This window comes from Salipiger mangrovisoli, assembly GCF_015223355.1.
GTDB lineage: Bacteria > Pseudomonadota > Alphaproteobacteria > Rhodobacterales > Rhodobacteraceae > Salipiger > Salipiger mangrovisoli.
Genome location: NZ_JADFFK010000008.1, coordinates 111,913 through 220,981, shown reverse-complemented (window position 1 = coordinate 220,981; position 109,069 = coordinate 111,913). Strand labels below are relative to the sequence as shown.

The 109,069-nt window shown below is 67.2% G+C and carries 120 protein-coding genes (2 of these 120 running past the window's edge); 65 read left to right on the top strand and 55 right to left on the bottom strand.

All coding sequences use genetic code 11. The features are described 5' to 3' along the window. Positions 1–1,856, top strand: partial view of an ATP-dependent Clp protease ATP-binding subunit ClpA gene (gene clpA, locus IQ782_RS12830; RefSeq protein ID WP_194135037.1) — the 3' portion only. The gene continues 472 nt to the left of window position 1, outside the view; 1,856 of the gene's 2,328 nt are visible here — the last part of the coding sequence; its start codon lies beyond the left edge, outside the window; the stop codon is at positions 1,854–1,856. 127 nt (positions 1,857–1,983) lie between these two features. Here the strand turns inward: clpA and IQ782_RS12825 are convergent, their stop codons facing one another. From IQ782_RS12825 to IQ782_RS12815, 3 genes are read right to left on the bottom strand one after another with little or no spacing between them, the layout of a single operon-like run. Continuing rightward, positions 1,984–3,885, bottom strand: coding sequence for a peptidoglycan -binding protein (locus tag IQ782_RS12825; protein WP_194135036.1), 1,902 nt, complete (start codon positions 3,883–3,885; stop codon positions 1,984–1,986). 3 nt (positions 3,886–3,888) lie between these two features. Continuing rightward, the gene (locus tag IQ782_RS12820) at positions 3,889–5,103 is read right to left on the bottom strand and encodes a biopolymer transporter ExbB (protein WP_194135035.1); all 1,215 of its coding nucleotides are present in this window, start codon (positions 5,101–5,103) and stop codon (positions 3,889–3,891) included. Between the two features lie 55 nt (positions 5,104–5,158). After that, entirely contained in the window at positions 5,159–5,701 is a 543-nt protein-coding gene (locus tag IQ782_RS12815) for a gamma-glutamylcyclotransferase (protein ID WP_194135079.1), read from the bottom strand. A gap of 66 nt (positions 5,702–5,767) precedes the next feature. On the opposite strand from IQ782_RS12815, the gene IQ782_RS12810 reads away from it, so the two are divergent. Beyond that, entirely contained in the window at positions 5,768–6,715 is a 948-nt protein-coding gene (locus tag IQ782_RS12810; RefSeq protein ID WP_194135034.1) for a DUF2125 domain-containing protein, read from the top strand. A 73-nt stretch (positions 6,716–6,788) separates the two neighbouring features. Continuing rightward, positions 6,789–8,063: an acetylornithine deacetylase/succinyl-diaminopimelate desuccinylase family protein gene (locus tag IQ782_RS12805; protein ID WP_194135033.1), complete on the top strand. Its 1,275-nt coding sequence runs from the start codon at positions 6,789–6,791 to the stop codon at positions 8,061–8,063. Positions 8,064–8,207: 144 nt separating this feature from the next. Here the strand turns inward: IQ782_RS12805 and panC are convergent, their stop codons facing one another. Continuing rightward, positions 8,208–9,056 carry a pantoate--beta-alanine ligase gene (gene panC / locus IQ782_RS12800; RefSeq protein WP_194135032.1) on the bottom strand — a complete coding sequence of 283 codons (849 nt, stop codon included), beginning with the start codon at positions 9,054–9,056 and terminating at the stop codon, positions 8,208–8,210. Next, a complete protein-coding gene (panB, locus tag IQ782_RS12795; protein ID WP_194135031.1) occupies positions 9,053–9,886 on the bottom strand; it encodes a 3-methyl-2-oxobutanoate hydroxymethyltransferase in 834 nt (277 codons plus the stop codon). The genes panC and panB overlap by 4 nt, the downstream gene beginning before the upstream one ends. 179 nt (positions 9,887–10,065) lie before the next feature. On the opposite strand from panB, the gene IQ782_RS12790 reads away from it, so the two are divergent. Continuing rightward, entirely contained in the window at positions 10,066–11,550 is a 1,485-nt protein-coding gene (locus IQ782_RS12790; RefSeq protein ID WP_420832644.1) for an ABC transporter substrate-binding protein, read from the top strand. 157 nt (positions 11,551–11,707) lie between these two features. Here IQ782_RS12790 and smc read toward each other — a convergent pair whose 3' ends face one another. After that, on the bottom strand, positions 11,708–15,163 hold the full coding sequence (gene smc / locus IQ782_RS12785) for a chromosome segregation protein SMC (RefSeq protein WP_194135029.1): 3,456 nt from the start codon (positions 15,161–15,163) through the stop codon (positions 11,708–11,710). Positions 15,164–15,354: 191 nt separating this feature from the next. Between smc and IQ782_RS12780 the strand changes: the two genes are divergently transcribed. Beyond that, positions 15,355–15,807 carry a GNAT family N-acetyltransferase gene (locus IQ782_RS12780; protein WP_194135028.1) on the top strand — a complete coding sequence of 151 codons (453 nt, stop codon included), beginning with the start codon at positions 15,355–15,357 and terminating at the stop codon, positions 15,805–15,807. 5 nt (positions 15,808–15,812) lie between these two features. On the opposite strand, the gene IQ782_RS12775 is transcribed toward IQ782_RS12780, so the two are convergent. Then, on the bottom strand, positions 15,813–16,079 hold the full coding sequence (locus IQ782_RS12775) for a hypothetical protein (RefSeq protein ID WP_194135027.1): 267 nt from the start codon (positions 16,077–16,079) through the stop codon (positions 15,813–15,815). Positions 16,080–16,363: 284 nt separating this feature from the next. On the opposite strand from IQ782_RS12775, the gene IQ782_RS12770 reads away from it, so the two are divergent. Beyond that, positions 16,364–16,909, top strand: a complete 546-nt coding sequence (locus IQ782_RS12770; RefSeq protein WP_194135026.1) for an HdeD family acid-resistance protein — start codon at positions 16,364–16,366, stop codon at positions 16,907–16,909. 25 nt (positions 16,910–16,934) lie between these two features. Here the strand turns inward: IQ782_RS12770 and IQ782_RS12765 are convergent, their stop codons facing one another. From IQ782_RS12765 to IQ782_RS12740, 6 genes are all read right to left on the bottom strand, one after another. Next, entirely contained in the window at positions 16,935–17,744 is an 810-nt protein-coding gene (locus IQ782_RS12765) for a division plane positioning ATPase MipZ (RefSeq protein ID WP_338092585.1), read from the bottom strand. 196 nt (positions 17,745–17,940) lie between these two features. Further along, complete coding sequence (locus tag IQ782_RS12760; RefSeq protein WP_194135024.1) at positions 17,941–18,504, bottom strand: F0F1 ATP synthase subunit B; 564 nt, start codon at positions 18,502–18,504, stop codon at positions 17,941–17,943. Between the two features lie 4 nt (positions 18,505–18,508). Beyond that, positions 18,509–19,060 carry a F0F1 ATP synthase subunit B' gene (locus IQ782_RS12755; protein ID WP_194135023.1) on the bottom strand — a complete coding sequence of 184 codons (552 nt, stop codon included), beginning with the start codon at positions 19,058–19,060 and terminating at the stop codon, positions 18,509–18,511. Positions 19,061–19,146: 86 nt separating this feature from the next. Then, complete coding sequence (locus IQ782_RS12750) at positions 19,147–19,383, bottom strand: F0F1 ATP synthase subunit C (protein ID WP_092427884.1); 237 nt, start codon at positions 19,381–19,383, stop codon at positions 19,147–19,149. A 58-nt stretch (positions 19,384–19,441) separates the two neighbouring features. Next, the gene (locus IQ782_RS12745) at positions 19,442–20,221 is read right to left on the bottom strand and encodes a F0F1 ATP synthase subunit A (RefSeq protein WP_194135022.1); all 780 of its coding nucleotides are present in this window, start codon (positions 20,219–20,221) and stop codon (positions 19,442–19,444) included. Next, positions 20,211–20,588 (bottom strand): AtpZ/AtpI family protein, encoded by a 378-nt coding sequence (locus IQ782_RS12740; protein ID WP_194135021.1) that lies wholly within the window; start codon positions 20,586–20,588, stop codon positions 20,211–20,213. The genes IQ782_RS12745 and IQ782_RS12740 overlap by 11 nt, the downstream gene beginning before the upstream one ends. A 250-nt stretch (positions 20,589–20,838) precedes the next feature. On the opposite strand from IQ782_RS12740, the gene IQ782_RS12735 reads away from it, so the two are divergent. After that, entirely contained in the window at positions 20,839–21,189 is a 351-nt protein-coding gene (locus tag IQ782_RS12735; RefSeq protein WP_194135020.1) for an ArsR/SmtB family transcription factor, read from the top strand. Between the two features lie 49 nt (positions 21,190–21,238). Here IQ782_RS12735 and IQ782_RS12730 read toward each other — a convergent pair whose 3' ends face one another. The 3 genes from IQ782_RS12730 to IQ782_RS12720 form a co-directional block, all read right to left on the bottom strand. After that, positions 21,239–22,123: a DMT family transporter gene (locus tag IQ782_RS12730; protein WP_338092584.1), complete on the bottom strand. Its 885-nt coding sequence runs from the start codon at positions 22,121–22,123 to the stop codon at positions 21,239–21,241. Further along, entirely contained in the window at positions 22,120–23,001 is an 882-nt protein-coding gene (locus IQ782_RS12725) for a LysR family transcriptional regulator (protein ID WP_194135019.1), read from the bottom strand. Before IQ782_RS12725 ends, IQ782_RS12730 begins: the two co-directional genes overlap by 4 nt. 202 nt (positions 23,002–23,203) lie before the next feature. Beyond that, positions 23,204–23,434, bottom strand: coding sequence for a hypothetical protein (locus IQ782_RS12720; protein ID WP_194135018.1), 231 nt, complete (start codon positions 23,432–23,434; stop codon positions 23,204–23,206). Between the two features lie 452 nt (positions 23,435–23,886). On the opposite strand from IQ782_RS12720, the gene ffh reads away from it, so the two are divergent. From ffh to IQ782_RS12650, 14 genes are all read left to right on the top strand, one after another. After that, positions 23,887–25,410: a signal recognition particle protein gene (ffh, locus tag IQ782_RS12715; RefSeq protein WP_194135017.1), complete on the top strand. Its 1,524-nt coding sequence runs from the start codon at positions 23,887–23,889 to the stop codon at positions 25,408–25,410. Then, a complete protein-coding gene (locus IQ782_RS12710; RefSeq protein ID WP_194135016.1) occupies positions 25,407–25,613 on the top strand; it encodes a hypothetical protein in 207 nt (68 codons plus the stop codon). Before ffh ends, IQ782_RS12710 begins: the two co-directional genes overlap by 4 nt. After that, positions 25,610–26,140, top strand: coding sequence for a GNAT family N-acetyltransferase (locus tag IQ782_RS12705; RefSeq protein WP_194135015.1), 531 nt, complete (start codon positions 25,610–25,612; stop codon positions 26,138–26,140). Before IQ782_RS12710 ends, IQ782_RS12705 begins: the two co-directional genes overlap by 4 nt. Continuing rightward, complete coding sequence (locus tag IQ782_RS12700) at positions 26,137–26,649, top strand: GNAT family N-acetyltransferase (protein ID WP_194135014.1); 513 nt, start codon at positions 26,137–26,139, stop codon at positions 26,647–26,649. The genes IQ782_RS12705 and IQ782_RS12700 overlap by 4 nt, the downstream gene beginning before the upstream one ends. 283 nt (positions 26,650–26,932) lie before the next feature. After that, the gene (locus IQ782_RS12695; RefSeq protein ID WP_194135013.1) at positions 26,933–27,229 is read left to right on the top strand and encodes a chorismate mutase; all 297 of its coding nucleotides are present in this window, start codon (positions 26,933–26,935) and stop codon (positions 27,227–27,229) included. A 46-nt stretch (positions 27,230–27,275) separates the two neighbouring features. Next, on the top strand, positions 27,276–27,659 hold the full coding sequence (gene rpsP, locus IQ782_RS12690) for a 30S ribosomal protein S16 (protein WP_194135012.1): 384 nt from the start codon (positions 27,276–27,278) through the stop codon (positions 27,657–27,659). Between the two features lie 137 nt (positions 27,660–27,796). Then, the gene (locus tag IQ782_RS12685) at positions 27,797–28,639 is read left to right on the top strand and encodes a MipA/OmpV family protein (protein WP_194135011.1); all 843 of its coding nucleotides are present in this window, start codon (positions 27,797–27,799) and stop codon (positions 28,637–28,639) included. 109 nt (positions 28,640–28,748) lie between these two features. Further along, positions 28,749–29,255, top strand: a complete 507-nt coding sequence (gene rimM, locus IQ782_RS12680; protein WP_194135010.1) for a ribosome maturation factor RimM — start codon at positions 28,749–28,751, stop codon at positions 29,253–29,255. Positions 29,256–29,442: 187 nt separating this feature from the next. Next, positions 29,443–30,027, top strand: coding sequence for a hypothetical protein (locus tag IQ782_RS12675; RefSeq protein WP_194135009.1), 585 nt, complete (start codon positions 29,443–29,445; stop codon positions 30,025–30,027). Between the two features lie 91 nt (positions 30,028–30,118). After that, positions 30,119–30,928 (top strand): tRNA (guanosine(37)-N1)-methyltransferase TrmD, encoded by an 810-nt coding sequence (gene trmD / locus IQ782_RS12670; RefSeq protein ID WP_194135008.1) that lies wholly within the window; start codon positions 30,119–30,121, stop codon positions 30,926–30,928. Between the two features lie 355 nt (positions 30,929–31,283). Next, positions 31,284–31,667 (top strand): 50S ribosomal protein L19, encoded by a 384-nt coding sequence (gene rplS / locus IQ782_RS12665; RefSeq protein WP_194135007.1) that lies wholly within the window; start codon positions 31,284–31,286, stop codon positions 31,665–31,667. An 11-nt stretch (positions 31,668–31,678) separates the two neighbouring features. Further along, positions 31,679–31,900: a 50S ribosomal protein L31 gene (rpmE, locus tag IQ782_RS12660; protein WP_095883017.1), complete on the top strand. Its 222-nt coding sequence runs from the start codon at positions 31,679–31,681 to the stop codon at positions 31,898–31,900. A 175-nt stretch (positions 31,901–32,075) separates the two neighbouring features. Beyond that, positions 32,076–33,749 carry a TIGR01244 family sulfur transferase gene (locus IQ782_RS12655; RefSeq protein ID WP_194135006.1) on the top strand — a complete coding sequence of 558 codons (1,674 nt, stop codon included), beginning with the start codon at positions 32,076–32,078 and terminating at the stop codon, positions 33,747–33,749. Positions 33,750–33,907: 158 nt separating this feature from the next. Further along, positions 33,908–35,668 carry a SulP family inorganic anion transporter gene (locus tag IQ782_RS12650; protein WP_194135005.1) on the top strand — a complete coding sequence of 587 codons (1,761 nt, stop codon included), beginning with the start codon at positions 33,908–33,910 and terminating at the stop codon, positions 35,666–35,668. On the opposite strand, the gene IQ782_RS12645 is transcribed toward IQ782_RS12650, so the two are convergent. Next, a complete protein-coding gene (locus IQ782_RS12645; RefSeq protein ID WP_194135004.1) occupies positions 35,615–36,334 on the bottom strand; it encodes a metallophosphoesterase in 720 nt (239 codons plus the stop codon). The genes IQ782_RS12650 and IQ782_RS12645 overlap by 54 nt on opposite strands. Before the next feature lie 163 nt (positions 36,335–36,497). Here IQ782_RS12645 and IQ782_RS12640 point away from each other — a divergent pair, with 163 nt between their 5' ends. Continuing rightward, positions 36,498–36,974 carry a DUF1203 domain-containing protein gene (locus IQ782_RS12640; protein ID WP_194135003.1) on the top strand — a complete coding sequence of 159 codons (477 nt, stop codon included), beginning with the start codon at positions 36,498–36,500 and terminating at the stop codon, positions 36,972–36,974. 89 nt (positions 36,975–37,063) lie between these two features. Here IQ782_RS12640 and serA read toward each other — a convergent pair whose 3' ends face one another. Continuing rightward, complete coding sequence (gene serA / locus IQ782_RS12635) at positions 37,064–38,659, bottom strand: phosphoglycerate dehydrogenase (protein ID WP_194135002.1); 1,596 nt, start codon at positions 38,657–38,659, stop codon at positions 37,064–37,066. Between the two features lie 86 nt (positions 38,660–38,745). Beyond that, entirely contained in the window at positions 38,746–39,900 is a 1,155-nt protein-coding gene (locus IQ782_RS12630) for a phosphoserine transaminase (protein ID WP_194135001.1), read from the bottom strand. A 318-nt stretch (positions 39,901–40,218) separates the two neighbouring features. Between IQ782_RS12630 and dgt the strand changes: the two genes are divergently transcribed. Together dgt and IQ782_RS12620 are read left to right on the top strand one after the other, a co-directional pair. After that, positions 40,219–41,562 carry a dGTP triphosphohydrolase gene (dgt, locus tag IQ782_RS12625; RefSeq protein ID WP_194135000.1) on the top strand — a complete coding sequence of 448 codons (1,344 nt, stop codon included), beginning with the start codon at positions 40,219–40,221 and terminating at the stop codon, positions 41,560–41,562. Between the two features lie 104 nt (positions 41,563–41,666). Then, complete coding sequence (locus IQ782_RS12620) at positions 41,667–42,002, top strand: DUF2794 domain-containing protein (RefSeq protein ID WP_194134999.1); 336 nt, start codon at positions 41,667–41,669, stop codon at positions 42,000–42,002. A gap of 18 nt (positions 42,003–42,020) precedes the next feature. Here IQ782_RS12620 and speB read toward each other — a convergent pair whose 3' ends face one another. The 4 genes from speB to IQ782_RS12600 all read right to left on the bottom strand — a co-directional run bounded on the left by speB (position 42,021) and on the right by IQ782_RS12600 (position 45,805). Next, positions 42,021–42,983 carry an agmatinase gene (gene speB / locus IQ782_RS12615; RefSeq protein WP_194134998.1) on the bottom strand — a complete coding sequence of 321 codons (963 nt, stop codon included), beginning with the start codon at positions 42,981–42,983 and terminating at the stop codon, positions 42,021–42,023. Position 42,984: 1 nt separating this feature from the next. Then, positions 42,985–43,815 (bottom strand): C40 family peptidase, encoded by an 831-nt coding sequence (locus tag IQ782_RS12610; RefSeq protein ID WP_194134997.1) that lies wholly within the window; start codon positions 43,813–43,815, stop codon positions 42,985–42,987. Positions 43,816–43,829: 14 nt separating this feature from the next. After that, positions 43,830–45,212 (bottom strand): leucyl aminopeptidase family protein, encoded by a 1,383-nt coding sequence (locus IQ782_RS12605; RefSeq protein ID WP_194134996.1) that lies wholly within the window; start codon positions 45,210–45,212, stop codon positions 43,830–43,832. Between the two features lie 170 nt (positions 45,213–45,382). Further along, complete coding sequence (locus IQ782_RS12600) at positions 45,383–45,805, bottom strand: hypothetical protein (protein ID WP_338092583.1); 423 nt, start codon at positions 45,803–45,805, stop codon at positions 45,383–45,385. Between the two features lie 148 nt (positions 45,806–45,953). On the opposite strand from IQ782_RS12600, the gene IQ782_RS12595 reads away from it, so the two are divergent. Continuing rightward, on the top strand, positions 45,954–46,601 hold the full coding sequence (locus IQ782_RS12595; protein WP_194134995.1) for a carbonic anhydrase: 648 nt from the start codon (positions 45,954–45,956) through the stop codon (positions 46,599–46,601). 15 nt (positions 46,602–46,616) lie between these two features. Here the strand turns inward: IQ782_RS12595 and IQ782_RS12590 are convergent, their stop codons facing one another. The 3 genes from IQ782_RS12590 to IQ782_RS12580 form a co-directional block, all read right to left on the bottom strand. Then, positions 46,617–47,003, bottom strand: coding sequence for a hypothetical protein (locus IQ782_RS12590; RefSeq protein ID WP_240989260.1), 387 nt, complete (start codon positions 47,001–47,003; stop codon positions 46,617–46,619). Between the two features lie 373 nt (positions 47,004–47,376). Continuing rightward, positions 47,377–47,520, bottom strand: coding sequence for a hypothetical protein (locus IQ782_RS12585; protein ID WP_194134994.1), 144 nt, complete (start codon positions 47,518–47,520; stop codon positions 47,377–47,379). 255 nt (positions 47,521–47,775) lie between these two features. Continuing rightward, positions 47,776–48,798: an aspartate-semialdehyde dehydrogenase gene (locus IQ782_RS12580; protein WP_194134993.1), complete on the bottom strand. Its 1,023-nt coding sequence runs from the start codon at positions 48,796–48,798 to the stop codon at positions 47,776–47,778. A 373-nt stretch (positions 48,799–49,171) separates the two neighbouring features. Here IQ782_RS12580 and IQ782_RS12575 point away from each other — a divergent pair, with 373 nt between their 5' ends. Beyond that, positions 49,172–51,118 carry a polysaccharide biosynthesis protein gene (locus IQ782_RS12575; RefSeq protein WP_194134992.1) on the top strand — a complete coding sequence of 649 codons (1,947 nt, stop codon included), beginning with the start codon at positions 49,172–49,174 and terminating at the stop codon, positions 51,116–51,118. A gap of 95 nt (positions 51,119–51,213) precedes the next feature. On the opposite strand, the gene IQ782_RS12570 is transcribed toward IQ782_RS12575, so the two are convergent. Beyond that, entirely contained in the window at positions 51,214–52,056 is an 843-nt protein-coding gene (locus IQ782_RS12570) for an LOG family protein (protein ID WP_194134991.1), read from the bottom strand. A gap of 74 nt (positions 52,057–52,130) precedes the next feature. On the opposite strand from IQ782_RS12570, the gene IQ782_RS12565 reads away from it, so the two are divergent. After that, complete coding sequence (locus IQ782_RS12565) at positions 52,131–53,048, top strand: threonine/serine dehydratase (protein ID WP_194134990.1); 918 nt, start codon at positions 52,131–52,133, stop codon at positions 53,046–53,048. Positions 53,049–53,167: 119 nt separating this feature from the next. Here the strand turns inward: IQ782_RS12565 and IQ782_RS12560 are convergent, their stop codons facing one another. Further along, a complete protein-coding gene (locus IQ782_RS12560) occupies positions 53,168–53,563 on the bottom strand; it encodes a VOC family protein (protein WP_194134989.1) in 396 nt (131 codons plus the stop codon). A 111-nt stretch (positions 53,564–53,674) separates the two neighbouring features. Between IQ782_RS12560 and dapD the strand changes: the two genes are divergently transcribed. The 3 genes from dapD to IQ782_RS12545 all read left to right on the top strand — a co-directional run bounded on the left by dapD (position 53,675) and on the right by IQ782_RS12545 (position 55,794). Then, a complete protein-coding gene (dapD, locus tag IQ782_RS12555; protein WP_194134988.1) occupies positions 53,675–54,502 on the top strand; it encodes a 2,3,4,5-tetrahydropyridine-2,6-dicarboxylate N-succinyltransferase in 828 nt (275 codons plus the stop codon). Between the two features lie 169 nt (positions 54,503–54,671). Further along, on the top strand, positions 54,672–54,914 hold the full coding sequence (locus IQ782_RS12550; protein ID WP_194134987.1) for a GlsB/YeaQ/YmgE family stress response membrane protein: 243 nt from the start codon (positions 54,672–54,674) through the stop codon (positions 54,912–54,914). Between the two features lie 532 nt (positions 54,915–55,446). Continuing rightward, entirely contained in the window at positions 55,447–55,794 is a 348-nt protein-coding gene (locus tag IQ782_RS12545) for a hypothetical protein (protein ID WP_194134986.1), read from the top strand. Positions 55,795–55,800: 6 nt separating this feature from the next. On the opposite strand, the gene ade is transcribed toward IQ782_RS12545, so the two are convergent. Beyond that, a complete protein-coding gene (gene ade, locus IQ782_RS12540) occupies positions 55,801–57,498 on the bottom strand; it encodes an adenine deaminase (protein ID WP_194134985.1) in 1,698 nt (565 codons plus the stop codon). 166 nt (positions 57,499–57,664) lie between these two features. Here ade and IQ782_RS12535 point away from each other — a divergent pair, with 166 nt between their 5' ends. Next, positions 57,665–58,594 carry a choline ABC transporter substrate-binding protein gene (locus IQ782_RS12535; protein ID WP_194134984.1) on the top strand — a complete coding sequence of 310 codons (930 nt, stop codon included), beginning with the start codon at positions 57,665–57,667 and terminating at the stop codon, positions 58,592–58,594. A gap of 301 nt (positions 58,595–58,895) precedes the next feature. Continuing rightward, positions 58,896–60,863 carry a methyl-accepting chemotaxis protein gene (locus tag IQ782_RS12530; protein WP_338092582.1) on the top strand — a complete coding sequence of 656 codons (1,968 nt, stop codon included), beginning with the start codon at positions 58,896–58,898 and terminating at the stop codon, positions 60,861–60,863. Between the two features lie 127 nt (positions 60,864–60,990). Here the strand turns inward: IQ782_RS12530 and IQ782_RS12525 are convergent, their stop codons facing one another. Together IQ782_RS12525 and IQ782_RS12520 are read right to left on the bottom strand one after the other, a co-directional pair. Then, on the bottom strand, positions 60,991–61,599 hold the full coding sequence (locus IQ782_RS12525; protein WP_194134982.1) for an enoyl-CoA hydratase/isomerase family protein: 609 nt from the start codon (positions 61,597–61,599) through the stop codon (positions 60,991–60,993). Further along, positions 61,596–62,345, bottom strand: coding sequence for an SDR family oxidoreductase (locus IQ782_RS12520; RefSeq protein WP_194134981.1), 750 nt, complete (start codon positions 62,343–62,345; stop codon positions 61,596–61,598). Before IQ782_RS12520 ends, IQ782_RS12525 begins: the two co-directional genes overlap by 4 nt. A 133-nt stretch (positions 62,346–62,478) precedes the next feature. On the opposite strand from IQ782_RS12520, the gene IQ782_RS12515 reads away from it, so the two are divergent. Next, entirely contained in the window at positions 62,479–64,020 is a 1,542-nt protein-coding gene (locus IQ782_RS12515; protein ID WP_194134980.1) for a DUF2125 domain-containing protein, read from the top strand. A 106-nt stretch (positions 64,021–64,126) separates the two neighbouring features. Here IQ782_RS12515 and IQ782_RS12510 read toward each other — a convergent pair whose 3' ends face one another. Continuing rightward, positions 64,127–65,380, bottom strand: coding sequence for a UbiH/UbiF/VisC/COQ6 family ubiquinone biosynthesis hydroxylase (locus tag IQ782_RS12510; protein WP_194134979.1), 1,254 nt, complete (start codon positions 65,378–65,380; stop codon positions 64,127–64,129). A gap of 63 nt (positions 65,381–65,443) precedes the next feature. Between IQ782_RS12510 and IQ782_RS12505 the strand changes: the two genes are divergently transcribed. Further along, positions 65,444–66,772 carry an amidase gene (locus tag IQ782_RS12505; protein ID WP_194134978.1) on the top strand — a complete coding sequence of 443 codons (1,329 nt, stop codon included), beginning with the start codon at positions 65,444–65,446 and terminating at the stop codon, positions 66,770–66,772. 102 nt (positions 66,773–66,874) lie between these two features. Here the strand turns inward: IQ782_RS12505 and IQ782_RS12500 are convergent, their stop codons facing one another. Continuing rightward, complete coding sequence (locus IQ782_RS12500) at positions 66,875–67,291, bottom strand: hypothetical protein (protein ID WP_194134977.1); 417 nt, start codon at positions 67,289–67,291, stop codon at positions 66,875–66,877. A 64-nt stretch (positions 67,292–67,355) separates the two neighbouring features. Beyond that, on the bottom strand, positions 67,356–68,531 hold the full coding sequence (locus tag IQ782_RS12495; protein ID WP_194134976.1) for a lytic murein transglycosylase: 1,176 nt from the start codon (positions 68,529–68,531) through the stop codon (positions 67,356–67,358). A gap of 244 nt (positions 68,532–68,775) precedes the next feature. Here IQ782_RS12495 and IQ782_RS12490 point away from each other — a divergent pair, with 244 nt between their 5' ends. Then, positions 68,776–69,144 carry a response regulator gene (locus IQ782_RS12490; protein ID WP_194134975.1) on the top strand — a complete coding sequence of 123 codons (369 nt, stop codon included), beginning with the start codon at positions 68,776–68,778 and terminating at the stop codon, positions 69,142–69,144. 21 nt (positions 69,145–69,165) lie between these two features. On the opposite strand, the gene IQ782_RS12485 is transcribed toward IQ782_RS12490, so the two are convergent. The 6 genes from IQ782_RS12485 to def (IQ782_RS12460) all read right to left on the bottom strand — a co-directional run bounded on the left by IQ782_RS12485 (position 69,166) and on the right by def (IQ782_RS12460) (position 73,111). Beyond that, on the bottom strand, positions 69,166–70,158 hold the full coding sequence (locus tag IQ782_RS12485) for a glutathione S-transferase family protein (RefSeq protein ID WP_194134974.1): 993 nt from the start codon (positions 70,156–70,158) through the stop codon (positions 69,166–69,168). A 114-nt stretch (positions 70,159–70,272) separates the two neighbouring features. Then, positions 70,273–70,509, bottom strand: a complete 237-nt coding sequence (locus IQ782_RS12480; RefSeq protein ID WP_194134973.1) for a GlsB/YeaQ/YmgE family stress response membrane protein — start codon at positions 70,507–70,509, stop codon at positions 70,273–70,275. Positions 70,510–70,543: 34 nt separating this feature from the next. After that, positions 70,544–71,458 (bottom strand): methionyl-tRNA formyltransferase, encoded by a 915-nt coding sequence (gene fmt / locus IQ782_RS12475; RefSeq protein WP_194134972.1) that lies wholly within the window; start codon positions 71,456–71,458, stop codon positions 70,544–70,546. A 131-nt stretch (positions 71,459–71,589) separates the two neighbouring features. Further along, positions 71,590–72,084 (bottom strand): peptide deformylase, encoded by a 495-nt coding sequence (gene def / locus IQ782_RS12470; RefSeq protein ID WP_194134971.1) that lies wholly within the window; start codon positions 72,082–72,084, stop codon positions 71,590–71,592. Positions 72,085–72,086: 2 nt separating this feature from the next. Next, positions 72,087–72,593, bottom strand: coding sequence for a peptide deformylase (gene def / locus IQ782_RS12465; RefSeq protein ID WP_194134970.1), 507 nt, complete (start codon positions 72,591–72,593; stop codon positions 72,087–72,089). Next, a complete protein-coding gene (def, locus tag IQ782_RS12460; RefSeq protein ID WP_194134969.1) occupies positions 72,590–73,111 on the bottom strand; it encodes a peptide deformylase in 522 nt (173 codons plus the stop codon). The genes def (IQ782_RS12465) and def (IQ782_RS12460) overlap by 4 nt, the downstream gene beginning before the upstream one ends. Positions 73,112–73,242: 131 nt before the next feature. Between def (IQ782_RS12460) and IQ782_RS12455 the strand changes: the two genes are divergently transcribed. Then, positions 73,243–74,421 carry a MalY/PatB family protein gene (locus IQ782_RS12455; RefSeq protein ID WP_194134968.1) on the top strand — a complete coding sequence of 393 codons (1,179 nt, stop codon included), beginning with the start codon at positions 73,243–73,245 and terminating at the stop codon, positions 74,419–74,421. Between the two features lie 152 nt (positions 74,422–74,573). Here IQ782_RS12455 and IQ782_RS12450 read toward each other — a convergent pair whose 3' ends face one another. The 7 genes from IQ782_RS12450 to IQ782_RS12420 all read right to left on the bottom strand — a co-directional run bounded on the left by IQ782_RS12450 (position 74,574) and on the right by IQ782_RS12420 (position 78,940). Next, positions 74,574–75,197 carry a TRIC cation channel family protein gene (locus IQ782_RS12450; RefSeq protein ID WP_194134967.1) on the bottom strand — a complete coding sequence of 208 codons (624 nt, stop codon included), beginning with the start codon at positions 75,195–75,197 and terminating at the stop codon, positions 74,574–74,576. Between the two features lie 4 nt (positions 75,198–75,201). Beyond that, complete coding sequence (gene rnhA / locus IQ782_RS12445; RefSeq protein WP_194134966.1) at positions 75,202–75,654, bottom strand: ribonuclease HI; 453 nt, start codon at positions 75,652–75,654, stop codon at positions 75,202–75,204. Between the two features lie 243 nt (positions 75,655–75,897). Continuing rightward, the gene (locus IQ782_RS12440) at positions 75,898–76,350 is read right to left on the bottom strand and encodes a DUF3429 domain-containing protein (protein ID WP_194134965.1); all 453 of its coding nucleotides are present in this window, start codon (positions 76,348–76,350) and stop codon (positions 75,898–75,900) included. Positions 76,351–76,462: 112 nt separating this feature from the next. Next, positions 76,463–76,855 carry an ACT domain-containing protein gene (locus tag IQ782_RS12435; RefSeq protein WP_338092581.1) on the bottom strand — a complete coding sequence of 131 codons (393 nt, stop codon included), beginning with the start codon at positions 76,853–76,855 and terminating at the stop codon, positions 76,463–76,465. After that, positions 76,852–77,802 (bottom strand): 4-hydroxy-3-methylbut-2-enyl diphosphate reductase, encoded by a 951-nt coding sequence (ispH, locus tag IQ782_RS12430; protein WP_194134964.1) that lies wholly within the window; start codon positions 77,800–77,802, stop codon positions 76,852–76,854. The genes IQ782_RS12435 and ispH overlap by 4 nt, the downstream gene beginning before the upstream one ends. A gap of 70 nt (positions 77,803–77,872) precedes the next feature. After that, positions 77,873–78,313: a YqaA family protein gene (locus IQ782_RS12425; RefSeq protein ID WP_194134963.1), complete on the bottom strand. Its 441-nt coding sequence runs from the start codon at positions 78,311–78,313 to the stop codon at positions 77,873–77,875. 54 nt (positions 78,314–78,367) lie between these two features. Further along, positions 78,368–78,940 (bottom strand): LabA-like NYN domain-containing protein, encoded by a 573-nt coding sequence (locus IQ782_RS12420; protein WP_092427755.1) that lies wholly within the window; start codon positions 78,938–78,940, stop codon positions 78,368–78,370. A 133-nt stretch (positions 78,941–79,073) separates the two neighbouring features. On the opposite strand from IQ782_RS12420, the gene folK reads away from it, so the two are divergent. From folK to IQ782_RS12395, 5 genes are all read left to right on the top strand, one after another. After that, a complete protein-coding gene (folK, locus tag IQ782_RS12415; RefSeq protein WP_194134962.1) occupies positions 79,074–79,640 on the top strand; it encodes a 2-amino-4-hydroxy-6-hydroxymethyldihydropteridine diphosphokinase in 567 nt (188 codons plus the stop codon). A 98-nt stretch (positions 79,641–79,738) separates the two neighbouring features. Next, positions 79,739–80,092: a DNA-directed RNA polymerase subunit omega gene (gene rpoZ / locus IQ782_RS12410; RefSeq protein WP_194134961.1), complete on the top strand. Its 354-nt coding sequence runs from the start codon at positions 79,739–79,741 to the stop codon at positions 80,090–80,092. Between the two features lie 40 nt (positions 80,093–80,132). After that, the gene (locus IQ782_RS12405; protein WP_194134960.1) at positions 80,133–82,271 is read left to right on the top strand and encodes a RelA/SpoT family protein; all 2,139 of its coding nucleotides are present in this window, start codon (positions 80,133–80,135) and stop codon (positions 82,269–82,271) included. Positions 82,272–82,292: 21 nt separating this feature from the next. Beyond that, positions 82,293–82,946, top strand: coding sequence for a DUF2062 domain-containing protein (locus tag IQ782_RS12400; RefSeq protein ID WP_194134959.1), 654 nt, complete (start codon positions 82,293–82,295; stop codon positions 82,944–82,946). 35 nt (positions 82,947–82,981) lie between these two features. Then, positions 82,982–83,734: a pyridoxine 5'-phosphate synthase gene (locus IQ782_RS12395; RefSeq protein ID WP_194134958.1), complete on the top strand. Its 753-nt coding sequence runs from the start codon at positions 82,982–82,984 to the stop codon at positions 83,732–83,734. 19 nt (positions 83,735–83,753) lie between these two features. Here IQ782_RS12395 and IQ782_RS12390 read toward each other — a convergent pair whose 3' ends face one another. Continuing rightward, positions 83,754–84,650 carry a LysR substrate-binding domain-containing protein gene (locus IQ782_RS12390; RefSeq protein ID WP_194134957.1) on the bottom strand — a complete coding sequence of 299 codons (897 nt, stop codon included), beginning with the start codon at positions 84,648–84,650 and terminating at the stop codon, positions 83,754–83,756. A gap of 87 nt (positions 84,651–84,737) precedes the next feature. Here IQ782_RS12390 and IQ782_RS12385 point away from each other — a divergent pair, with 87 nt between their 5' ends. The 7 genes from IQ782_RS12385 (at position 84,738) to IQ782_RS12355 (ending at position 89,260) form a co-directional block, all read left to right on the top strand. Next, on the top strand, positions 84,738–84,959 hold the full coding sequence (locus IQ782_RS12385; protein WP_194134956.1) for a hypothetical protein: 222 nt from the start codon (positions 84,738–84,740) through the stop codon (positions 84,957–84,959). Between the two features lie 58 nt (positions 84,960–85,017). Continuing rightward, positions 85,018–85,437, top strand: coding sequence for a holo-ACP synthase (gene acpS, locus IQ782_RS12380; protein ID WP_092427741.1), 420 nt, complete (start codon positions 85,018–85,020; stop codon positions 85,435–85,437). A gap of 140 nt (positions 85,438–85,577) precedes the next feature. Further along, positions 85,578–86,411 carry a signal peptidase I gene (gene lepB, locus IQ782_RS12375; protein ID WP_194134955.1) on the top strand — a complete coding sequence of 278 codons (834 nt, stop codon included), beginning with the start codon at positions 85,578–85,580 and terminating at the stop codon, positions 86,409–86,411. Further along, positions 86,408–87,094: a ribonuclease III gene (rnc, locus tag IQ782_RS12370; RefSeq protein WP_194134954.1), complete on the top strand. Its 687-nt coding sequence runs from the start codon at positions 86,408–86,410 to the stop codon at positions 87,092–87,094. Before lepB ends, rnc begins: the two co-directional genes overlap by 4 nt. Further along, a complete protein-coding gene (locus IQ782_RS12365; RefSeq protein ID WP_240989258.1) occupies positions 87,087–88,013 on the top strand; it encodes a DMT family transporter in 927 nt (308 codons plus the stop codon). Before rnc ends, IQ782_RS12365 begins: the two co-directional genes overlap by 8 nt. 13 nt (positions 88,014–88,026) lie before the next feature. Continuing rightward, the gene (era, locus tag IQ782_RS12360) at positions 88,027–88,935 is read left to right on the top strand and encodes a GTPase Era (protein WP_194134953.1); all 909 of its coding nucleotides are present in this window, start codon (positions 88,027–88,029) and stop codon (positions 88,933–88,935) included. After that, a complete protein-coding gene (locus IQ782_RS12355; protein WP_194134952.1) occupies positions 88,928–89,260 on the top strand; it encodes a DUF1491 family protein in 333 nt (110 codons plus the stop codon). The genes era and IQ782_RS12355 overlap by 8 nt, the downstream gene beginning before the upstream one ends. On the opposite strand, the gene IQ782_RS12350 is transcribed toward IQ782_RS12355, so the two are convergent. Then, on the bottom strand, positions 89,205–89,846 hold the full coding sequence (locus IQ782_RS12350) for a Pr6Pr family membrane protein (RefSeq protein WP_194134951.1): 642 nt from the start codon (positions 89,844–89,846) through the stop codon (positions 89,205–89,207). The genes IQ782_RS12355 and IQ782_RS12350 overlap by 56 nt on opposite strands. A gap of 219 nt (positions 89,847–90,065) precedes the next feature. Here IQ782_RS12350 and recO point away from each other — a divergent pair, with 219 nt between their 5' ends. From recO to IQ782_RS12325, 5 genes are all read left to right on the top strand, one after another. Next, complete coding sequence (gene recO / locus IQ782_RS12345; RefSeq protein WP_194134950.1) at positions 90,066–90,797, top strand: DNA repair protein RecO; 732 nt, start codon at positions 90,066–90,068, stop codon at positions 90,795–90,797. 54 nt (positions 90,798–90,851) lie between these two features. After that, on the top strand, positions 90,852–91,517 hold the full coding sequence (pgsA, locus tag IQ782_RS12340) for a CDP-diacylglycerol--glycerol-3-phosphate 3-phosphatidyltransferase (RefSeq protein WP_194134949.1): 666 nt from the start codon (positions 90,852–90,854) through the stop codon (positions 91,515–91,517). Next, complete coding sequence (gene moaD / locus IQ782_RS12335) at positions 91,517–91,762, top strand: molybdopterin converting factor subunit 1 (RefSeq protein WP_194134948.1); 246 nt, start codon at positions 91,517–91,519, stop codon at positions 91,760–91,762. The genes pgsA and moaD overlap by 1 nt, the downstream gene beginning before the upstream one ends. A 4-nt stretch (positions 91,763–91,766) precedes the next feature. Then, positions 91,767–92,213, top strand: coding sequence for a molybdenum cofactor biosynthesis protein MoaE (locus tag IQ782_RS12330; protein ID WP_194134947.1), 447 nt, complete (start codon positions 91,767–91,769; stop codon positions 92,211–92,213). Positions 92,214–92,293: 80 nt separating this feature from the next. Continuing rightward, on the top strand, positions 92,294–93,064 hold the full coding sequence (locus IQ782_RS12325; protein WP_194134946.1) for an FCD domain-containing protein: 771 nt from the start codon (positions 92,294–92,296) through the stop codon (positions 93,062–93,064). A gap of 86 nt (positions 93,065–93,150) precedes the next feature. Here the strand turns inward: IQ782_RS12325 and IQ782_RS12320 are convergent, their stop codons facing one another. Next, positions 93,151–93,525 (bottom strand): rhodanese-like domain-containing protein, encoded by a 375-nt coding sequence (locus IQ782_RS12320; RefSeq protein ID WP_194134945.1) that lies wholly within the window; start codon positions 93,523–93,525, stop codon positions 93,151–93,153. A gap of 147 nt (positions 93,526–93,672) precedes the next feature. On the opposite strand from IQ782_RS12320, the gene IQ782_RS12315 reads away from it, so the two are divergent. From IQ782_RS12315 to IQ782_RS12280, 8 genes are all read left to right on the top strand, one after another. Then, positions 93,673–94,728: a bifunctional transcriptional activator/DNA repair enzyme AdaA gene (locus IQ782_RS12315; protein WP_194134944.1), complete on the top strand. Its 1,056-nt coding sequence runs from the start codon at positions 93,673–93,675 to the stop codon at positions 94,726–94,728. 39 nt (positions 94,729–94,767) lie between these two features. Continuing rightward, positions 94,768–95,118: a YigZ family protein gene (locus IQ782_RS12310; RefSeq protein WP_194134943.1), complete on the top strand. Its 351-nt coding sequence runs from the start codon at positions 94,768–94,770 to the stop codon at positions 95,116–95,118. After that, on the top strand, positions 95,115–95,480 hold the full coding sequence (locus IQ782_RS12305) for a DUF4186 domain-containing protein (RefSeq protein WP_194134942.1): 366 nt from the start codon (positions 95,115–95,117) through the stop codon (positions 95,478–95,480). Before IQ782_RS12310 ends, IQ782_RS12305 begins: the two co-directional genes overlap by 4 nt. 10 nt (positions 95,481–95,490) lie before the next feature. Further along, positions 95,491–95,967, top strand: a complete 477-nt coding sequence (locus IQ782_RS12300) for an aminoacyl-tRNA deacylase (RefSeq protein WP_194134941.1) — start codon at positions 95,491–95,493, stop codon at positions 95,965–95,967. A 60-nt stretch (positions 95,968–96,027) separates the two neighbouring features. Then, positions 96,028–98,013, top strand: coding sequence for a DNA mismatch repair endonuclease MutL (mutL, locus tag IQ782_RS12295; protein ID WP_194134940.1), 1,986 nt, complete (start codon positions 96,028–96,030; stop codon positions 98,011–98,013). Continuing rightward, on the top strand, positions 98,010–99,149 hold the full coding sequence (locus IQ782_RS12290) for a DNA recombination protein RmuC (RefSeq protein ID WP_194134939.1): 1,140 nt from the start codon (positions 98,010–98,012) through the stop codon (positions 99,147–99,149). Before mutL ends, IQ782_RS12290 begins: the two co-directional genes overlap by 4 nt. Before the next feature lie 30 nt (positions 99,150–99,179). Beyond that, the gene (locus IQ782_RS12285) at positions 99,180–100,196 is read left to right on the top strand and encodes an alpha/beta hydrolase family protein (protein WP_194134938.1); all 1,017 of its coding nucleotides are present in this window, start codon (positions 99,180–99,182) and stop codon (positions 100,194–100,196) included. A gap of 90 nt (positions 100,197–100,286) precedes the next feature. Further along, positions 100,287–100,616, top strand: a complete 330-nt coding sequence (locus IQ782_RS12280; RefSeq protein WP_194134937.1) for a DUF3775 domain-containing protein — start codon at positions 100,287–100,289, stop codon at positions 100,614–100,616. 3 nt (positions 100,617–100,619) lie between these two features. On the opposite strand, the gene IQ782_RS12275 is transcribed toward IQ782_RS12280, so the two are convergent. Continuing rightward, the gene (locus IQ782_RS12275) at positions 100,620–101,873 is read right to left on the bottom strand and encodes a DNA polymerase IV (protein ID WP_194134936.1); all 1,254 of its coding nucleotides are present in this window, start codon (positions 101,871–101,873) and stop codon (positions 100,620–100,622) included. A 79-nt stretch (positions 101,874–101,952) separates the two neighbouring features. Here IQ782_RS12275 and IQ782_RS12270 point away from each other — a divergent pair, with 79 nt between their 5' ends. Further along, entirely contained in the window at positions 101,953–102,351 is a 399-nt protein-coding gene (locus IQ782_RS12270) for an NUDIX domain-containing protein (protein WP_194134935.1), read from the top strand. Positions 102,352–102,379: 28 nt separating this feature from the next. Here the strand turns inward: IQ782_RS12270 and IQ782_RS12265 are convergent, their stop codons facing one another. Further along, complete coding sequence (locus IQ782_RS12265) at positions 102,380–102,688, bottom strand: hypothetical protein (RefSeq protein WP_194134934.1); 309 nt, start codon at positions 102,686–102,688, stop codon at positions 102,380–102,382. Positions 102,689–102,963: 275 nt separating this feature from the next. On the opposite strand from IQ782_RS12265, the gene IQ782_RS12260 reads away from it, so the two are divergent. The 3 genes from IQ782_RS12260 to IQ782_RS12250 all read left to right on the top strand — a co-directional run bounded on the left by IQ782_RS12260 (position 102,964) and on the right by IQ782_RS12250 (position 104,759). Further along, entirely contained in the window at positions 102,964–103,854 is an 891-nt protein-coding gene (locus IQ782_RS12260) for an SPFH domain-containing protein (protein WP_194134933.1), read from the top strand. Continuing rightward, positions 103,851–104,117 (top strand): hypothetical protein, encoded by a 267-nt coding sequence (locus IQ782_RS12255; protein ID WP_194134932.1) that lies wholly within the window; start codon positions 103,851–103,853, stop codon positions 104,115–104,117. Before IQ782_RS12260 ends, IQ782_RS12255 begins: the two co-directional genes overlap by 4 nt. 129 nt (positions 104,118–104,246) lie before the next feature. Further along, positions 104,247–104,759 carry a hypothetical protein gene (locus tag IQ782_RS12250; protein WP_194134931.1) on the top strand — a complete coding sequence of 171 codons (513 nt, stop codon included), beginning with the start codon at positions 104,247–104,249 and terminating at the stop codon, positions 104,757–104,759. A 100-nt stretch (positions 104,760–104,859) separates the two neighbouring features. On the opposite strand, the gene trpS is transcribed toward IQ782_RS12250, so the two are convergent. The 3 genes from trpS to IQ782_RS12235 form a co-directional block, all read right to left on the bottom strand. Next, positions 104,860–105,906 carry a tryptophan--tRNA ligase gene (gene trpS, locus IQ782_RS12245; protein WP_194134930.1) on the bottom strand — a complete coding sequence of 349 codons (1,047 nt, stop codon included), beginning with the start codon at positions 105,904–105,906 and terminating at the stop codon, positions 104,860–104,862. Positions 105,907–106,129: 223 nt separating this feature from the next. Next, positions 106,130–106,861: an orotidine-5'-phosphate decarboxylase gene (gene pyrF, locus IQ782_RS12240; protein ID WP_194134929.1), complete on the bottom strand. Its 732-nt coding sequence runs from the start codon at positions 106,859–106,861 to the stop codon at positions 106,130–106,132. A gap of 121 nt (positions 106,862–106,982) precedes the next feature. Next, on the bottom strand, positions 106,983–109,069 hold the 3' portion of the coding sequence (locus IQ782_RS12235; RefSeq protein ID WP_194134928.1) for a transglycosylase domain-containing protein. The gene runs 178 nt beyond the window's last position; the window shows 2,087 of its 2,265 coding nt (coding positions 179–2,265); its start codon lies off the right edge, out of view; its stop codon occupies positions 106,983–106,985.

Below are 109,069 nucleotides of genomic sequence, written 5' to 3'. Positions count from 1 at the left end.
GCGCGCAGGAGTCGGAGGAAGAGACGAAAACCGAGAGCGCACAGGCCTCCGACAACAAGGAGTCGGCACTGGCCAAATACTGCGTGGATCTCAACGCCAAGTCCCGCAAGGGCGACGTGGACCCGCTGATCGGCCGCGAGCATGAAGTGGAGCGTTGCATCCAGGTGCTCTGCCGCCGCCGCAAGAACAATCCGCTGCTGGTGGGCGACCCCGGCGTCGGCAAGACCGCCATCGCCGAAGGTCTGGCGCGCAAGATCGTCAGCGGCGACACCCCCGAGGTGCTCTCGAACACCACCATCTACTCGCTCGACATGGGCGCGCTGCTCGCGGGCACCCGCTACCGCGGCGACTTCGAAGAGCGGCTGAAGGCCGTGGTGACCGAGCTCGAGGAACACCCCGACGCGGTGCTGTTCATCGACGAGATCCACACGGTGATCGGTGCCGGCGCGACCTCGGGCGGTGCCATGGACGCCTCGAACCTCCTGAAGCCCGCGCTTCAGGGCGGCAAGCTGCGCACCATGGGCTCCACCACCTACAAGGAGTTCCGCCAGCACTTCGAGAAGGACCGCGCGCTCAGCCGCCGGTTCCAGAAGATCGACGTGAGCGAGCCTTCGGTCGAGGACGCGGTGAAAATCCTCAAGGGCCTCAAGCCCTATTTCGAGGAGCACCACTCGGTCAAATACACCCAGGATGCGATCCGGACCGCGGTCGAACTGTCGGCCCGCTACATCAATGACCGCAAGCTGCCCGACAAGGCCATCGACGTCATCGACGAGGCCGGCGCCGCGCAGCACCTGGTGGCCGAGAGCAAGCGCCGCAAGACCATCGGCACCAAGGAGATCGAGGATGTGGTCGCCAAGATCGCCCGCATCCCCCCGAAGAACGTCTCCAAGAACGACGCCGAGGTGCTCAAGGACCTCGAAGCGACGCTCAAGCGCGTGGTCTTCGGTCAGGACAATGCCATCGAGGCGCTGTCCTCGGCGATCAAGCTGGCCCGTGCCGGCCTGCGCGAACCCGAGAAGCCGATCGGCAACTACCTCTTCGCCGGCCCCACGGGCGTCGGCAAGACCGAGGTGGCCAAGCAGCTTGCGTCCAGCCTGGGCGTGGAACTGCTGCGCTTCGACATGTCCGAGTACATGGAGAAGCACGCGGTCAGCCGTCTGATCGGCGCGCCTCCGGGCTATGTCGGCTTCGACCAGGGTGGCCAGCTCACCGATGGCGTGGACCAGCACCCGCACTGCGTGCTCCTGCTCGACGAGATCGAGAAGGCGCACCCGGATGTCTACAACATCCTGCTGCAGGTGATGGACCACGGCGCGCTGACCGACCACAACGGCCGGACCGTGGACTTCCGCAACGTGATCCTCATCATGACCTCCAACGCCGGTGCGGCGGAGCAGGCCAAGGCGGCGATCGGCTTCAACCGTGACCGCCGCGAGGGCGAGGACACCGCCGCCATCGAGCGGACCTTCACGCCGGAATTCCGCAACCGTCTGGACGCGGTGATCAGCTTCCAGCCGCTGCCGAAAGAGGTGATCCTCTCGGTTGTCGAGAAGTTCGTTCTGCAACTCGAAGCACAGCTCATGGACCGCAACGTCGCCATCGAGCTCACCAAGCCGGCGGCCGAATGGCTGGCCGACAAGGGCTACGACGACAAGATGGGGGCGCGTCCCCTGGGTCGGGTCATTCAGGAGAACATCAAGAAGCCGCTGGCCGAGGAGTTGCTCTTCGGCAAGCTGGTCAAGGGTGGTCTCGTGAAGGTTACGGTCAAGGACGACAAGCTCGTGCTGAAGACAGAAGGCCCGGACAAGCTGCGGCTCTCCTCGCGCAAGCCGCCGCTGCTGACCGCCGACTGAGACACGGCCTGATCAAGTGAAACCTCCCCGCCAGGACCCTGGCGGGGAGGTTTTCTTTTGTCCCTATGGTAGCTTGGCCAAACAGACGTCGTCGGCCTACGGTCGCGCCAGTGCCGCCGCCCCTGCCCTACTTCTCGGTCAGCTTCAACTCGATCCGGCGATTCTGCGCCTTGGCCGCCTCGCTGCCGTCGGTGTTCAACGGCTGGAACTCCCCGAAACCGTTGGCCGACAGGCGCTGCGGTGGGATGCCCTCGTTCTGCACCATGTAGCGCACCACCGACAGCGCCCGCGCCTGGCTGAGTTCCCAGTTGTCGGCAAAAGGCGCCCCGGGGCGCAGCGGCGTGTCGTCCGTGTGGCCGTCCACCCGCAGGATCCAGTTGATCCCCGGCGGGATGTCGCGCGCGATGGTGCGGATCAGCCCTGCGATCTTCGAGATCTCCTGCTCGCCAACCACCGACAGTGTTGCCCCACCCGGCGGAAACAGCACCTCGGAGGAGAAGACGAAGCGGTCCCCCTCGATGCGCACGCCTTCCTGCTGGCCGACCACCTCGCGCAGGCGTCCGAAGAACTCCGAGCGGTAGCGCTCGAGATCCTGCGCCTGCGCTTCGAGCCGCTTGCGCTCGGCCTCCTCGAGCTGCCGGCGCTTGCGCTCCTCGGCGGCGACACGGGCCAGCGCGGCGTTGAGGTCCGATCCGAGGTTCTGGATCTGCACCTGTGCCTCGGCATCCTTCTCGCGGCTGTCGTCGAGCAGCCCCTGCAATTGCGACAGCTGCGTGCGCAGCGCCGCGACCTGCTGGTTCAGCAGTTCCGACTGCTTCTGCGCGGCGCTGGCGCGATCGTCGCTGGCTTCGAGCTCCTGACGGGCCTGCGCCAGCAGCGCCTGCTGGCGCTCGTCGTCGCTCAGCCCCTCGGCCAGCTTCGCCTCGGCGGCGGCCTTGGCGGCCAGCGCCGCCGTCAGCCGGTCGCGCACCTGCTGGGCATCCAGCTCGACGTCGCTCTGCGCCGCCAGCGTCTCGGCCAGCTTTACCTGCGCCGCGTCCCGCTCCGCGCGCGCCGTCGCCAGATCGCTGCGCAGGCTGGCAAGCTCGCCCTGCGCCGTGTCGCCACTCTGCTGCGCCTGCGACAGCTCGGTTTCGAGCGCGACGATCCGCGCCTCGAGCTCGTTGCTGTTGTCCGCGGCCAGCGCCGCCGCCAGCCGGGCGTTCAGCTCGGATTCGCCCTCGCGCGCCGCTGCGAGCAGGGTCAGCGTGTCTTCGGCCTGCTTGCGCTGCTGCTCGAGCGAGAGGGTCATCGCGGTCAGCTCCGCCTGCGCGCCCTCGAGCCGCTTGCGCAGCGCGGCGGCGGCCTCGGATTCGGCGAGCTTGCGCTGCTCCTCGTCGGTCAGATCCTGTTGCAGCGCCTCGACCTGCGCCGAGAGCCCGCCCAGCTGCACCTCCTGCTCGGAATTCTTGGCCCGCAGGTCGGCAAGGAGCGCCTCCATCGCCTCTCGCTTGGCCGCGTCGAGCCGCGCGGCTTCGGTCTGCGCGTCCATCTCCGACCGGGCCGAGGCCAGCGCGGTTTCGAGCGCATCGCGATCCGAGGTCAGCTCGTCCTTCTCGGCACTGAGCGCGGTGATGGCCTGCTGCGCCCCGTCGCGTTCAGCGATCAGCGACGCCACCTGTTCCTCGAATGAGGCAATGCGCCCCTGCTGATCATCGCGCTGCGCGGTGAGCGCGGCGATGATCGACTGCTGCTCGGCCAGCTGGGTGGCATTGTCTGACAGCGTCGCCTCCAGCTCACCGAGCTGGTTGGTCAACGCGGTGTTCTTGCGCTCCTGCACCCCCAGCGCCTGCGCCAGGGCGGCAAGCTCGCCCGACAGGCTGCTCAACTCGGTTTCCTGCCCGGTGATCGTCTCGCGCAGCACGAACTGGATCACCATGAAGATGGTGAGCACGAACATCAGCACCAGCAAAAGCCCGGTCATCGCATCGACGAAACCGGGCCAGATATTGGCCTGCAGACGGGCTCCGGTGCGGCGCGACAGGGGCATGGATCAGCCCTCGGATCCGCCGGAGCGCGCCGGGCCGGGTCGGACCGCGCGCACCTGCGGGGCTTGCGGTCGCGCCATCTGGCCGATCACGCGGGTCAGCGTGGCAAGATCGGTGCGCAGCTCGGCCATGCTCTCCTGCCGCCCGGCGGCCACCTCTTCCAGCAACCTCAGCATCTGGACGTCGATCGAACGCAGACGCATCCGGCTTTCCGCATCCAGCCCCTCGGCGCTCTCGCGGCTTTCCAGAACCTCGATCAGCCGCTCCTGCCCCTCGGCGATGCGCGCCAGCGAGTTGTTCGACGGCGCCGTCGCCTCAAGCCGCTCGGTCATCCGTTCGATGGAATCGGCCAGTTGCCCGAGCCGCCCTTCGATCTCCATCCGGCCCTGCTCGCTCTCGGCGTAGAGCGCGCTCATCCGTTCCATCTGCTCGGTCATCTGGTCGAGCACCATGCCGATCAGCGCCTCGTCGCCGCTGCCCTCGCCCTCGCCCGAGCTGAAGCTGAGCTTGGTGATCGAGCTCAGCCATTCTTCCAGCTCCCGGTAGAAGCGGTTCTGCCCATGCCCGGCGAAGAGCTCGAGCAGGCCGACGATCAGCGACCCGGCAAGGCCGAGCAGCGAGGAGGCAAAGGCCACGCCCATGCCGCCGAGTTGCCCCTCGAGCCCGCTCATCAGCCGCGAGAAGGTCTGCACCCCACTCTCGCCATCCTTGGGCACGAGGCTGCGGATGGTATCGACCAGCGCCGGAACCGTGGTGGCCAGCCCGTAGAAGGTGCCCAGAAGCCCGAGGAAGATCAGCAGCGAGACGATATAGCGGGTGATCTCGCGCGCTTCGTCGATCCGCGTCGCCACCGAGTCGAGGATCGAGCGGGTCGAGGTGGTGGTGATCTGCAGCCGCTTGTCGTGCCGCCGCAGCAGCGCCGCCAGGGGTGCCAGCAGGCGCGGCGGGCGGGCACCCGCGTCGCGGCCCGAGGCAAAGCCCTCGATCCAGCGCACCGAGGTGATCAGCTGCGCCACCTGCAGGAAGCAGGCCAGCACGCCCAGGACAAAGACGAAGAGGATGAAGCCGTTGAGGTAGGGGTTCGATTGGAACACAGGCAGAACGCGCGGCAGCACAAGCACCGCGCCCGCGCCGCACAGGCCGAGCACCGCCAGCATCAGGGTGATCTGGCGGATCGGTTGGCTGAAATGGGCCTCTGCCTCAAGATTGCGTCGGTCCATCTGGGGCACCCGATTTTGGCAAAATTCTGTTTTGCAGCCTATGGCTTCGCCATGATCAAGCCAAGCCGTTATCGGTCAGGCCGCGTACACGATCCGCCAACCAGTGCAGCTCGGCATCAGGAATGCCCAGATGTTCCAGATGCGAAGCGGTGTTGTAGAGATATTCGCTGTTCGGCCCGCGTCCGCCGATCGCCTGCGCGATGATCCGCGCCTGCTCCTCGAGGTCGAGCCCGCCGCAATATTGCACGTGGTCCGGGTCGATGATGTAGGTCACCGCCTCCACCGAGCGCCCGTCCTGTAGGGCCAGAGGAATCACCGCCTCGTAATAGGCTGCCGAGACCAGCTCGCGCTCGCGCAGGTATTCCAGGGTTGCGCTTTCCGTTCCCGGCCGCGCGCGCAGCGCCAGCCCCTCGCAGGAGGCGGCATGCTCCTCGTCGAGCGCCAGCACCAGCCCCGGCGCCTCGGGCGTGCCGCGATGATGGATCGAGCGCATGCAGAACGAACGCCGGTATCCGGGCAGCGTGGCATGCACGCTCTCGGCCACCGGAAAGCCGGGGTTCCAAAGAAGTGAGCCATAGCCGAAGACCCAAAGCGCCATCATTCTGGTCCTTTCCGCATGTGGGCTGTAAACACCAATCCTGTCCGTCAGAAAAGGGGGCGCAAGGTGAAGAAGCTGTTGACTGCCGTGATCGTGGCCGCGCTGGCCTGGTCCGGGTTCTGGTTCGTTTCGGTGCATTTCGAACGCAAGGCGATCGATGGCTGGATGGAAGCGCGCCGGGCCGAGGGCTGGACTGCCAGCTACGAGGATCTCTCGTTCCAGGGCTTTCCCAACCGCGTCGATGCGCGGCTGAGCGGGCTGGTGCTGGAAAGCCCCGAGGGCCTGCGCTGGCAGGCGCCCTTCGTCGACATCTACCGCCTCGTCTACAATTTCGGCCATGAGATCCTCGCCTTCCCGCCGCAGATGACCGTGACCACCCAGCTTGGCGAGACCGAGGTCGCCTCGGACGGGATGCGCGCCAGCTTCATCCACGAGGGCGACATCGTGGTGCGCGCTAATTTCGAGGCGCAGACCCTGAACCTCACCGGCGCCACCACCGCGGCGCTGGCCGGGCTGACCGCCGCGCTCACCCGCGACGAGGGGGAGGACACCAGCTACCGGATTGCCGTCGGCGCCGACGCCATCGCCGGTTCGGGCGGGCGCGTGGCCGATGCGATCCGGCTCGACGCGGGCTTCGACACCGACCTGCCGCTGCGCGTCGGCCAGCAGGCCGGCCCGCATCCGCAGCCGCTGCGCGTGGACCTGCGCCTCGCCGAGTACAAGGTCGACGACCTGCAGCTGAAGGTCGCGGGGGACGTGGACGTGGATGACGATGGCCGCCTCGACGGTCAGGTGACGGTGAAGGCGGTGAACTGGCGCGAGATGATCGATATCGCCCGCCAGAGCGGCCAGCTGCCCGAGGGCATGGCGCAGGCGCTGGAAGACGGGCTCGGCCTCGTCGCCGGCCTCTCGGGCAACCGCGACACGCTGGACCTGCCGCTGACCCTCGACGGGGGCATCGCCCGGCTCGGCCCGATCCCGCTCGGCGAGGCACCGCGGTTGCGCTTCCCCTGAGGTGCCGCCCCCGGAACGCAACGGCTTTGCTGCAACGCTTGCGCGGCGCGGCAAAGCCGGGAACACTGCGGCCATGAGAGACACATCCAGCCGCCTCGAAGACCGCATTGCCGACAAGCGTGACGAGCTGATCGCGCTCACGCAGGCACTCGTCCGCATTCCGACGCTGAACCCGCCGGGGCAATATTACCGCGACATCTGCGACCTGCTCGAGCGCCGCCTCGCGGCGCGCGGCTTCGCCTGCACGCTGGTCCGCGCGGAAGACGCGCCCGGCGACAGCGACCGCTACCCGCGCTGGAACATCGTCGCCCGCCGCGAGGGCCCGCGCCCCGGCGACTGCGTGCACTTCAACTCGCATCACGACGTGGTCGAAGTGGGTGCCGGCTGGACCCGCGATCCCTTCGGCGGCGCGCTCGAGGGCGACCGCATCTACGGCCGCGGCACCTGTGACATGAAGGGCGGGCTCGCCGCCTCGATCATCGCCGCCGAGGCCTTCCTCGAAGAGCATCCCGACTTTGCCGGCGCGGTGGAGATCAGCGCCACGGCGGACGAGGAATCCGGCGGCTACGGCGGCGTGGCGCACCTCGCGAAGGAGGGCTGGTTCTCGCCGCAGCGCGTGCAGCACGTGATCATCCCCGAGCCGCTCGACAAGCACCGCATCTGCCTCGGCCACCGCGGTGGCTGGTGGGCCGAGATCGAGACCAAGGGCGAGATCGCCCATGGCTCCATGCCCTTCCTCGGCGACTGCGCGATCCGCCACATGGGTGCCGTGCTCGACGCCTTCGAGGAAACGCTCTTCCCCGCCATGGCCGCCCGCACCACCGAGATGCCCGTGGTCCCCGAGGGCGCGCGCCATTCGACGATGAACATCAACTCGATCCACGGCGGGCAGGACGAGCGGCACGAGGGGCTGCCGGCGCATTGCGTGCCCGACAGCTGCCGCATCGTGATCGACCGGCGCTTCCTCATCGAGGAGACGGTGGAGGGCGTGCAGGAGGAAGTGGTGGGCCTCCTGGAAGACCTGAAAGCCCGCCGCCCGAATTTCGATTACGAAATACGGGAAATCAACCGCGTCATCCCCTCGATGACCGAGAAGTCCGCCCCGGTGGTCACCACCGTTGCCGAGGCCATCCGCGAGGTACTGGGGCAGGACGCCACTTACGTCGCCTCGCCCGGCAGCTACGACCAGAAGCACATCGACCGCATCGGCAAGCTGAAGAACTGCATCGCCTACGGGCCGGGCGTGCTGGAACTTGCGCACAAGCCCGACGAATGGATCGGTGTCACCGACATGCTCGACAGCGCCCGCGTCATGGCCCGCAGCCTCGACCGGCTGCTGCTGCGCTGAGCCTCTCCCGGTGCGCCTGTCCCGGCGTCGGACTACCTCCGGCGCGGGGATATGTCTGCCTCGACGCCCCCCGAGGACCGCCGCCCCTGCTTCTTCTAGGATCAAGTATCCCGGGGGTCCGGGGGCAGCGCCCCCGGTCCGGCGTCATCCCACCGCGATATTGTCGATCAGCCGCACCCCGCCCAGCCAGGCGGCGGCAAGCAGCCGCGCCGGGCGGGTGGGATGCTCGAGCGTCTGCAGCCCGTCGGCGGCGCGCAGCTCGATGTATTCCAGCTTGGTGAACCCCGCCTCGCGCAGCGCCGCCTCGGCCTGGAAGCGCACCGGGCCCAGGCTCTCGCCGTCCGACAGGCGCTCGGCCACTTGCCGCAGCACCCGGTTCAGGGCGGGCGCGACGGCGCGGGACTCGGGCGGCAGCAGCACGTTGCGCGACGACAGCGCAAGCCCGTCCGGCTCGCGCACCGTCGGGCAACCGATGACCTCGGTCAGCAGGTCGAGATCGCGCGCCATGCGGGTGACCACCTGCAACTGCTGGAAATCCTTTTCGCCGAAATAGGCGCGGTCGGCGAGGGTCTGCAGGAAAAGCTTCGCACAGACCGTCGTGACCCCGTCGAAATGCCCCGGCCGGTGCGAGCCGCAAAGCCCCTCGGTCAGCCCGGTCACCGAGACCGTGGTGGCAAAGCCCTCGGGGTAGATCTGGTCCGGCCCCGGCACGTAGATGGCATCCACCGCGAAGGGCGCCAGCTTCTCGGCGTCGGCCAGCTCGGTGCGCGGGTAGTTCTCGAGGTCGGCAGCATTGTTGAACTGCTTGGGATTCACGAAAATCGTCACGATCACCCGGTCGCAGCCGGCCTTGGCCGACTCGACGAGGCTGAGGTGCCCCGCATGCAACGCCCCCATGGTGGGCACCACGCCGATGCTCTCGCCCGCACGTTTCCAGCCGAGCACCGCCGCACGCAGCGCCGCCTTGGTTCGCAGAATGGGAGGGGGGGTCATCGTGTCTTCTCCGGAGCCTCTTCGGCAAAGAGATGCTCGGGGCCGGGAAACTCCCGCGCCCGCACCTCGGCCGCATATTCCTCGATCGCCGCCTCGGCCTGGTGGCCAAGCGCGGCGTAGCGTTTCACGAATTTCGGGGTGAAGGCGGTGAAGGCCCCCAGCATGTCATCGACCACGAGGATCTGCCCGTCGCAGCCCGCCGAGGCGCCGATGCCGATGGTGGGAATCGGCAGATCGGCGGTGACCCGGTCGGCCAGCGCCGCCGGCACCTTCTCGAGCACCACCGCAAAGCCGCCCGCCTCCGAGACCGCACGGGCATCGGCGATCAGCGCCTCGGCCGCCGCGCCGCGCCCCTGCACCTTGTAGCCGCCAAGCGTGTGGATCGACTGCGGCGTCAACCCGACATGGCCCATGACCGGGATGCCGCGCCGCACGAGGAAGCGGATGGTGTCTTCCATGGCCACACCCCCCTCGAGCTTGACCGCCGCCGCGCCGGTCTCGGCCATCAGCCGCGCGGCGTTGCGAAAGGCCTGCTGCGGGCTCTCCTCGTAGCTGCCGAAGGGCATGTCCACGACCATCATCGCCTTGTCGAGACCGCGTTTCACCGCCTGTCCGTGCAGGATCATCATCTCCAGCGTGACCCCGAGCGTCGAGGGCAGCCCGTGCAGCACCATGCCGACGGAGTCGCCGACCAGCACGAAGTCGCAGTGGGCGTCCATCGCCTGCGCCATCGGGGTGGTATAGGCGGTGAGGCTGACCAGCGGCACGCCGCCCTTGCGGGCGCGAATATCCTCGGGCAGCGGGGCGCTCTTGCGGGCCGTCGCGCTCATCGATGTCTCCTCTCGATCCCGGCGCCCGGTCCGATCCTCCCCGGGCTGGCGCCGTGTAACAGGCCCGGCGGCTCCGATCCAGCCTGCAAACCGTGTCGCCGCTTGCACAAACGGGGAATTTGCGCGCAGTCTTGACCCGAGTTCCGCTTGCCGACCCCGACACAGGAGTTGCCTTTCCGATGACCCGACCGATGACCCGTATCAGCCTCTCCATTGCCGCGCTGCTGCTCGGTGGCACCGCCGCGCTTGCCCAGCAGGACGATCTGATCATCGCCCTGCAGCTCGAGCCGCCGCATCTCGACCCGACCTCGGCCGCCGCCGGGGCCATCGACTCGGTGCTCTACAGCAACGTCTTCGAGGGGCTGACCAAATTCGCCGAGGATGGCTCGATCCACCCCGGTCTCGCGCAGAGCTGGGACATCTCCGAGGATGGCACCAGCTACACCTTCCACCTGCACGAGGGCGTCACCTTCCACGACGGCAGCGCGATGGACGCCGAGGACGTCAAGTTCAGCCTCGACCGCGCCCGCGCCGAGGACAGCCAGAACGCGCAGAAGGCACTCTTCGCGGGCATCGAGGAGGTCACCGTTCTCGACCCGCTGACCGTGCAGGTCACCCTCGGGGCCCCCGACGGCGCCTTCCTGTTCAACATGGCCTGGGGTGACGCGGTGATCGTCGCGCCCGAGAGCATCGAGGGGATCAAGTCCCACCCCGTCGGCACCGGCCCCTTCGCCTTCACCAGCTGGACGCAGGGCGACAGCATCAGCCTCGATCGCAACGCGGCCTACTGGGGCCAGGCCCCGGCGCTGAACCATGTCACCTTCCGCTTCATCTCGGACCCGACCGCCGCCTTCGCCGCGATGATGGCGCAGGACATCGACGCCTATGCCGGCTTCCCGGCGCCCGAGAACCTGCCGCAGTTCGAGGCCGACCCGCGCTTCCAGGTGCTGGTCGGCTCGACCGAGGGCGAGACCATCCTGGCGATGAACAACGGTCAGGAGCCGTTCGACGATCCGCTGGTGCGCGAGGCAGTGGCCCATGCCATCGACCGGCAGGCGATCATCGACGGGGCGATGTTCGGCCTCGGCACGCCGATCGGCACGCATTTCGCGCCGCACAACCCCGATTACGTCGATCTCACCGACCTGTCAGCCTATGATCCCGAGAAGGCGAAGACGCTGCTGGCGGACGCGGGCTATCCCGACGGCTTCACCACCACGCTCAAGCTGCCGCCGCCCTCCTACGCCCGTCGCGGCGGCGAGATCATCGCCGCGCAGCTGCGCGCCGTGGGCATCCAGACCGAAATCACCAACCTCGAATGGGCGCAATGGCTCGAGGAGGTGTTCCGTGGCAAGGACTTCGGCCTGACCATCGTCAGCCATACCGAGCCAATGGACATCAACATCTACGCGCGGCCGGACTACTACTTCCAGTATGACAACCCGGCGTTCCAGGAGCTGATGGCGCGACTCACCGCGACCACCGATCCGGCGGCGCGCTCGGAACTGCTGAAACAGGCGCAGCGGGTCATTGCCGAGGACCACGTCAACGCCTTCCTCTTCCAGCTCGCCTTCCCGACGGTGGCGGACGCGAGGCTGCACGGCTTGTGGAAGAACCAGCCGACGCAGGCCACCGATCTCACCGGGGTTTCCTGGGGCGAGTGAGCTGAAGGTCAAAGCGGGGGCTCTGCCCCCGCACCCCCGGGATATTTCCGCCTAGAAGAAACGAGGGCGCCGCGCCGGTCCTCCCGGCGGGGGCTTCTTCTAGGCTAAAGTATCCCCGCCGGAGGCATCTGGCGGGCCCGGCCCTCGCGGCGCCGGGTCAGGCGACCAGCCGTTCCGCCCGTTTCAGATCCACCGAGACCAGCTGGCTGACGCCCTGTTCCTGCATGGTGACGCCGAACAGCCGGTCCATCCGGCTCATCGTCACCGCGTGGTGGGTGATGATCAGGAAACGGGTCTCGGTGCGGCGGCACATTTCGTCGAGCAGGTCGCAGAAGCGCGTGACGTTGGCGTCGTCGAGCGGCGCGTCGACCTCGTCGAGCACGCAGATCGGCGCCGGGTTGGCAAGGAACACCGCGAAGATCAGCGCCAGCGCGGTCAGCGTCTGCTCGCCGCCCGAAAGCAGCGAGAGCGTCGAGAGCTTCTTGCCCGGCGGCTGGCACATGATCTCGAGCCCGGCCTCGAGCGGGTCGTCGCTCTCGACCATGACGAGGTTGGCCTCGCCGCCGTTGAACAGATGGGTGAACAGCAGGCGGAAATTGGCGTTGACCTGCTCGAAGGCGGTCAGCAGCCGCTCGCGCCCCTCGCGGTTCAGCGAGGAGATGCCCGACCGCAGCGTGCGCACCGCCTCCTCGAGGTCGGTCTTTTCCTGCACCAGCGTGTCGTGCTCGGTCCGCACCTCGCGGGCGTCCTCCTCGGCGCGCAGGTTGACAGCGCCGAGCGCATCGCGCTGGCGCTTGAGCCGGTTCACGTCGGCTTCCGCCGCCTCGGAGGCGGGCATCTCGGCCGGCGCAACGTCGAGCCGCGCCAGCAGCTTCTCGGGGGTGGTCTCCTGCTCGTCGTCGATGCGTTCGGCGGCCGCGGCAACCATCTCGCGCGCCGCCTCGACCCTGGCCTCGGCGCCGGCGCGGGCTTCGCGGGCCTCGGAAGCCGTGCGTTCGGCATCCCGCTCGGCGGCGATGGCGGCGCGCATGGCGCTCTCAGCCGCCGCAAGCCGGTTCGACGCCAGGCTGCGGCGCTCCTCGGCCTCTTCGATCGAACGGGCGAGATCCTCGCGGCGCCCTGCCAGCGCATCCGGCACCGCCCGCGCCTCGGCCAGCTCGCGCTCGTGCACGGCCTTCCGCTCGGCCAGCTCGGCGCTGCGCTTCTCGGCGGTCTCGAGCCGGTGGCGCCAGCCCGAAAGGTCCTTGGTCACGTTCTGCTGGCGGCCCTTGCGGGCCTCGCCCTCGCGGCGCAGCTCGTCATGCGCCGAGCGGCGGGTCATCATGGTCATGCGGGCCGCCTCGACGGTCATCCGCACGTCCTCGGCCAGCGCGCGGGCGCTTTCCAGATCGCCCAGTTCCGACAGGCCGCGTTCGGCCTCCAGCACCTGCCTGCGCGCCGCCTCGGCCTCCCCCTCGTGGCGGCTCACCGCCAGCCCCAGGCTCTCCAGCCGGCTCTCGGCCAGGCTGCGCTCGCTCTCGGCACGGTTGAAGGTGCGCATCGCCTCGTTGACCTCTCGGTCGGCCTCGCGGCGGGTCTCGCGCGCCACCTTGTCGGCGCGGGTGAGATCGGCAAGCCGCGCCGACAGCGCGTCATGCGCCCCGCGGGCGGCCTCGACCCGCGCCTCGGCACGCGCCAATTCCTGCGTCAGCTCCTCGAGCCGGTTGAGCTGCTCGAGCCGCAATGCGGCGGCCGAAGGCGCATCCTCGGCTGAAGCCCGGAACCCATCCCAGCGCCAGAGATCGCCCCCGCGGCTGACCAGCCGCTGACCTGGCTTCAGCAGCGCCTGCAGCCGCGCGCCCTCGGCCCGGTCGACAAGGCCGACCTGACTCATCCGGCGCATCAGCACGCCCGGCACGGTGACATGATGCGCCAGCGGCGCGCTGCCCTCGGGCAACAACTGCTGGCTTTCGTAGCGCGGCAGCTCGACCCAGCCAGAGGAGGCGTCGGCCCCCACTTCGGGAACGCGCAGATCGTCGGCCAGCGCGGCACCGAGCGCTTTCTCGAAGCCGGGTGCCACCTGCAGACGGTCGAGGACCTGCCCGCCCTCGGCGGTGTCGCGCTCCAGCAGACGGCTGAGCGCGCCGGCCTCGGCGCGGAGCGCGCTTGCCTCGCCCTCTGCCTCGGAGCGGTCGGCGCGGGCCTCGGCTTCGCGCGACTGGCAATCGGTGCGCGCCTCGTCGGCCTGCGCCAGCAGTTCCTCGGCCCGGGCGGCCATGGCCTGCGCCGCCTCGGACCGCTCCTGCGCATTCTCCATGGCGCCGGTCGCCTCGGCCAGTGCTCCGCGCGCCGTGGCCACCGCGTCACGCGCCTTGCCCGCCTCACCCTCGTGGCGGCCCAGAGCCTTGCGAAGGTCGGCGAGGTAACGATGCGCCGACTGGTGGCGGGCGGCCAGCCGCGCGACGTCCTCGGTCTGCTGTGTCAGCGCCGCCTCGCGGTCCTGCAGAACTGACGAGGCCTCGGAGGCCGCATCGGCCGCATCGGCCAGCCGGTCGTCGTGGCCCTCGGCGGCCTTGGCCAGTTCGCGCGCCTCCCATTCGAGCTGCGCGATGGTTTCGCCCGCGTCGCGATTGAGCGCGCCCTCGCGCTCGATGTCATGGGCAATCTGTTCGATCCGGCGGGTCAGCGTCTGAATGCTGTCCTGCGCCCGCGCCTCTTGCTCGGCCAGCGCGTCGCGCTGTACGGCGAGCCGTTGCAGGATGGCGGCGGCGATCGCCTCCTCCTCGCGCAGGGGCGGCAGCGCCTCGTCGCGCTCGGCGCGCTCGCGCTCGGCGGCGCGGGCGGCGCTCTCGGCCTGTGCGGCTGCCGTCACGAGGCTGCGCAACACCGCCTCGGCCGCCTGCCGGGCCTCTTCGGCTTCCATCCAGCGGCGGTAGAGCAGCAGCCCCTCGGCCTGGCGCAACTCCGTGCCGATGGCACGGTAGCGCTGCGCCTGCCGGGCCTGCCGGTCGAGCGTTCCGAGCTGAGACGCCAGTTGCTCGATCACGTCATCGACCCGCAGCAGATTGGCCTCGGTGTTGTTCAGCTTCAGCTCCGCCTCGTGGCGGCGCTGGTAGAGACCCGAGATGCCGGCGGCCTCCTCGAGGATGCGGCGGCGGCTCTTGGGCTTGGCGTTGATCAGCTCGGAGATCTGCCCCTGCCGCACCAGCGCGGGCGAATGCGCGCCAGTCGAGGCATCGGCAAACAGCATCTGAACGTCGCGCGCCCGCACGTCCTTGGCGTTGACCTTGTAGGCCGAGCCGACGTCACGGGTGATGCGGCGGACGATCTCGAGCTGGTCCTGGTCGTTGAACCCCGCAGGGGCCAGCCGATCGCCGTTGTCGATCGTCAGCGCCACCTCGGCGAAGTTGCGGGCCGGGCGGGAATGCGCCCCGGCAAAGATCACGTCTTCCATGCCCGCGCCGCGCATCGCCTTGGCGCGGTTCTCGCCCATCACCCAGCGCAGCGCCTCGAGCAGGTTGGACTTGCCACAGCCGTTCGGACCGACAACGCCTGTCAGCCCGTCCGCGATGACCAGATCCGTCGGATCGACGAAACTCTTGAAGCCCGTCAGTCGAAGCCGTGTGAACTGCAATGCCGTGTCCTGATTCCGAAGTTAACCCCGAATTTGCCGCCCCGCCGGGAGATGTGTCAAACGCTTTGCCCCGGATGTGGCGGGCGCTTGCCAGTTGTCCACAACATATTGCGGGTGCCGCGCCGTCTTTCTGGGTTGACCGCAGCGCAGGCCCGGCCAATATCGCACCCCATGGCCAGAGGAAAGCTTTGATGTCGGTGACCATTCGTCCTGTTTCTCCCCGCGATCCGAACGCCGAGGCGCTGCTGCTGGCGAGCCACGCGCTGATGGAGTCGCTGTTTCCGCCAGAGGACAACTACTTCCTCGACATCGACGCGCTTTGCACCCCGGCCATCACGCTGTTCGGTGCCGAGGAAAACGGCGTGTTGCTCGGCTGCGCCGCCATCGCGCGCAAGGATGGCTACGCCGAGGTGAAATCGATGTTCGTCAGCCCCGAGGCGCGCGGCCTGGGACTTGCGCGGCGGTTGCTGGACCAGCTCGAGGCCGTGGCGCGCGAAGAGGGCATCCCCCTCCTGCGGCTGGAAACCGGCGATAAGCTCCCGGCTGCGCTGGCGCTTTATGAAAGCGCCGGCTTCGCGCCCTGCGGTGCCTTTGGCGGCTACGTCGAGAACAACTCGAGCCTGTTCTACGAAAAGCCGCTCTGAGCGGTTCAGCCGCACCACGGTTGGCCCGCCGCGGCGAGAAGATCACAAGCCACGTGGCGCCCGCGTGGGGTCTTCGGCGCGGCGGCACCATGACAGGACAGCCCAATCTCCAGCATCGACGGATCGCCGATCACCCACTCGGGCCGACATCCGCTTTCGCGGGCCACCGCGATCTGCCCGCGCCGCGCGACCTCTTCGAAGTTGGGCGGGAACATCGGGCTGACGCGCACGACCTCGGCGCGATCCGCTTTCAAGCGCAACACGAAGCGCATGCCCTCGACCTCGGTGTGCCGCGGAGCGACCCCGCCGTAGCCAGGTGACGCGACCTGCCCGGCGCATCCCGTCAGCAACGCAAGCGTCATACCAAGCCAGGCGCCAGTTGCGGCACCGGGCGACAAGCGTACACCCGCGGGGAGAGGGCTCGGCAACTTCATGCGCAAAGCTTTGTGAAAGTTTATTAATCTTTTGCTAACAGCGACGCGCCGCGCTTGCCTCGGCGCAGGGTTTCGCCCCAGACTGGCGGGACCCTACTCGCCCCTCAGCCCTGGAGCCTGCCATGCCAGACGGTCCTGCCTCGCCCAACCCCGGAAAGAAGTGGGGCTGGATGCTCGCGCTCGGGATCATCCTGATCTTCGGCGGCATCGGGGCCTTCGTGCATCCCTTCGCCGCATCACTGACCGTGCTGACCATCTCGGCCATCGCCTTCGTCATCGCGGGCGCACTGCAACTGTGGATCGCCTTCAATGCCCATGCCAGCACCGGCGCGCGGCTGGCCGAGGCGGTGCTCGGCCTGCTGGTCCTGGCGTTCGGGGTCTTCCTGCTGGCCAACCCGGCACGCGGGTTGATCTCGCTGACCTGGCTGATCGCCGCCTTCTTCCTTGCGCTCGGCGTGGTGCGGATCGCCATCGGTCTGTCGGTGCGCGAGCGGTCCGGCTGGGCCTGGCTGCTGTTCGCCGGGCTGGTTTCCCTGGTGCTCGGCCTGCTCATCATGGCAACGCTGCCCGGCTCGGCCATGGGCCTGCTCGGCATCTTTCTCGGCATCGACCTTCTGAGCTCCGGCATCGGGGCAACGCTCATCGCACTGCACATGCGCAGCCACTAGGCCGCGAGACGGGGCTCAGAGGGGCTCAGAAGTTCACCTCAACCCCCGGCAACTCCAGCGCTGAGACGAGTTCGCGCAATTCCTGCCGCGCGGCGACGTTCGAGATGTTGAGGTTGCCGACGCCGATGTCCTTCAGGTCGAGCAGCGTCAAGCCCCGCGGGAACAGCTCGCGGAAGATCACCCGCTCGTTGAAGCCGGGCGCAATCCGGAAGCCGATGCGCTTCGACAGCTTGGTCAGCGCTTTTTCCATCTTCATCTTGTTGACCATGTTCTGCGCACCGAGACGGTTGCGCAGCACCACCCAGTCGATCGGCTGCAGCCCGGCCTGGGCGCGCAGCTGGCGGGCGTTCCAGACCATCTCGGAATAGACCGAGGGGCCGAGGATCTTGTCGCCGTCGGTGTCCACATGGGCCAGCAAATCGAAGTCGATGAAACTGTCGTTGAGCGGGGTGATCAGCGTGTCGGCCAGCGAATGCGCCACCTGGCTCAGCCGCGTGTGCGAGCCGGGGCAGTCGATCAGCACGAAGTCGCAGTCCGCCTCGAGCTGGGCCACGGCCTTGGACAGGCGGTGGTCGAAAGCGTTCTCACCCGGCGCCAGCGCCTCGGGCGCAACTTCGGGCAGATCGCGGTAAAGCGGGATCGGAAGGGCGAGCCCCTCGCGCTCGCAGAAGGCGCGGCGGTTCTCGATGTAACGCCCGACCGAGCGCTGCCGCAGGTCGAGATCCAGCGTGCCAGTCCGGTGCCCCATGCGCGCCAGCGCGGTTGCCACATGCATCGAGACGGTGGACTTCCCCGCCCCGCCCTTCTCGTTTCCTACGACGATGATATGTGCCACGCTGTCCCCTCGAACTTCCGCCCACATGTTTGGCTGTGCTGGCGATAGACACACAGTATATGGGGTCTACTTCAAGGAAAAGCCTTCAGAAGCCCCTGATGCACAAGCATTCGCGGTTTGCTGTCCCGGACGGCGTCCCCGCAACGCAAAAGCCCGGCCAGGGGCCGGGCTCTGCAACCATGTCGCGTCGCGAGGATCAGTGCAGCTTGGCACCGATTTCCTTGATCGACGCATCGACCAGCGCCGCCTTGTCCTTGGCGCCGAGCTGCTTCGCGATCACATCGCTGGCAGCGGCTACCGCCACGGAAACCGCGCGGTCGCGCACTTCCTTGACGGCCGAGGACTGTGCCGACTTGATCTGCTCCTCGGCGGCCGCGATGCGGCGCGCGATGGAGACGTCGAGGTCCTTGCGGGCCTGCTCCGCGGCGCTTTCGGCGTCGTTCTTGGCCTGGGCCACGATCTTTTCCGCCTGCACCTGCACGTCCCGCTGCTTGCGCTCGTAAGAGGCCAGCAGGGTCTGCGCTTCCTCACGCAAGGCGCGGGCTTCTTCCAGCTCGTTGCGGATGCCTTCGGCACGACGGTCGAGCTGGCTGCCCAGCATCTTCGGCACCTTGAAGTACACGAGGACCGCCAGGAACAGCAGGAAGCCGAGCAGCACCACGAAGTCGGTGTTGCGCAGCGAGAAGAACGGGCCGGACGCGGCCAGCGCGGGGCTGGCCATCAGGGTTCCGAGCGCGCTCAGGGTGATGAGTTTGCGCATGGGATCAGCCTTTCATCCGGTTGGCCACGGCCGCATCGATCGCGGCGCGGTCGGCAGAGGTTCCGAAGGCAGCCACGATGGCTTCCGCGGTGTCCTTTGCAACGGCCTCGACGCTTTCCACGGCAGAGGCGCGGATTTCGGCGAGCACCTTTTCGGACTCGGCCGCTTTCCCGGCGATCTTGGCGTCCGCCTCGGCCGTTGCGGCGTCGAGCTTAGCCTTGATCTCGTCGCGGGTCTTCTGCGCGATGGTCTGTGCCTCGGCACGGGCATCGGCAAGCGCTTTCTCGTAGGCCGCTTCCGCGTCCTTCGCCTGGCGCTTCAGTTCTTCCGCGGCGGAGATGTCGTTCGTGATGGTGCCCTGACGCTCGGCCAAGACGGATGCGATCCGCGGCAGAGCGATGCGCGACAGCACGAAGAAGATCACCACCAGAGTGATGATGAGCCAGAAGATCTGGTTCGGAATCCACTCGCCGCAAAGCTGCGGCATCCCGATGGCGGAACCATGGGCGTCGACGCAGATACCGGCCATTTCTTCCTGAATGGGTTCGACCGCCATGTCGTCCTCCGTCGGAACGTTGTCTCTACTTGGGGCGGCCCGTCAATGACGGCGCCGCCCCCGCGTAAGGATAAGGTCCCGAAGGATTAGACGGCGAACATCAGCAGCAGAGCGACGAGGAACGAGAAGATCCCCAGTGCTTCTGCGAATGCGATGCCGATGAAGAGGGTGGCGGTCTGCGATGCAGCTGCCGACGGGTTGCGCAGTGCGCCGCCCAGGAAGTTTGCAGCAACGTTGCCCACGCCGAGGGCTGCGAGGCCCGAACCCAGGCCTGCGAGGCCGGCGCCGATGAACTGACCGAGGTTTGCGATATCGCCTTCCATTGAGTCTCTCCTTACGATGGAATTTGGATGGATAGAGGTTGTCCGGACCGGCCTGCCCTTAGTGGGCAGGGTGCAGCGCGTCCTTGAGGTACACGCAGGTCAGGATGGTGAATACGTAGGCCTGGATGAAGGCCACCAGAACTTCGAGCCCGTAGATCGCGGTGATCGCGACGATCGACACCGGCGAGACGATGGCCAGCGCGGCGAAGCCTGCGAAGACCTTCATCACGGCGTGACCGGCCATCACGTTGCCAGCAAGACGGATGGAGTGGCTGACCGGGCGGACGAAGTAGGAAATGATCTCGATCACGGCGAGGATCGGGCGCAGCGCCAGCGGCGCCGAGGTCACCCAGAACAGGCCGAGGAAGTGCACGCCGTTCTTCACGAAGCCGAGGATCGTCACGCCGAGGAACACGCAGAGCGCCAGCACCCAGGTCACCGCGATGTGCGAGGTGGTGGTGAAGCTCATCGGGATCAGGCCGAGGAAGTTCGAGAAGACGATGAACATGAACAGCGTCATGATGTAGGGGAAGTACTTCAGGCCGTCCTTGCCGGTGACGTCTTCCACCATCTTGTAGATGAAGCCGTAGGCCAGCTCGGCGACCGACTGGCTGCGCGAGGGGATGATCGCGCGGCGCGAGGTGCCCAGCACCATGACGGCGATGATCGCCAGGATGCAGATGAACATCCAGAGCGTCGCGTTGGTGATGGTGAACATGCCCACGGCGCCGTCGCCGAAGAGCGGCTTGATCATGAACTGATCCATCGGGTGGAACGACAGGCCGGTCCCGGCCGCATGTTCCACCGTTTCCGCACCGTGAGCTGCTTCAGTCGCCATCGCCGCGATCCCTCTTCTCGTCATCTCCGGGCGTGCCGGAGGATTGCCCCTCTCCGGCGTCGCCGGAGGTTTGTTTCGCCTGGATCTCGGCGGCGGTCCGCAACATCACGCGGATGCCCGCCACGAGGCCCAGCACTGTGAACAGCACCATGAGCCACGGCATGGTCCCCAGCAGGGTGTCCAGGCCGTAGCCGATGCCGAAGCCGATCCCGAGACCGGCCACCATTTCCGTCACCATTCGCCAGGCGACGTTGGCCTGGGAATAGTGTTCCTCCTGGTGCGACTTCCGGGTTTCCCGGGCAGCCTTGGCCGCCGCGATCTTCGCCTCCAGCGCGTCGAGTTGCCGCTTCGGATCGGGATCGCCCACTTTGTCGCTCCATTCGGACGTTCCCGGAGTTGCTATGCGGAGGGGGGCTCTGAGTCAACCCGCCGTGAACGCTTGAAAAACCTATACAACACATTGATTTCATTCAATCCTCACAGGAAGCTGCAGCGCAGCATCCCGGCGCTAGCGCCAACATGGGGGCAAATCCATATTCAACCCCGGAGTTAAGAATGCCGAAACCTCCGCCACGGCGCGGCTTGACGGCCCGCCCCGCTCCGGCGCTTATGAGCCCATGCAACCCGATCTCGACACTGTCTTTGCCGCCCTGGCCGACCCGACGCGGCGGCGCATCCTGGCCATGCTGCTCGAGGATGACATGGCCGTGACCGATGTCGCGGAGCCCTTCGAAATGTCGCTGGCGGGGATTTCCAAGCACCTGACGATCCTGGCCAGCGCCGGGCTGATCAGCCAGGAGAAGCGCGGCCGGGTGAAATGGTGCAAGCTCGAGCCCGACGCGCTGCGCGAGGCCTCGGTCTGGATGCAGGGCTTCGGGCAGTTCGAGCCGATCAACCTGGACGCCTTCGAGCGCTTCCTGAAGGTGGAACTCAGCACCGACGAGCCCGCCCGCGAGGATCAGGCCTGACGGCAAATTCCTTCGAAGGAATTTGCAACTCTCTTCGAAGAGAGTTGCCCTACCCGTCGCGCAACAAGAGCAGCAACGCCACCACTGACAGCGCCACTCCGACAAGCACCAATGCCGGCGGCGCGGCCCACCCGAGCGCGATTTCCCACAGGATCACCCAGCTCGGGATCAGGTAGGTATAGGCCATGACCTTGGCGCTCGGCAGCCGCATCGCCGCGAACTGGATGAGCGCCGTGCTCAGCGCCGTGGCCGCCACGGCGGTATAGAGAATGGTCACCCAGACGATGCCGGGCAGCGCCGTCCAGTCGGTCGCCAGGATGTCCCGCCAGCCCCATAGCAGCAGCACCAAGGTTCCCGCCGCCATCGTGGCGAGCGTGAAGACCAGCGCCGGCTCGCCGCGGTTCAACCTCGGCACCATCGGGGCGTAGATCGCATGGGCGGCGCAGCCGATGAAAAAGATCATCTCGCCCCGCCCCGGCGAGAAGCGCAACAATGTCCCGAGATCGGCGCGGAAGATCACCCACAGCGCCCCGATCCCGCCGATTGCCAGAGCACCTGCGATGCGCGGGCTCATCCGCTGGCGCAGCAGCAGCCATCCGAAGCCCGCCGCCATCACCGGCGTCAGGGTGAAGACCGCCGACATGCTGACCGGCTCGGCGGTCTTCAACCCTTCGAACATCAGCACGAAATAGACGGCCATCAGCACGCCGATCAGCAGGTAGCGCCACGGCGCCGCGAGGGCTGCGCGCGGCATCCCGCCGTGCAGGCCGACGATCCCGGCCATGGCCAGGGTCGCCAGCAGAAAGCGCGCAGCATTCAACGCAGCGGGCGCGATATACGGAGACGCCATCGACCCGAGCGAAAAGGACCCCGCGACAACGGCCGAGAAGGCCAGCATCGCGAGATGGCCGCGTCCGGAGCCGGAGAGGGTCACGCCTTGTCCTGCTCCGCGGCATAGGCCTTGAGGTGCTTGAGAAACGCCTGCACCTTCGGCGTCCGGTGCAGATCGACATGGGTGACCAGCCAGAGCGGCGAGGACCAATCCTCTTGCGGCGGCAGCACCTGCACCAGCTCCGCATCGGAATCACCTTCGGTCACCGACATGAAGCCCATGCCGGCGCCGGCGCGGATCGCCTGCAACTGCACCCGGTCGTCCGAGGTGCGGAAGACGATGCGCTCCTGCGGCACATGTCCCTTCATCCAGCGATTGGAGGGCGCGCGCGAATCGAGATCGTCGAACCCGACGAAATCATGCGATGCCAATTCCGCGACACCCTTGGGCCTGCCCTTGCGCGCGATGTAGGATTTGGCCGCGTAGAGCGCGACCGACTGCCGGTCGAAGGGCTGCACAACGTTGTCGGGCTCCTGCGGTGCGGCCCCGGCGCGCAAGGCCACATGCGCCTCGCCGTATTCCAGCCGGAACAGCCGCGACCCGGTCAGGTAGCGCACCGTGACATCCGGGAAGGCCTCGCGAAAACTGGTGAGCGCTCCGATCATCAGCGTCGAGAAATTGACCAGCGACGTGACGAGCAGCTCGCCCGAAACCGCCTCGCCCCGGCCCTTGATGCGTCCGACGAGTTGCTGGAACTGGTCATCGGTGCATTGCGCGACGCGCGACAGGTCGCTGCCCGCCTCGGTCGGCGTGTAGCCGCGGGCGTGGCGCTGGAACAGCTTCACACCAAGCCGCGCCTCCAGCGCATCGATGTGGCGGATCACCGTGGCATGGTGCACCCCGAGCACCTCGGCGGCGCCGCTGACGGTCCCCAGCCGCGCCACGTGATAGGCGGTGCGAATCTCGTCCCAGTTGTCCATCGGCTTCTCCTTTGCACCGCCTCGCGATCTGGCGCTAGAAAGCGCGAAGCGGTACGGGATTGCAAGCCGCGAGCCGGTCTTGCCCTGCAACCTCACGCAGTTGGGGAATCGCGTTGGACGGCAAGAGCCCCGAACGACAAACGCCCGGCCGAGGCCGGGCGTTGATCAGGCCGCGCAGAAGCGCAGCGAAATCTCCGAAGGATTAGTCCTTCGAGGTGTCCGAGCTGTCGCCATCCGAAGCTGCCGCGATCAGCGCCAGCGCCGCGAGACCACCGGCCACGGCCAGGGCTGCGCCGCTCGAGGGCATCGCGACCGGAACCACTGCGTAGGGGTCATCTTCCACGACAACCTCGGCCGGCGAGCCGGCCAGAGCAGCGGACGCACCGATCATGGAGATGACGGCTGCGGAAGCAAAGAGTTCTTTGAATTTCATATTCGCACCTATCAAATGAGCGTCTTCAGTCTTTGACATAACGTCAAACGTACCTGTCGGCCAGAAATAATTGCGAAACAATGCGGCTTAGGCAAGCTCCGGCGCGAACTGTGCCCATTTTGCATCCGCAATCTCTTCTTGCCTGCACGCGAGCAGTTGCAGGGCGGCAAATCGCGCGGAGACCGGGCTGCCGACCGGCCCAACTTGACTCCGCGCGCCCGCAGGCGTACATCGCGCGCAATCCACCGGGAGTCCCATCGCTTCCGGTCCCTTGGGTCCAGACCCGGGATCGCCCTCCGTCAGCGCGTTGCGCCCACGGAGGCGTTTTCGCATTGGAACCACGGGTCCGGCAGGTTCCGCTCCCGGCGTCACGTTTGATTCCACGCCGCACGGCCCCCATCTTCGGGTCTGCACACCAGATACGGACCAGAGAAGAAGGAGCCCGACGGCCCATGTTCGAATCTCTTTCCGAACGCCTCGGCGGCGTCTTCGACCGCCTCACCAAGCAGGGCGCCCTTTCCGAGGATGACGTCCGCACCGCCATGCGCGAAGTGCGCGTCGCCCTGCTCGAGGCCGACGTCTCGCTGCCGGTCGCCCGCCAGTTCATCAAGGCGGTCGAGAAGAAGGCCACCGGCGCGTCGGTCACCAAGTCGGTGACCCCCGGCCAGCAGGTGGTGAAGATCGTCCACGACGAGCTGATCGCGACCCTCGCCGGCGAAGGCGAGCCCGGCGCACTGCGCATCGACAACGCCCCGGCGCCGATTCTCATGGTCGGCCTGCAGGGCTCGGGCAAGACCACCACCACCGCCAAGCTCGCCAAGCGCCTGAAAGAGCGCGACCGCAAGAAGGTGCTGATGGCCTCGCTCGACGTGAACCGCCCGGCAGCCATGGAGCAGTTGCAGATCCTCGGCCAGCAGATCGGCGTCGACACGCTGCCGATCGTCAAGGGCGAGGACCCGGTTGCGATCGCCAAGCGCGCCAAGACCCAGGCCAGCCTCGGCGGCTACGACGTCTACATGCTCGACACCGCGGGCCGCCTGCACATCGACGCCGAGCTGATCCAGCAGGCCGCCGACGTGCGCGACGTGGTGAACCCGCGCGAGACGCTTCTGGTCGTCGACGGCCTCACCGGCCAGGACGCCGTCAACGTCGCCACCGAGTTCGACGACAAGATCGGCGTCTCGGGCGTGGTGCTGACCCGGATGGACGGCGACGGCCGCGGCGGCGCCGCGCTGTCGATGCGCGCGATCACCGGCAAGCCGATCAAGTTCGTCGGCCTCGGCGAGAAGATGGACGCGCTCGAGACCTTCGAGCCCGAGCGGGTCGCCGGCCGCATCCTCGGCATGGGCGACATCGTCGCGCTCGTCGAGAAGGCGCAGCAGACGCTCGAGGCCGAACAGGCCGAGCGCATGATGAAGCGCTTCCAGAAGGGTCAGTTCAACATGAACGACCTGAAGATGCAGCTCGAGCAGATGATGAAGATGGGCGGCCTGCAGGGCATGATGCAGATGATGCCGGGCGCCGCCAAGATGGCCAAGCAGATGGACGAGGCCGGGCTGGACGACAAGATCCTGCGCCAGCAGGTCGCGCTCATCAACTCCATGACCAAGAAGGAGCGCGCCAATCCGCAGCTCCTGCAGGCCTCGCGCAAGAAACGCATCGCGGCCGGCGCCGGCATGGAGGTGGCGGATCTCAACAAGCTGCTGAAGATGCAGCGCCAGATGTCCGACATGATGAAGAAGATGGGCAAGATGGGCAAAGGCGGCATGCTGAAACAGGCCATGAAGGGCATGTTCGGCAAGGGTGGCATGCCCGAGGGCATGGACCCGTCGCAGATGGATCCCAAGCAGATCGAGGCCGCGGCGAAGGCGATGGGCGGCAAGCTGCCCGGTGGCCTTGGCGGACTCGGCGGCATGCCCGGCATGGGCGGCGGTGCGCTGCCTCCGGGCCTCGGCGGGTTCGGCAAGAAGAAATGAACGACAAACGCCCCCTTCCCCTTGCCTCGCAGGAGGTGACGAACCCGACCGCCCCACTGGCGGCCGGCGCGGAAGGCGTGCGCGCTTCATTGTTCTCCAAATACGCAGACCCCGCCCCCGCCACGGGCACCGCGGCCGACCCCTTCGCGCGCTACGGCGCTCCCGAAGACGATGCCGACGGCAGCGTGGAGGCCTACGCATGAGCCTCGTCGTCGCCCCCCGCCTCGAAACCGAACGCCTGATCCTGCGTGGCCCGGAAGCCGCGGATGCGGAGGCCATGATCGGCTTCCTGCTCGACCGCGACCGCTCGGACGGGTTCGGCGGCTACGACCACCGCGGCGACGCCTGGCGCTGGTTCGCGCTCAACGTCGGCCACTGGCACCTGCGCGGCTACGGCTATTTCACCATCGAGGACAAGGCGACCGGCAAGCCCGCTGGCATCTGCGGCATCTGGAACCCCGAGGGCTGGCCCGAGCCCGAGATCGGCTGGGTGGTCTTCGAGGGCTACGAGGGCCGCGGCGTCGCGACCGAGGCCGCGCTGCGCGTGCGCCGCTACGCCTACGAGGACCTCGGCCTCAGAACGCTGACCTCGAACATCGTGCCGGGCAATGCCCGCTCGGTGGCGCTGGCGGAACGGCTGGGCGCGGTCTACGAACGCACCTACACCAACTATCACATGGGCGAGGACATGCTCTATCGCCACCCTCCCGCCGAGGAGGTGCTGGCATGAGCATCGAGATCCCCGTCATCGAGACCGAACGCCTGATCCTGCGCGCGCCGCAGATGGACGATCTCGAGTCCATGTGCGCCTTCTACGCCGAGCCGCGCTCGCATTTCGTCGGCGGTCCAGCGGACCGCGGGCAGGTCTGGCGCACGCTTCTGCGTTCGGCGGGCCACTGGCAGATCCGCGGCTACGGCATCTGGCACGTCACCGACCGCGAGAGCGGCGAGATGGCCGGCTTCACCGGGCCGCTCAACCACATCGAATGGCCCGAGCCCGAGCTTGCCTACTCGATTTTCTCGAAGTTCGAGGGGCGCGGCTACGCGTTCGAGGCGGCCAGCGCCGCCCGTGCTGCCGCGGCGCAGCACTTCGGCTTGAGCCGGCTGATCAGCCTTGTCGATCCCGAGAACAACCGCTCGAGGACGCTGGCGCTGCGGCTCGGTGCGACCTTCGAGCGCGAGCAAGTGGTGCTGGGCCACATGGCCCATATCTACCGCCACCCGGAGATCGCCGGATGAGCCTCGCGATGCAAACCCCCTTCCGCGACGTCCATGCTGCAGGACATCGCCGAGCCGGAAACCGCCCGGCCGGTGGGTGCTGCGCGCGCCGCAGGCTGGCGCATGGCATCGACATGGAGACCGCGAAATTCACCGGTCCTCTCTTCAACAGAAGGGATGAGCCGTTGACCGAGGCGTTCTCCCCCGAGTCCCGGCGCGCGGTTCCTGCCGTCCTCGCTGCACCTGTGGTGCAGCGGCGGCGCATGGAGTGTGCCCCCCTCTTTTCCGTTCAAAGGAGCCGAGCATGAGTGATCCCGCCGCCCGCGCCGCAGACCTTCTGAAAGAGCACCGCGAAAGCATCGACCGGCTGGACGCGATCCTCGTGTTCACGCTCGCCGAGCGGTTCAAGCACACGCAGTCCGTGGGGGTGCTGAAAGCCACCCACGATCTGCCCCCCTCCGACCCCGCGCGCGAAGAGCAGCAGATCGCGCGGCTCAAGGATCTGGCGGAGAAAGCGGATCTCGATCCGGCCTTCGCCGAGAAATTCCTGAATTTCATCATTCAGGAAGTCATCAAGCACCACGAAAAACACCAATCCTGACAGGGCCTCGCCCGTCACCCAACGCCATTCTTAAGGAGATACCCCAATGGCCATGAAAATCCGTCTCGCCCGCGGCGGCAGCAAGAAGCGCCCCCACTACGCAATCGTCGCATCCGACTCGCGCATGCCGCGTGACGGCCGCTTCATCGAGAAGCTCGGCACCTACAACCCGCTGCTCGCCAAGGACGACGAGCGCCGCGTGATCATGGACGTCGAGCGCGTCCAGTACTGGATGGGCCAGGGCGCCCAGCCGACCGACCGCGTTGCACGCTTCCTGGAAGCCGCAGGCGTTGTCGCGAAGAAAGAGCGCAGCAACCCCAAGAAAGCCGTTCCGGGCAAGGCAGCCACCGAGCGCGCCGAAGCCAAGGCCGCAAAAGCCGCCGCTGCCGCAGAGGCCGCAGCAGCACCGGCAGAGGACTCCGCAGAGTAATTCTCCGCGGCATCAATGCCACAATAAGGGGTGCGCAGGAGAAATCCTGCGCACCCTTTTTGGTTGACGCTTGGATAACTTGCATCCGCGCCCTACCATCCCGCCAGCACTGCCTTGCGAACACCGGGATTTCTGCCATGCCGCTGCTCCGCCAATTGATGCCCCTTACGCTTGCCGCCGCGCTGCTCGCCGGTCCCGCGCTGGCGCAGGACTTCGTGACGCCCGAAACCATCGGCGATGGCACCGCCGTGGCCCAGCCGGTCACCTCGACCCAATCGCCGGGCAACAGCTTCACTTTCACGCTGCGTGCCGGCGTCGCCACCCAGCCGAAATTCTTCGGTTCGGATGAATATGACGTCGGTCCCGACATCGGTTTCCGCTTCCGGCATCTACGCCTGCGCGGCCTGCCCGAACTGGGCGAGACAGACCCTTGGGCCGAGGACTACGGCTGGGATTTCCACGGCTCCTTCCGCTACCTCGGCGAGCGTGACGCCAGCAAGGACCCGGATCTCGAGAGCCTTCACGACATCGACCCGAGCTATGAACTGGGGTTCGGCATCGGCTTCGCCGGTCCGAACTACGAGGCCTTCGCCGATATCCGGCGGGGCTTCGGCGGGCACGAGGGATACGTCGGCTCGATCGGCGTCGACTATGTCGCACGCCCCGACGACCGCTGGCGACTGACCGTGGGGCCGCGGTTCATCTGGGCCAATGACGAGTTCATCGACACCTATTCCGGCGTCGATCCCGACGAGGCAACCGCCAGTCTTCCCGCCTATGATCCCGATGGCGGCCTGATCAGCGCCGGCATCCAGCTTGGTGCGCGGTACAAGATCAACGATGTCTGGGGGGTCGAAAGCGCGCTGAACTGGGACAACCTTCAGGGGGACGCCGCCGACAGCCCGATCGTCGACACCGGCGACAACGACCAATGGCGCTTCCGCATCGGGGTCACACGGGTCTTCAACCTGCGTTTCTGAGCCTCTCCGCGATTGCCAAGGACCTCCGGCTCGCGCTATCCCCGCCGTCACCGGCTCCTGCGTTGCGCGCAAGGGGCTGGACAAGCGCAATGACGGGAGGCGCATCGAAGTGGACGAGATGATCTGTGTCGGCGTTTTGGGCGGCGCCTTTGGCGTTCACGGCGAAGTCCGGCTGAAAAGCTACACCGCCGACCCCGAAGCGATCGCCGACTATGCCCCGCTCACCTCCGAGGACGGCAGCCGCAGCTTCGATCTGCAGATCACCCGCCCGCTGAAGGGGGGCTTTGCCGCGCGGCTTTCCGGCGTACGCACCAAGGAGGAGGCCGACGCGCTGAAGGGTCTCCAGCTCTTTGCCCCGCGCGACCGTCTGCCCGACCTGCCCGACGATGAATACTATTACACCGACCTCATCGGGCTCACCGTGCTCGACACCGGCGGTGTCGAGATCGGCAAGGTGAAGGCGGTGCTCAACCACGGCGCATCCGACCTTCTGGAGTTGATCGTGCCCGGTGCCGCATCGACCGTGTTGCTGCCCTTCACCCGCGCCGTCGTGCCCACGGTGGACCTCGGATCCGGCCGGATCATCGCCGATCCGCCCGAGGGTCTGCTGGACTGAGCGTGCCCGCCCCCTCCCCTCGGGTCACAACCGCAGGCTGAGACCGGACGCTTGCCGGAAACGAGACGCCAAGATTTTCAATATTGTTCTGCTGGAGCCGGCGGAAGCTGGTCCCTTTCTGATTTTGTCCTAAATTCGGCGCATCTGTGTTACGGTTAATCAAGTGTTTGGCCCGAGGGTGTGTTCGGTGTTTTCAGTTTTCGGTTTCCGCCTCCGGCACCGCCATGCGCCCGGTGTGCTGCTCTCCATCCTTGCCGCCGTCGTACTGGCCATCTGCGCCGCGCTTCTGACTCCCGAGTCGCTGCACCTGCTCGCCGCCATCTGGATCCTCGCGATTCTGGCCGTGCTGGCCACGCGCTCGTCGCTGCACCGCCGCCGCGCCGCGCGCCCCCTGCTGCTGTGCCGACGCACCCTGCGCGAGCCGCCGCTGCCCTTTCCCCCGCAGCGCCAGATGCGGGCAGAGCTCACCCGGCTGCTGAGCAGCCCCGCGCCGCGCGGCCCCGCCCCGGAAAGCCCCGAGCACGCCATCCGCCGGATCCTCGAACGCGGCCTGGCCTCGCAGCGGGCGCAGACCGCCGACGGGCTCTCCCCCTGCGCAGTGACGGAATTCTGGCTGCTCGCCCTGCTGCTGCGCGCCACGCCGGAGCGCGCCGGCGGGCTCGCCCGCTGTTTCCGACAGCCGGACATGGTGCTCGACCTGCACGAACGGGTAACGCAGATCGCAGCGGCCTACGCCATCCTTCCCGAGCGCCCCATCGCCCAAAGCGCCTGACCCGCCGCTTCTGGCGGTCGCGATCTTGCCACAGGATGACTTGAGCCGGGCGCGCTGCACCGCTAGACGGGGCGCGACAAGGACAGCCGACATGACCGACACACCGCAGCGCGCCTCGGGCCGCAAGACCATCCGCCCCAGCCTCACCCCGCGCGAGCTCATGACCAGCTCGCCGGAATTGGCCCGCGCCTTCCAGGCCCAGGTGATCACCCTGCTGCCGGACGCCTTTCCCGGTGTGCTGGGCCACTCGCTGACCGGCCGTGCCCTGCAGGACGGTCTCTGGCAGCTCAGCACCGTGTCGCTGCGCGAGTTCGGCGAGGGCAAGCACCGCAACGTCGACGATACGCCCGCCGGCGGCGGCGCCGGCATGGTGTTGCGCCCGGACGTGATGAGTCGCGCCATCGAGCACGCCCGCGCCCGCATGCCATCCCGCGCGCCGCTCATCTACCTCAGCCCGCGCGGCCGCCGCTTCGACCAGCAGATGGCGCAGCGCCTGGCGCAGGAGCCTGGTGTCACGCTGATCTGCGGCCGCTTCGAGGGGCTCGACCAGCGGGTCATCGACCACTACCGGATCATCGAGGTCTCGCTGGGCGACTTCGTGCTCACCGGCGGCGAAATCGCCGCGCAGATGCTGCTCGATGCGACCATCCGGCTGATCCCCGGCGTGCTCGGCAATGCCTCCTCCACCGAGGACGAGAGCTTCTCCCACGGGCTGCTCGAGCATCCGCAATACACCCGCCCCGCCGAGTGGCAGGGCCACCGGGTTCCCGACGTGCTGCTCTCGGGCAACCACGCCGCAATCGACGCCTGGCGCCGCGCGCAATCCGAAGAGATCACCCGCGCCCGCCGTCCCGACCTCTGGCAGGCGCATGAAGCGCGCGTCGCCCAGGATAAATCCTGACCGCCCTGCCCTTCTTCTAGGAAGAAGTATCCCGGGGAGCGCGAGGGGCAGCGCCCCTCGCTCTTGAGGGCGCCGCGCGCGGTCGATACCCGCAGTTTGCGCTTGATCCAGACAGCTTCCCCGCCTATATCGCGCCAATCCGCGACGCCCCTCAGGGTGCTCGTGGATTCGTTCGTTCCCGCCTCCCGCGTTTCTTCGGCGCGGTCCGAGCGGACCGGACGCAGCCTCAGGCTGACAAGAAGATAATGATGTTGTCATCTCCGGCGGGCGCTGCGGCGGACCCGAACGAAGACGCGGAGCTCTGGGAACGCGACACCTTCACGGGACAAACCGTGAGCAGATAGGAGAGCGTCAGATGGATCTGATCGCACAGCTCGAGGCGGAACAAATTGCCGCCCTGGGGAAAACCATCCCCGATTTCAAGCCCGGCGACACCGTGCGCGTCGGCTACAAGGTGACCGAAGGCACGCGCACCCGCGTGCAGAACTACGAAGGCGTCTGCATCAGCCGTAAGAACGGCAAGGGCATCGCCGGCTCGTTCACCGTCCGCAAGATTTCCTTCGGTGAAGGCGTCGAGCGCGTCTTCCCGCTCTATGCCACCAACATCGATTCGATCGAGGTGGTGCGCCGCGGTAAAGTCCGCCGCGCCAAGCTCTACTACCTGCGTTCGCGCCGCGGCAAATCTGCCCGCATCGTGGAGCAGACCAACTACAAGCCGCTCGCCGGCGCCGACGCATAAGGAGAGACGTCATGAAAAAGGGCATCCACCCCGACTATCACGTCATCGACGTCAAGATGACCGACGGCACCATCTACCAGACCCGTTCCACCTGGGGCAAAGAAGGCGACCAGATGTCGCTCGACATCGACCCCACGGTGCACCCGGCCTGGACTGGTGGCTCGTCGCGCCTGCTGGACGCCGGCGGCCGCGTGTCGAAGTTCAAGAAGAAATACGAAGGCCTGGGCTTCTGATCCCATCCCTTCCGGATTTCGGAAAACGCCGTCCCTCGGGGCGGCGTTTTTCGTTGCGGACAGCCCGATGCGCAAGGCCCCTGCGACAATGTGGTCGGGACCGTTCCGCCGAACCAAATGCATTCCTAGTTTGGAATGTGTATGATCTTCGCGAATCGAGTTGGGAGGACTTCTCGTGGACATTCGCAAGATCACCGACGATTTCGCAGCCTCGCCGCAGATCACCGCTGCCGACGTGGGGCTTGTTGCCATGGCAGGCTACCGCGCCATCATCTGCAACCGTCCCGACGGCGAGGGCGCGGATCAGCCGAACTTCGAAGAGATCGAGGCCGCGGCGAAAGACGCCGGGCTCGAGGCGCGCTACATTCCCGTCGTTACGGGCAAGGTACAGGACGCCGATGCCGCGACCTTCGGCAAGGCGCTGCGCGAGCTGCCCGGCCCGGTGCTGGCCTACTGCCGCAGCGGCACGCGTTCTGCCACGCTTTGGTCCCTCAGCCAGGCCGGCAGCCTGCAGCCGCCGCAGATCCTCGCCGCCACCCGGCAGGCGGGCTACGACATGGCGGGGGTGATCCGGCGCATCGTCAACGGCGGCAAGACCCCGACCGACACGGGCGACGCGCGCTTCGACGTGGTGGTCGTGGGCGGCGGCGCCGCGGGCATTGCCGTCTCGGCCAGCCTCAAGGCGCGCAAGCCCGACCTGAACATCGCCCTGCTCGATCCCGCCGACATCCACTACTACCAGCCCGGCTGGACCATGGTCGGCAGCGGCGTCTTCGAGCCGCAGACCACCGCCCGCACCATGGGCAGCCTGATCCCGCGCGGCGTGCACTGGATCAAGGCCGCCGTCGCTGCCTTCGAACCCGAAGACAATGCGGTGGTGCTCGATGGCTGCCGGGTGGTGAAATACGATCGGCTGATCGTCTGCCCCGGTCTGAAGCTCGACTGGCACGCGGTCGAAGGCCTTGTCGAGACGCTGGGCAAGAACGGCGTGACCTCGAACTACCGCTACGATCTCGCCCCCTATACCTGGGAGGTGGTGAAGGGGCTGAAGGGCGGCCGCGCGCTCTTCACCCAGCCGCCGATGCCGATCAAATGCGCCGGCGCGCCGCAGAAGGCGCTCTATCTCTCGGGGGACCACTGGCTCCGCACCGGAGTGCTGCCGCGCATTGAAATCGAGTTCATGAACGCCGGCGGCGTCCTCTTCGGCGTGAAGGACTATGTGCCCGCGCTCGAGACGTACATCGAGAAGTACCGCGCCAAGCTGAACTTCTTCCACAACCTCGTGGCGGTGGATGGCCCGGCACACAGGGCGACCTTCAAGGTGTCCAAACCCGACACCGAGCCGACAGAGGTGACGGTGGACTTCGACATGATGCACGTCTGTCCGCCGCAGACGGCCCCCGACTTCATCAAAGTCTCGCCCCTGGCCGACCCAGCGGGTTGGGTCGACGTCGATCAGGGCACCCTGCGCCACAAGAGCTACGCCAATATCTGGAGCCTCGGCGACGTGATGAACGCGCCGAATGCCAAGACCGCCGCGGCGGCGCGGATGCAGGCACCGGTGGTGGCCGAGAACGTCGCCGCGGACATCGACGGGAAGGCCCCCGTGGCGCGCTACAACGGTTACGGCTCCTGCCCGCTGACGGTGGAGCGGGGCAAGATCGTGCTCGCCGAGTTCGGTTACGGTGGGAGATTGCTGCCAAGTTTTCCCAGCTGGCTGATCGATGGCACCAAGCCAAGTCGCGCCGCCTGGCTGCTGAAGGAGCGGATCCTGCCGCCGATCTATTGGAAGGCCATGCTGCGCGGAAAAGAATGGATGGCCAAACCGGAGCCGGTGACGCGCGCGTAAAAAGAATTTTCTTCAAATTTGGAAATCTGGCGGACAAAATTCCGGCAGAAAGAAACACTGAGGAACACGGGTTCCCCCCTTCACAAATTCTACTAATTGAATATATAAGTCCAAACCCCGGCCCCTTCCGGGGGAAGCGTCATTCAGGACCACACCCCATGCAGCTTTCCCGCCGCCTGACCCGCTACCTGCCGATCCTCGACTGGGCCCGCAGCTACGACCGGAACACCGCCACCTCGGACCTCGTCGCCGCGGTGATCGTGACGATCATGCTGATCCCGCAGTCGCTGGCCTATGCCCTGCTGGCCGGCCTGCCCGCCGAGATGGGCCTATACGCCTCGATCCTGCCGTTGGTGGCCTATGCGATCTTCGGCACCAGCCGTGCGCTCGCCGTCGGGCCGGTGGCCGTGGTCTCGCTCATGACCGCGGCGGCAATCGGCCAGCTTGGCCTCAGCGACCCGGCGCAGATCGCTCTGGCCGCGGTCACGCTGGCCTTCATCTCCGGCGTCTTCCTCGTTGCCATCGGCGTGCTGCGCCTCGGCTTTCTGGCCAACTTCCTCAGCCACCCGGTGATCGCGGGCTTCATCACCGCCTCGGGCGTGCTGATCGCCGCCTCTCAGCTCAAGCATATCTTCGGCATCAGCGCCGAGGGTCACACGCTGGTAGATCTTGTCGGTGCGCTGATCGCCCACCTGCCCGAGACCAACCTCATCACGCTCGGCATCGGCGGTGCCGCCACCGCCTTCCTGTTCTGGGTGCGCAAGGGGCTGAAGCCGCTCTTGCGCAGGATGGGATTCGGCCCGCGCATGGCCGACATCCTCGCCAAGGCCGGTCCGGTCGCTGCGGTCGCCGTGACCACGTTGCTGACCTGGGGACTAGGGCTCAACGAGATGGGCGTGAAGGTCGTGGGTGAGGTGCCCATGGGCCTGCCGCCGCTCTCGGCTCCCTCCTTCGACCTGACGATGTGGAAAACGCTGCTGATGCCGGCGATCCTGATCTCGATCATCGGCTTCGTGGAATCGGTCTCGGTCGCCCAGACCCTCGCCGCCAAGCGCCGCCAGCGCATCGATCCGGACCAGGAGCTGATCGGCCTAGGCGCGTCGAACATCGGCTCGGCGCTCTCTGGCGGCTTCCCGGTCACCGGCGGATTCTCCCGCTCGGTGGTGAACTTCGACGCCGGTGCCGAAACGCCGGCCGCGGGTGCCTATACCGCCGTGGGCATCGGCCTCGCGACGCTCCTGCTGACCCCGCTGCTGTTCTTCCTGCCGAAGGCCACTCTGGCCGCCACGATCATCGTCGCCGTGCTCAGCCTCGTGGATTTCTCGATCCTCAAGAAGACCTGGACCTATTCCAAGGTCGACTTCACCGCCGTCTCGGCAACCATCGTGCTGACCCTGCTGGTCGGGGTCGAGGTCGGGGTCTCGGCGGGTGTGCTGCTGTCGATCCTGCTGCACCTCTACAAGACCTCGAAGCCGCATGTGGCAGAGGTCGGACTGATGCCGGGCACGCACCACTTCCGCAACGTGCTGCGCCACGACGTCGAGACCCTGCCCGGCGTGCTGACCCTGCGGGTGGACGAAAGCCTCTACTTCGTCAACGCGCGCTTCCTCGAGGAATACGTGCTGGCGCGCGTCGCAGAATGCCGGAACCTGCGCCACGTGGTGCTGATGTTCCCGGCGGTGAACGAGGTCGACATGAGCGCGCTGGAGACGCTGGAGGAGATCAACCGCCGCCTGTCGGAGCAGGGCATCACCCTGCACCTGACCGAGGTGAAAGGCCCGGTGATGGACCGGCTCAAGCGCTCGCACTTCCTGCAAGACCTCTCGGGGCAGGTCTTCCTGTCACAATACGAGGCCTGGTGCGCGCTAAAGCCGAATACGTCCTCCGGGGCCGAGGAGGAAAGCGTCGCGGCCCAGTAGGAGCGCCGGATAGAGCGGGCGCCCGTAGCCCGCTCCGCCGTCCATGTTGAGCCGGTTGGGATAGAGCTGCGGCACGTCCAGCGCCGTGTGCCCGTGCACCACGAGCCGCCCCCAGTCGCCCTTCCAGTCAAGGAACGGAGCGCGAATCCAGACCAGATCGTCTTCCTTCTGGTAGTTCAGCAGCACCCCCGGCCGCAGGCCGGCGTGAACGAAGATTTGCTCGTCCGTCGCGTGGAACCGCGGCAGGTTCGCGATCCAGTCACGATGCGCCTGCGGGATCGCCTCGAGCGCGTCGGCGTGAATGTCGCGCAGGTCCCGCCCTTCGCGCACGTCCACCCCGTAAGAGGCCAGCGTATGCGCGCCGCCCAGCGGCGGATCAGTCCAGAGCAACGGCCGCGAGACCGCCGGATCCATGTAGCGCGGATTGTCGAGAAAGCGCAGCAGGAAGCGGTCGTGGTTGCCCATCAGGCAGGTCCATGGCCTGCCCTCGGCCTGACCCTGCATCAGCAGTTCGATCACCGCGCGGGAGTCGGGGCCGCGATCCACGTAGTCGCCGAGAAAGACGATGGGGGCACCCGCGTGCTCGTCGGTCGCAATATAGTCCAGCGCCTCGTTCAGCCGGTCGATCTGACCGTGAATGTCGCCGATGACATAAATGGGCATCATGAGAATTCCTTTCCGCAGGGACTACTTGGACCTCGGACGAGACAGAGGCAAGGGCGGAGCGGGGAAGTGGCGCTCAGCAATCGCCACCGTTTATCAGCAGGAAACGGATTGAGACCGTCCGGTCGCTGCGGATCATGAAGATCTCATATTCCGGAGACCCCACATGGCAAAGATCACCTTCCTTCCGCTGCCGGACGAGACCGTCGCCCGGCTCAGAAACGGCGGACCCGACGCTTACGGACAGGCCCCTGAACGGGTCCGTTCCGAGGGCGGCGGCAACCCCTGCCGCCATTGCCTCGACTTCGTGCCCGAGGGGGCGGAGATGCTGATCCTCGCCTTCCGCCCGTTTGGCGCGCCGCAGCCCTATGCCGAAACCGGCCCCATCTTCCTTTGCGCCGGAGAATGCGCCTCCTGGGGAGGCGCCGGCGTGCCGCCGATCCTGACATCGAGCCCCGACTACCTGCTGAAGGGCTACACCGCCGACGAGCGTATTCTCTACGGCACCGGCAAGGTCGTGCCGCGCGACGAGGTGGAATGCTACGCCGCCGCGCTGCTCGACCGGCCCGAGATCGCCTTTGTCGATGTGCGTTCGGCCCGCAACAACTGTTTCCAGACGCGGATCGTACGCCGCGAAGCCTGAGCACGCAAAAGGGGCGCCCTGTGGAGCGCCCCTTTCTCGTCTGTCCCTGTTCAGACTTCGGGTCGGGCCCGTTGTCCGGACCGCGTGGATCAGGCCACGTCGAATTCCAGCGGCTTGACCTGCTGGAAAAGGCCCGTGTCGCGCAGCGCGGTGACAACGTCCTCGCCAATGCCCTCGTCGAGGTAGGCAATGGCAATCGCCTCGCCACCGGCCGCAGCCCGGCCCAGCGTGAAGTTCGCGAGGTTGACGTTGTGGTCGCCCAGCATCGAGCCCAGCTTGCCGATGATGCCCGGCACGTCCTTGTTGGTGGTGTAGAGCATGTGCTCGCCCACTTCGGCCTCGATGTTGATGCCCTTGATCTGGATGAAGCGCGGCTTGCCGTCCGAGAAGACGGTGCCGGCAACCGAACGCTCGCGCTTCTCGGTCACCACGGTCACCTTGATGTAGCCGTCGAAGGCGCCAGACTGTTCCTGGTTGGTGGTCGAGATCTGGATGCCGCGTTCCTTCGCGATCACCGGGGCCGAGACCATGTTCACCTCGGGCGAGATGGTCTTCATGATGCCCGCGATCAGCGCGCAGTTCAGCGCCGGCAGGTTCATCTCGGCGACCGAGCCGTCATAGAGGATGTTGATCGCGGTGATCGCCTCGTCGGTCATCTGGCCGATGAAGTTGCCGAGGTGGCCGGCAAGCTTGATCCACGGGCCCATGACCTTGGCTTCCTCGGCGGTCACCGACGGCATGTTCAGCGCGTTGGTGACGGCACCGGTCAGCAGGTAGTCGGCCATCTGCTCGGCCACCTGCAGCGCCACGTTTTCCTGCGCTTCGGTGGTCGAGGCGCCGAGGTGCGGGGTGCAGACCACGTTGGGCAGGTTGAACAGCGGGTTCTCGGTGGCGGGCTCGACGGCAAAGACGTCGAAGGCCGCGCCGGCCACGTGGCCCGACTTCAGCAGCTCCGCCAGCGCTTCCTCGTCGACGAGGCCGCCGCGGGCGCAGTTGATGATCCGCACGCCCTTCTTGGTCTTCGCGAGGTTCTCGCGGCCAAGGATGTTGCGCGTCTGGTCGGTCAGCGGCACGTGCAGCGTGATGAAGTCGGCGCGGGCCAGCAGCTCGTCGAGCTCGACCTTCTCGACGCCCATCTTGTCGGCCTTTTCATGGCCGAGGAAGGGATCATAGGCCACGACCTTCATCTTCAGGCCGCGGGCGCGGTCGCAGACGATGCCGCCGATGTTGCCGGCGCCGATCACGCCAAGCGTCTTGCCGGTCAGCTCGACCCCCATGAAGGCGTTCTTTTCCCACTTCCCTGCATGGGTCGAAGCCGAGGCCTCGGGCAGCTGGCGGGCAACGGCGAACATCAGCGCGATGGCGTGCTCGGCGGTGGTGATCATGTTGCCGAAGGGCGTGTTCATGACGATCACGCCATGCTTCGACGCGGCTTCCTTGTCGACGTTGTCGGTGCCGATGCCGGCACGGCCGACGACCTTGAGGTTGGTCGCGTGCTCGAGGATCGAGGGGGTGACCTTGGTCGCCGAGCGGATGGCGAGACCGTCGTAGTCGCCGATCACCGCGGCCAGCGCGTCCTTGTCCTTGCCCAGCTCGGGGCGGAAGTCGACCTCGATGCCGCGATCGCGGAAGATCTGCACGGCGGCGTCGGAAAGCTTGTCGGAGATGAGAACCTTGGGAGCCATTTCAGCGGTCCTTTCGGGGGAAATCTGGATGCGAGGAGAGACGGGACCGCCCGCGCGGTCCCGCAATTTCGTCAAAAGCGTGGGGATCAGGCCGTTTCGGCCTGTGCCTCGATCTCGGTCTCGAAGGCCCACTGGAGCCAGAGCGTCAGCGCCTCGATGTCGGCGGTCTCGACCGTGGCACCGCACCAGATGCGCAGGCCCGCCGGAGCGTCGCGATAGGCGCCGATGTCATAGGCGACGTGGTAGGTCTCGAGCTTCTTGGCAACTGCCTTGGCGAAGGCCGCGCCGTCCTTGATCCGGTCGTCGGTGAACTTCAGGCACACCGAGGTGTTGGACCGGGTGGCGGCATCCTCGGCGAGGTTGTCGATCCAGTCGTGACGGTCGCAGAAGTCCCAGAGGACCTTTGCGTTGGTCGTCGCGCGTTCCTGCAGCGCCTTGAGCCCGCCGATCTTGCGCGCCCACTCGAGGGCGACGAGGTAATCCTCGACCGCCAGCATCGACGGGGTGTTGATCGTCTCGCCGACGAAGATGCCCTCGATCAGCTTGCCGCCCTTGGTCATGCGGAAGATCTTCGGCAGTGGCCAGGCGGGGGTGTAGCTCTCGAGCCGCTCGACGGCGCGGGGCGACAGGACGATCATGCCATGCGCCGCTTCGCCGCCCATCACCTTCTGCCAGGAGAAGGTGGTGACGTCGAGCTTGTCCCAGGGCAGGTCCTGCGCGAAGGCGGCCGAGGTCGCATCACAGATGGTCAGGCCGGCACGATCGGCGGGGATCGCGTCGCCGTTCGGCACGCGCACGCCGGAGGTGGTGCCGTTCCAGGTGAAGACGACGTCATTGTCGAAGTTCACCGTGGCGAGGTCGACGATATGTCCGTAGTCGGCGGTCTTCACCTCGGCGTCGATCTTCAGCTGCTTCACCACGTCGGTGACCCAGCCCGCGCCGAAGGATTCCCAGGCCAGCATCTCGGCCTTGCGGGCGCCGAGCATCGACCACATCGCCATTTCAACCGCACCGGTGTCGGAGGCGGGGACGATGCCGATCTTGTACTCGGCGGGAATGTTGAGGATCTCGCGGGTGCCCTCGATGGCAGCCTTCAGCTTGTCCTTGCCGACCTTGGCGCGGTGCGAACGACCGAGCGGGGCATCGGACAGCATATCCAGCGAGAAATGGGGGATCTTGGCACAGGGGCCGGAAGAAAAGCGCGGGTTTGCCGGCCGCGCGGACGGTTGGTGTCTAGCCATTTATCTCTAACCTTACAGATAGTCGCCCTTCGTTGGGGAAGGGTGTCCCACTGCCGCATCTATGCGAGCCCGCGGATTCGAGCAAGACGGGAAATGCATCCATTGCGTCGCTTTTTGGTGATTGCTTGCGCAGCCTGGAGCGCATCGGAAACTTTTGGATCCGGACGCTGGGGTGTCCCGACGAGATCAGGGGGCTCTGCCCCCGTCCGCTGCGCGGACTCCCCCGGGATATTTTTGCCTAGAAGAATGGTCATGGGCGGCTTTCCCCTCCCGTCCCGCTCGGCTAGGTGTGCGGCGCAGCAGACCGGGAGACGAGCGATGTTGTGGAGCGACCTTCTTTGCGCCGAACGGCTGCGCGATCCGGGCTATGTCGAGGCGCGCACCCGGTCGATCTTCGTGCAGGATCACGACCGGATCGTCTTTTCGGCCCCGTTCCGGCGGCTGGCCAACAAGACCCAGGTGCACCCGCTCTACGAGAATGACCACATCCATCACCGGCTGATCCATTCGGTCGAAGTGGGCAGCGTCGGGCGCTCGCTGGCGATGCACATCGGCGACTGGCTGATCGACGAGGGCGAGATCGGCCCGCATGAGGATCATAGCCTTGCCAACGTGGTGCAGGCCGCCTGTGCCGCGCATGACATCGGCAATCCGCCCTTCGGTCACTCCGGCGAGGCCTCGATCGGCGGCTGGTTCGCCGAGCGGTTCGACGCGGACCGCGGGCTCTGCGGCGCGCTCGATCCGGTGTTGCGGCCCGAGTTCACCGCCTTCGAGGGCAACGCGCAGGGTTTCCGGATCGTCACCCGGCTGGAGATGTACCGCAATGCCGGTGGCATGCGCCTGTCGAAGGCCGTGCTCGGGGCTTTCATGAAGTATCCCGCCACCGCCGCGACCCGCGCCGCGCTGCCCGAGCCGCTGCGCAGAAGCTATGCAGGGCTGAAAAAATTCGGTCTCTTTGCGGGCGAGGAAGCGCTCTTCGCCGAGGTGGCGCAGGGCTGCGGTCTGCCGCAAGAGCAAAGCGCCGCGGGTCGCTGGTGGCGGCGCCACCCGCTGGTCTTCGTGGTCGAGGCGGCGGATGACATCTGCTACAATATCGTTGATCTCGAAGACGCCTATACCGCCGGGGATCTGCCTTATGACGTCGTTCGCGACACGTTGAACGAGCTGGCGGGGCGACCCAACCGCGACACCGCAGGCTACACGCGCAGCGAGCATATCGCGCTGCTGCGCGCGCTTGCTATCGGCCGGGCGATCGACGCCTGCGTCGCCGCCTTCCAGGCGCATTACCCGGCGATCATGGACGGGAGTTTCTCGGGCGCGCTGGTCGACGTCTCGGACTGCGGGGCAAGCTTCGCACGGATCGGCACGCTGGCCCAGGAACGCATCTTCACCTCGCGGCGCAAGACCGAACTGGAGATCTCCGGCCGGCAGGTGATCCGCAACGTTCTGGACGGGGTCTTGCCGGTCTTCGAGGCGCTGGCGGCGGCTGGCTGGGACGAGACCGCGCTGGCAGGGCACCCGGCGCAGATCGCCCGCGCCCTCGGTCTCGACCTGCGCGCCATAGCCACGCCCGAGGCGGCGCTGCACGGGCTGGCAGATTTCGTCTCCGGCATGACCGACCGCTATGCGCTGTCGGTCTCGCGGATGCTGTCCGGGACCTGAGCGGACGACCCGGGGACCGGATTTTCTTTCGGCGGAATGATTTGCGACGCAAGGACTGCACGGCAGACCTTGATTTGTGACCACATCGGGCGCAGCTTTGAGGGATGAACAGCCTGACACCTTTTCCGGGACAGGGCAGCGATGTTGTCGCCTTTCACCGGACCGAGCTGAATGTGATCCTCTCGCTCTATGGCCGCATGGTGGCGGCCGGGGAATGGCGGGATTACGGGATTTCCTCGCTCAAGGACGTGGCGGTGTTTTCCGTCTTCCGGCGCACCGCCGAACATCCGCTCTACCGCATCGAAAAGCGCCCCAAGCTGCGGCAGCGGCAGGGCGAATTCGCGGTGATCACCATGGAGGGGCAGGTGCTCAAGCGGGGGCACGACCTCAAGACCGTGCTGCGCGTGCTCGAGCGCAAGCTGATCCGCGCGGTGGAGTGACCGCGCGGATAGGGACCGTCACGCGCCCTGGCCGACCATGGCGCAGAGCAACTCGAACATGATCGTCACGCCGAGGAAGGCGGTGCCGCCCGAGCTATCGAAGGGCGGCGAGACTTCGACGAGGTCGGCGCCCACGATATTCAGCCCCATCAGCTCGCGCACGACCTGCAGCGCCTGGTAGGAGTTCGGCCCGCCGATCTCGGGAGTGCCGGTGCCGGGGGCGAAGGTGGGATCGACGAAATCGATGTCGTAGCTGACATAGGTCGGCTCGGTGCCGACGATCTCGCGCGCTTCGGCCATGACGTCGGCCACGCCGCGGGCGTGGAACTCTTCGATCGGGATGATGCGGATGCCCGTCGACTTGGCGAAATCTCGGTCCTCGTGGTCGTACATCGGGCCGCGGATGCCGATCTGCACCACGCGCTTGGGATCAAGCAAGCCCTCCTCCACCGCACGGCGGAAGGGTGTGCCATGGGTGTACTTGAAGCCACCGAAGTAGCTGTCCCAGAGGTCGGTATGGCTGTCGAAATGCACCATGCCGAGCGGCTTTGCCTTGCCGAGCGCGCGCAGCACGGGCAGCGAGCAGAGGTGGTCACCGCCGCCCGTGAGCGGCCGGATCCCCGCCGCGACGATCCGGTCGTAGAAGGCGGTGATCCGCGCCATGCTGTCTTGGATGTCGGCCGGGTTCGGGCCGACGTCGCCGAGGTCGGCGCAAGCGGCGGCCTCGAAGGGGCGGATGCCGAAATGGCCGTGCTCGGCGCGGATCATCGTCGAGGCGTCGCGCAGCTGGCGCGGGCCATGCCGCGGGCCGGGGCGGTTGGTGGTGCCGCTGTCCCAGGGCACGCCGACGAGGCCGATCTCGACCTCGGAAAACCGCGCGTGGTCGGGCTGCACCAGCGGCAGGCGCATGAAGGTGGGAATGCCGGCGTAGCGCGGCAGCTCCATGCCCGAGACGGGGTGGAAGAAGGAATCGCTGGTCATCTCAGGCTCCGGTGAGGCGGGCGTGTCGGGTGACGGGGCCGTCGCCCTGCGTCTCGATACGGGTCAGCGCGTCGGCGATCGGCTCGTAGGCGACGGCCATGTGATGGGCGTTGGCGTGCAGCAAGGTCGTCTCGTCGGCGACCCAGGCGACATGGCCCTTCCAGAAGAAGAGATCACCCCGCTTCGGCGCGATGCCGGGGGCGAGCGTCGTGCCGAGCGCGCGCTCTTGCAGGTCGCTGTCGCCGGGACAGTCGATGCCGCAGGCCAGCAACCCGGCCTGTACCAGCCCCGAGCAATCGATGCCCATCGCCGAGTTCCCGCCCCAGAGGTAGGGCGTGCCGAGCAGCCGCTCGGAGACGGCGACTGGATCGGGATCGGGCCTGTCGAGCGGCAGCAGGTGACCAGCGGGAACAAAACCTGCCTCGGTCTCGAGGAAGCTGCCGGACTGGCCGGTCACGCAGAGCCGCGCGCCGAGGGTCAGGAAGGCGCGCTCGGGCGTCTTGAGGTTGGCCCCGGCATAGGCGTGGGTGGCGCGGGTTGCGACGCGGTGGGTTGGCGCGGTGCGCGGCCCCAGCGCCTCCTCGGACAGGTAGCCAACGAAGCCATCCGCCTGCGCCTGAACGAAGGCCCAGCCCTCGTGGCGCTCGTAGACGGTGACGGCGGCGCCATGGGTCAGCTGGCGATCGCGGGCACCCGCGGGCGCTTTCAGCAGGTCGGCGACGTCGGCCCGGACCGTCGCAGGCTCGCCTTGGGTGAAGTACTGCGCCTCGACCTGTCCCTGAAGCTGCGCATCGGCAACGCGGCCATTGGCGGGGGTGAGTCGGCGATCCATCGACACGGTGTCCCTCATAGGCCCAGCACCTGCGGCAGCGCGCCGAGAATGGCGCGCGGCCCCTGCCCCACGCCGCCCTTGGGCCGCGCCGGGGCGGGCGACGGGTTCCAGGCGTAGATGTCGAAATGCGCGTAGGGCGTTGACGTCACGAAGCGGCGCAGGAAGAGCGCCGCGGTGATCGAGCCGGCCATCCCGCCAGCGGGGGCGTTGTCGAGATCGGCGATTCCGGGCTCGATCTTGTCCTCGTAAGGGTCCCAGAAAGGCATCCGCCAGACCGGGTCAGCCGCAGCGGCGCTGGCCCTGGCCAAGGCGTCGGCAAAGGTCTCGTCATCGGTGTAGAACGGCGCGAGATCGGGACCGACCGCGACGCGGGCCGCGCCGGTGAGCGTGGCCATCGACAGGATCAAATCGGGCCGCTCCTCGTCGGCGAGCGCAAGCGCATCCGCCAACACGAGTCGCCCTTCGGCATCGGTGTTGTTGATCTCCACCGTAAGCCCCTTGCGCGATGTCAGGATGTCCTGCGGGCGGAAGGCGTTGCCGCTGACCGAGTTCTCCACCGCGGGGATCAATACGCGCAGCTGCAGCTTGAGCCCCAGCGCCATGATCATCCGGGCAAGGCCCAGCACGTTGGCCGCGCCGCCCATGTCCTTCTTCATCAGCCCCATGGAACTGCCGGGCTTGAGGTTCAGGCCACCGGTGTCGAAACAGACACCCTTGCCGACCAGCGTCAGCCGCGGGCCGCTGGTGCCCCAGCGCATGTCGATCAGCCGCGGCGCGCGCGGGCTGGCGCGGCCCACGGCGTGGATCATCGGGAAGTTCTTCTCCAGGAGCGCCTCGCCGGTGGTCACCTCGATTTCCGCCTCGAACTCCGCCGCAAGGCTGCGCGCCGCGGCCTCGAGCTGTTCGGGACCCATGTCAGAGGCCGGTGTGTTCACCAGGTCACGGGTCAGCGCCTCGGCCGCGGCAAGGATCTCAACCCGTGCTGCATCGACGCGCTCGGGGGCGACGAGGCGTGGCAGCACCGGCGCCTCGCCGGCATAGCGTGTGAAGCGATACCCCGCGAGCAGCCAGCCGAGCGCCTCTTCTTCCGCCGCCGCGGCGGGCAGGCCCGAGGCAATGCGATAGGTGCCGCGGGCCAGCCGCGCAACGCCGGCCGCCAGCGCGAAACGGATCCGGCGGCGGCGCGTAGCGCTGCCGTAGCCGATCAACGCGGCCTCGGGAGTGCCTGACTCTCCGGGGATGCTGACCGCGGTGCCGATTTCCCCCGCGAACCCGCTGGCGTTAACCCAGTTGCGCACCCGATCGGGTTGGTCTGCCAGCCAGGCCTCCAGCGCCTCGGCCTCGATCACATGCAGCGGCAGGGCGTCGGCGTCAGCCGGTGCGAAAGTCAGGTTCATTTGGGTCCCCTTGGTCGGTTTGCGCCAAGCCTATCGGAGCCAGCGGCACCCGCAAGGGGGCGGAACCGGAGCGGGTCGGGCAGATGACGGCGACGTGACAGCCGTGCACCGCCAAGATCGAGGCCGTGCGGCAGCGGCCTCCCGATCCGCCGATCGAAGTGCCCGGCGGTTCAGACGCCCTGATCCTCCATGTCCCAGATGGCGTAGAGCGAGCGCTCGCCCACGCGACCAAGCCGCGCCACCGTGGCCGAAAGCGCCACCAGATCGCCGTCTTCCAGGCAGGTCAGCACATCCTCGGAAATCCGCACGACCGAACTCATGCCAAGGCAGTCCGCGATCCCCCCGAGTTCGCGGACATGGCGCCGCGTGTCGGACCAGCGCCCCTCTGCGTGAACGCGGTCAAGTTCTCCCAGCCTGTAGGCCAACTCCTCCATCGCGCGACAAAGGGCGTTTTCCGCCTCGGACGGACCGAGGCGCGCGAAGATCGCTTCGAGAGGCTGCGGGTCCAACCCCGCCTTCTCGAATGGGGCCAGCACAGCAATTTGGCTCACCGCCCCGGCGGGTGCCGGGCCGGTCGTTTGCGATTTGGTCACCGCCCTATCCTCCGCTCAACGCCCCCACGGCACCCCCCTCATACAGGGTCGCGGTTCCCAAAACGTTAGATGATGGTGTTTCTTCTCTCGAATTCCGCGACAATCCCGCGTATTCCGTCAAAGGCTTCAAGTTGCTTTGAGGATCGAGATGCACAACGCCAAACCGCTTCCCTCTTACCTGGTCCAGCGATTCCAGGGCTGGAAGGCGACCAGCTATGCCGAGAATTCCGCGTGGTACCGACGTCTGGCCTCCGAGGGGCAGCACCCGCGCGCGATGATCATCTCGTGCTGCGACAGCCGCGTGCATGTGACCTCGATCTTCGGGGCGGACACTGGCGAGTTCTTCATCCACCGCAACATCGCCAACCTGGTGCCGCCCTATAAGCCGGATGGGCAGCAGCACGGCACCTCGGCGGCGATCGAATATGCGGTCACCGCGCTCAAGGTCGCCCATGTCATCGTCATGGGCCATTCCAGCTGCGGCGGCGTGAAGGGCTGCCTCGATATGTGCTCGGGCAATGCGCCCCAGCTCGAAGAGAAGTCGAGCTTCGTCGGCCGCTGGATGGACATCCTGCGCCCCGGCTACGACCGCGTGGTCGAACGCAAGCCCGAGGACATGGCCCGCGCGCTGGAAAAGGAGTCGGTGCTGGTCTCGCTCGAGAACCTGATGACCTTCCCCTTCGTGCGCCAGGCCGTCGAATCGCAGGATCTGTCGATCCACGGGCTGTGGCACGACATCGGCAGCGGGTCGCTGGAATGCTACGACCCGAAAGCAGGTGGCTACCAGGTGGTCTGACCCGCGCCGCGCGGCTCAGCCCTGAAGTTGCGCGCTCTGCCCGTCGCGGCTGAGCCGCAGCGCCGGGCGCCCGAGCCGCGCCGCAAGACCCCGCAGGGGCGCGCCAAGGCTGCGTCCCGTGCAGATTTCCGCGCCACTGTCGAGCCGGTTCAGAATCATCCGGCCCGCGCGAAAGCCCAGCCCAAAGCCCTTCTCCCTCAGCCTGATCACGAGGTCTCCCCAACTGGAGGCCGCCTCGATCTGCGGCAGCACCACCATGCGCAAAAGCGCCGCGGTTTCGGAATCAAGATCGCCTGGCAACATGTCTTCCGAAACGCCGTGGCCGCGGGAGGTGAGGGAGATCGGCGAAGACCCGCCGAGAAACGGCCCGATAATCGAGCCGGCACGATCAACACTATCCATTGCTCAAATCTCTTCCATACTCAAACACAGATAGTTTAGCACGATTTCACCGCCCGGCGGTTCACAAATGGCGACCGGATGTGACGGCAGGGACCACGACGCACAACAGGTCCTTGCGGCCTGGCGAAACGACCAGCGGGGCCCGCGACCACCAGACCACGCACCCCGCCATTACTGGTACACAACACACACTCCGAAACACTCGGAGACCCTCGCGTCCATGCCGGCACTCAAAACAACACCACCGGCGGAACTCAACGCGACACGAGGGTCGGTTGGGGGTTCGAAACGCCCCACCCCCTGGGGATAACTGGCCTGGTTACGTGGCGACCGCAGGTCGCCGAGGCGGCACTCGTAAAATCCTTTGACGCGCTCAGGACGGAAGGCGGAAGCTGTTCAGCAGTCGCACCATCAGGCTGGGCATGGGACGGCTCCGCCGGCTCAGCAGGGACATGTCGCGGGCGGCAATGGCAACGATGCGGCGGCCGCGGGCGATGTCTGCGAGATCAATGGTCATGTCGGCACTCCTTTGACTGGCTGCGCCTTCTGGCGGGTGCGGCGGGAACCGTCGCTGTCGATGTACCTTTTCTACCAACATGAGAAATATCCGCCCATCCTGACGGCGGAGTAGGTGCCGTTCCCAGTGGGTGAGGCGCACCTATCCCAACGGATGGGGTACGATCCGAATTTCTGGGAAATACTTAAAATCATAGTAAAAACCCGCCCCCTTTCAGGGGCGGGTTTTAAGAAATTGTCAAGGATTGAGGAGACCTCAGCCCTTCTTGAGCGCCTTCTGACCAAGCACCTCTGCGATCTGCACGGCGTTGAGCGCCGCGCCCTTGCGCAGGTTGTCCGACACGCACCACAGGTTCAGACCGTTCTCGATGGTGCTGTCCTGGCGGATGCGGCTGATGAAGGTCGCGAAGTCGCCCACGCATTCCTTCGGGGTGACGTAGCCACCGTCCTCGCGCTTGTCGATCACCATGATGCCGGGCGCCTCGCGCAGGATGTCGCGCGCTTCGTCCTCGTCGAGGAATTCCTCGAACTCCAGGTTGATCGCTTCCGAGTGACCGACGAAGACCGGAACGCGGACGCAGGTCGCGGTGACCTTGATCGACGGATCGATGATCTTCTTGGTCTCGGCGACCATCTTCCACTCTTCCTTGGTCGAACCGTCATCGAGGAAAACGTCGATGTGCGGAATGACGTTGAAGGCGATTTCCTTGGTGAACTTCGACGGCGGGACGTCGGAGACAGGGTTGTAGACCGCCTTGGTCTGCTCCCAGAGCTCGTCCATACCTTCCTTGCCCGAGCCCGAAACCGACTGGTAGGTCGATACGACAACGCGCTTGATCTTGGCGCGATCATGCAGCGGCTTGAGCGCCACGACCATCTGAGCGGTCGAGCAGTTCGGGTTCGCGATGATGTTCTTCTTGGTGTAGCCCATCACGGCGTCGGCGTTCACTTCCGGCACGATCAGCGGAACGTCCGGGTCGTAGCGGTAGAGCGAGCTGTTGTCGATCACCACGCAGCCCGCGGCCGCAGCCTTCGGCGCGAATTCTTTCGTCGGGCCCGAGCCCACGGCAAAGAGCGCGATGTCCCAGCCGGTGAAGTCGAAAGTGGCGAGATCCTGGGTTTTGAGTGTCTTGTCGCCGAAGCTCACCTCGGTTCCCAGAGATTTTCGCGACGCGAGTGCGGCGATTTCATCAACCGGGAACTCGCGCTCGGCGAGGATGTTCAGCATTTCACGGCCCACGTTCCCCGTGGCACCGGCAACAACGACCTTGTAGCCCATGGTTCTGGCTCTCCTTCCTGGATGCTGCGCGCGAGCGGATCCCGCGCTGCAGACTGGCGCGCCTCATATCCCATGCGAGATACATCCGGAAGGGCTGTTTTCCAGTGCGGCGCCCGCATTCGGGCTGTCGCTGCTGCCAAATGGCCACGCCCGGCCCAAACTTCCGCCCAAAACCCCGAAATGCGGGAATTTCCCTACTAAGCCGCCGATTTTCATGGCATTGACCAAATATTCTTTGGAAGAAAACCGCTCTTCCTGCACAGCACAGGATCTCTGCTCTTGTCCATTGTTTAGGCAAGTGCGTAGATCATAAACGTATTTGAAGACCGATTGGACAGAAGAAACAATGCGGCAGAGAAGCAAGAGGCAGCAGATGCAGCAACGCCTGTCCGGCGCTGCAAATAGCAAGACCCAGCGTCCCAGCAGATCGCGCCTGCGCTTCTATAGATCGATCACCTCGCTCTCGCGCGGTCAGAAACAGGTCATTTTCCTAGCCCTCGATGTGGGTATGGTGGCCTTTGCGATGGCGCTTGCCATCTTTCTCAATGCCACGGTCCGCACCGATCTTCCCCCGGTCTCCGAACTCATTCCGCTGATTGTTCTTGTCGTGCTGTCCGGGGCGGTCATTTCCTCGCGCCTGCAATTGCCGCGGATCAAGTTGAACGCCTTCGAGACCAGGGGCATCACCCGCACCGCGCTTTTCTCGGTCCTCACCGCCCTGGCCGCGCTGGTCATCGATGCGGTGGTGAACCCCGAGATCACCCTGCCTGTCTATTTCAACTTCGCGATCATCCTCATGGTGCTCAGCGCGTCCTGGCGGATCGCGCTGCGCCACATCACCGTGGCGATCTACAGGCGCAGCCGCCCAAGGATGCGGGTGCTGATCTACGGTGCGGGCAAGACCGGCCAGCAGCTCGTTGCCGCGCTGCGCCATGACGACGCGATCGAGCCGGTCTGCTACGTCGACGACAATCCGACCCTTCAGACCCTCGTCATCTCCGGGCTGCGCGTGCACGCCCCCTCGACGATCAAGCACCTGATCGAAACCCGCGGCATCGACCGCGTGGTGCTTGCCATGCCCTCGATCCGCCAGCCCGAGCTCGCGCGCATCGCCCACCGCCTGCGCAGCATCGGCTGCGAGGTCCATGCACTGCCCTCCTTCGCCGAACTCGTCGGCAAGGGCGAGCTGCGCAAGCGCGTCTCGCCGGTCTCGCTGGACGACTTGCTCGGCCGCGGTCGGCTTGAGAGCGAGCTGCCCGGCGTCAGCCACGCCTATACCGGTCGCCGCATCCTGATCACCGGCGCGGGTGGCTCGATCGGTTCCGAACTCTGTCGCCAGCTGCTTGGCTGCAAACCCGAGTGCATCGTCGCGCTCGACCATTCGGAACTGGCGCTCTACAACATCGACAAGGAGCTGCGCGACCTTACGCAGGACGGGCTCAAGATCACGCCGGTGCTGGGCTCCGTGCTCGACGAGTCGCTCGTCGCCAGTGTTCTCAAGCAGTACCGCATCGACGTGGTGCTCCATGCCGCCGCCTACAAGCACCTGCCGTTGGTGGAAAGCAACGTGATCACCGGCATGCGCAACAACGTGCTGGGCACCAAGGTCATCGCCGAGGCCTCGCGCGAGGCCGGGGTCGAGCGGTTCATCCTCGTCTCCTCCGACAAGGCGGTGCGGCCGACCAATGTCATGGGCGCCTCGAAGCGCCTCGCCGAATTGCTCGTGCAGGATCTCGCCACCCGCAGCTCGGGCACGCGCTTCTCGATGGTCCGCTTCGGCAATGTGCTCGGCTCCTCCGGATCGGTCATTCCGCTCTTCGAGGAACAGATCGCCCGCGGCGGGCCGGTGACCCTGACCGACACCCGCGTGACGCGGTATTTCATGACCATTTCCGAAGCCGCGCGCCTGGTGCTTCTGGCAGGCTCCTTCTCGCGCGGTGGCGACGTCTTCGTGCTCGACATGGGCGAGCCGGTGCCCATCCACAAGCTGGCGCGGCAAATGATCGAGGGCGCGGGCTACACGGTGCGCGACGAGGCGACCCGCAACGGCGACATCGAGATCAAGGTGACCGGCCTGCGCAAGGGCGAGAAACTGCACGAAGAGCTGCTGATTTCCACGGACATGCTCACCACCCCGCACCACAAGATCCTGCGCGCGCAGGAAAGCTACCTCTCCGAATTCGAGATCGCCACGGCGATCAAGGACCTGCGCCAGGCAATCGGAGAGCGGGACGAGGATTTCGCCCGCGAGATCATCGCCCGCTGGGTCGAGCGCTGCGAAGACATCCCCACGAAGGTGGAAGAACAGAAATCGCTCTGAACGAACCCACCTCGGGACACTCAGGCAAAAGGGGCGCGGATGACCGCGCCCCTTTCGTTTGATCGGCGCGTTTGATCCGCGCCGCGCCGCCAGCGTCACCGTCCCGGAATGTCGCTCCGCGCCGGAGCCGGATCCCATTCCTCGATGATATGCGCCGCTTCCTCGGCGCTTTCGACGAAGCGGAAGAGGTCGAGATCCTCGGGGCTGATGGTCCCGGCGTCCTCCAGCGCCTTCCAGTTGATGATGGTCTCCCAGAAGCTGCGCCCGAACAGCAGGAAGGGCACCCGCTCCATCCGCCCGGTCTGGATCAGCGTCAGCGCCTCGAACATCTCGTCGAGCGTCCCAAAGCCGCCGGGGAAAACGCAGATCGCCCGCGCGCGCATGAGGAAATGCATCTTGCGGATCGCGAAATAGTGGAAGTTGAAGCACAGGTTCGGGGTCACGTAGGCGTTCGGCGCCTGCTCGTGCGGCAGCACGATATTGAGCCCGATCGACACGCCCCCGGCCTCCTCGGCACCGCGATTGCCCGCCTCCATCACGCCCGGCCCGCCGCCGGTGGTGACGACGAATTCACGGTTGCCCGTGGCGATCGACTTGCGGGTCATCGCCTGCGCAAAGAGCCGCGCCTCTTCGTAGAAATGCGACAGGTCCGCCAGCGTCTTGGTGCGCGCTGTTGCCTTCTCGGCCGGAGAGGGGATCCGCGCCCCGCCGAACAGCACGATGGTGCTCTCGATCTGCCGCTCGTCGAGCTCGAGCTGCGGCTTCAGCAATTCCAGCTGCAACCGCACCGGGCGCAACTCCTCGCGGCACAGGAAGGACTCGTCCGCGAAGGCGAGGCGATAGGACGGGGCGCGCGTCTGCGGCGTGTCCGGGATCTGCTCGGCAGTCTTGCGGTCACGTCCGGCGTCGCGGAAGATGGAGTGGCGTTCGTCATTCATGTCGGCCGTCCTTGTTCTGCTCAGACTCTGAATATAGCGTGCCCGGCGGCAAGAGCATCAGAGGAAAACGGAAAATGGACTGGAAAGCAGAGATCGCCGCCGCTGCCGAACGCAGCGGCGCATTCGTGCAGCGCACCCCGGTGATGCGCAGCGCGGTGCTGTGGGATCGCCCGGTCGACCTCAAGCTCGAACAGCTTCAACACACCGGCAGCTTCAAGGCCCGCGGCGCCTTCAACACGCTGCTCAGCCAGCAGGTGCCCGCCGCCGGGGTCGTCGCGGCCTCCGGCGGCAATCACGGGGCGGCCGTCGCCTATGCGGCCACCCGGCTTGGCCATCGCGCGCAGATCTTCGTGCCGGAGATCGCCGGTCCCGCCAAGATCGCCCTGATCGAACGCACCAGCGCCGCGCTCACGGTGGTGCCCGGTGAATACGCCAACGCGCTGGAGAAAGCCCGCGCCTGCGAGGCCGAGACCGGCGCCATGCAGATCCACGCCTACGACGCCCCCGCCACGCTCGCCGGTCAGGGCACGCTGATGCGCGAATGGGAACAGCAGGGGCTCGAGGCCGACACGGTGCTCATCGCCGTCGGCGGCGGCGGTCTGATCGGCGGCGCCCTCGGCTGGATGCAAGGCGCGCGCCGCATCGTTGCGGTCGAGCCCGAGCAGGCCCGCACGCTGGATGCCGCGCTGGCGGCCGGCGCCCCCGTGGATGTCGAGGTCTCGGGCGTCGCCGCCAATGCGCTCGGCGCACGGCGCATCGGCAGCCTCTGCTTCGATCTGGCGCGCAAGCACCTGTCCCGCCGCGTCACCGTCACCGATGCCGCGATCACCGAGGCGCAGCGCGCGCTCTGGCAGGCGCATCGGCTGCTGGTCGAGCCCGCCGGTGCCACCGCGCTCGCCGCGCTGCGCTCCGGTGCCTATCGTCCCGAGCCGGGCGAGCGCGTCGCCGTGCTGCTTTGCGGCGGCAACATCGCGCCCGACCCGCTGGGCTGACCCCGCCCCTGCTCCCGGCCCTTCTTCTCTTGAAAAATACGCCGGGGGGAGGCCGCGCCAGAGGCGCGGACGGGGGGCAGCGCCCCCCTTCTCCTCCCCACGCCGCGAAATCCGGCGGCTTACTTGAACCGGCCGCTGCGCTCCAGCACCTCGATCTGGTAGCCATCGGGATCGGCAACGAAGAAGAACCGCGCCACGACCTCGCCTGCGGGGGCGAATTCCACCAGCTTCCGCGGCGCGAGTCCGGCCGCTTCAAAGCGCGCATGTTCGGCATCGAGATCCTCGACCGAAACCGCGAAATGCCCGTAGCCGTCGCCAAGCTCATAGGGCTCGGTCCGGCCCTTGTTCACCGTCAGCTCAAGCTCGAAGCCGCTCTCGGGATTGCCGAGATACACAAGCGTGAACTCGGGAAAATCGAGCCGGTCCTTGACCGTCAGCCCGAAAGCCGTGTCGTAGAAAGCAAGCGAGCGTGCCTCGTCGAGCACGCGGATCATGCTGTGGATCGGTTTTGCCACGGGTCTCTCCTGTCTTGCCCTGCCCGACAGGCGCGGCGCGGCGACGGTTCGCATTGTCGCGGCGGCACCCTGCCGCTATAGGGCAGTAAACCCGGACGACAGGAGACGCAAATGTCCAACGCCCAGCTCGAAACCGCCATCGAAGCCGCCTGGGAGGCGCGCGACACGATCACCCCCGCAACCACCGGTGAAACCCGCGAGGCTATCGAGGACACGCTGAACGCGCTCGACAGCGGCACGCTGCGCGTTGCGGAAAAACAGGCGGACGGCAGCTGGCACGTCAACCAGTGGGCCAAGAAGGCCGTTCTGCTCGGCTTCCGCATCAAGGACATGGAGCAGCACGACGGCGGCCCGCAGGGCTCCGGCTGGTGGGACAAGGTCGACAGCAAGTTCAAGGGCTGGGGCGAGAACCAGTGGCGGGCCGCCGGCTTCCGCGCCGTCCCCAACGCCGTCGTCCGCAAGTCGGCCTACATCGCGCCGGGCGTGGTGCTGATGCCCTCCTTCGTCAACCTCGGCGCCTATGTGGACAGCGGCACCATGGTGGACACCTGGGCGACCGTCGGCTCCTGCGCGCAGATCGGCAAGGGCGTGCACCTGTCGGGCGGCGTCGGCATCGGCGGCGTGCTCGAGCCCATGCAGGCCGGCCCGACCATCATCGAGGACAACTGCTTCATCGGCGCGCGTTCGGAAGTGGTCGAGGGCGTGATCGTCCGCGAGGGCTCGGTGCTCGGCATGGGCGTCTTCCTCGGCCAGTCGACCAAGATCGTCGACCGCGAGACCGGCGAAGTCATGTACGGCGAAGTGCCGCCCTACTCGGTGGTCGTCGCGGGCTCGATGCCCTCGAAGAACGGCGTCAGCCTCTACTGCGCGGTCATCGTCAAGCGCGTCGACGAGAAGACCCGCTCGAAGACCGGCATCAACGAGCTGCTGCGCGACTGATCCGTCGGGCCTCGGCCCGGCCCGGAGTTCGAGACGGGGCGCCAATGGCGCCCCTTTTCATTTGTTGCCTCCCGCTGCGGGTGATGCGGGGCACGCCCCGGTATTCAGGAACCATCCTCCTCCCAAGACGTTACCCCAGCGTAACATTTGCATTTGAGGGATACGCACAATGGGTCTCGGAATTCTTGCCTCCATCATCGTCGGCGGCCTCGCCGGATGGATCGCCTCGATGATCATGAAGGCCGATACCGGCATTCTGACCAACATCATCCTCGGCATCATCGGCGCGGTGGTGCTGAACCTGATCTTGTCGCTGGTCGGCATCTACGCCGCCAACACATGGATCCCGCAGCTCATCGTCGGCATCATCGGTGCCATCCTGCTGATCTGGGGTTATCGCAAGCTGCGCTGACCGTTAGGTCTCGTCCCTGCCGCTGCCGCTGCCCGTCCTCGGGGAGGCCCGCAGCGGCAGCGAGGGCGGTCGCGCCGTGAGGTGCGGCCACGGCAAAAGGGCCGCTCGCATCTCTGCGGCAAGCCTGTCTTCGATCAGCGGTATGCCGAGACGTCGTGATGAACCGCTTCGATATGGCATCCGTCGGGGTCTGGCACGGACCCGCCATGTCTGAGGCCATGTCTGAGGCGGCAACACCCCTGTGGCCCAGCATAAGGGAAGCTTGTCAGGTTCGAGCCTGACCTGAAGGCCGCCGGGGGTGGCCCGACCGGTGCCCCGCACGGGTTGCCCTGTTCGATCCGCCGCCCAAGGCTGGCACCAGCGGGTCGCGCCGCCAGCCGCTGCGCATCCCGACGAGAGCGTCATCGACCCGGAACTGGACCCTTTCCAATCCCAAGCAAGTACAGCAAAGGACCGATCCCGAATGCGCTCTGCTTGACAGCGGCGCGCGGCTTGCCCATTGCGGACGGCAACCATCGCGGAGCTGAGAAAAATGGCCAAGAAACCCTCGAAACAGCAGGTTTACACGCTTCTGGTCGAAGTCGGCCGCAAGGAGGGAGACGGGTTGCCCAAGGGCGCAACCGGCGCCGGGCTGCTCTGCTACGCCTCGGGCGTGGACGAGGCCGAGGCCGTGCGCGAGACCGTGGCGATCCTCAAGCAGGCCGACATGAACCCGCTCGACGTCACCGGCTACGGCACCGAGGAAGAGCGGGTCGCGCAGGGCATGGACATCGATGACGCCGAGCGCGAGCTGATGGCCCGCGCGCTCGAGGAGAACTCGGTGATCGTCGCCCAGGTCACGCCCTTCTACGACGATGACGAGGACGACGACGAAGACTGATCCCGCTCAGCCGGGGATGATCTCGAACTTGGTGACATCCACCATGCCGCGATCGGTGATCTTCAGCGCGGGGATCACCGGCAGCGCCAGAAAGGCCAGCTGCAGGAAGGGCTCCTCCAGCGTCACACCCAGCGCGCGCGCCGAGGCGCGCAGTTCGACGAGCCGGTCGCGCACCTCCTCGAAGGGCAAGAGGCTCATCAGCCCCGCCACCGGCAACGCCAACTCGGCGAGGATCTTGCCCTCTGCCGCCACGACAAAGCCCCCCTCGATCTCTGCCAGGCGGTTCGACGCCAGCGCCATGTCGGCGTAATCTGCCCCGACGCAGGCGATGTTGTGGTGGTCATGGCAGACCGTCGAGGCGATCGCCCCTTTCTTCAGCCCGAAACCGCGCACGAAACCCTTGGCGATATTGCCGTTTTTACCGTGCCGCTCGACCACCGCGATGCGGATCAGGTCACGCGCCACGTCGGGCGCCTTGTCGCCATTCTCGATGGCGACCCGTTCGTGCAGGTGATCGGTGAGGATCTGCCCCTCGCGGATGCCGATCACGTCGGTCTCCTCGCGGTTGGCAGTGGCGCGGAAGCTCTGCGCCGTCAACTTCGGCGCATGCACGGAGTTACGTCCCACCTCGGGGATCGTCTCGCGCGCCGCAAAGGCCGCGTCATCCACCACCACGCCGCCCGCCAGCACCAGCTGCGCGTGGCACCCTTCGAGGCTGTCGATGGCGACGATGTCGGCCCGCTTGCCGGGCGCGATCATGCCCCGGTCCTTCAGCCCGAAGGCCTCGGCCGCCGACAGCGACGCCGCGCGATAGGCGGCCAGAGGCGGCGTACCAAGCTCGATCAGAGTCCGGATCATGTAATCGAGATGCCCGTGCTCGCCGATGTCGAGCGGATTGCGGTCGTCGGTGCAAAGGCACATGTAGGGCGAGGTCCGCTCGCTGAGCAGCGGCTGCAGCGCGTGCAGGTCCTTGCTGACCGAGCCCTCGCGGATCAGCACCCGCATCCCCTTGCGCAGCTTTTCCAGCGCCTCCTCGGCGCTGGTCGCCTCGTGCTCGGTGCGGATGCCCGCCGCCACATAGGCATTGAGATCGCGTCCCGACAGCAGCGGGCAATGCCCGTCAACGTGCCCGCCCTCGAAGAGCCTCAGTTTCTTCATCGCCTCGGGATCGCGGAAGATCACCCCGGGGTAGTTCATGAATTCGGCCAGCCCGATGCCCGAGGGATGGCCCATCAGCGCGGCGATATCCTCTGCCAGAAGTTCTGCCCCGGCCGTCTCCATGTGGGTCGAGGGCACGCAGGACGACAGCTGCACGCGGATGTCCATCAGCGTGTGCGCGCTCGCCTCCTGGAAATACCGGATGCCCGCTGCGCCGATCACGTTGGCGATCTCATGCGGATCGCAGATCGCGGTGGTCACCCCGCGCGGCGTCACGCAGCGGTCGAACTCGAAGGGGGTGACCAGCGAGCTTTCGATGTGCAGATGCGTGTCGATGAACCCCGGCACGAGGATGGCGCCATCGACATCGATCTCGCGCCGCCCCTCGTAGCTCTCGTAGACCCCGACGATCGTGTCGCCGCAGATCGCCACGTCGCCGGCGATCAGCGCGCCGGTGATCAGGTCGAGGATGCGCCCGCCCTTGAGCACCAGGTCCGCCGCCTCTTCACCGCGCCCCTGCGCGATCCTCGTTTCGAGTTCTGCCATGCCTGCCTCCGTCTGCCGATCTTGCTGTTGTGTCGCGCCGTCGCGTTTGCCTCAGCCTGCCACAGCCCGCGCCCGAAAGGCGAGGGGGCTTGCGCGCCGCCCCGTTGCAAAGCATTGGCGAAAGGCGCTTACTTGCGCGCACAAAAAACCAACAGGGGACCAGACCATGACCATTTCCCGCCTCGCGCTGATCGCCGCGCTGGCCAGCGCCGGTGCCGCCGGGACCGCCCACGCGGAGTGCGACAGCGTCACCTTCTCGGATGTCGGCTGGACCGACATCACCGCCACCACTGCCGCGACCACGGTCGTTCTGGACGCGCTCGGCTACAAGACCGACATCAAGGTGCTTTCTGTGCCGGTGACCTACACCTCGATGGATCGAGGCGACGTCGATGTCTTCCTCGGCAACTGGATGCCGACGATGGAGGGCGACATCGCCCCCTACCGCGAGAAGGGCTCGGTCGACACGCTGCGCGCCAACCTCGAAGGGGCGAAATATACGCTGGCTACCAACGCCGCCGGTGCCGCGCTCGGCATCAGGGATTTCGCCGACATCGCCGGCCATGCCGATGAGCTCGACGAGACCATCTACGGCATCGAGCCCGGCAACGACGGAAACCGCCTGATCCTCGACATGATCGAGGCTGACGCCTTCGGGTTGAAGGCCTTCGACGTCAAGGAAAGCTCGGAGCAGGGCATGCTGGCGCAGGTCGATCGCGCCAGCAAGCGGGACGAGCCGATCGTCTTCCTCGGCTGGGAGCCACACCCGATGAACGCCAACTTCGACCTGACCTATCTCTCGGGTGGTGACGAGTGGTTCGGCCCGGACTTCGGCGGGGCCACGGTCTACACCAACACCCGCGCGGGCTATGTCGCAGAGTGCCCCAACGTCGGAAAGCTGCTGGAAAATCTCGAGTTCTCGCTCCAGATGGAGAATGAGATCATGGGCGCCATCCTCAACGACGGCACCGATCCTGACAAGGCGGCCACCGCCTGGCTCAAGGCCAATCCCGGCGTCCTGGACGGCTGGCTCGAGGGCGTCACCACGCTCGATGGCGGCGACGCCAAGGCCGCGGTGACCGCCGCGCTGAACTGATCCTGCGGGATCGCCCGGCGCCCCGCTCCTGCCGGACGGGGCGCCCAGATTTCCCTCGATTTTTAGATATATTTCCCGCCGCGTCGGAGAGCCATTCAGCAAGCCTTCACCAGTCCCGGTCCAGATGAGCCGAAGTGCCCTCATAGACGGACGTTTGCCCATGAGCCTGCGACTGATCCTCCTCGGCGCGCTCGGACCTCTTCTGGCGCTTGTGCTGTTTCTTTCGGGGCAAGACGTCTTGCGCCTGCTCCGCAACTCCGAGACGCTGGACCGCGTCTCGCGCATCGCCACCGAGGCCGAGGTGCTGTCGGACCTGATGCATGAATTGCAGAAGGAACGCGGCTATTCCGCCGGTTTCACCGCATCTCGGGGGAGAAGCTTCAACACCGACCTCGCGGACCAGCGCGGCGCGACAGATGGCGTGATCTCCGATTTCATGGCCAGGGTCCCGGAAACCGCGGCCAGCGCGCCGGACCCGATGGTGCGAATCCAGGCGCAGCTGGAAACCCTGGATGAGGTCCGCGCGCAGATCGACAGGCTGACGATGACCGTCCCTGAACTGGCCGCATATTACACCGGCCTGGTGAACGAGTTGCTGCTTGTCGGCGACCAGATGCGCCGCTTCGTGCAAGCGCCGGCCACCTCGTCGCTGATGGAGGCGCACGAGCAGGTCGCATTGGCCAAGGAAAGCGCCGGACTGGCCAGAGCCATGGGTGCCACCGGGCTCGGCACCGATGTCTTTCCACCCCAGGTGCACCGCAGGTTCGTCGAGCTCATCGCCCGCGAATCCGCCTACCTCGCGCGCGCGGCCCAGGCTCTCGAGGTTCCTACCATGATTGACGAGCTGCAAAGCGCGCCAGCGGCAAAAGCGCTCCAACCGATGATCGAGGAGATTTCCGCCCTGCCCTACGGCGGCACGCGCGGGCCTCTCGCTGCCCCGGATTGGTTTGCCGCCTCCACGGCCTGGATCGACACGTTGCGCGCGCTCGAGACGCGTCTCAGCGCCGACACCTCCGCCCTGGCAGCAACGGCGGCGCAAGACGCACGCGCGAAGCTCCTGACCACCGGTGCAGTGACCCTTGTTGCAGCCCTGCTCATGGCGGGCATTGCGGTGATGATCGCCGAATTTGTCACCCGCCGGCTCGGGCGGCTCACCTCTGTGATGATGGAGTTCGTTGAAGGGCGGTTCGAGGCCTGGGTGCCCTATATCAACAGCCGGGGCGAGATCGGGCACATGGCCCAGTCGATCTATCGCTTCAAGCAGCTCTCGCGCGCGGCAATCGAAAAGCGCGCGCAGGACGAGGCGCAGCTCAATGCGCGCCACCAGCAGGTCGTCGACCTGATGACCGAAGGGCTGAACGCGCTGGCCCGCGCCGATCTCACCCTGCGGTTCGACGAGCCTCTGGCCGAAGAATACGATGCCATTCGCACCGACTTCAACACCGCGACGACGCGCCTTCGAGAGGTGATGCGCGCCGTCTCCGGCACCGTCGGCGAGATCGAAGAGCGCTCGCGCGGGCTGCACGGCTCAGCGTCCGATCTTGCCGATCGCACCACGCGGCAGGTTGAGACTATCAGCAACACCACGGAAACCGTGTCGGGTCTGGCCAGCACCCTGGCCGAAACGAACGGCGCACTGAAGGACGTTAAAGACCTCGCCAACGAGGCAAAGGGCCGCGCGGATCGTTCCGGCGAGGTGGTGCGCAACGCCGTGGCCGCCATGGACCGCATCGCGGAAAGCTCGGGCCGCATCGCGCAAATAACCGCGGTGATCGAGGACATTTCCTTCCAGACCAACCTACTGGCACTGAATGCCGGGGTCGAGGCGGCGCGCGCCGGCGAGTCGGGAAAAGGGTTCGCGGTCGTCGCCATGGAGGTCCAGGGACTCGCCAGCCGCTCTGCCGACGCCGCGCTCGAGATCAAGGGGCTGATCGAGGAAAGCGCCCGTGAAGTCAGCGGCGGCGTCAACCTGGTCGGAGAGACCGGCGAGGCGCTCCAGGCCATTCTCGAGCAGATCCTGCGCGTGGATGAGGTGCTCACGACCATAAGCGCCGCGGCCGAAGTGCAAAACCGCGAATTGCAGGGCGTGAACGACGCGATGATCAGTCTTCGCGATCTTACGTCTCAAAACACCGAGGTCGCCGACGCCAGCCGCGATGCGTCGACCGAATTGGCGGAAGGGGCGCAGCGTCTCTCCACCCTTGTCGGCGAATTCAACCTGAACGCACCGGATCGGCTCCCCTCGTCGACGGCGAGCTTCGCCGCCTGAGCCGCTGACCGAACCATGGCCGGGCTGGAAGGCAGCCGGCTGTCCCCGACGCCATCCGGCCGAGGGACCGAACGAAAGAGATGAGGCCGTGGAAGTAGGCGCAAGGACAGGCCCGCGCGAGGCGTCCTCATCGGATCAACGCCTTGATCGCCGCCGCGTGCTCCGGATCGGCGGCCAGCGTGTCCTCGGCAAGCATCCGCGCCGTTTCCAGCAGTTCTCCGGCGGGCACGATCCGGTCGACCAGCCCCCAGGCTTGGGCCTCCTCAACCGGCACCCTCTGCCCGCCCATGAGGATCATTTTTGCCCGCGCCGGCCCGACCAAGGCCGCCAACCGCGCAGGATCGGAAGGTTGCGGCAGGAAGCCGAGCTTCATCACCGGGTAGAACACCCTTGCCCCCGGCACCGAGATCCGCAGATCGCAGGCCAGCGCCATTCCCATGGCACCGCCTGCCAGCGTCCCGTTCAGCGCGCAGATGCTCAGCCCTGGCAACGCGGCGATCGCGCCGGAAAGCCGCTCCCAGAGCGGCGAGGTGGCCAGACCGGTCCGCGCCGCCTCGAGGTCCGCACCGGCCGAGAACACCTTGCCGGTGCCGGTGATCACCAAGGCCCGCGCCTCTTGCGCGGCCTCGGCGATCTCGCACAGCCGGGTGAGCATTTCAGGCGTCAGCGCATTGGCCTTCTCCGGCCGATCGATCACCGCCAGCCAGTAGCCCGCGTCCTGCGTGAGGCTGATCATGCGACGCCGATCGCCCTGCGCACCGCCTCGTCCCGCAGCGAGATCTCGCCGCCCAGATGCGCGTCCGTCTCCGGCCCGCACATCCACAACAGCGCCTTGGCCACCCATTCGGGCGGGATGTGGTCCTCCCAGTCGAGCGCGCTGACGGGATTCACCCCCGACGCCTTGATCGTGCGCTGCATCTGCGTCGCCACCGTGCCGGGCGAAAGCGACAGCGCGCGGATGCCGCGGGCACGGTACTCGGCATCGGCCATGCGGGTCAGCATCAGCGCCCCGGCCTTCGAAGCGCAATAGGCCGACCAGCCCTCGAGCGGGTGATGCGCCGCGCCGGAACCGATGGTCAGCACGGTACCGCCCCCCGCCGCCAGCATCAGCGGCAGGGCGGCGTGCATGCCGTGATAGACACCCTTCAGGTTGACATCGATGACCTGCCCCCAGGCGCCCGGATCAGCCCCGGCGAGCGGCGCGATCGGCTCGATCACCCCGGCGTTGTTCACCAGGACGTCGATCGCGCCGAAAGCCGCGATGCACGCCTGCACCGCCTGGTCCATCTCCCAGTAGCGCGAGATGTCGCAGGGGATAGCAATCGCCTTCGGGCCGATCTCGCCCGCCAGTTCAGCCACGGCCTCGCGTCCCCGCGCCACCAGCGCCACATTTGCACCCGCATCGGCAAAGAGACGCGCGCTCGCAGCCCCGATACCCCGGCTCGCGCCGGTGATCAGCACGGTTTTCCCAGTCAGATCCATGGATTGCCCCATCTCTTGAAGATTCCCTTCTTTGGTAAACACTGGCCAATCCCCGGTCCACCCTCTTGACCCCGGCAGGCAGGGAGGCGAACTCTAGGCCATTGAGTGCGGCCCAGGGCGGAAAGGATTGGATATGCGGTTTTACACAGGGGGTTTCGGGACCTGCGCGACGGCCTTGGCGCTCGCGCTGCCCGCCCAGGCCGATGTCACCCCCGCGCAGGTCTGGGAAGATCTGTCGGAGCTGCTGGAGGGGGTCGGCTACGAGGTTTCGGTCAGCGAAAGCGAGAGTGGCGGCAACCTTCTGCTGGGCGATCTCACGCTGCGCATGGCGATCCCCGAAAGCGAGGGACAGGCGGCTGGCGATGTCATCGTCGGTCTTGCGGATCTGACGCTGGAAGACCTGGGCGACGGCACGGTCGGACTGCGCTTCCCGAGCCCGATGCCGATCGAGGTGCGGGTCACCGAAGAGGGCGGCGATCCCGTCGAAATGACGCTGGAGCTTGCGCAGGATGGGCTGAGCCTCATCGCCTCGGGCGATCCGGACGCGCTGGCCTACGCGTATCGCGCCGAGGCCACCCGGCTGGAGCTGGTGCGCCTCCTGGCCGAGGGCGAAGAGCTGCCCCGCGACGTCTTCAGTGCCCGTCTCGGCACCGGCCCGCTGTCGGGAACCTCCGCGGTATCCACCTCGGATGGCAAACGCCGCTACAGCCACAGCTACAGCACCGACGAGCTGCGCTACGACATCTCGGGCAGCGACCCGGAACAACCCGACGCCACCGGCCAGGTCTCGGGGCGGTTGACCGGCCTGTCGAGCCGCGGCGAGTCGGTGCTGCCGGAAAGCGGGGATCAAGCCGATGCCGCGGCGATCATGAGCGCCGGATTCGAGGGCAGCGGAAGCTTCACCTTCGAAAGCGGACAGACCAGCTTTGCCTTCACCGACGGCGGTGACACGATGACCGGCAGCAGCAGCTCACAGGGCGGAAAGCTCGACGGCGCGCTCGACGGCGAGCGGATGAGCTACGCGCTGGCGCTCGACTCGCTGACCTACGAGGCCGAGGGCGGTGAGCTGCCCTTCCCGGTGAGCGCCGCCATCGAGCAGGTCGGACTGAACCTGTCGCTGCCGCTGGCCAAATCGGACACGCCGCAGGACATGGCTTTCGGCGTCACCTTCGGCGGGCTCACCCTCTCCGATGCGATCTGGGGCATTTTCGATCCCGGCGGCACGCTGCCGCGCGATCCGGCCACCCTGGCCTTTGACCTCACCGGCAAGGTCACGCCGCTGGTCTCGGTGTTCGACGCGGCAGGACTGAGCAAGCTCGAAGCGGAGCAGACCGCGCCGGCCGAGCTGAACGCGCTGACCCTGAACAACCTGACGCTCTCCGCGGCGGGGGCCAAGATCACCGGGCAGGGAGATTTTGCCTTCAACCAGGAGGACACCGAGAGCTTCGGCGGAATGCCGGCCCCTCAGGGTGAAGTCAACTTCACCCTGAGCGGGGCCAACGGGCTGATCGACAAGCTTATCGCCATGGGGCTGCTCAGCCAGCAGGATGCCATGGGCGCGCGGATGATGCTGGGGATGTTCACCGTGCCCGGTGCCGAGCCCGACACCCAGACCTCGAAGATCGAGGTCAACGATCAGGGACAGGTCCTCGCCAACGGCCAGCGGATCAAGTAACCCGCCAAGCGAAAGGGCGGATGCGCGCATCCGCCCTCCTTCCGGTCGGGGGTCCAAATCCCTTCGAAGGGATTTGCAAGCTCCTTCGAAGGAGCTTGCGCCCCCCTCATTTCGCCATGAGGTCCGGCAGCTCGCCGGTCAGCCCCGCCGCCTCGCGCACGAAGTTGCGGCGCAGGCCGGGCATCCCCTGCACCAGCGCCATCCCCAGATCGCGCCCCGCGCGCAGGATCGGGTTGTCGTTCGAGAAAAGCCGGTTGAACAAATCCGTCGCCGCCGCCAGCGCCGCCGTGTCGAAGCGACGCCAGCTCTGGTAGCGCGCCAGCACCAGAGGCGAGGCCACGTCCTCGCCGCGCCGCTGCGCATGGCTCAGCACATGCGCCAGCGCTGCCACGTCGCGCAGCCCGGCATTGAGCCCCTGCCCGGCGATCGGGTGCATGCCATGCGCAGCATCGCCCACCAGCGCCAGCCGGTCGGCGATGAAGGCATTCGCCAGCGTCAGCCCCAGCGGGTAGGTATAGCGCGGCCCGGCAAGGGAAATCTCGCCGAGAAAATCGCCGAAGCGTGGCCGCAGCACCTGCAGGTACTCGTCGTCCGGCAGCGCATGGATCGCGCGGGCCAGCGCATCCTTCTCGCTCCAGACGATCGAGCTGCGGCCCCCGGTCAGCGGCAGGATCGCCAGCGGCCCGCTCGGCATGAAGAACTGATGCGCCACGCCCTCGTGGGGCAGCTCGTGGGCGATGGCGCAGACCAGCGCGGTCTGTCCGTAGCTCCAGCCCATGCGGCGAATTCCGGCGCGCGCGGCGGTGCCACTGCTGCGCCCGTCCGCACCGACGAGCAGCCGCCCACGCAGGCTGCCGCCGTCCGCAAGTGTCACCGTGACACCCGAGACATCCACCGCCTGCGCAATGACCGTCGCCGCGGCGCGATGGGTGATCAGCGGCTCGGCCGCCATGGCCCCGAGCAGGGCGCGGCGCAGAAAACGGTCCTCGACCATCTGGCCCATCGGGCCTTCCTCGATCTCCGCGGAGGCGAAATCCAACCCGAGGAAGACCTCGGCCTCGCCGACGCGCCCGTCCGTGACGCGGATCGCGCTCATGGGCTGGGCGTCGGGTGCCAACTCCTCCCAGAGCCCGAGATTGGCCAGAAATCTCACCGAGGCAAGCGCCAGCGCGTAGGCGCGGCCGTCGAAGTCCGGCTCGGCCCGCGCTTCGGCAGGCAGGGCATCGATGACGGTGGCGCTGAGCCCGGCCTTGGCCGCGGCCAGCGCAAGGGCGGGTCCGTTGAGCCCGCCGCCGATGATGAGCAGATCGCTGTCCTGTGTCATGGGGCGTACTATGGTCCTGCGGGTGGGATTGTCCATGCGCCGCCGTGCCGCTACCGTCGCGCCGACCAAAAAAGACAGCGGCGCAAAAAGGAAAGCGGCATGACGGACTGGACAGGCAAGAGCGCGGCAGAACTGGGGCGGGCGATCGGCAGGGGCGAGGTCGATCCGGTTGACCTGGCGCAGGCCTATCTCGACAAGATCGCAGCGCACCCGCTCAAGGATCGCATCTACGCGCGGGTGACGCCCGAACGCGCGCTGGCCGAGGCCAAGGCCGCAAGCGATCGCGCCAAGGCCGGCAGGCGGCTGTCACCGCTCGACGGCGTGCCGGTGAGCTGGAAGGACCTTTTCGACACCGCGGGCGTGGCGACCGAGGCGGGCTCGGCCCTGCTCAGCGGCCGCGTGCCGGATACCGACGCAAAGGTCCTCCAGACCGCCACCGCCATGGGGCTCGTCTGCCTCGGCAAGACGCATCTGTCCGAGCTGGCTTTTTCGGGGCTGGGGCTGAACCCTGTCACCGCCACCCCGCCCTCGGTCAATGATGCCGAGGCCGTCGCCGGCGGGTCCTCTTCCGGAGCCGCCGCCTCGGTCGCCTTCGGCCTTGCCGCGGCGGCCGTGGGCTCGGATACCGGCGGTTCGGTGCGCATTCCCTCGGCCTGGAACGACCTGGTGGGCCTGAAGACCACCTGGGGTCGCCTGTCGCTGGTCGGCGCGGTGCCGCTGGCGTCGCGCTTCGACACGGTGGGTCCGCTCTGCCGAACGGTCGAGGACGCCGCGCTGATGCTCGCCGCGCTCGAGGGCCGCCGCGCGCCCGACCTGGCCGGCGCTTCGCTAGAAGGCGTGCGCTTCGCCGCGCTCACCACGATCGTGATGGACGACCTGCGGCCGGAACCCGCGGCCGCCTACCAGTCCGCGCTCGACCGCCTCGCGGCCGCCGGAGCCGAGATCACCCCGATCGACGTGCCCGAGGTGGCGGTGCCGATGGGCGATGCGGCGGTGCTCTACACCTCCGAGGCCTGGGCCACCTGGGGCGCCGACATCACCTCGCGCGGCGACCTGATGTTCCCGCCGGTCAAGGAGCGTTTCGAGGGCGGCAAGTCGTTCAGCGCGGCGCAATATATCACCGCCTGGGACCGCATGATGAAGGCCCGCGCCGCCTGGGCCGAGGCCACCGCGGGGTTCGACGCGGTGCTCTGCCCGACCGCTCCGAACCTGCCGCCAAAAGTCGATCGGCTGCTCAGCGATGACGAGTACTACGTCACCGAGAACCTGCTGACGCTGCGCAACACCCGCGTGGGCAACGTCATGGGGCTCTGCGTCACGACGCTGCCAACCGGCACCCCGAGCTGCGGAATTTCGCTGATGGGAGCACCCATGGCGGAAGACCGGCTGCTGCGCCTCTCGGCCGCCGCTGAGACGGCGCTCGGCTGATCAGGCGCTGCGACGTCGCCGGGCAGGCCGTCCACCCGGCCTGCCTCCGCGCCTTTCGCGCTGTCATCTTTCCGCGAAAACGCGCGCCAGAGGCACTTCGCCTCAGTCGCAGCGCTGGTAGGTCAGCGGCCCGGGAATCGCGCCCTCGCCGCTTTCCTGCCGCACCAGCGTGTCGCCCTTCGCCACCAGCACCATGTCGCGCTGCCAGCTCATGCCCTCGCCGGTCATGTCGAAGCTGGCCGCAAGCCGGGTGTCCGAACGCTCCGAGACTTCTGCCAGCACGGCGCGGGATTCGTAGAAGCCGAGCCGCTCGGCACTGACCTCCATCAACCCCTTGGCATCGCCGCGCGTCGAGGTGCAATCGGCGGGGACGAGGCCCCAGCGGCCCTGCATGGCCATGGGGATCCCGGTCTCCTGAACCGGCGAGGACGCCGTCTCCTCCTGCGGAAGACAGGCAGCGGTGAGGGAGAGTACGGCCAGTGCGGCCAGCGAAGTGACGGTGCGGAAAACTTTGGTCATGGGCGCTCAACCGGCGAACGCCCGCCGCGGTTCCCCGACCGCCCCGCCCCCGGCGCGTATTTGCTCAGAATGCCCGCAACAGCTCCGCCGTGGGCCAGCCGTCCACCTGCAGCCCCAGCTCGTCCTGCATCGTCCGCACCGCGCTGCGCGTGCCAGCGCCAAGGATGCCATCCGCCTTGCCAACGTCGAAGCCCCGGGCCTGCAACTTGCGCTGAAGCGCCTGCATGTCCGGACCGGACAGGCCCGGTTGCGGCGTGCCCGCGTCGTAGACCGGCGCGCCTTCGAGCCGCGTCGCGAAATACCCTGCGGTGAGCACATAGGTGAAACTCTGGTTCCACTCGAAGAACACCCGAAAATTGGGATAGGCGATGAACGCAGGGCCGCCGCGGCCCTGTGGCAGGATGATCGAAGCCTGCAACCGCCCGTCGTCCAGCGCGCCGTTGCGCCCGGCAACCCCCAGTCGTTCCCATTCCGCGACAGTCAGCGTCGTCTCGAGCCCGCTCGTCGACCAATCGAACCCGGCGGGCAGGGTGACTTCCTGCAACCACGGCTCGTTCGGACGCCAACCAAGCCCCGAGAGCATCCGCGCCCCCGACATCAGCGCATCGGGCACCGAGGTCTTGAGCTGCACATGGCCATCCCCATCGCCATCGACGCCGTTCTCGAGAATGTCCCTCGGCAGCATCTGCACCATGCCGATCTCTCCTGCCCAGGCACCGGTGGTCGTCGCAGGGTCGAAATCGCCGCGCTCGTAGAGCTCCAGGGCTGAAATCAGCTGCGGCCGGAAAAGCTCGGGCCTCCGGCAGTCATGCGACAGCGTCGCCAGCGCATTGGCAGTGTTGAAATTACCCTGATAGCCGCCATAGTCGGTCTCGAAGGCCCAGAAGGCCAGCAGCACACCGCGCGAGACGCCATATTCGCGCTCGATCCGGGCAAAGACCGCGTCCCACTCCGCAGCCTTGCGCCGTCCCCGGTCGAGCCGGTCCTGCGAGATCAGCTTGCGCGAGAACTCGATGAAGGGTGCCTGGAAGATGCCCTGCGCCCGGTCGGCCTTGAGCACCTTGGGATCCTGTCGCAACGCGGCGAAGAAGCGTTCGGCCTTGGCGGGGTCAGCTCCTTGCGCCACCGCCTCTTGCGCGACTCCCTTGAGGAAGGCACGGAAATCGCCACCGCAGGGCGCGCTCTGCGATTGCGCCGCCGCGGGAAGCAGCAGGGCGGCCAAAAGGGGCAGGATACGCATGAACACCTCGCACGAAGATTGCCCTCACCCTAGCAGCCCATGACCGGCTGGCAAGCCGAGCGAAATCCGCACCGTTCACGAAACTTTCAGCGCCTGCCGACCGAAAACTTGTGTCGGTAAGGCAAAATTAATCATTTCTTTAGGAAGCAATTCGACAACGGAAGAGAAGGGTAAAAAGCAACTAAAATGGATCGGGGACACTGTCACACGCGGACACTGGGGGGCGTCTGCTGGGAGATGAGCAATGAAGGTACTTATCGTACAAGCCGATCGAATCCTTGCCGGACGCTGGAGCAAACACCTCGAGCACAACGGTGCCGACGTCAGGATCGTCGCTGATCAGGAGAGCGCCACCCGCCTGATGCAAACCGAAGAAGTGGACGTCATCGTGCTCGATCTGATGCTGGCCTCGGGCAGCGCGCTGGCGGTGGCGGATTTCGCGTCCTACCGGCGCCCCGACTGCCGGGTGGTCTTCGTGACCGACTCCCCCGTCTTCTCCGATGGATCGATCTTCCAGCACTGCGCCAACGCCTGCGCCTACCTGCCCTCGGCGACGGCCCCCGCGGATCTTGCCGCGATGATCGAGCACTACGGCGCCCGCTGCGCCGTCTGACCGGCCTCGGCCCGACCGGCCTCAGCCGACAGCGGCCAGGGCTTCACGCCCATGCGGCAGATCAAGCGCCAGAACCGGTCCGACCGGCACGATGCGGTGCGGATTGATGGTGTCATGGCTGTAATGATAGTGGCGCGAGATGTGATCGAGCCGCACCGTCTCGGCCACGCCGGGCCACTGGTACAGCTCTCGGACATAAGCCCAGAGCGCCGGATAGTCGATGATGCGCCGCCGGTTGCACTTGAAGTGTCCATGGTAGACCGTGTCGAAACGGATCAGCGTGGTGAACAACCGCCAATCGGCCTCGGTGATCTGACCGCCCATCAGGTAGCGCTGCCCCGAAAGCCGGTCCTCGAGCCAGTCGAGCGTCTCGAACAGCGGCAGCACCGCCTCCTCGTAGGCGTTCTGCGTCGTGGCGAAGCCTGCCTTGTAGACGCCGTTGTTGACCGTGTCGTAGATCCGCGCGTTGACCGGCTCGATCGCGGCGCGCAGCTCTTCGGGCCAATAGTCGTCGGAATTTCCGGTCAGCCCGTCGAAGGCGGCGTTGAACATGCGGATGATCTCGGCGCTCTCGTTCGAGACGATGGTCTCGCGCTGGCGGTCCCAGAGCACCGGAACCGTCACCCGCCCCGATATCGCCGGGTCGGCCTTCAGGTAGATGTCGCGCAGGAACGGCAGGTCGTGAAGCCTGTCGCCCGTGGCCCCCGCAAAGTCGCTGCGGAATTCCCATCCCTCGGACAGCATCTCGGGATGCACGACGCTGTAGGGGATCAGCTCATCGAGCCCCTTCAGCGTGCGGAAGATCAGCGCGCGATGCGCCCAGGGACAGGCATAGCTGACATAGAGATGATATCGGTCCGGCTCGGCCCTGAAGCCGCCCTCGCCCGAGGGGCCGGCGCTGCCGTCCGCGGTGATCCAGTTCCGGAACTTCGCGGTGGAGCGGACGAACTTGCCGCCGGTCTTGCCGGTGTCATACCACGTGTCCTGCCATTCGCCTTCGACCAACTGGCCCATGTCTTGCGCTCCCTGCGGTTCTGTCCACAAAGAGCTAGGCGAGACGCCGCCCCGAGCAAACTGGCACAGGCGCGCAGCCCCTCCGGCATGAGCGCACATCCGGGCGTGCGCCGATCAGCGTGGCCCGAACTTCTGCAACAGCCAGATCAGCAGGATTGCCCCGAGCACCGCGCCGACGAGTCCCGCCAGCGCCCCGGTCACGGCGATCAGCGCGCGCAGCACCAGCCCGCCGATCAGCGCGCCGCCCATGCCGATGGCCACGGTCTGCACCACGCCGGTCTCGACCCGCATGAAACGCGTGGCGAAAAAGCCCGCCGCCGCCCCGATGATCAGAAGCCAGAGAATGGCCATGTCCGTCCCTTTCCTCTGCCTGTCCCCGGCGCGGTCAGCCCGCGCCAAGCACCGTGCCCGCGGGCACCTTCATGCCGCGCAGAAATGTCTCTGCGTCCTGCGCGCCCTTGCCGGCGCGCTGCGCCCGCGTCACCCGCACCGCGCCCGACCCGCAGGCGATGACGAAGCTTTCATCCAGCGCCTCGCCCGGCGCGCCCTCGCCCGGCACAACCCGCGCGCCCAGCAGCTTGATGCGCTGGTCGCCGACCATGGTCCAGGCCCCCGGAAAAGGCGCCAACCCGCGGATGCGCCGCGACACCTCCTCGGCGGGCAGGCTCCAGTCGAGCACCGCTTCGGCCTTGTCGATCTTCTGCGCGTAGGTGACCCCGGCCGCGGGCTGCGGCACGGCCTCCAGCATGTCCAGCCGCTCCAGCGCGGTGACGATCAGCCGCGCACCCATCTCCGAAAGCCGGTCGTGCAACTCGCCGGTGGTCTCCTCGGCACCGATCTTCAGCGCCTCGCGCAGCAGCACCGGCCCGGTGTCGAGCCCCGCCTCCATCTGCATGATGCACACGCCGGTCTCCAGGTCGCCGGACAAGATCGCCCGGTGGATCGGCGCCGCGCCGCGCCAGCGCGGCAGCAGCGAGGCGTGGATGTTGAGGCAGCCCCGCGCGGGCGCGTCGAGGATCGCCTGCGGCAGGAGCAGCCCGTAGGCCACCACCACCGCCACATCGGCGTTCAGCGCGGCAAAGGCGGCCTGCTCATCGGCCTGCTTCAGGCTGACCGGATGGCGCACCTCCAGCCCCAGCGCCTCGGCCCGCGCCTGCACCGGCGAGGGTCGGTCCTTCTTGCCGCGCCCCGCAGGCCGCGGCGGCTGGCTGTAGACCGCGGCGATCTCGTGACCGGCCCCGACCAGCGCCTCGAGCACCGGCACAGAGAAATCCGGCGTTCCCATGAAGACCACGCGCATCCGCCGCCCCTTTCCACTTTCCACACATGCTCAGCGGCGCGGCCCACCCGAAAGCGTCCGCCCCTTCTTCTCTTCGACAAATACGCAAATCCCGCCAGCACCGCCAGAGCGGCCTCGGGCAGCGGCGCGCGTCAGCCGCGCTTCTTCGAGCGGCGGATCAGCATGTCGCGCTTCACCTTGCCGAGGTGGTCGAAGTACATCTTGCCGTTCAGGTGATCGACCTGGTGCTGCACCGAGGTTGCCCAGAGCCCGACGAAGTCCTGTTCCTGCATCTCGCCCTCGGCGTTCATGAACCGCACCGTCACGCCGCGCGGGCGTTCGATCTTCGCCCAGACACCGGGCAGGTTCGGGCTGGCCTCGTCATGGGCGTTCATCTTCACCGAGGCGTGCAGGATCTCGGGGTTGGCCATGCGGATCGCCTTGCCGCGTTCCTCCGAGGCATCGACCACCGCCAGCCGCAGCATCACGCCGATCTGCGGCGCCGCAAGCCCGACGCCGGGCATCGCCTCCATCGTGTCGATCATGTCGTCCCAGATCGCGCGGATCTCGTCGCTGATCGCCTCGACCGGCGCGGCGGGCGTGCGCAGCCGCTTGTCGGGCCAGGGAATGCATGTGCGTGCGGTCATCGTCAGGCTCCTTGCACCAGCGCCTCGTAGTCGGCGATCAGCGCGGCGCGCGCCTCTGCCTCCAGCCGGTCGAAATGCACCAGCCCGTCGAGATGGTCATACTCGTGCTGCGCGACGATCGCCTCGGCGCCCGAGAGCTCGGCCTCCTGCGCCGCGCCGCCAAGATCGGTGTAGGCCAGGCGGATGCGCGCGTGGCGCTCCACCTGCGCGGTGACGCCGGGAATCGACAGGCACCCCTCGCCGCCGGTGACACGCTCGTCCGAGCGCCAGGTGATCTCGGGGTTGATGCAGGCGCGCGGCGTCATCTCGCCGTCCTTCCAGCCCGCATCCATGACGAAAACCCGGAACATCGCGCCCACCTGCGGCGCGGCAAGGCCGCGGCCGGGGGCGTCGTACATGGTCTCGAAGAGATCGCTGACCAGCCCGGCCACCTCGTCCACCGAGCCGACCTCGTCGCAGCGCTGCGACAGGCGCGGGTCGGGCCAGCGCAGGATCGGCAGCAGGCTCAAATCCGCGCCCTCTCGCGCTTCAGCTTGACCATCTTGCGGGTGATCATCTGGCGCTTGAGCGGCTTGAGGTAGTCGATGAAGAGCTTGCCGTCGAGGTGGTCGATCTCGTGCTGCACGCAGGTCGCCCAGAGCCCGTCGAACTCTTCCTTGCGCAGCTTGCCGTCGCGGTCCAGCCATTCGACCTCGACCAGCTTCGGCCGCTCGACCTCGGCGTATTGCTCGGGGATCGACAGGCAGCCTTCCTCGTAGACGTTGCGCTCGTCCGAGCTGGCGATCACCCGCGGGTTGAACATCACCAGCGGGCGCGGCGTCTCGCCATCGTCGGCGCGGGCGCAGTCGAGCACGATCAGCCGCTCCAGCACGCCGATCTGCGGCGCGGCCAGCCCGATGCCCGGCGCGTCATACATGGTTTCCAACATGTCGTCGGCCAGCACGCGCAGCTCGTCGGAAAGATCGGGCACCGGCGCGCAGAGCTTCTTGAGCCGCGGATCGGGGTGGATGAGAATAGGGCGTTTCATGCACTTCACTTAGGCAAATGCGCATGCTCGCGCAAGATGCCCGCGCCTGCGACCCTTGCACTCGCGCGCCAAGCCGCTAGCGTCCCCACAAGCACCCCGAACCCGCAAGATCAGAAAGTGACGGCCCCGCGATGAAAGACCTCTTCGACCATCCCATCGACCGCCGCGGCACCGGCTCCGCCAAATGGGACCTGATGGACAAGCTCTTTGGCGTGCCGCTGGACGGCGGTCTGGCGATGTGGACGGCGGATTCCGATTATCCGACTGCCCCTTGCGTGCTCGACGCGGTCCGCGGGCAGATCGACCTCGGCATCTTCGGCTATTTTTCCGACGTCGGGCTCTACACCGGGGCGGTGCAATGGTGGATGAAGGAGCGCCACGGCTGGCACATCGAGCAGGACTGGATCGTCACCACCCACGGGCTCGGCAATGGCGTCGCCATGTGTCTCGACGTTTACACGCAGCCCGGCGACAGCGTGGTGATCTTCTCGCCGGTCTACCACGAGTTCGCCAAGAAGATCCGCCGCGCCGACCGGGTGGTCACCGAATGCCCGCTGAAGCGCGAGGGCGACCGCTACGAGCTCGACCTCGAGGACGCGCAGAGGCGTCTGACCGGCAATGAGACCATGCTGATCTGGTGCTCGCCGCAGAACCCCTCGGGTCGGGTCTGGACCGCCGAGGAACTGCGCGCCGTCGCCGCCTTCGCCGCGCGCAACGGCATGGTGCTGCTCTCGGACGAGGTGCACCACGATCTCGTCTACCCCGGCGAGACCTTCGTGCCGATGGCCGTGGCCGCACCCGAGGTCATGGACCGGCTGGTGACGCTGACCGCCGCCTCGAAGACCTTCAACCTCGCCGGGATGCGCGTCGGCTCGCTGACCATCTCCGACCCCGCGATGCGCGCGGCGATGCAGGCCCGCCTCGAGGCGCTCGACAGCAAGCCCAACTCGCTCGGCCTGATGATGACCGCAGCGGCCTATTCTCCCGAGGGCGCCGTCTGGGTCGACGCGCAGGTCGCGCATCTGAACGGGAACCGCGCGGTCTTCGATGCGGCGGTGAATGCCATCCCCGGCCTGCGCTCGATGCCGTTGCAGGCAACCTACCTCGCCTGGGTGGACTTCTCGGGCACCGGCATGATCTTCGACGAGTTCAACGCCCGCGTCCGCGACATCGCGAAGATCGCCGCCAGCCCCGGCCCGGACTTCGGTGCCGGCGGCGAGAGCTTCCTGCGCTTCAACCTCGCCGCGCCGCGCGCCACCATCGAGGCCGCCGGAGCGCGCCTGAAACGGGCCTTCGCCGACCTGCAATGAGCCGCCCTCGCACATTCTTCTAGGCAAAAATATCCCGGGGTGAATTGCCGCGCAGCGGCAAGAGGGGCAGCGCCCCTCTGCCGCAACGAGAACGAGGGGCGCTGCCCCTCGCGCTCCCCGGCGTATTTGAAAAGAGAAGAAGGCGCCGGCGCTCAGTGCCGCGGCGGGCGCGACTTGTAGACCGGGATTCCCCAGCCGAGGGCCAGCGCCGAGGCGCGCAGCGCGAAGGTGGCTCCGGCGCAGACCAGGGCGGCCGCGAACGGCGGCAAGCCCAGCCACCCGGCCACCAGAAGTGCCAGCGCGCCACCGAGGGCGCAGGTGGCATAGGGCTCGCCCTGCTTGAGCAGCAGCGGCACCTCGTTGGCCACCACGTCGCGCAACAGCCCGCCGAGACAGCCGGTCATCACCCCCATCACCAGCACCACGCCCCAGGCGGCACCTTCGGCCTGCGCGATGCTGCTGCCCGCGGCCACCGCCACCGACAGCGCCGCGGCGTCGAGCCAAAGGATGGCCTTGGCCCGGCTCTCGAGCCGGTGGGCGGTGAAGAAGACCAGCAGCGCCGCGGCGCAGGCGATGCCAAGATAGGTCGGCTCGGCAATCCAGAACACCGGGTGGCGGTCGAGCAGCAGGTCGCGGGTGGTGCCGCCGCCCACGGCGGTCAGGCAGGCGAGAAAGGCAAAGCCCACCACGTCGAGCTGCGCCCGGCTGGCGACCAGCGCGCCGGTCAGCGCGAAGATCACCACCGCGGCGTAGTCGAGAAGCACGAGCGGGCTCACCGCCTCAGCCCTTGAACGGGGCCATGCCGGCCCGCGCCAGCTCGTCGGCGCGCTCGTTCTCGGGATGGCCGGCGTGGCCCTTGACCCACTCCCAGGTGACATCGTGGCGGCGCTGCGCCTCGTCGAGCCGCATCCACAGCTCGGCGTTCTTCACCGGCTTCTTGGCGGCGGTCTTCCAGCCGTTGCGCTTCCAGCCGTGGATCCAGCCGGTGACGCCGTTCTTCACGTAGGCGCTGTCGGTGATGACGGTGATCCTCGACGGGCGCGACAGCGCTTCGAGCGCGCTGATCGCCGCCATCAGCTCCATGCGGTTGTTGGTGGTCTCCGCCTCGCCACCCTGGAGCTCGCGCTCCTTGGCGACGGTCTCGCCCTCCATCGCGCGCATCAGAACGCCCCAGCCGCCCGGGCCGGGATTCCCGGAGCAGGCTCCGTCGGTATATGCATATAGGTCAGCCATAGGTGCGCAGGCTAAGCCATGGCGCGGAGGTGCCGTCAAGCCCGCTCGCGGCGCCCGGCGTCACCGACCTGGCGGCCGGCCCGGCACCGGCCAGAGATCCGCGCCACGCATCAGCGGTGCAATCGCCGTCACCTCGCGCGGGGCGGCCACGCGCCGCGCTCCCTGCTTCTTTCGGCGTGATCCGCAGCCCGTCGCGGGGGCTGGGCGCGGGTGCCGCGAAGACCCGCAGCCGTTGCGCGCCGTTCACAGGAAGGCCTCGACCGAGAGGCAGGCTATCACCACCGCGCTCATCGGCACGCGCAGCGCCAGCCACCAGCGCGGCGCGAGGCTCCACATCTGGAAGCAGGCGTCGAGCAGCAGCAGACCGAGGAAGCCGAAGACGAGGTTCGTGGCTGCCGCCACTGGCCCGCCGCCAACCATGAAGAAAGCCCAGAGCGCCGGCAGCACCGACAGCGCATAGGCCACCGCTGCCTTCGTGCCGCCCGCCTTGGTGGCAAAGCCCCAGAGCACGCCGGACATGAAGGCAAGGATCACCGTGCCGTAGGAGAGTTGCAGGTAAGGGGCAACGAAACGGCTGCCGAGATGTGCCGTGGACCAATCGTAGAGCGCCCCGTTGAAATGCGTGGCGACCGACCAGAGGAAGGGCAGCAGGCCGGCGACCGCTAGGAGCAGGGGGACGCGGGGCACGGAGCTCATGCGTGACTCCGCGGGCGGGTGTGGCGGGGCATGGTCTCTCCTTGGGCGCCTGAGTGTGCCGCAAGGTTTCCGATCCCTCCCGGCCTGTCAACGGGCAGGCACGGGCCGAGGATCAGCCCTGCGCGATCCGGTGCCCGGCCGCGACAAGCAGGGTTCTTGCCCGCTCGAGCTGCGCGCCGCTCACCAGCAGATAGTCGCGCAGGTAGGTCGAGATGACGAAGACGCCGAGCCCGGCCTGCGAGAGCGGCATCACCGCCGCCAGCACCACGCCCGGCTCGTCAAGCCCGGCCAGCGTCTCCACGCGGAAGGCGCGCCAGCCGAAGCTGCCCTCGGTGCCTTCGGGCACCGCGCCGCTCGGGCAGACCACCGACAACTCGTCCGGCGCGCGGGTCAGGCTGACGCAGCCGTCGCTGCCGGTCCAGTCGGGCAAGGGTGCATCGGCGGGCAGGCGCAGAATCGCGTGGTCCTGCGGGAGCAGGACAAGCGCCAGTTTCGGCAGGGTCACGCGGGAACGCGCAGCACGCGCGGCACCTTGAACTCGACGTTCTCCTGCGCGGTCTCAACCTTTTCCACGGTCATGTCGAAGCGCGCGCCGAAGGCGGCGACCACCTCGTCGATCAGCACCTCGGGGGCCGAGGCCCCGGCGGTGACGCCGACCGCGCGAATGCCTTCGAGCGCGCGCCAGTCGATATCTTCGGCGCGCTGCACCAGCTGGGCATAGGCGCAGCCCGCCTTGCGCGCCACCTCGACCAGCCGCTTGGAGTTCGACGAGTTCGGCGCCCCCACCACCAGCAGCGCATCGCAGCCCGGCGCGATCGCCTTCACCGCTTCCTGGCGGTTGGTGGTGGCGTAGCAGATGTCTTCCTTGTGCGGGCCGACGATGGCCGGGAAGCGATCGCGCAGCGCCGCGACGATATCCACCGTGTCGTCGACCGAGAGCGTGGTCTGGGTGACGAAGGCGAGCTTCTGCGGATCGCGCACCTCGACCGTGGCGACGTCGGCGACGGTTTCGACCAGCAGCACCTCGCCCTCGGGCAGCTGGCCCATGGTGCCGATGGTCTCGGGGTGGCCCTCGTGGCCGATCATGATCATCTGCAGCCCGTTCTCGTGGTGGCGGGCGGCCTCGATATGGACCTTGGACACCAGCGGACAGGTTGCATCGACATAGACCATCTCGCGCCGCGCCGCCTCGGCGGGCACTGCCTTTGGCACGCCGTGGGCCGAGAAGATCACCGGCCTGTCCGGCGGGCAGTCCTCGAGCTCCTCGACAAACACCGCGCCCTTCTCGCGCAGCCCGTCCACGACGAACTTGTTGTGCACGATCTCGTGCCGCACGTAGACCGGCGCGCCCCATTTCTCGAGCGCCATCTCGACGATCTTGATTGCCCGGTCGACACCGGCGCAGAACCCGCGCGGCGCGGCGAGATAGAGGGTGAGAGGGGCTTTGGTCATGGCTTGGGTCACCGATGCGTCTGCTGATCCCCCAGACCTAGTGGCTCTGCGGGCGCGGGTCCAGAGGGGGTCAGCCCAGCGTCGCGGCGGTCAGCCAGGCCAGGATGATGTAGCGGCCGGTCTTGGCGATCGCGACAAGCAGCACGAAGAGCCAGAGCGGGGTGCGCATGATGCCGGCGACCACGGTGAATCCGTCCCCCAGCGGCGCCCAGCTCAGCAGCAGCGACCAGATGCCCCATTTCGCGTACCAGCGCTGCGCGCGCTCAAGCTGCACCTCGGTGAGCGGAAACCAGCGCCGGTGGCGGAAATGCTCCAGCCCCGCGCCAAGCGCGTAGTTCACCACCGAGCCGAGCGTGTTTCCGATGCTCGCAACGAGCACCAACGCCCAGATCGGCAGGTTTGAGCCGAGTTGTAACCCGACGAAGATCAATTCCGACTGAAACGGCAAGATCGTCGCGGCTCCGAAAGCCGCGACGAAGAGGCCGCCGTAACTGGCAGCCTCAGTCAGCATGGATGGCGGACCTCATCCCCATAACGCCCGCACATCTGTGTCATTGCCAAGGGCTCAGTTCCCGTTGGCGACCTCGAAGTTGCGCTCTGCCTGCTGCTCGCGCGGCGGGCGACCGATGACTTCGCGAAGCTCGTCGAGCTCGATGAAGTTGTCGGCCTGACGGCGGAGCTCGTCCGCGATCATCGGCGGCTGGCTGCGGATCGTCGAGACGACCGAAACGCGAACCCCTTGACGCTGCAGGCTTTCGATCAGCGGCCGGAAGTCCCCATCCCCAGAGAACAGCACGATGTGATCGACGCGGGGCGCCAGTTCCATGGCATCGACCGTCAGCTCGATGTCCATGTTTCCCTTGACCTTACGGCGACCCTGCGCGTCGGTGTATTCCTTCGCGGGCTTGGTCACCATGGTGAAGCCGTTGTAGTGCAGCCAATCCACCAAAGGACGGATGGGAGAGTATTCGTCGTTCTCGAGGAGCGCGGTATAATAGAAGGCGCGCACCATCTTGCCGCGGCGAACAAATTCCTGTCTGAGCAGCTTGTAGTCGATGTCGAAGCCGAGGGCTTTGGCGGCTGCGTACAGGTTAGACCCGTCAATGAACAGCGCCAACCGTTCGTCCTTGTAAAACATCAAATGTCCTTTCGAGTAATCGAGACGCCGCATCCGTGAGTGGAAAAATGGAACAATGGGCGCCCTGTCCTGAGAGTAAGCGTTTCGGGCAGCTTTTCAAGCAGCGCAATATATGCAGAAGGATAGTGTAAGCATGGCTTTCGGGCAGGAAATATTGATCGCTCTGGGGGCGAACCTTCCGTCGGAAGAAGGCACGCCGCACGAAACTCTGAAAGCGGCCCTTACATCCCTCGCGCGCGAGGGATTTGCGATCGCCGATGTCAGTGACTTCTACGCAACTCCCTGTTTTCCGGCAGGTTTCGGACCTGACTACTGCAATGCCTGCGCCCGGCTCACCGGGCCCGCGGATCCTCATGAAATTCTTGCCGCCCTGCACCGGGTCGAAACGCAGTTCGGGCGTGCGCGGGCACGCCGTTGGGGCAGCCGCACGCTCGACCTCGACCTGCTCGCTGTTGGCGAAACTGTGATGCCAGATGAGGCAACGCAAACCCTCTGGCGCGAAATCAGCGCGGAGCAGCAGCGCGAGAACACGCCGGAGCGGCTGATTCTGCCGCACCCGCGCATTCAGGACCGCGCATTCGTGCTCGTTCCGCTGTGCGATATCGCCGCCGATTGGCGTCACCCAATTCTCGGCAGCACGGCGCGCGAGCTTTGCGATGCGCTTCCGGCCGAGGCCCGCGCAGAGGTCGTTCGAATGTGAGCCAGCTGCGCCGAAACGACGCCGCGTTTGCGCTTGTCAATCCTGAAACATCGCGGTAGGAGTCTCATTTCTTACGGTCAACCGAAGGTGAAACGCTCATGGCCCGCGTCACGGTAGAAGACTGCGTCGACAAGGTTCCCAACCGCTTCGAGCTGGTAATGCTCGCGTCGCATCGCGCACGTGAAGTCGCCGCCGGAGCGCCGATCACAGTCGATCGCGACAACGACAAGAACCCGGTGGTCGCGCTGCGCGAAATCGCCGAGGAAACCCAGTCGGCAGACGAGCTGCGCGAGCGCCTGATCGAGTCGCACCAGACCCAGATCGAAGTCGACGAGCCCGAAGAAGACAGCATGGCGCTTCTCATGGGTGCCGAGCAGGACAAGCCGGCCGATGACGACATGTCGGAAGAAAAGCTCCTGCGCGCCCTGATGGAAGCGCAAGGAGAGAGCTGAGAGGCTCGCCTGTAGCGGGCCAGGGTAAGGATAGGCGCCCATGATCGCGGCGGAAGACCTTGTTGCACTGGTCCGCAACTACAATCCAAAGACCAACGAAAAGCTGATCCGCGAGGCCTATGATTACGGCCTGCGGATGCACGAGGGGCAGTTCCGCCACTCGGGCGAGCCCTATTTCACCCATCCCGTCGCGGTTGCCGCCATCCTGACCGAGCAGCAACTCGACGATGCCACCATCATCACCGCGCTGCTGCATGACACGATCGAGGATACCCGCGCCTCGTATCAGGATGTGGCCGACCGCTTCGGCACCGAGGTCGCGGATCTGGTGGACGGGGTCACCAAGCTGACCAACCTGCAGCTCTCGTCATCCGAGACCAAGCAGGCCGAGAACTTCCGCAAGCTCTTCATGGCCATGTCGCGCGACCTGCGTGTGATCCTGGTGAAGCTCGCCGACCGCCTGCACAACATGCGGACGATCAAGGCGATGCGCCCGGAGAAGCAGGTGCAGAAAGCGCGCGAGACCATGGACATCTACGCGCCGCTCGCCGGCCGGATGGGCATGCAGTGGATGCGCGAGGAACTCGAGGACCTGGCGTTCCGGGTGCTCAACCCCGAGGGACGCGCCTCGATCATCCGCCGCTTCATCAACCTTCAGAAGGAAGCCGGCGACGTGATCCACCGGATCACCGGCGACATGCGCCACGAGCTCGAGGAGGCGCAGATCGAGGCCGAGGTCTTCGGCCGCGCGAAGAAGCCTTACTCGATCTGGCGAAAGATGCAGGAAAAGGGCATGGGCTTCTCGCGCCTGTCCGACATCTACGGCTTTCGGGTGATCACCCGCAGCGAGATGGACACCTACCGGGCGCTCGGCGTGATCCACCAACGCTGGCGCGCCGTGCCGGGTCGGTTCAAGGACTATGTCAGCCAGCCGAAATCCAACGGCTACCGCTCGATCCACACCACCGTCTCGGGCCGTGACGGCAAGCGCGTCGAGGTGCAGATCCGCACCCGCCAGATGCACGACGTGGCCGAGACCGGCGTCGCCGCGCATTGGTCCTACCGCGACGGCGTGCGGTCGGAAAACCCCTTCGCCGTCGATCCCGCCAAGTGGATCTCGTCGCTGACCGAGCAGTTCGACGCCGAGGAGGATCACGACGAATTCCTCGAGGCGGTGAAGCTCGAGATGTATTCGGACAAGGTGTTCTGCTTCACGCCCAAGGGCGACGTGGTGAAGCTGCCGCGCGGCGCGACGCCGCTCGATTACGCCTATGCCATCCATACCCGCATCGGCTCGGCCTGCGTCGGCGCCAAGGTCGACGGCATCCGCGTGCCGCTCTGGACCCGGCTGAAGAACGGCCAGTCGGTCGAGATCATCACCGCCGAGGGTCAGACCCCGCAAGCGACATGGCTCGACATCGCCACCACCGGCAAGGCGCGCAGCGCCATCCGCCGCGCCTTGCGCGAGGCTGGCAGGGGCCGGTTCATCAAGCTGGGGCAGGAGCTTGCGCGCTCGGCCTTCGAGCATGTCGGCAAGAAATCAACCGACAAGGTGCTCGAAAAGGCTGCCAAGACGCTGCGGCTCGAGGATGCGGACGAGCTTCTCGCGCGCCTCGGCAGCGCAGAATTGACCACCCGCGAGGTGGTGCATGCGGTCTACCCCGATCTGACCCCCTCGGCCGAGCACGAGGTCGAGATGCAGCGCGCGGTGATCGGCCTCGAGCCGGGCACAGGTTTCACCCGCGCGCGCTGCTGCCAGCCGCTGCCCGGCGAGCGCATCGTCGGCATCACCAAGCGTGGCAAGGGCGTCTTCGTTCATGCCATCGACTGCGAATCGCTGGCCAAATACGAAGAGCAGCCGGAGCGCTGGGTCGATCTGCATTGGGCCGAGGGCACCCATCCTGCCGCCTATGACATGAGCCTTGACCTCACGGTCGGCAACGATGCCGGGGTGTTGGGGCGCATTTGCACCTTGATTGGCGAGCGCGGGGCCAATATCTCGGACCTGCACTTCATCGACCGGAAACCGGATTTCTTCAGACTCCAGATCGACGTGGAACTGAGGGACGCCGAGCATCTCCATTCGCTGATGTCCGCACTCGAAGCCGAAAGCGATGTGGCCGCCGTCAGCCGCCATCGCGACACCTCTCTGGCGGCCGTGCCTGCCGCCGCGGAGTAGAGATAAAGGGGAAGGGCGCCTTTGGTTTTCAAGCGGCGCGACAAACGGCCAATCTGGAGGGCCGTACTCGAATTCTTCTGGCCGCGTGGCGGCTGGGGGCGCGCCGCCCGTTATGTCCAGTACCGTCTGCACCGGCTGCCCGATTCCCCCGAAAAGATCGCCCGCGGCATCTTTGCTGGCGTGTTCACCACCTTCACGCCGCTCTACGGATTGCACTTCGTCGTTGCTGCAACGATTGCCTGGCTGGTGCGGGGCAACATCCTTGCGGCCCTGCTCGGTACCTTCTTCGGCAATCCGCTGACCTACGTGCCGATCGGAATCGTCTCGCTGGAACTCGGATACTTCCTGCTTGGCATCGACCGCCGGTCGCCGCACCATGCCTCGCTGCTCGACAAGTTCACCTATGCGGGCCACGACCTGTGGCACAACGTCTGCGCCGTCTTCACCGGCGACGCGGCCGACTGGACCAACTTGCGGATCTTCTTCCACGAGGTCTTCTACCCCTACCTGATCGGCGGCATCCTTCCCGGGATCATCGCGGGACTGGTCGCCTACTACCTGTCGGTGCCGGTCATCCGCGCCTATCAGAACCGCCGCCGCGGGGCGCTGAAGAAAAAGCTCGCCGCCCTGAAAAAGAAGCAGAAAGCGGCTGACGAGGGCGGCGCGGCGGACTAGGGTCCGGCGCAGATCGACCCCCCGGAGGACATCCGATGACCACCTATGCCGGCCGCCTGAGACTGGGCGTCAACATCGACCACGTCGCCACCGTGCGCAACGCCCGCGGCAGCGCCTACCCCTGCCCGCTGCGCGCCGCGAAGATCGCCGAAGAGGCCGGCGCCGACGGCATCACCGCGCACCTGCGCGAAGACCGCCGCCATATCTCCGACGCCGACATCGACGGGCTGATGGAAACGCTCTCGGTGCCGCTGAACTTCGAGATGGCCGCCACCGAGGAGATGCAGGCCATCGCCCTGCGCCACAAGCCGCACGCCGTCTGCATCGTCCCCGAGAAGCGTGAGGAGCGCACCACCGAGGGCGGGCTGGAAGTGGCGCGCGAGGAAAACCGGCTGGCACATTTCATCGCGCCGCTGCGCGAGGCGGGCTGCCGGGTGTCGATCTTCATCGCCCCCGACAAGCCGCAGATCGAGGCCGCGCACCGCATCGGCGCGCAGGTGATCGAGCTGCACACCGGCGCCTATTGCGACCTGCACGCCGAAGGCAAATTCGACGAGCGCGACGCCGAGCTGGAGCGCCTGCGTGACATGGCCGCCTTTGGCCATTCACTGGGGCTCGAGGTGCACGCAGGCCACGGGCTGACCTACGAGACGGTGAAACCCATCGCCGCCTTCCCCGAGGTGGTCGAGCTCAACATCGGCCACTTCCTGATCGGCGAGGCGATCTTCCTCGGCCTCGGCCCGGCGATCGCCGAAATGCGCCGCCTGATGGACGAGGCGCGGGCCTGAGACCCCAGCCAGGCGGGGCTCAACCCTCGCCCAACCCCTCCTCGCGCAGCGCCTTTTTCAGCCAGCGCCGGAACAGCTGCTGGTCCGGCCCCGGCACCCGGTCCGGCGCCGAGACCAGCGCGTAGCGGAAGCCCGTGCGCCGGTAGCGCGGGAACGGCATGACAAGGCTGCCCATGCGCAGCGCGTCATGCACCAGCACCTCGAAGGCGAGGAACACCCCCAGCCCCGAGATCGCCGCGTCGAGGCACATGGCGGAATCGGGGAACTCGGGCCCCTCGCCGAGGATATCCTCCGCCACGCCCTCGGGCCCCAGCCAGGCGTCCCAGCCGAACATCGCCGCCGGATCACGGATAATGGGCACCCGCGACAGGTCGGCGGGTGTGCGCAGCATGCAGGCGATCTCGGGGCTGCAGACCGGCACGATCAGCTGGTCGAAAAGCGGCTCGGCCTTCACCCCGGGCCAGTCCCCCGGCCCGATGCGGATGCCGAAGTCCATGTCGGCGCGCGCTGGATCGATCAGCCCGGTGCCAATGTCGATGCGCACCTTGATGTCGGGGTGTTGCGCGTAGAAATCCTTGAGCCGCCAGATCAGCCAGCGCGTCGCGAAGATCGGCGCGACCGAGATCGTCACCACCTTGTCGCGGCGGTGCTCCAGCGCCTCCACCGCTTGGCCGACGCGGGCGAACCCCTCGCCGAGCCGCGACAGGAACTCCGCCGCCTCGGGGCGCACCAGCATCCCCTCGCGGCTGCGGTCGAAGAGCTGAAGCCCCAGCGCCTTTTCGGCGCGGGCGACCTGCTGGCTGACCGCGCCGATCGAGCTGCCGAGCTCCGCCGCGGCACGCGACAGCGTGCCGTTCCGGGCGACCGCCTCGATCACCCGCAGCCCGTGGAGGGAGTGTGCGTTCAGGCTCTTCATTCACATGAGCTAAACCCTGCTATGCAGGATGTGCAATTAAATATGCGCATTCACCGCTTATGTTTTAGCCAAACGAAAGGATACCAAATGAAACAGATTCTCCTGGCCCTGTTCGGGCCTTCCCCGCACACCGAGCCCGTCCGCCGTGGCCCGCTCGACCACCCCGAGATCGCCCGCATGAGCCCCCGCGAACTCGCCGACCTGCCGCTGCCGCGCATGGCAGAGGTCGAAGAGCGCCAGCCTCTGCGCCAGCCTCGCACCACCCGCCACCCTGCCACCGCACCCCGCCTCTCCGCCCCCTGCGCTTGACAGCGCCGCCGCGATGCGGTTCCCCGGACAGCGGGAGCAACACGGAGCGGCGCGGCAGATGATCCTCGGAATCGGCACGGACCTGGCGAATATCGAGCGGATCGAGGCGACGCTGGCACGCTTCGGCGACCGCTTCCGCAACCGCGTCTTCACCGAGACCGAGCAGCGCAAGGCCGAACGCCGCAAGGATGTGGCCGGCACCTATGCAAAGAGGTGGGCCGCCAAGGAAGCCTGCTCCAAGGCGCTCGGCACCGGGCTTCGCATGGGCATCTCCTGGAAGGACATGGCGGTGACCAACCTGCCCACAGGCCAGCCTGTGATGCATGTCACCGGATGGGCCAAGGAGCGGCTCGACCTGATGACCCCGCCCGGCCACGAGGCGATCATCCACGTGACGCTGACCGATGATCACCCCTGGGCGCAGGCCTTCGTGGTGATCGAGGCACGCCCCCTCGGCGCGGCGATCACGCCGGGGTAACGCGCGCACAAAACCCGTCGACGGGTTTTGCAAATCTCTTCGAAGAGATTTGTCCGGCCCCAGCGCTGGCTTGACACTCTCCCCGCCCCCGCCCATGAAGCCTTGAAACCAAGGCACATCGAGGCACAGGGCGGATTTCCATGGCGAAAGAAGAGAAATCGGGCGGGATCTGGGAAACCGTCAAGACGGTGTTCTGGGCGCTGATCATCGCGGGCGTCTTCCGCACGCTGTTCTTCCAGCCCTTCTGGATCCCCTCGGGCTCGATGAAGGACACGCTGCTGATCGGCGACTTCCTCTTCGTCAACAAGATGACCTACGGCTATTCCTACGCCTCCTGCCCGTCGATCCGCCTGAACTCCTTCGGCATCAACATCGACGCCAAGGACATCTGCGGCTTCCTCGACGGCGACAACACCCGGCTCTTCGGCTCCGAGCCCGAGCGCGGCGACGTGGTGGTCTTCCGCCACCCGGTCAACGGCACCGACTTCATCAAGCGGGTGATCGGCCTGCCCGGCGACCAGATCCAGGTCAAGCAGGGGCTGCTCTACATCAACGGCACCCCGACCCAGGTCGAGGCCAACGGCACCTTCACCGAGACCGCCGAGCCGCAGGGCCCGCAGGGGCTGCGCCCGCGCTGCGAGAACGGCCCGGTCGGCACCGGCGCGGTCTGCGAGAAATCGCGCTGGACCGAAACGCTGCCCAATGGCGTGAAGCATGATATCCTCAACATCGGCATGCAGGGCTCGGACAACACGCCGATCTACACCGTGCCCGAGGGTCATTTCTTCATGATGGGTGACAACCGCGACAACTCCGCAGACAGCCGCGTCCCGAATGCCGCGGGCGGCGTCGGCTTCGTGCCCTTCGAGAACATCATCGGCAAGGCCACGCGCGTCATGTTCTCGTCGGCAGGCCGCTCGATGCTGTTCTTCTGGACCTGGCGCTCCGACCGGTTCTTCCACAAGATCACATGAAGCGTTCGGCCGAGATAGAAGCACTGGAGCAGCGGCTGGGCCACCGGTTCGACCGGCCCGACCTGCTGCGCCGCGCGCTGACCCATTCGTCCATGTCCGGCCCCGGCCGCGAGGACAACCAGCGGCTCGAGTTCCTCGGCGACCGCGTGCTTGGCCTGGTCATGGCCGAGGCACTTCTGGGCGAGGACCGCAAGGCGTCCGAGGGCCAGCTTGCCCCCCGCTTCAACGCGCTGGTCCGCAAGGAGGCCTGCGCCGAGGTCGCGCGCGACGTCGACATCGGCGCGGCGCTGAAACTTGGCCGTTCCGAGATGATGTCGGGCGGACGGCGCAAGCAAGCGCTGCTCGGTGACGCGATGGAGGCGGTGATCGCCGCAGTCTACCTTGACGGTGGTTTCGAGGTGGCGCGCGAGATGATCCTGCGGCTTTGGGGCGACCGCGTCTCGACCGTTCAGCAGGATGCGCGCGACCCCAAGACCTCGTTGCAGGAATGGGCGCAGGCGCGCGGCATGACGCCGCCCGCCTATGTCGAAACGGCGCGCTCCGGCCCCGACCATGCGCCGGTCTTCACCATCGAGGTGCGGCTCGCCTCGGGCCAGAAGGCGGACGCCACCGCCGGCTCGAAGCGCAAGGCCGAACAGGAAGCCGCCGCGGCGCTGCTGGCGCAAGTCTCAGAGAATGGCTGACACCGCCGCGCCGCGGATGAGCGCGAATGCCACCGGCGCCGGGTTCATGGTGCTGGCGATGACGCTCTTCGCGGTCGAAGACGCACTGTTCAAATCCGTCGCCCCCGGTCTGCCGCCGGGCGAAGCAACGCTGATCTTCGGCCTCACCGGCGTGACCCTCTACACGCTGATGACCCTGCGCGCCGGCGAGGCTGTACTGCACCCCGCGATGCTGCGCCCAAGCCTGCTGCTGCGCACCTTTTTCGAGATCATGGGCCGGCTCTTCTTCGCGCTGTCGCTGGCCTACACGCCCCTTTCGGTCACCTCCTCGATCCTGCAAGCCGCGCCGCTGGTGGTCACCGCCGGGGCCGCGCTGCTGCTGGGCGAGAAGGTCGGTCCGCGCCGCTGGGCCGCAATGGCGGTGGGCTTCATGGGCGTGCTGCTGATCGTGCGCCCGACGCCCGAGGCATTCCGGCTCGACGCGCTGCTGTCGATCGCCGCGATGTTCGGCTTTGCCATGCGCGATCTTTACACCCGCGCCGCGCCACCCGCGGTTTCGGCGAAGCAGCTCGGCGTCCTCGGCTTCGCCGTTGTCACCCTCGCGGGCCTGCTGCTGCTGCCCTTCGATCCGGCCCCGCCGCGCGTGCCGGAGACGAGCGAGCTCTTGCGCCTGCTGGCGACCGGCCTTGTCGGCGTTACCGCCTACACCGCCCTCACCCGCGCCATGCGCACGGGTGAGGTCTCGGTGGTTGCCCCCTTCCGCTATTCGCGGCTGCTGGTGGCGCTTGTCTTCGCCTATCTGCTCTTCGGCGAGCGCCCGGATCTGTGGACACTTGCAGGAGCACTGCTGATTGTCGTCTCGGGATGCTATACCCTGATCCGCAGCGGCCGCTCTGGCCCCGCGCCGCAAAAGCCTGTAAGGGCCACGGATCGTCAGTAACGGGAACACCCCAATGACCACACGTGCCGGATTCATCGCCCTCATCGGCGAGCCCAATGCGGGCAAGTCGACGCTCACCAACCGCATGGTGGGCGCCAAGGTGTCGATCGTCACCCACAAGGTGCAGACAACCCGCACGCGCATCCGCGGCGTGGCCATGGAGGGCGACAGCCAACTCGTCTTCGTCGACACGCCGGGCCTGTTCAAGCCGCGCCGCCGGCTCGACCGCGCCATGGTGGCGGCGGCCTGGGGCGGGGCATCGGATGCCGACATCATCGTGCTGCTGATCGAGGCGCACCGCGGCATGACCGACGGCGTGAAGCGCATCCTCGAGGGGCTGCAGGACCTGCCGCGCGGCCGCAAGGTGGCGCTGGCGATCAACAAGATCGACCGGGTCAAGGCAGAAGAGCTGCTGGCGCTCACCCAGAAGATGAACGAGGCCTATGCCTTCGCCGAGACCTTCATGATCTCGGCCGAGCGCGGCCACGGCGTCGACGCGCTGCGCAAGTGGCTGGCCGAGCAGGTGCCCGAGAGCCCCTGGCTCTACCCCGAGGACCAGATCGCCGACCTGCCGATGCGGATGATCGCCGCCGAGATGACCCGCGAGAAGCTGACCCTTCGCCTGCACCAGGAATTGCCCTACCAGCTGACGGTCGAGACCGAGCATTGGGAAGAGCGCGAAGACGGCACCGCCCGCATCGACCAAGTGATCTACGTCACCCGAGACGGCCACAAGGGTATCGTGCTGGGCAAGAAGGGCGAGACGATCAAGGCGGTTTCGCAAGCCTCGCGCGCCGAACTCGAAGAGTTTCTCGGCCGCAAGGTGCACCTCTTCCTGCAGGTGAAGGTACGCGAGAATTGGCTGGAAGAAGCCGAGCGCTATTCCGAGATGGGCCTCGAGTTCAAGGACGGCAATGCCTGAACCCCGGCTCGCCACCCATGTCTGGGTCGGCGCCTACCTGCGGCGGCTGTCGCTGCTCGACATCCCCGCCTATGTGACCGCCCATGGCGACGACACCGCCGGGGCGGTGATCGTCAAGCTTGCCACGCTCGACGGACAGGCCGTGGCCTTCACCCGCGAATGGGACCTGATGACCGGCGCGCGCCGCTGGACGACTCTGGCCGAGGGGCCGGAATACGAGGTCGATGCGCGGGTCTCGAAACAGCGCGCGTTCGATCCGGATCTCTGGGTCATCGAACTTGAGGACCGTCGGGGGCGTCACCTGCTGGAGGAGATGGACGGCTGAGCAGCCGCCCCAGCGCCACCATCCCCAGCCCGCCGAGCCAGAAGCTCACCCCCAGAGCCAGACACCACAGGCCGACGCCGCTCCAGCCGACCTCGTGAGGGTCGATGAAGAAATAGGGGTGCCGGCCGTCGATCTCGCCACGGATCAGCGCGTAGCTGACGTAGCCCAGCGGCCAGAGCAGCCACCACAGCGCGTGACGCGGCACCAGCCCGTCCTTCGGTGCCAGCGCCAGCCACCACAGCCCCACCGCGATCGGCACGAAGGTATGCACCGCCATGTCCGACCACCAGCGCAACCCCTCCAGCGGCCGCGCAAGCAGCCCGTGGTAGACGATCGCGACGATGAGGATCCACAGCGTCACCGCCGCAAGCCACCAGGGCTGCGCCCTGTGCCCAGCGGCGATCATCGCGAAGCTCACCGCCACCATGAGGTTGGTCAGGATGGTGAAGTAGCGCCCAAGCCGCCAGAGCTCTTCGAACACCGTCCGGCCGGGACTGCGCGCCAGACCGACGTGCACCTGCAACCACAGCGCCCCGAGCGCGAGCAGGGCAATCAACAGGGCGGTGTGGCGTTGGGTTTGGGTCATGGCATCTCCCGGGCCGACCATCCTACTGCAGAGCAGATCATATTGCGAGATCAAGACACATCCGCTCACAGCGCGGCGAGACACCGCGGATCGCGGCCCATCTTCACGCGCTCGGATGCGGGCGCTGGCTTTCTCGGCGGGGCTGCGCGGCTGTGCCGGCGCTGACGCCCGCCGCTGCCCCCCCTTGCTCCCATCCCCGCAAACTCCGAGAGTGCGCGCATGGAATGGCGCGATACCGGCATCCTTCTGACCTCGCGCAGGCATGGCGAAAGCTCGGCGATTCTCGAGGTCTTCACCCCCGGACACGGGCGGCACATGGGCGTGCTGCGCGGCGGTGCCTCGCGCCGTGTCGCCCCCTTCCTGCAACCCGGCGCGCAGCTCGATCTGACGTGGAAGGCGCGGCTCGAGGACCACATGGGCAGCTTCACCGCCGAGCCGCAGCGTTCGCGCGCGGCGAGCGCGCTGTCGGACCGGCTGTCGCTGGCCGGGCTCAACGCGGTATGCGCCCTGCTCGCTTTCTCGCTGCCCGAGCGCGAGGTGCACCCCAACCTCTATGCCCGCACCGAACAGCTGCTCGACCTGCTGCCCGAGCGCGACCTCTGGCCGCTGGCCTACCTGCGCTGGGAAATGGCTCTGCTTGACGAGATGGGATTCGGGCTCGATCTCTCGGCCTGCGCGGTGCGCGGCACCAACGAGGAACTGTGCTTCGTCTCGCCCCGCACCGGCCGCGCCGTCTCGCGGCAGGCGGCGGGGGAATGGGCCGACCGGCTGCTGCCCCTGCCCGACATCCTGAAGGGCGAAGGCCCCGGTCCGGACGGCGAAATCCTGCAGGCGCTGCGCACCACCGGGCACTTCCTAGAGCGCCACATGGCCCCCGCGCTGCGCGACCGGCCACTGCCGCAGGCCCGCGCCGCCTATGTCGAGAGATTCCGCCGCAGCACAGAGGCGTGAACGGGGCGTCCGAGGCGTCTTTCCCCTCCGGAAAAAGCGCGCTACGTAAGTCGCATGCGCTGGAACCTGCCAAATATCCTCACCGCCCTCCGCCTGATCGCCGCCCCCGGCGTGGCGGTGATGTTCCTGTATTTCTCGCGACCGCTCGCGGACTGGTTCGCGTTGCTGCTGTTCATCAGCGCTGCCGTCACCGACTGGTTCGACGGTTACCTCGCCCGGCTCTGGGGACAGGAGAGCAAGATCGGTGCCATGCTCGACCCGATCGCCGACAAGGCGATGGTGGTGATCGCGCTGATGGTGATCGTCGGCTATTCGTCGATGTCGCCCTGGCTGGTGCTTCCCGCGACGATGATTCTCTTCCGCGAGGTGTTTGTCTCGGGCCTGCGCGAGTATCTCGGCGACGTCGCGGGCACGCTCAAGGTGACCAAGCTGGCGAAGTGGAAAACCACTTTCCAGATGATTGCCATCGCCACGCTCTTTTCACAGGGGGTGTTCGAGCATTACCTTGCTCTCAGTGTCGAGGCGCTGGACCAGCAGACGGTCACCCGCGCGCTCGACGCCGGCGGCGCCGATCCGCACGGGCTGCGCTGGCAGGAAGCCGGGATGATCTGGACCGGCCACCTTGGCCTGACGCTGCTGTGGATCGCCGCCGCGCTGACCCTGATCACCGGCTGGGACTACTTCGTGAAGGCCCTGCCGTTCCTGAAGGACGACACGTGATGGACCTGCTCTATTTCGCCTGGGTGCGCGAACGCATCGGCCTGCCGAAGGAGCGCTACGAGACCGCGGCCGCCACGGTGAACGATCTCATCGAGGAGCTGCGCGGGCGCGAGGAGCGCTACGCGCTGGCCTTCTCCGATCTCTCGGCGCTGCGCGTGGCGCTGGACCAGGAACTGTCGGAGTTCGACGCGCCGCTTGCCGGCGTGCGCGAGGTCGCCTTCTTCCCGCCGATGACCGGGGGCTGATCCCATGGCCATCCGGGTTGTCGTGCAGGAAGAGCCCTTCGATTTCGGCGCCGAGGCCGAGGGATTTGCCGCAGGCCGCACCGACATGGGCGCCGTGGTGACCTTCACCGGCGTGGTGCGCGATGTGTCGGGCACGCTGGCGACCATGGAGATCGAGCACTACCCCGGCATGACCCAGAAGGCGCTGGAAAAGATCGCGACCGAGGCCGAGGCGCGCTGGGATCTCGGAGAGGTGCTGGTGATCCACCGCTACGGCCGCATGGGTCCGGGCGAACGCATCATGATGGTCGCCACCGCCTCCAAGCACCGCGGCCACGCCTTCGAGGCAGCCGAGTACTTGATGGACTATCTCAAGTCGCGCGCACCCTTCTGGAAGAAGGAAAGCGGCGCAGAGGGCACCTCCTGGGTCACCGCCAAGGACGAGGACGAGGACGCGCTGTCGCGCTGGTAGACCCTCTCCTTCCGTCGCGCTTGAGACATGGCGCCTCTGGTCATATGATCTGACCAATTCAGCCTCTCAGGACCATCCCGATGCCCTTTCGTCCCGTCCAGTCAGAGAAACTCTCAAGCGCCGTCGTGCGCCAGATCGAAGAGCTGATCCTGCGCGGCATCCTGCGTCCCGGCGAGCGCCTGCCCGCCGAGCGCGAGCTGTCGGACCGGCTGGGCGTGTCCCGCCCCTCGCTGCGCGAGGCGGTGGCCGACCTGCAGGCGCAAGGCTTGCTGGAAACCCGCGCCGGGGCGGGCATCTTCGTCACGGAAGTGCTCGGCTCCGCCTTCTCCGATGCGCTGATCCAACTCTTTTCCAAGCATGACGAGGCGGTCTTCGACTACCTCAGCTTCCGCCGCGACATGGAGGGGCTGGCCGCCGAGCGCGCGGCCCTGCATGGCACGCCGTCGGATCTGAAGGTCATCGACGCGCTCTTCGAGAAGATGGCCGCGGCGCACCAGAAGCGGAACCCGGCCGAGGAGGCGCGGCTCGATGCCGACTTCCACCTCGCGATCATCGAGGCCAGCCATAACGTCATCATGCTGCACATGATGCGCTCGATGTACCAGCTGCTGCGCGAGGGGGTGTTCTACAACCGCTCGGTCATGTTCAAGCAGCGCACCACCCGTGAGGCGCTGCTCGAGCAGCACCGGGCGATCAATACCGCGCTGCAGGCGCGTGACGCGTCGGCTGCCAAGGCCGCGGTGCAGGCGCACCTCGGCTACGTCGAGGCGGCGCTGATTGCCGACCGCAAGGCGATGCGCGACGAGGACGTGGCGCGGCAGCGCTTCGACCGGGTGACCGGGCGCGGTTGATCGCGGAAAAGGGGGCGCTGCCCCCTCTTGGCCTGCGGCCAATTCACCCCCGGCGTATTTTGAAAGAGAAGAAGGGCCGGGGTGTTTCAGCCGACCGGCGTGGGTGCACCGGTGGCCATGTTGGTGCCGATATAGGGCTTGTGGCTGCCTTTCCAGGCCCCGAAGCCGCCTTCCATATGTGCGACGCGCGCCATGCCCGACGCGATGGCGGCGCGGGCGACCCGCTCCGAACGCGCGCCAGAGCCGCAGTGGAAGACGATGCGCTTCTCACCCTGCCCCGGCAGCTTCTCGGGGCGGAAGAAGGCCATCGGCATCAGCAGCGCGCCCTCGATGTGCTCGAACATGTATTCCTGCGGCGTGCGCACGTCGATCAGCACGATCTCGTTGCGGGCGAAGGCCTCGGCGACCTCGTCGGCGGTCCAGGTCTCCAGAAGGGCGTTGCCCACTTCCTCGGTCTTCATTGCCCGGCTCCTTTTCATATCTGTTTTTTGATATCTATCTTCTCATGTGGGGCGCGAGACCGGCGAAGCAAGAGGGGCCGGTGCTAGAGAACAATAGCCGCCCGATTTCCGGCGGCGCGCCGCGCGCGGATCGGCTAGAGTCGGGGCATGCTCTTTGCCCTTCCTGACCCTGACACGCTCTACCAGGCGCTGCTCGACCGGGACCCGTCCTACGATGGCCGGGCCTATGTCTGCGTCGCCTCGACCGGCATCTTCTGCCGGCTGACCTGCCCCGCGCGCAAACCGCTGCGCGCGAATTGCAGCTTCCACGAGACCGTGGGCGCGTGCATCACCGCCGGCTTCCGGCCCTGCAAGCGCTGCCGCCCGCTCGCCCCGATGGCCAAGGGAGATCCCGTGATCGCCCGGCTACTCGAGGCGCTCGAGGCGCGCCCGGCCTTCCGCTGGTCCGAGCCCGACCTCGTGGCGATGGGTCTCGATCCCTCTACCGTGCGCCGCGCCTTCAAGCGGCAGTTCGGCATGACCTTCCTCGAGATGGCCCGGCAGCGTCGTCTGCGCGAGGGTTTCACCGCACTCGCCTCGGGGGCGCCGGTGATCGAGGCGCAGCTCGACGCGGGGTTCGAAAGCGCCTCTGCCTTCCGCGCGGGCTTTGCCAAGGCGCTTGGCGTCGCACCGGGCGCGCTGAGGGCGGACGCGCTGCTGCGCGCCGACTGGATCGCCACGCCGCTCGGCGACATGGTGTCCGTCTGCTCGAAGTCACACCTGCACCTGCTAGAATTCATCGACCGCAAGGCGCTGCCGCGCGAGCTGGAGAAGCTGCGCAGGGGCGCAGGCAACGAGATCGGCGTGGGCACATACGCGCCCTCGCAGCAGATCCGCGAGGAGCTGGCGCGATTCTTCGCCGGGGAGAGCGCCCGCTTCGACACGCCGCTGGCGCTGCATGGCTCGGAGTTCACCAAGTCGGTCTGGCGCGCCTTGCGCGAGATCCCGGCTGGCGAGACACGCAGCTACGGCGCGCTGGCGCAGGCGCTGGGTCGGCCCTCGGCGGTGCGGGCGGTGGCGCAGGCCAATGGCGCCAATCAGATCGCGCTGGTGATCCCCTGCCACCGGGTGATCGGGGCGGACGGATCGCTCACCGGCTACGGCGGCGGGCTCTGGCGCAAGCAGCGGCTGCTGGAAATCGAGCGGGGCTACCTCGGAGGCTGAAGGCTTGCGCCCTGCCTCCGCGCGGCTTACCCCTCTGGCATGCGCATTCTCGAGAACATCATCAGCGACCGCGGCTCGAAATACGCCGTCTCGGGCGGGCCCTGCGCCTCGGAGGAGGAGGCGAAGGCCTTTCTCAGGGAGCTCAAGCGTAACAAGAAGTTCGCCAAGGCCACGCATAACACATGGGGCCTGCTGACCGGCGACACGCCGATCAAGAACGACGACGGCGAGAGCGGCGCGGGCATGGTGATCCTGCGGATGCTGGAGCGCGAGGGGCTCAGGGACCACATCATCGTGGTCACCCGCTGGTACGGCGGCAAGCACCTCGGCGGCGACCGCTTCCGCCACGTGCAGGACGCGGTGCGCACCTATATCGAAAGCCTGGAATGAGCGCCGCGCCGGACCGCCTCTTTGCGCGGCTGGCGCGTTCGAGCTTCCGCAGCCGGTTCCGGCTTGGCCCGAAGGAGCGCACCTATGCCGACGAGAAGGGCCGCGCGGTGATCCTCCTGCACGCGCGCGACTTCATCGCCGAGCGGCTCGCCCCGGCGCAGCCGAGAAACGACGGCAAGCAGACGCCCATGCGTGGCCACCCGGTGTTTGTCGCCCAGCACGCCACGGCCACCTGCTGCCGCGGCTGCCTTGCGAAGTGGCACGGGCTGGCGGCGGGGCGCGCCTTGAGCGACGAGGAACAGGCGCAGGTGGTCGGGGTGATCCTTGCGTGGATCGACCGGCAGATGGGGTATCGGGCATGAGGGTCTCGGCATGAGCAAGGGCACACCCGCGACGCAGGCGCTGGGGCGCGCCAAGGTGGATTTCGAGCTGCTGGAATACGACTACGTCTCCGGGCAGGCGCAGATCGGGCTGCATGCCGCCGAGGCGATTGGCTGGGATCCCGAGAGGGTGCTGAAGACGCTGATGGTCGAGGTCGATGGAAAACCCTGCTGCGCGGTGGTGCCCTCGGGCGCGACGCTGTCGATGAAGCGCGTCGCCAGCGCCTTCGGCGGCAAGTCGGCGCAGATGATGGATCCCGCCAAGGCCGAGCGGCTGACCGGCATGCACACCGGCGGGATCAGCCCCTTCGGACAGAAGAAGCGCGCGCCCGTGGCCTTCGAGGCGGCGGCGATGAAGGCCGAGCGGATCGTGCTGAACGGTGGAAGGCGTGGATTGATGGTGGTGGTCACCCCTGCCGATGCGCTAGAGGTCTCCGGCGGTCGGGCCGCGTCGCTGGCGGCGGACTGAACGCTCCGCCACCGGCGCAGACCGTTCCAGAATCGCGAAATCCCTGCTAGGTATGGTGGCATGAACACCCACAGCCCCAATATGCGTCCCGTCATTCGGCAGCTCGACGAGGCCGCCATCAATCGCATCGCCGCCGGCGAGGTGGTCGAGCGCCCGGCCTCGGCGGTCAAGGAGCTGGTGGAGAACGCCATCGACGCCGGGGCCACCCGCGTCACCGTCGAGATCGCCGACGGCGGCAAGACCCTGATCCGGGTCAGCGACGACGGCTGCGGCATGGGGCCGGACGAGCTGCCAATGGCGCTGTCGCGCCATGCCACGTCGAAGATCGATGGCTCGGACCTGCTGAACATCCACAGCTTCGGCTTTCGCGGCGAGGCGCTTCCTTCGCTCGGCGCTGTCGGCCGGCTGACCATCCAGAGCCGTGTCGCCGGGCAGGACGGGGCCGAGATCGCGGTCTCCGGCGGGCAGATGGGCGCGGTGAAACCGGCGGCGCTGAACCCCGGCACGGTGGTGACGCTGCGCGATCTCTTCTTTGCCACCCCGGCACGCCTGAAGTTCCTGCGCACCGACCGCGCCGAGATGATGTCGATCTCGGACGTGATGAAACGTCTCGCCATGGCCGAGCCCTCGGTGGGCTTCACCCTGCGCGATGTCTCGCAGGGCAAGGATCGGGTGAATTTCCGCGCCGACGCCGTCTCGGGCGATCTCTTCGACGCGCTGCGGGGTCGGCTGGCACAGGTGCTGGGCGCCGAGTTCACCGACAATGCGCTGGCCATCGACGCCGAGCGCGATGGCTTCCGGCTGACCGGCTACGCCGCCCTGCCGACCTATTCGCGCGGCTCTTCCGTGGCACAGCACCTCTTCGTCAACGGCCGCCCGGTGCAGGACAAGCTGCTCTACGGCGCGCTGCGCGGCGCCTATGCCGATTACCTGAGCCGCGACCGGCACCCGGCGGTGGCGCTCTTCGTCGACTGCGACCCGCATCTGGTGGACGTCAACGTGCACCCGGCCAAGTCCGAGGTCCGCTTCCGCGAGCCGGGGCTGGTGCGCGGGCTCATCGTCTCGGCGCTGCGCCACGCGCTCGCCGGGGCCGGGCACCGCGCCTCGAGCACCGTGGCCGCCGACACGCTGGCGGCCTTGCGGCCCGAGGTTCGACCGCTGATGGGCACGGGCGGGCAGCTGCCGCTGCACCAGCAGCCCTCGCACACCGACAGCTTCGGCGCCTATGGCGGCGGCGCGCCGCTTGGCGCGCGCCCCGAGGGGGTCACCAGCCCGCGCATCTACCAGATGGACCGCCCCTCGGCGGGCGCACGCAGCGCCGCCTATGCCGGGCAGGCGCCCGACCCCAACCCCAATTTCGTCCCCGCCCCGCCGCGCCTGCCGCAGACGCAGGGCTTCGCCGAGATGGGCGGCGGCTGGTCGGGCCGCGTCGTCGAGGACGCGGCGGTCGAGCCCGAGGCCGCGCACCTGCCGCTCGGCGCGGCGCGGGGTCAGGTGCACGAGAACTACATCATCGCCCAGACCGAGACCGGCATCGTGATCGTCGACCAGCACGCGGCCCACGAGCGGCTGGTCTATGAAAAGCTGAAGCGCCAGATGGCCGAGCGCGGCGTCGCGGCGCAGGCGCTGCTGATCCCCGAGATCGTCGAGCTGTCGCAGGACGACCAGTCCCGTCTGCTCGACATCGCCGACGAGCTGGCGCGCATGGGTCTCTCGGTCGAGCCCTTCGGCGGCTCGGCGCTGGCGGTGCGCGAGACCCCGGCAATCCTCGGAGAGGTCAATGCCGAGGCGCTGATCAGGGACATCCTCGACGAGCTGGCGGATTACGGCAGCTCGCAGCTGGTGCAGGAAAAGCTCGAGGCGATCCTCAGCCGCGTCGCCTGCCACGGCTCGATCCGCTCGGGCCGCCGGATGCGCGCCGAGGAGATGAACGCCCTGCTGCGCGAGATGGAGGCCACGCCCCACTCCGGCCAGTGCAACCATGGCCGCCCCACCTACGTGGAGCTGAAGCTGTCGGATATCGAGAGGCTGTTCGGCCGCACATGATCGAGATCGCCGGGCAGACCATCGGCTTCGACGACCCGCGCCTCTGGATGGCCGCAGGCGTGGCGGTGCTCGCGCTCCTGATGATCATGGCGATCCGCGCCTCGAACCGTGCCGCGCGACTCGGCTACCCGCTCAGCCAGCTGTCACAGCGGGTGCAGGCGCTGTCCGAGGGGCAGGAACGGCTCACCGGCGGGCTGCACCACGTCTCCGAGGCGCAGGTGAAGAGCCAGAATGCCATGCTGCAACTGATGGAAAAGCGGCTGGCGCAGGTGCAGCAGAACATGTCCGAGAACCTGCACGGCACCGCCCGCCGCACCGCGCATTCGCTGGGCCAGCTGCAGGAACGGCTGAAGACCATCGACCAGGCGCAGGAGAACATCACAAGGCTCTCGGGTGACGTGCTGTCGCTGCAGGACATCCTGTCGAACAAGCAGACGCGCGGTGCCTTCGGGGAAATCCAGCTCAACGACATCGTCTCCAAGGCGCTGCCCCCCGACGCCTACGCGATGCAGGCAACGCTCTCGAACGGGCGGCGCGCCGATTGCCTGATCAAGCTGCCGGAACCGCCGGGCCATATCGTCATCGACGCCAAGTTCCCGCTCGAGGCCTACGAGATGCTGCGCCGCGCCGAAACGCCCGAGGCCAAGCAGCGCGCCGGGCAGGCCTTCCGCATGTCGGTGCGCAAGCACCTGCGCGACATCTCGGACCGCTACATCCTCGACGGCGAGACCGCCGACAGCGCGCTGATGTTCCTGCCCTCCGAAGCGGTCTACGCCGAGCTGCATGCCAGCTTCCCCGAGGTGGTGCGCGAGGGCTTTTCGCTGCGGGTCTGGATCGTCTCTCCGACCACCTGCATGGCGACGCTGAACACGCTGCGCGCGGTGCTCAAGGATGCCCGGATGCGTGAGCAGGCCGGGGCGATCCGCCGCGAGCTGGGCCTGCTGCACCAGGACATCGAACGCCTTGAAAGCCGCGTCGAGAACCTCGACCGTCACTTCGGCATGGCCGCGCGCGACCTTTCTGAGATCCGCGTCAGCGCCGAGAAAGCGGGCCGACGTGCCCAAAAACTCGACAATTTTGATTTCGAAGATCTGGCGCCCGAGGGGCGTATCGTGCCATTGCCACGGCAGACCTGACGTATCGACCGACTCGACAAGGAAAATCGGATGCTTGCCCGCCTGACCGGCCTCGCGCTTGCGGCCCTTCTTGCAGCTCCCGGCTATGCCGCGGGTGACAAGACCGGCGTTGGCGTCAGCAGCCTGATCCGCCCCGAGGCGAACTTCGGTCGCGGCGTGTCGATGACCATCTGGTACCCGTCACAGACCGGCGGCGGTGCGTCCGAGCTGGTCGGCCGCAACGCGGTCTTCGAAGGCACTCCCGCACAGCGCGAAGCCTCTCCCATGCCCGGCAAGCTGCCGCTGGTGCTGCTCTCGCACGGCGGGCGCCGCTCAGCCGAGCAAAGCGGTGCCTGGCTGGCAGCGCGGCTGGCCGAGGGCGGCTACATCGTTGCCGAGGTCAGTGGCCAGCGTCCGCGCGACCCGGCTTCGGCACTTGGTGAGATCTGGCGCCGCCCGGCGGAGTTGGGGCAGGCGCTCGACCTGCTGCTGAACGATCCCGACTGGCAGATGCGCATTGATGAAACCCGCGTCGCCGTTGCCGGTTTCGCGCTCGGCGGCACCGCCGCGATGATGCTGGCCGGCGGGATGATCGATCAGGGGGCCTACATGCTCAACTGCTGGACCGCCCATGCCTCGCCCGACTGCGGCTGGTTCGCCGAAGGCGGCATCGATCCGGCCGATGTCGATCCGCAGGCGTTGACCCTGCCCCGCCACGATCCGCGGGTGCGCGCGGCGCTGGCCATCGCGCCCGAGTATCTCGCCGAGTTCCGCCCGGACAGCCTGTCCGAGCACAACGCGGACATGCGCATCTTCGGCCTCGACCAGCCGGTCCCCGGCGAGACGCGGATCGCGACCCAGACCGGAATCGCGGTGCAGCCGCTGCAGGGTGCCGCGCTTTACGATCTGTTCGCCCTCTGCACGCCCGGCGGCGCCAAGCTGCTTGAGGAAGAAGGCGGCGATCCGGCGCTCTGCGGCAGCACCGCCGAGGCCCGCGCCGCGGTGCATGAGCAGCTGGCGACCGGCGCGCTCGAGTTCCTGAACCGCGCGCTGCCGCTGCCCTACTGATCTTCCGCCTCCGCCACGCGCCGCTTGTCGCAGATCAAGGTCGGGGTGTACGCTTTTCTCCATGGTGTGCGCGATGAAAGGAGACGCGCCATGGAAGAAATCAGCGTCCGCACGGTTGCCGCCGTGATCCTGATGGCCCGCGAGATCGATCGGGCCGAGGGCGAGTTGCGCGGCTTCATCGACCGCATGAGCGAAGAGGAACAGGCCGCGCTTGTCGCGGTGATGTGGATCGGTCGCGATGCCTTCGATGCCGACGAATGGGAAGAGGCCTATGGCACCGCCCTCTCCGAGGCCTCGACCCCGACCGCCGACTACTTGATCGGCACGCCGCATCTTGCCGACAACCTCGAGGCCGGCCTCGAAGCGCTCGGCTATGACCCCGAAGACGAAGAGGACGAGCTGCTGAGCCGCGGCAGCTAGGTCTCAGCGCAGCGCACGGCCCTTCACGATCGCCGTATCGCCGAAGCGGGCGCGGATCGCATCCGTTGCCCGTTCCGCCGCCGCGCGCCTGCCCGCATCGGGATCCAGAAGATCGCCGCCCCGGTCCGCCTGCTCTGCCGGCACCAGCTCGGAGATCCCCGCCCCCAGCAGTCGCCAGGGCCCCTGCCGCTCCAGCCCGTCGAGCATCCCGCGCGCGACGCGGTAGATGCGGTCGGCCATCTGCGTGGCATCCTCCAGAGATTGCCGCCGGGTGATCAGCTTGAAGTCGGCGCGCTTGACCTTCAGCGTCACCACGCGCCCGGCAAGCCCCTTGGCCTTGGCGCGGTCCGAGACCTTCTCGCACATCCGCCACAGGTGCCCGTCGAGCAGGTCGTGATCGCCGGTGTCCTCGTTGAAGGTGGTTTCGTTCGAGATCGACTTGATCGCGGCATCGCGCGTCACCCGCCGCGTGTCCTCGCCGCGCGCCAGGTGCCACAGCCGCTGCCCCATCGATCCGAAGCGGGCGATGAGATCGCGCTGTTCCCAGCGCAGCAGGTCCTCGAATGTGCGGATCCCCGCCCGCTCCAGCGCTTCCTGCGAGGCCATGCCGACCCCCCAGATCAGCCGCACCGGCTTCGGCCGCAGGAAGGCGCCGGTCTCGGCCTTGCCGATCACCGAGAAGCCATGCGGCTTGTCGAGGTCCGAGGCGATCTTGGCCAGGAACTTGTTGTGCGACAGGCCAACCGAGCCGGTGACGCCGAGCTCCTCGCGCATCCGCTTGACCAGCCGCGCCATCATCACCGCCGGCGGATGTCCGTGCAGCCGCGCCGTGCCGGTGAGATCGAGAAAGGCCTCGTCCAGCGACAGCGGCTCGATCGCCGGTGTCAGCTCTTCCATCAGTGCGCGGATCTGCCGGGACACCTCGACGTAAAGCTCCATCCGCGGCTTGACCACCACCGCGTCGGGGCAGAGTTTCAACGCCTGGAACATCGGCATGGCCGAGCGCACCCCGCGGATCCGCGCCACGTAGCAGGCGGTGGAGACGACCCCCCGCTTGCCGCCGCCAACGATCACCGGCTTGTCGGCAAGCTCCGGATTCTCGCGTTTCTCGACCGTGGCATAGAAGGCGTCGCAGTCCATGTGCGCGATGGAGAGGTCCCACAGCTCGTCATGGCGCACGATCCGCGGGCGGCCGCACGAGGGGCAGCGCGTTCCGTGATCGAATTCGGCAAGGCAATCGCGGCACAGCGCGGGCATGGGTGGCAATTCCGGCAACAGGTGTTACCTCGGCAGTATACGCCAATCCCGCGTGCCAGTGCCATTGCCCGGAGGTAAGATGGAGTTCAGAGGCGCAAAGCTCATCCTGTTTCTCGGTGACGATCTGCTCATCCTGCGGCGCGACCATGCCGAGGGCATTCCCTGGCCGGGCTATCTCGACTTTCCCGGCGGCGCGCGCGAACCCGGCGAGACCGGCATCGACTGCGCGCTGCGCGAGACGGTGGAGGAGGTCGGGCTCACGCTGCCGCCCGAAGCGCTGAGCTGGCAAAAGCTGCACGACGGCCTGTGGTACTTTGCGGCGCACCTGCCGGCCGAGCGCGTCGGCGACGTGGTCTGGGGCGGGGAAGGCGACAGCTGGATGATGATGAGCCCCGAGGAGTTCATCTCCCGCGAGGACGCCATCCCGCATTTCCGCACCATGCTGCGCGGCTACATGGACCTGCGCGCCGCCGGCTGATCTGCGTGCCCGGCGCGGCCGGCACGCCTCAGGCGGCGCGGAAGATCGACAGCCAGGCAAAGCCCTCCTTGCGCGGTGCCGCGTCGCGCGGCCGCCGCTGGCGCTCCGAGGGCAGCGGCGCGGTGCGCGCCTGCAGGGTGCCCTCGCGGTCCAGCAACCCCAGCGCGCGCGACATCAGCACCCGCTCGGCGACCTCCGGCGGGGTGGTCACCGGGGCCTTGAAGGTGCTGGCGAGCCGAACCCTTCCGGCATCGCTGTGAAAGGTCACTAGGGCTTCGAATTGTTCCTCGGCGGCATTGTAGCGCATCTCGCCGATCTGTGTGCGCATCTCGGTCATGGCGTGTCTCCTGATTGCCCAAGAAACGCCGTGATCCGCCGCACAGTTCCCAGAACGCCCTGGCACAGCTGCGTGCGCGCCACGTGAGCGCGGCACGAGCTTGTCCTTTCCCTGCGTCCTCAGCCGGTGCATAAATGGCCGCAAGGCGTTTCTTCTAGGGACAAATATCCCGGGGGTAAGGCGCGCAGCGCCGAGGGGGCAGCGCCCCCTGCGGGCCGACGGAACCGGCCGGACCCACGTTCGGGGCAGCGCCGGACAGCAAGGGAGGGTAGCCCGTGGACGAGCTGATACTGGACCTGGTGGGCGGCAATCTCGTGATCCTGCTGCTCGCCGCCTTCGTGATCCTCTGCGTGGTGCTCGGGGTCCGCATCGTGCCGCAGGCCGAGAAACACGTGGTCGAGCGCTTCGGACGGCTGCGCGCGGTGCTCGGGCCGGGGATCAACTTCATCGTGCCCTTCCTCGACCGGGTGGCGCACAAGGTCTCGATCCTCGAACGCCAGCTGCCCAACGCCAGCCAGGATGCGATCACCGCCGACAACGTGCTGGTGCAGGTCGAAACCTCGGTGTTCTACCGCATCCTCGAGCCGGAAAAGACCGTCTACCGCATCCGCGACGTCGATGCCGCCATCGCCACCACTGTCGCCGGCATCGTCCGCGCCGAGATCGGCAAGATGGAGCTCGACGAGGTGCAGTCGAACCGCGCCGCGCTGATCTCGACCATCAAGGGCAATGTCGAGGACGCGGTGGACAACTGGGGCATCGAGGTGACGCGGGCCGAGATCCTCGACGTGAACCTCGACCAGCAGACCCGTGACGCCATGCTCCAGCAACTCAACGCCGAACGCGCCCGCCGTGCCCAGGTGACCGAGGCCGAGGGCCGCAAGCGCGCCGTTGAACTGGCCGCCGACGCCGATCTCTATGCCGCGCAGCAGGCCGCCAAGGCGCGCCGCATCTCGGCCGAGGCCGAGGCTTACGCCACGCAGGTGGTGGCCGAGGCGATCGCCCAGAACGGGCTCGAGGCGGCGCAGTACCAGGTGGCGCTGAAGCAGGTCGAGGCACTGGTGGCGCTCGGCAAGGGCGACGGCAAGCAGACCATCGTGCTGCCGTCGAACGCGCTCGACGCCTTTGCAGATGCCTTCACCCTGCTCAAGGGGCGCACGCCATGATCCAGCTCTGGTGGGTCTGGATGGCGGCGGCGGTGGTGCTCCTCGTGCTCGAGGTGCTCAGTCCGGCCTATGTCTTCCTCGGCTTTGCCATCGGCGCGGCGGTGGTGGGCCTGCTGCTGCTGCTCGGCCTCTCCGCCGGGTGGCCCGTGCTGCTGCTGATCTGCGCCGTGGTGGCGGCGCTCGCCTGGGCGCTGCTGCGGCGCTTCATGGGCGTGCGCAAGGGCCAGACCAAGGTCTGGACCCGGGACATCAACGAGGACTGAACGTCGCGGAATTTCCGGAACGTAAAGCCCGGGTCTCCGAGAAATCTTGGAACCAACCCAGGGGGGGTCCTCATTGTGACCCCAGAGACCCCGAGGGGACGATCCTAACCAAGACCGAGGAGACCGCACATGACCAAGCGCTTCCTGACCACCACCACCGCAGCACTCACCATGGTTATCGCAGGCGCGATCGGCGCGCAGGCCGAGAACGATGCCAGCGTCACCGAGCAGGCCGCTCAGGCCGTCGACGCGATCGGCGACACTGCCTACGCCATCGGCGAGACCGCGACCGACACCGCGCAGGCCGGCATCGAGGCGGTGGGTGCCGATGAAATCTACAGCGACGCGGCGGACGTCTCGGCACAGCTCGACGCGGCGATCACCAATGACGCCCTCGTCCGTTCGAGCGACGGCGAGATTGTCGGTACGGTGAAGAAATCCGAGATGGACCGCGGCTTCGTCGTGATCGACCTCGACGGCGAGATGGAAGGCGCCGACGAGCGCGCCATCGAGAATGCCTCCGTGCGCGCTTCGCAGTTGTCGCTGAACGCCGACGAGGAGCTGGTGATCGACATGACCAAGGCGGAGTTCGCCGCGGCGCTGAATGACGCCGTGAAGGTGCGGATCGACGCCGAGGGCTGATCGCTCCCGGCTGTTTCCGGTCCGATCGAGACCGGCACTGCCCTGCCTCCCGCGGTCCCGCCGCGGGGGGCATTTTCGTGAAGGCGCGCTGCGCGTCGGCTCAGAGCCGGAACAGCCCCAGCGCGTCCATCACCTCGCGCTTTGTAGCCTCGGTGACCTCGCGCGCGACCTGCGTGCCTTCCGCGATGATCCGATGCACCTGCGCGGGATCCGAGGCGACCTCGGCCCGCCGCGCCCGGATCGGCGCGAGCAGCGCCTGCAAGATGTCCTCGAGCCGGCGTTTCAGCACCGCATCCCCGAGTCCACCGCGCGCGTAATGCGCCTTGAGCGCCGCGACGTCGTCTTTTTCGGAGTCGAAGGCGTCGAGGTAGGCGAAGACCACGTTGCCCTCGACCTTGCCCGGATCCTCGACCCGCAGGTGTTCGGGATCGGTGAACATCGCCCGCACCGCCCGGCTGATCTCGTCTTCGGACGCCGAGAGCGGGATCGCATTGCCGCCCGACTTGCTCATCTTCGCGCGCCCGTCGATGCCCGGCAGGCGGCCCGCCTCGGGGATCAGCGCCTGTGCCTCGGGCAGCACCTCTCGACCCGCCGCCGCGTTCACCCGCCGCACGATCTCGTTGCATTGTTCGATCAGCGGTGCCTGATCTTCGCCCACCGGCACGACCGTGGCCTTGAAGGCCGTGATGTCGGCGGCCTGCGCTGCGGGGTAGCAGAGGAACCCGGCGGGGATGTCGCGCCCGAAGCCGCGCGCGCGAATCTCGTCCTTGATCGTCGGGTTACGCTCGAGCCGGGCGACGCTGACGAAGTTGAGATAGAGCATCGAGAGTTCGGCCAGCGCCGGCAGGTGAGATTGCAGGCAGATGGTGGTCCTGACGGGGTCGATGCCGACGGCGAGATAGTCGCAGGCGACCTCGAGCACGTTGCGCCGCACCTTGCCGATGTCATGGGCGTTGTCAGTCAGCGCCTGCGTGTCGGCGAGCAGCAGGTACTGCTCGTGCGTGTCCTGCAGCGCCAGCCGGTTCTTCAGCGAACCGGCGTAATGGCCGATGTGCAGCGGGCCGGTGGTGCGGTCTCCGGTGAGGATCACCGGCTTGGCCGCGAGGGTCGCTTCGGTCTCGGGTCGGGTCAGGGTGGTCTGGTCCATGGGGGTCTCCGTGTCAGGACAGGGTCTGTCTGGTCAGGGAGGCCGCCGCATGGGGCAGTTGATGGGAATGTGCATCAAAAAGGCCGCCCGAAGCGGCGGCCTTTTTGGAAAACATGAGAAGTCCGGCCGCCTATGTCAGGCGGGCCACCAAAGAGTTGCGAGGGGCATCGGACGTGTCATGACGTCTGGTTAGCCCCCCGCGTCCCCCGGATCAAGCCCCGGATCAAGCCTTGTTGGGACGCTGCGCCTGCGGCGAGGCCAGCTCGGCGTTGATCGCCAGCGCCGCCTCGCGCGGCGAGGGGGCGCGCCAGACCGGGCGGCCGACGACGATATGGTCGGCCCCGGCGGCGATGGCGCTCGCGGGGGTGGCGATGCGCTTCTGGTCGTCACCGGCGCTGCCCGCCGGGCGCACGCCCGGCGTCACGATGAGTTTGCCCTTGGCCTCGGGCAGCGCGCGGATGCGGGCAGCTTCGTTGGGCGAGGCGATGATGCCATCGGCCCCGGCCTCGAAGGCGCGGGCGGCGCGCTCGACCACCAGGTCCTCGATGTCGCCCGGCAGGATCAGGCTGGCATCGAGATCGGCCCGGTCGAGCGAGGTCAGGATGGTCACCGCCAGAATCTTCAGGTCCTTGCCCGCCGCACCTTCCTTGGCGGCGCGCACCACGTGCGGATCGCCGTGCACGGTCAGGAAGTCGAGGTCGAACTGCGCGATGCCGCGCACCGCGTTCTCGACGGTCTGGCCGATGTCGAAGAACTTCATGTCAAGGAAGATGCGCTTGCCATGCTCCTGCTTGAGCTCGTTGGCCAACGCCAGCCCGCCGCCCGTAAGCATGCCGAGGCCGATCTTGTAGAAGGAGACGGCGTCGCCGATCTCTTCGGCAATTCTCAGGCCCTCGAGGGCGTTGGGCACGTCGAGGGCGACGATCAGGCGGTCGTCGGACACGGCTGCGGACATGGGGGCGTCTCCTTTTGCGGGATTTCGCCTCTCATGTCCGCCTGTGCGCCTCAGGTCAAGCCTAGCTCAAAAGCCTGCGAAGGCTTTTGCAGGTTCCTTCGAAGGAACCTGCCCAGCCACGTCAGCCGCCGCCGAGAAGATCCCGGATGACCTGCTGGATGATGTTGTCGCGGCGCACCCGCTGCGGCTGCGGCTGCGGCTGGGGTTGCGCCACCTGGCGCGGCGGCTCGGGAGCGATGGCCGGCAACGGCTTGGCCTCGGTGCCTTCGGTCACCCGCTGCATGGTCTCGCGCCAGATCTCCGCCGGCAACCCGCCCCCGGTCACCCCGGTAAGCGGCGAGTTGTCATCGTTGCCCATCCAGACGCCGACCACGTAATCGGCGGTAAAGCCGATGAACCAGGCGTCACGCGCATCGTTCGAGGTGCCGGTCTTGCCTGCCACCTCGCGGTCGGACAGCTTTGCTCTTCCGCCGGTGCCGCCGTTGATCACATGCTCCATCATCCAGACCAGCTGACCTGCCGCATCGGGCTGGATCACCCGCTCGCGGATGCCGCCGCCGGTGCCCATGAGCACCTCGTTGTCGCCCTTTAGCCGCAAGTCCACCAGCCCGTAGGGCACCACCGCCGAGCCGCCGTTGAGAATGCCCGCATAGGCGCCGGTCATCTCCAGCAGGGTGGCCTCGGAGGTGCCGAGCGCCATCGCCGGAGAGCTGTTCACCTCGGATTTGATGCCGAAGCCCGTGGCGACCTTGGCAACAAGATCGCGCCCGACCGATTCCGAGATCTTCACCGCCGGGATGTTCAGCGAATGCGCCAGAGCGTCGGTCAGCGTGACCTTGCCCTTGTAGTTCCTGGAATAGTTCTGCGGGCACCACTGGCCCGACCCCGGCACGTTCATGCAGAAGGGCTCATCGACCACCGTGTCATAGGGTGAATGGCCCAGCTCGAGCGCGGTCGCATAGATGAAGGGCTTGAAGGCAGAACCGGTCTGCCGCTTCGCCTGCGTGGCACGGTTGAAGACGCCCGACACGCCGGTCTTGCGCCCGCCCACCATGGCGCGCACCGCACCGTCGGCCGACATCACGACGATCGCCGCCTGCGCCTTCGAGCTTTCCTTGACCTTGTTGTCGTAGACCTCGTTCATCGCGTCCTCGGCTGCCTTCTGCAGCTTCGGATCGAGCGTGGTGCGGATCACCACGTCCTCCATCGTGTCGCGGGTGAAATACTCGGGGCCCGCCGACATCACCCAGTCGGCGAAATAGCCACCGGTCTTGCTCTGCGCCTCTTCCGAAAGCGTTGCCGGATTGGCCTGCGCCTGCTGTTCCTCGCTCGCGCTCAGGTAGCCCTGATCGCGCATCAGGCGCAGCACCGTCGAGGCGCGGTTCTGTGAGCGTTCCAGATCGGCGGTCGGTGCGAGGGTCGAAGGCGCGGTCAGCAGCCCCGCCAGCATGGCCGATTCCTGCGCGTTCAGCGTCGCGGAATTCTTCCCGAAGTAACGCTCTGCAGCGGCCTCGGCACCATAGGCGCCCCCGCCCATGTAAGCGCGGTTGAGATAGATCGAGAGGATCTCGTCCTTGGTGTATTTCAGCTCCATCGCCATGGCGTAGAGCGCTTCCTTGCCCTTGCGCGCCAGCGAGGACTGGCGGCAATCCGAGACGTAGTCGGCCTCGCTCTTCCACACCTTGGGATCGTAGAACACGCCGATGCAGAGCAGCTTGGCGGTCTGCTGGGTGATCGTCGAGCCGCCATGTCCCGACAGCGGGCCCCGCCCTTCCGCCAGGTTGATGCGGATCGCGCTGGCCACGCCGCGCGGCGAGACCCCGAAGTGATGGTAAAAGCGTTTGTCCTCGGTGGCGATCACGGCGTTCTTGAGATGCTTGGACACGCTCGTGGCAGTCACCGCGCCGCCGAACTGGTCCCCGCGCCAGGCAAAGATCGCACCGTTGCGGTCGATCAGCGTGACCGATCCCCGTGCCCGCCCGTCGAGCAGCTCGGTGACCGGCGGCAGCTTGGTATAGAAATACCCCACCCCCAGCGCCAGAAGGAGCGCGACGACCGCTGTCACCCGCCAGGTGATGCGCCAGAGGATGCTGACCACGAAAGACACGATGCCCAACACCAGGGCCACGAGGAAGTTCCGTTTCTTCGCCGGTCTGCGCATGTTTTTTTTCACTGACGTCCGGCGGGTGCCGCCGCCGCCATTGCCCG

Coding starts and splice junctions, on each gene's coding strand:
- IQ782_RS12825 (WP_194135036.1), bottom strand. CDS start 3,885: ATGCCCCTGTCGCGCCGCACCGGAGCCCGTCTGCAGGCCAATATCTGG.
- IQ782_RS12820 (WP_194135035.1), bottom strand. CDS start 5,103: ATGGACCGACGCAATCTTGAGGCAGAGGCCCATTTCAGCCAACCGATC.
- IQ782_RS12815 (WP_194135079.1), bottom strand. CDS start 5,701: ATGGCGCTTTGGGTCTTCGGCTATGGCTCACTTCTTTGGAACCCCGGC.
- IQ782_RS12805 (WP_194135033.1), top strand. CDS start 6,789: ATGAGAGACACATCCAGCCGCCTCGAAGACCGCATTGCCGACAAGCGT.
- panC (WP_194135032.1), bottom strand. CDS start 9,056: ATGACCCCCCCTCCCATTCTGCGAACCAAGGCGGCGCTGCGTGCGGCG.
- panB (WP_194135031.1), bottom strand. CDS start 9,886: ATGAGCGCGACGGCCCGCAAGAGCGCCCCGCTGCCCGAGGATATTCGC.
- IQ782_RS12790 (WP_420832644.1), top strand. CDS start 10,066: ATGACCCGACCGATGACCCGTATCAGCCTCTCCATTGCCGCGCTGCTG.
- IQ782_RS12780 (WP_194135028.1), top strand. CDS start 15,355: ATGTCGGTGACCATTCGTCCTGTTTCTCCCCGCGATCCGAACGCCGAG.
- IQ782_RS12775 (WP_194135027.1), bottom strand. CDS start 16,079: ATGCGCTTCGTGTTGCGCTTGAAAGCGGATCGCGCCGAGGTCGTGCGC.
- IQ782_RS12770 (WP_194135026.1), top strand. CDS start 16,364: ATGCCAGACGGTCCTGCCTCGCCCAACCCCGGAAAGAAGTGGGGCTGG.
- IQ782_RS12760 (WP_194135024.1), bottom strand. CDS start 18,504: ATGCGCAAACTCATCACCCTGAGCGCGCTCGGAACCCTGATGGCCAGC.
- IQ782_RS12755 (WP_194135023.1), bottom strand. CDS start 19,060: ATGGCGGTCGAACCCATTCAGGAAGAAATGGCCGGTATCTGCGTCGAC.
- IQ782_RS12750 (WP_092427884.1), bottom strand. CDS start 19,383: ATGGAAGGCGATATCGCAAACCTCGGTCAGTTCATCGGCGCCGGCCTC.
- IQ782_RS12745 (WP_194135022.1), bottom strand. CDS start 20,221: ATGGCGACTGAAGCAGCTCACGGTGCGGAAACGGTGGAACATGCGGCC.
- IQ782_RS12735 (WP_194135020.1), top strand. CDS start 20,839: ATGCAACCCGATCTCGACACTGTCTTTGCCGCCCTGGCCGACCCGACG.
- IQ782_RS12725 (WP_194135019.1), bottom strand. CDS start 23,001: ATGGACAACTGGGACGAGATTCGCACCGCCTATCACGTGGCGCGGCTG.
- IQ782_RS12720 (WP_194135018.1), bottom strand. CDS start 23,434: ATGAAATTCAAAGAACTCTTTGCTTCCGCAGCCGTCATCTCCATGATC.
- ffh (WP_194135017.1), top strand. CDS start 23,887: ATGTTCGAATCTCTTTCCGAACGCCTCGGCGGCGTCTTCGACCGCCTC.
- IQ782_RS12710 (WP_194135016.1), top strand. CDS start 25,407: ATGAACGACAAACGCCCCCTTCCCCTTGCCTCGCAGGAGGTGACGAAC.
- IQ782_RS12705 (WP_194135015.1), top strand. CDS start 25,610: ATGAGCCTCGTCGTCGCCCCCCGCCTCGAAACCGAACGCCTGATCCTG.
- IQ782_RS12700 (WP_194135014.1), top strand. CDS start 26,137: ATGAGCATCGAGATCCCCGTCATCGAGACCGAACGCCTGATCCTGCGC.
- IQ782_RS12695 (WP_194135013.1), top strand. CDS start 26,933: ATGAGTGATCCCGCCGCCCGCGCCGCAGACCTTCTGAAAGAGCACCGC.
- rpsP (WP_194135012.1), top strand. CDS start 27,276: ATGGCCATGAAAATCCGTCTCGCCCGCGGCGGCAGCAAGAAGCGCCCC.
- IQ782_RS12685 (WP_194135011.1), top strand. CDS start 27,797: ATGCCGCTGCTCCGCCAATTGATGCCCCTTACGCTTGCCGCCGCGCTG.
- trmD (WP_194135008.1), top strand. CDS start 30,119: ATGACCGACACACCGCAGCGCGCCTCGGGCCGCAAGACCATCCGCCCC.
- rplS (WP_194135007.1), top strand. CDS start 31,284: ATGGATCTGATCGCACAGCTCGAGGCGGAACAAATTGCCGCCCTGGGG.
- rpmE (WP_095883017.1), top strand. CDS start 31,679: ATGAAAAAGGGCATCCACCCCGACTATCACGTCATCGACGTCAAGATG.
- IQ782_RS12650 (WP_194135005.1), top strand. CDS start 33,908: ATGCAGCTTTCCCGCCGCCTGACCCGCTACCTGCCGATCCTCGACTGG.
- IQ782_RS12645 (WP_194135004.1), bottom strand. CDS start 36,334: ATGATGCCCATTTATGTCATCGGCGACATTCACGGTCAGATCGACCGG.
- IQ782_RS12640 (WP_194135003.1), top strand. CDS start 36,498: ATGGCAAAGATCACCTTCCTTCCGCTGCCGGACGAGACCGTCGCCCGG.
- serA (WP_194135002.1), bottom strand. CDS start 38,659: ATGGCTCCCAAGGTTCTCATCTCCGACAAGCTTTCCGACGCCGCCGTG.
- IQ782_RS12630 (WP_194135001.1), bottom strand. CDS start 39,900: ATGGCTAGACACCAACCGTCCGCGCGGCCGGCAAACCCGCGCTTTTCT.
- dgt (WP_194135000.1), top strand. CDS start 40,219: ATGTTGTGGAGCGACCTTCTTTGCGCCGAACGGCTGCGCGATCCGGGC.
- IQ782_RS12620 (WP_194134999.1), top strand. CDS start 41,667: ATGAACAGCCTGACACCTTTTCCGGGACAGGGCAGCGATGTTGTCGCC.
- speB (WP_194134998.1), bottom strand. CDS start 42,983: ATGACCAGCGATTCCTTCTTCCACCCCGTCTCGGGCATGGAGCTGCCG.
- IQ782_RS12610 (WP_194134997.1), bottom strand. CDS start 43,815: ATGGATCGCCGACTCACCCCCGCCAATGGCCGCGTTGCCGATGCGCAG.
- IQ782_RS12605 (WP_194134996.1), bottom strand. CDS start 45,212: ATGAACCTGACTTTCGCACCGGCTGACGCCGACGCCCTGCCGCTGCAT.
- IQ782_RS12595 (WP_194134995.1), top strand. CDS start 45,954: ATGCACAACGCCAAACCGCTTCCCTCTTACCTGGTCCAGCGATTCCAG.
- IQ782_RS12590 (WP_240989260.1), bottom strand. CDS start 47,003: ATGGATAGTGTTGATCGTGCCGGCTCGATTATCGGGCCGTTTCTCGGC.
- IQ782_RS12585 (WP_194134994.1), bottom strand. CDS start 47,520: ATGACCATTGATCTCGCAGACATCGCCCGCGGCCGCCGCATCGTTGCC.
- IQ782_RS12580 (WP_194134993.1), bottom strand. CDS start 48,798: ATGGGCTACAAGGTCGTTGTTGCCGGTGCCACGGGGAACGTGGGCCGT.
- IQ782_RS12575 (WP_194134992.1), top strand. CDS start 49,172: ATGCAGCAACGCCTGTCCGGCGCTGCAAATAGCAAGACCCAGCGTCCC.
- IQ782_RS12570 (WP_194134991.1), bottom strand. CDS start 52,056: ATGAATGACGAACGCCACTCCATCTTCCGCGACGCCGGACGTGACCGC.
- IQ782_RS12565 (WP_194134990.1), top strand. CDS start 52,131: ATGGACTGGAAAGCAGAGATCGCCGCCGCTGCCGAACGCAGCGGCGCA.
- dapD (WP_194134988.1), top strand. CDS start 53,675: ATGTCCAACGCCCAGCTCGAAACCGCCATCGAAGCCGCCTGGGAGGCG.
- IQ782_RS12550 (WP_194134987.1), top strand. CDS start 54,672: ATGGGTCTCGGAATTCTTGCCTCCATCATCGTCGGCGGCCTCGCCGGA.
- IQ782_RS12545 (WP_194134986.1), top strand. CDS start 55,447: ATGGCCAAGAAACCCTCGAAACAGCAGGTTTACACGCTTCTGGTCGAA.
- ade (WP_194134985.1), bottom strand. CDS start 57,498: ATGGCAGAACTCGAAACGAGGATCGCGCAGGGGCGCGGTGAAGAGGCG.
- IQ782_RS12535 (WP_194134984.1), top strand. CDS start 57,665: ATGACCATTTCCCGCCTCGCGCTGATCGCCGCGCTGGCCAGCGCCGGT.
- IQ782_RS12525 (WP_194134982.1), bottom strand. CDS start 61,599: ATGATCAGCCTCACGCAGGACGCGGGCTACTGGCTGGCGGTGATCGAT.
- IQ782_RS12520 (WP_194134981.1), bottom strand. CDS start 62,345: ATGGATCTGACTGGGAAAACCGTGCTGATCACCGGCGCGAGCCGGGGT.
- IQ782_RS12515 (WP_194134980.1), top strand. CDS start 62,479: ATGCGGTTTTACACAGGGGGTTTCGGGACCTGCGCGACGGCCTTGGCG.
- IQ782_RS12510 (WP_194134979.1), bottom strand. CDS start 65,380: ATGGACAATCCCACCCGCAGGACCATAGTACGCCCCATGACACAGGAC.
- IQ782_RS12505 (WP_194134978.1), top strand. CDS start 65,444: ATGACGGACTGGACAGGCAAGAGCGCGGCAGAACTGGGGCGGGCGATC.
- IQ782_RS12500 (WP_194134977.1), bottom strand. CDS start 67,291: ATGACCAAAGTTTTCCGCACCGTCACTTCGCTGGCCGCACTGGCCGTA.
- IQ782_RS12495 (WP_194134976.1), bottom strand. CDS start 68,531: ATGCGTATCCTGCCCCTTTTGGCCGCCCTGCTGCTTCCCGCGGCGGCG.
- IQ782_RS12490 (WP_194134975.1), top strand. CDS start 68,776: ATGAAGGTACTTATCGTACAAGCCGATCGAATCCTTGCCGGACGCTGG.
- IQ782_RS12485 (WP_194134974.1), bottom strand. CDS start 70,158: ATGGGCCAGTTGGTCGAAGGCGAATGGCAGGACACGTGGTATGACACC.
- IQ782_RS12480 (WP_194134973.1), bottom strand. CDS start 70,509: ATGGCCATTCTCTGGCTTCTGATCATCGGGGCGGCGGCGGGCTTTTTC.
- fmt (WP_194134972.1), bottom strand. CDS start 71,458: ATGCGCGTGGTCTTCATGGGAACGCCGGATTTCTCTGTGCCGGTGCTC.
- def (WP_194134971.1), bottom strand. CDS start 72,084: ATGACCGCACGCACATGCATTCCCTGGCCCGACAAGCGGCTGCGCACG.
- def (WP_194134969.1), bottom strand. CDS start 73,111: ATGAAACGCCCTATTCTCATCCACCCCGATCCGCGGCTCAAGAAGCTC.
- IQ782_RS12455 (WP_194134968.1), top strand. CDS start 73,243: ATGAAAGACCTCTTCGACCATCCCATCGACCGCCGCGGCACCGGCTCC.
- rnhA (WP_194134966.1), bottom strand. CDS start 75,654: ATGGCTGACCTATATGCATATACCGACGGAGCCTGCTCCGGGAATCCC.
- IQ782_RS12440 (WP_194134965.1), bottom strand. CDS start 76,350: ATGAGCTCCGTGCCCCGCGTCCCCCTGCTCCTAGCGGTCGCCGGCCTG.
- ispH (WP_194134964.1), bottom strand. CDS start 77,802: ATGACCAAAGCCCCTCTCACCCTCTATCTCGCCGCGCCGCGCGGGTTC.
- IQ782_RS12425 (WP_194134963.1), bottom strand. CDS start 78,313: ATGCTGACTGAGGCTGCCAGTTACGGCGGCCTCTTCGTCGCGGCTTTC.
- IQ782_RS12420 (WP_092427755.1), bottom strand. CDS start 78,940: ATGTTTTACAAGGACGAACGGTTGGCGCTGTTCATTGACGGGTCTAAC.
- folK (WP_194134962.1), top strand. CDS start 79,074: ATGGCTTTCGGGCAGGAAATATTGATCGCTCTGGGGGCGAACCTTCCG.
- rpoZ (WP_194134961.1), top strand. CDS start 79,739: ATGGCCCGCGTCACGGTAGAAGACTGCGTCGACAAGGTTCCCAACCGC.
- IQ782_RS12405 (WP_194134960.1), top strand. CDS start 80,133: ATGATCGCGGCGGAAGACCTTGTTGCACTGGTCCGCAACTACAATCCA.
- IQ782_RS12395 (WP_194134958.1), top strand. CDS start 82,982: ATGACCACCTATGCCGGCCGCCTGAGACTGGGCGTCAACATCGACCAC.
- IQ782_RS12390 (WP_194134957.1), bottom strand. CDS start 84,650: ATGAAGAGCCTGAACGCACACTCCCTCCACGGGCTGCGGGTGATCGAG.
- IQ782_RS12385 (WP_194134956.1), top strand. CDS start 84,738: ATGAAACAGATTCTCCTGGCCCTGTTCGGGCCTTCCCCGCACACCGAG.
- acpS (WP_092427741.1), top strand. CDS start 85,018: ATGATCCTCGGAATCGGCACGGACCTGGCGAATATCGAGCGGATCGAG.
- lepB (WP_194134955.1), top strand. CDS start 85,578: ATGGCGAAAGAAGAGAAATCGGGCGGGATCTGGGAAACCGTCAAGACG.
- rnc (WP_194134954.1), top strand. CDS start 86,408: ATGAAGCGTTCGGCCGAGATAGAAGCACTGGAGCAGCGGCTGGGCCAC.
- IQ782_RS12365 (WP_240989258.1), top strand. CDS start 87,087: ATGGCTGACACCGCCGCGCCGCGGATGAGCGCGAATGCCACCGGCGCC.
- era (WP_194134953.1), top strand. CDS start 88,027: ATGACCACACGTGCCGGATTCATCGCCCTCATCGGCGAGCCCAATGCG.
- IQ782_RS12355 (WP_194134952.1), top strand. CDS start 88,928: ATGCCTGAACCCCGGCTCGCCACCCATGTCTGGGTCGGCGCCTACCTG.
- IQ782_RS12350 (WP_194134951.1), bottom strand. CDS start 89,846: ATGACCCAAACCCAACGCCACACCGCCCTGTTGATTGCCCTGCTCGCG.
- recO (WP_194134950.1), top strand. CDS start 90,066: ATGGAATGGCGCGATACCGGCATCCTTCTGACCTCGCGCAGGCATGGC.
- pgsA (WP_194134949.1), top strand. CDS start 90,852: ATGCGCTGGAACCTGCCAAATATCCTCACCGCCCTCCGCCTGATCGCC.
- moaD (WP_194134948.1), top strand. CDS start 91,517: ATGGACCTGCTCTATTTCGCCTGGGTGCGCGAACGCATCGGCCTGCCG.
- IQ782_RS12330 (WP_194134947.1), top strand. CDS start 91,767: ATGGCCATCCGGGTTGTCGTGCAGGAAGAGCCCTTCGATTTCGGCGCC.
- IQ782_RS12325 (WP_194134946.1), top strand. CDS start 92,294: ATGCCCTTTCGTCCCGTCCAGTCAGAGAAACTCTCAAGCGCCGTCGTG.
- IQ782_RS12320 (WP_194134945.1), bottom strand. CDS start 93,525: ATGAAGACCGAGGAAGTGGGCAACGCCCTTCTGGAGACCTGGACCGCC.
- IQ782_RS12315 (WP_194134944.1), top strand. CDS start 93,673: ATGCTCTTTGCCCTTCCTGACCCTGACACGCTCTACCAGGCGCTGCTC.
- IQ782_RS12310 (WP_194134943.1), top strand. CDS start 94,768: ATGCGCATTCTCGAGAACATCATCAGCGACCGCGGCTCGAAATACGCC.
- IQ782_RS12305 (WP_194134942.1), top strand. CDS start 95,115: ATGAGCGCCGCGCCGGACCGCCTCTTTGCGCGGCTGGCGCGTTCGAGC.
- IQ782_RS12300 (WP_194134941.1), top strand. CDS start 95,491: ATGAGCAAGGGCACACCCGCGACGCAGGCGCTGGGGCGCGCCAAGGTG.
- mutL (WP_194134940.1), top strand. CDS start 96,028: ATGAACACCCACAGCCCCAATATGCGTCCCGTCATTCGGCAGCTCGAC.
- IQ782_RS12290 (WP_194134939.1), top strand. CDS start 98,010: ATGATCGAGATCGCCGGGCAGACCATCGGCTTCGACGACCCGCGCCTC.
- IQ782_RS12285 (WP_194134938.1), top strand. CDS start 99,180: ATGCTTGCCCGCCTGACCGGCCTCGCGCTTGCGGCCCTTCTTGCAGCT.
- IQ782_RS12280 (WP_194134937.1), top strand. CDS start 100,287: ATGGAAGAAATCAGCGTCCGCACGGTTGCCGCCGTGATCCTGATGGCC.
- IQ782_RS12275 (WP_194134936.1), bottom strand. CDS start 101,873: ATGCCCGCGCTGTGCCGCGATTGCCTTGCCGAATTCGATCACGGAACG.
- IQ782_RS12270 (WP_194134935.1), top strand. CDS start 101,953: ATGGAGTTCAGAGGCGCAAAGCTCATCCTGTTTCTCGGTGACGATCTG.
- IQ782_RS12265 (WP_194134934.1), bottom strand. CDS start 102,688: ATGACCGAGATGCGCACACAGATCGGCGAGATGCGCTACAATGCCGCC.
- IQ782_RS12255 (WP_194134932.1), top strand. CDS start 103,851: ATGATCCAGCTCTGGTGGGTCTGGATGGCGGCGGCGGTGGTGCTCCTC.
- IQ782_RS12250 (WP_194134931.1), top strand. CDS start 104,247: ATGACCAAGCGCTTCCTGACCACCACCACCGCAGCACTCACCATGGTT.
- trpS (WP_194134930.1), bottom strand. CDS start 105,906: ATGGACCAGACCACCCTGACCCGACCCGAGACCGAAGCGACCCTCGCG.
- pyrF (WP_194134929.1), bottom strand. CDS start 106,861: ATGTCCGCAGCCGTGTCCGACGACCGCCTGATCGTCGCCCTCGACGTG.